This window comes from Alcaligenes ammonioxydans (assembly GCF_019343455.1).
Lineage (GTDB): Bacteria > Pseudomonadota > Gammaproteobacteria > Burkholderiales > Burkholderiaceae_B > Alcaligenes > Alcaligenes ammonioxydans.
In genome coordinates, this window is sequence record NZ_CP049362.1 from 2,760,908 (window position 1) to 2,876,250 (window position 115,343).

Consider the following 115,343-nt stretch of genomic DNA (forward strand, 5'->3'; position numbering starts at 1 on the left):
ATTTGCTCTGTCATCCATGTCGCGTACGTCACTTAAAAACACCAGCTCTGCATGATAAAGGGGAGAATCTTACAGCCAAGCCTAGAGTGGCAACTCTATAATCCACTGATCGCCATTATTTCATTAATCATAAGGTTTTCGCCCCATGCATTTCAAAACGGTTGCCATTGTTGGTAGATACCAGGACTGTGGCTTGGATGCGCCCATCCGGTCGCTGGCCAACACCCTGGTCAACACGGGCTGCTCAGTACTAATTGAGGCTACAACCGCCCAAAATGCCGGTATAACCGAATTTCCCATCGGCGATTATGCCCAGATCGGCCAGCGCGCCGATCTGGCGATCGTGATGGGCGGGGATGGCACCATGATAGGCGCTGCACGCGAATTAGCCCACAGCAAGGTCCCCCTGATCGGCATTAACCATGGCCGCCTGGGCTTTATTACCGACATTCCCTTGAATGATGCCAACGAGGCCTTGCTCAGTGTTCTGAAAGGCGAGTACGACATTGAAGAACGCTCCATGCTGGAAGGCCGCGTGGTGCGTGACGGAGAAGTGCTGTACTCGGGCGTGGCCCTGAACGATGTGGTCATCAACCGCGCCGGACGTGGCGGCATGATCGAGCTGCGTGTGGAGCTGGATGGCGTTTTCATGTACCGACAGCGATCGGACGGCCTGATCATTTCCACCCCCACCGGCTCAACCGCTTATGCCCTGGCGGCCAGTGGCCCCTTGCTGCACCCGTCGCTGAAAGCCTTTCTGCTGGTGCCGGTCGCCCCCCAAACCCTGTCGAACCGCCCCATTGTACTGCCCGATACCGGCACCCTGAATTTGACCATTACCGCCCTGGGTCGGGTGGAAACCGGCGGCAGCGTGCACTTTGATATGCAAACCTGGTCGGACTGCCAGCAGGGAGACCGGATTGATGTGCGCCGCTCCCAGGACACCAGCCGCTTTATCCACCCCAAGGGCTACAGCTTTTTTTCCACCTTGCGCCAGAAGCTGGGCTGGAATCACATCCCTTTGCCTAACGACGAAAACGACTGAACCCCTATGCTCCGTACCTTGCACGTTCGAGACTTTGTAATCGTGGATCAAGCCACGATTGATTTCGACTCCGGCTTCACGGTTTTTTCCGGGGAGACCGGCGCTGGCAAATCCATCCTGATTGACGCCCTCTCACTGGTACTGGGAGCTCGCGGTGACGCCAAAGCCATACGCGAGGGCTGCACCCGTACCGAGGTCAGCGCGCATTTCGATTGCCCGCCCGATATTCAAGGCTGGCTAAGCGAGCGCGACTTCGATGTCTCTGATGAGCTGATACTGCGCCGCCTGATCGACCAGCAGGGTCGCAACCGCAGTTACATCAATGGTGGCGCAGCCACCTTGACCCAGTTGCGTGAACTGGGCGAACTACTGGTCGATATTCATGGCCAGCACGCGCACCAAAGCCTGATGAATCCCCAAAGCCAGTACGACCTGCTCGACAGCCAGGGTGGCCATTTGCCACTGGCACGACAAGTCGCCCAGGCCTGGCAACAACTGAGCCAGGCCCGCAAGGCCGTCGAACAGGCCAGCCAGAGCGCAGAACAGGGCAAACGCGAACAGGAACGCCTGGAATGGCAGATCAATGAGCTCTCCAGCCTGAATCTGCGCCCCGGGGAATGGGATCAGCTGCAGCAGGAACACACTCGCCTGTCCCATGCCCAAGCCCTGATTGATGGCAGTGCCCTGGCCTTGAACGCGCTGGACGGCGAAGAGACCTCGGTACAACAATTGCTGGGCAAAGCCAGTCATGAAATGAGCGCTCTGCTGCGCCACGACCCTGGTCTGCAGGCCATTGTCGATGCCCTGGAGTCGGCGCAAATTGCCGTGACCGAGGCGGCATCAGACTTGAACAGTTATTTAAGCGCTATGGAGCTGGACCCGGAACGCCTGGCTCAGGCGGAGGAACGGGTATCGGCCATTTTCAGTGCCGCTCGCAAACTGAAAGTCGAGCCGCAAGACCTGCCCAGTCTGCTGGAAACCTGGCAAGAACAGCTCGCTCAGCTACAGCAATCTTTTGATTTGCACGCCTTGCAAGCCAGGGCTCGGCAGGCTGAACAGCACTATCAGGAGCTGGGCGGAAAACTGAGCGCGGCACGGCGCAAAACCAGTGTGCAGCTGAGCAAGCAGGTCAGCCAGGCGATGCAGTCCATGGCCATGCAAGGCGGCCGTTTTGAGGTTGCCCTGACCGCCTGCGCCCCGCAGGTTCACGGTCTTGAACAGGTGGAGTTTCTGGTGGCTGGCCATGAAGGGGTCACCCCTCGACCGCTGGCCAAAGTAGCCTCCGGCGGTGAGCTGGCCCGGATATCCCTGGCACTGTCCGTCATCGCCAGCCAGGCGGCTCGTGTGCCCACCTTGATTTTTGACGAAGTAGATACCGGTGTGGGCGGCGCCGTGGCCGAAGTGGTAGGACGATTGCTGCAAGAACTGGGGGCACGCCATCAGGTCTTGTGTGTGACCCACCTGCCCCAGGTCGCTGCTTGCGGCAATCATCATTTAAAGGTCGAAAAAACAAGCGAGCAAGGCCAGACTTTTTCCTCCATCCGCCCCTTGTCTGAACAGGAGCGGGTAGATGAAATTGCCCGTATGCTCGGAGGACTGGAAATTACCCAGACCACGCGTGAACACGCACGAGAAATGCTGGCACGCCAGCGTTGAATTCGTCTTGTCGTTCAATGACAATTTGAACCACCAGCGCCAAAAGCCACTGGTGGTTTTTTTGTGCCGTCCTGATCAGCCCTGCAGCCCCGATCTGATTATTCTTTGAATTTTCAGGATGCCTGCCTGGCTATCCTGCCCCCAATCATCAGATTACACGCCTGCGGGCACTATCAAAACGGATTAACCGCGCAAGATAGGCTTGGCCTGTTTGCCCGCTTCCGAACATTTAGGGCAAATGCCATACAACAGCATCGTATGGCTTTCCAGCACAAAACCGTGGTCCTTGGCGACCTGGTGCTGGCGAGCCTCGATATTGCTGTCGGTAAACTCTTCAACCACACCACAATTGGTGCAAATCAGGTGATCGTGATGATCGCCGTCATTGAGTTCAAAGACGGCTTTGCCACCGTCAAACTGGCTGCGCACCAAAATGCCGGCTTGCTCGAACTGGGTAAGCACACGATACACCGTGGCAAGACCAATATCGACTTCTTCGGCGATGAGCAGGCGGTAGACGTCTTCCGCGCTCAGGTGTCGTTGTCCGTCCTGATCGGAGCGGCGAAAAATATCCAGAATCTTCAGGCGCGGAAAAGTCGCCTTAAGCCCCATGTTCTTCAGTTCATTTTGATCGTTCATGGCTAAATTATCGCATCTTGATGGGGATGGATCTCAAGTCCGCCCTGGTTAAAAACCAGCTCGTCTTGAGGCGGTTCAATGCGCAATTCATGCGCTTTTTCCTAAACCCTTATATGATAACGATTTTATTCCTACTGGGGCATTTCGTGCAGAAGAAGGCCAATTCATTCACTCCTGTCATCCGCGCCATACTCGCAGCCAGTCTGGCTGCCGCCGCCCTGAGCGCTTGCGGATCTTCCAAATGGGGCTTCCCATACCGCGCCGACATTCAGCAGGGGAACTGGATCACTGCCGAGCAGGTGGCGCGCCTGCAACCCGGGATGACGCGCGAACAGGTTCGCTACCTGCTGGGCTCTCCCACTTTGCAGGACATTTTCAACGCCGACCGCTGGGACTACCCCTACCTGAACAAGCCCGGCTATGGCAAGAGCGAACAACGCAAGTTCACGGTCTGGTTTGAAGGCGATACGCTGGTTCGCTGGCAGGGCGATGAGCAGCCGGATCGCCAGCCTTTCGAGCGCAGCGACACCGGCAAAAAACAGACGCCGCCTCCCGCAGACAGCGATAGTGCCGCCCCCACCCCCAGCGTGAGCGGCTCCCAGCCCACGCTTTAAGCTTTACGTTAAGGACACAGGATTCATGCGCATTGCCATTGCTGGCGCAGACGGCCGTATGGGCCGTATGCTGATTGAAGCTGTCTTGAACAGCACCGACCTGACCCTGGCCGCTGCCTTGGACCACCGCGGCTCCCAAGCAATCGGTCAGGACGCTGGCGCTTTTCTGGGCAAAGAAACGGGCATCATGGTCACGGACGACCTGAACGTTCTGGCCCAGGCCGACTGCCTGATCGACTTCACCCGTCCCGAAGGCACCCTGGCCCATCTGGACGCCTGCCTGCAACACGGCACCCGTCTGGTCATTGGCACCACCGGTTTTTCCGAAACCGAGAAACAGCAGATTCAGGCGGCTGGCCGCGAAATTGCCATTGTCTTTGCGCCCAACATGAGCGTTGGTGTCAATGCCACCCTGAAATTGATCGAAATGGCCGCTGCTTTGCTCCGCCAGGGCTACGACGCCGAGGTATTTGAAGCCCACCACCGCAACAAGGTCGATGCCCCTTCGGGGACCGCACTGGCAATGGGCGAGGCCATCGCCAAGACTTGGGGAGAATCCCTGAATGACGTAGCTGACTGGGCCCGTCACGGCCACACCGGCGTGCGTCAGGACGGCCGCATTGGTTTTTCCGTGGTGCGCGGTGGCGATATTGTGGGCGACCACACCGTATTTTTTTGCGGTGAAGGCGAACGCATCGAGATCTCGCATCGCTCCAGCAGCCGTGCCGGATACGCCAATGGCAGCCTGCGTGCGGCCCGTTTCCTGGGTGATAAAAGCACCGGTCTGTACAACATGCAGGACGTGCTGGGCCTGTAAGTGCCTCACTTGCAAACGCGCTCATAACAAGCCGGCTTTCGAGCCGGCTTTTTTTTCCCTCAAGCGGCGTCTGCCCGGCAAACAGTGTATTGAAAGACGCTTCTTTTCTCACTGATCTGCGCCCCCTTACGGTCTCTTTCTCCCACCCTAAACACGTTTCCAGGCAGGCGCCCACAAGGGCGTGCGCGTTTCAAACGCACTGCGCTGGTGCACCCCCCCTATTTTCCCTGCTTGACGTAAAGAAAAATATCACTAATATGTCAGTTGGATATTCAAAGAATAAACTTTTCTGCAGGAGACAGACAAGATGATGAGCGAACGCCAACGCAAGTTCCGCGAGGAATACAAATCCAATATCAGCCCCGCCTATAACGGTATTGTTCATGTCCTCGTAACGTATGTCGTGGGGCTGGCAGCGATTTACTACAGCATCAGTCAGTTGCAGTCGGTAGGCTGGGAATGGCTGATCATCATCCCCGTCTTTCTGGCGGGCAATTTTGTGGAATGGGCCATGCACCGCTATGTCATGCATCGGCGCATCAACATTATTGGTTTACGGGAAATTTATGAGCGTCACACCCGCCAGCACCACCAATACTTCACCGATAACGAAGCAACCATTGATTCGAGCAAGGAGTTCCGGATCGTCTTTTTCCCTTGGCGAGTCCTGCTCACCCTGGGTATCGGGGGTGGCATCCTGGGCTGGCTGGCCGCTACCCTTATCAACCCCAATGCGGGCTACTTTGTGTTCATGACCATGGTGGCGCAATACCTGGTGTACGAGGCTTTTCACTATTGCTGTCACGTCCATGAAAACAGCTTTGTGCGCAACATGCCCTTTATCAACACAATTCGCCGCCACCATACCGCTCATCACAACCAGGGCATCATGATGAAGTACAACATGAACCTGACCTTCCCCATCGCCGACTGGGCCATGGGCACCACCGATCTGCGCCGTGGTCTGCTGGGCCACCTGTTCAATGGCTACAGCGAAAAACACGTCAAGGAAGAGCTCAAGCCCATTATTCGCCGCTTCCGCTTTGAAGACACGGGTGACACCACCGATGGCCCCGCCCTGAAACAGGAAGAGGCACACGCGCTGGAGCGCGGTCTGGCTAACTAAGACCCCGACCTTGTTTACAAGCTGGAGATCAGCGTCGTGCGAGCGAGCTCTTCAATGTAATCCATCAACCGGTCCAGGCTTTTTCCGGCCTGGTCCACATCACCGCCCGCGATAGTCATGGCCAGATCGGCATGCAGTCTGCCCATTTCCGTCAAGTCCGGGTTTTGCTGATAGTGGCAAAACCAGAATCGGCGGGAAAGGCCGTGAGTCAGGCGCATGGCCCCTTCCGCGAACTCGTTGCGTGCGGCCTCGATTTCCAGCTCATTTAACCGTCGATCTGCCCGGATGAAACTGACTTCATCATTCTGGGCAGCCGCTTCCAGGAAAGCGTCATGCAAGCCCTTGAACTGCTCGCGTTGGTCCCGTGTCGCCCGCTTTGCCGCACTGCGGCAGATCAAGCGTTCGATTTCCCGCCGTGTCTCGATCAGACGCAACTGCTTGGGCATATCCAGCTCGGGAATCAACAGGCCGCGTTGCGGCAACACCAACATCAAGTGTTCACGTGCCAGGCGCTGAATGGCTTCCCGAATGGGGGTGCGGCCAATCTCGAACATCTGGCTCAAGGTCAGCTCCGACACAATGCTGCCCGGCGGCAACTTCAAGGTAATGATGGCTTCTTCCAAGCGCTCGTAAGCAATGTCCGTGAGCTTGGGCTTGGGTTCTGTCAAGGCCTTGATTTCCCGCGTCTCGTCCTGAGACCGCTCCTTTCCCGCTACCTTCCGCTTGCTTGTGACCATGCTAACCCTGCCTTAAAAACGCAGCGTTCGCTGCTGAAACCTGATACCTGAGGTCTGCTGCCCCCCCGGTGCACGCACTGAGCAGAGCCAGACAACAATCTCATATCTTAGTTGTATTTCTTTACTCCAGGAAGCCACATGAGCATTGCCTGCCCTTCAACTGCCCCGGCCATCCTTGCTGTTCATGGCATTCAAGGCACTCAACGCAGCTGGCTGCCAGTCGTCCAGGCCAGTTCACTTTCACCGCATTGGCAGACTCCGGATTTACGAGGCCGGGGGGACGCCCACTACGGTACCTGCCAGCAGGATTATGAGCTGAGCCAATTTGTCCACGATCTGCGCATCCCTATTGCCGCCTTGTCGGCCACGACACCCTATGTTCTGGCTGGCTGGAGCCTGGGCGTATCGATTGTGCTGCAAACCTGCCTGACGCTACTGGACGAACAGGCTGTGCTCCCTCAGGCCCTGGTGCTGATATCGGGTACCCCCAGCCTGAATCAAACCCGCTGGTTCAAGTCTGAGCACACCCCCGCCTTGCTGCAGGAAATTGCAGAACGCGAGCAACGCCTGGGCCTGAGCCAGGCGGCCGGCCATCAAGATGTGGCCTGGACCTGGCTGGCCAACCGACATCACGACCAGTACGCACAGTTGCCTCGCATTTCCATCCCCTCATTGATTATTCATGGCGATCAAGACCAGGACTGCCCCATTGAACATGCCCGCCTGTTAGCGCAGGCACTGCCGCAAGCCAGCTTGCACAGTTTGCCTGGTGCGGGCCACAGCCTTTTAAGCTCGCATCCCGACCGGATCGCTTCTTTGATCGACTCTTTTTGCACTGCAAGGACTACCACATGAACACGCACGTTTTCTTTTGCCCGCCCCCCCGTACCTTGATGGGGCGCGGCTGCCGCCATGAGCTTCCTGCCTTGATCGCCCATTTGGGCTGGCGCCGCGGCTTAGTGATTACTGACCGTTTTTTCACCACCCAGACCCGCTGGGTTGAGGACCATATTAACGCCTGTAAGAAACAGGGCATTGAGATTGTGGTGTTTGATGGTGGCCAGCCCGATCCTTCCACCACTTTGTGCGATCAGGCCACGCAGCACGTGCGGGCTCATCTGGCCGAGCAGCCCATCGACTATGTATTGGCTATGGGAGGCGGCAGCAATATCGATCTGGCCAAAGCGCTGTGCCTGACCGTGCCAACTGGCCAAACCATACGAGCGTACAGCGGTACCTGGCCTGCCCACACCCGCCCCCTGCCTCTGATCGCCTTGCCCACCACCTCCGGCACAGGCTCGGAAGCCACACCAGGGGCGATTCTGGTCGATCCCGACAACGCCACCAAGATCGCCGTGATGGGCAACGCCCTACGCCCCGCCATTGCCGTCATCGACCCTGAGCTGAGCGATAGCTGCCCGCCCCGCGTCACCGCCGATGCCGGTATTGACGCCCTAACCCATGCAATTGAATCATTTGTCACACAAGACGCCAGCCTGTTTGACCGCGGCGGCAGCCCTGACCCGGGCTATAGCGGCCGCTCCGGCCTGACGATGATGTTTGCACGCGAAGCGATACGGCTGTGCGGACACTACATGCTGCGAGCCTATCGCGACGGCACCGACACCGAAGCCAGGGACGGCATGGCCAGCGCCAGCTACTATGCAGCCCTGTCCTATGGCACGGCGGGCTTAAATGCCGTGCATGGCATCGCCTACGCTCTGGCCGGCTTGACGCATCAGTCTCACGGCACCACCAATGCCGTCTTGCTGCCCTATGTTCTGGACGAACTGCGTGAGACCCGTGCCCCAGAGTTGCGGGAAGTCGCCCAGCTTCTGGGCATGCCAACCGACCAGACAGAAGACGCCGTGCTGGCACTGCCCGCCTATGTGCGTTCATTAATCGAACAATTGGGCATCCCCACCGATCTACGCCAATGCGGCGTGCAGGAACACCAACTGGAAGGCCTGCTGCACGATGCGCTGCAAGTCACCCGTCTTGCCAAAGCCTTCCCGGTGGCTGATCGTACCAGCGCCTATCAGCGCATTATCCGACACGCTTTTGAGGGCTCATTGGCCACTCATTTCATCCTTAATTAATTAGCCAGCTAAGTACATACCAGTATTTAACCCTGAGCCAGACACCACTAGTATCCATGTAATATATCAGCAAAAGAACAAAGACCTGTCCTGGCCTGACGACAGGTCACCTAGTCATAAAACCCGCCACAAGAGCGGACCTACAGGAGACACCTATGACAGCCGTATCCCCCAATGTGGCCAATCGTCTGGAGCGATTGCCCATGACTCGCTATCAACGCATGCTGTTCGGTATTATTGCGACCGCCTGGTTCTTTGACTCCATGGACCTGGGCATCATGACTTTTGTATTGGGTTCCATCAAGGCAGAAATGGGACTGAGCACGGCGCAGGCAGGTCTGCTGGCCAGCTCCAGCTTTTTAGGCATGTTTTTAGGTGCGGCCATTGCAGGCATGCTGGCAGACAAGTACGGCCGCAAGCCCGTCTTTCAATGGAGCATGATTTTTTGGGGAGTGGGGAGTCTGGCCTGTGGGCTGGCCCAAAACGTCGAGCAACTGATGGCCTTTCGGGTACTGCTCGGGTTTGGCATGGGGATGGAATTCCCTATCGGCCTGGCGATGGTCTCGGAAATTGTGCCCGCCAAAAGCCGTGGTCGCTATATTGCAATTCTGGAAGGTTTCTGGCCGCTGGGCTTTATCAGTGCCGGGATTCTGACCTATCTCAGCCTGGACTATATAGGCTGGCGTGGAATCTTCATTGCCTTGTCCATCCCTGCCCTGTTTGTATTCGTAATTCGCCGCTGGGTACCGGAGTCACCCCGCTGGCTGGAAGAAGCAGGACATAACGAACGCGCCGAGCAGGTGACCAGCGCTTTTGAGCATAAAGTCATTCAGGCCAATGGTGGTCAGGCACTGCCCTTGCCCCTGCCTCCCAGCCCTTGTGAAAAACTCAAGCGCGGCGCCTTGTTTGCCCAACTCTGGCAAGGTCAATATGCACGCCGCACCTTGATGCTGTGGATGCTGTGGTTTTTCTCCCTGCTCGGTTACTACGGCTTGACCACCTGGCTGGGTGCGCTGTTGCAACAGGCAGGATACGCGGTCACCAAGTCCGTGACCTATACCATCTATATTTCCCTGGCAGGCATTCCGGGCTTCATTTTCTCGGCCTGGTTGCTCGAAAAATGGGGGCGCAAGGCCACCATGGTACTCATGTTATTCGGTAGCGCAGGCTGCGCCTTTATTTATGGGCACGTCGCCACCAGTCAGGCGCCGGTCGCACAATTGATCGGTGCCGGGCTATGCATGCAGTTCTTCATGTTTGGCATGTGGTCGGTCTTGTATGCCTATACACCTGAGCTCTATCCCACGCGGACACGCAGTACCGGAGCCGGGTTTGCATCGTCTATTGGTCGCCTCGGTTCCCTGCTCGGCCCTCTGCTGGTTGGCATTATCTTGCCGTGGACCGGGCATACCGGCGTATTTACGCTGGGCGCCATCTCTTTTTCGATTGCCGCCTTAGTGGTCGTCGCCCTCGGGGTGGAAACCAAAGGTCGTTCTCTGGAAGAAGTATCAGCCTGACGAACAAGAGCCGGACGCGCTGCCAGGCCTTTTGAACAAGCAGCAACGTCACCAGCAAAAACCCCGTGTCAGTGCAACGCGCCGACACGGGGTTTCCCTTTATCGGTCTGCCTCATCCCTGAGTTGACCGGGCTTGCCCGACGCAACGTAGCTACGAGCCACGATTCGCCAAACCCTAGAGAGCCGCCAGGCCTAAGCCACCACAACGGGTTCTTGCTCCAGCTCGACGCCGAAGCGCTCCCGCACCGAGGCTCGGATCGCTGTTGCCAGCCGCCCAATATCCGCAGCGGTTCCACCACCATGATTGACCAGCACCAAAGCCTGCCTGTCGTGCACCCCCACAGCGCCATCCGTCCGCCCTTTCCAGCCGCACTGCTCAATCAACCAGCCCGCTGCCAGCTTGCACCGCCCCTGTCCCACGTCGTAAGACACCAGATCAGGCCATTGCTGTTTTAGCGCATCGCGCTGCGCGGTCTGCACCACCGGATTCTTGAAAAAGCTACCTGCATTAGCCAGAACCTTGGGGTCTGGCAGCTTTTGACGACGAATATCGCAGACGGCCTGAAAAATCGTTTCCGGGTCCGGCTTACCTGCCAGGTGGGCTTGTTTGTTCAGGTCGGGATACTCCAGCACGGGCATCCAGGGACGAGGCAGCATGAAACGTACCGCCACAATCAACCAACTACCGGCAGGATCGCGTTTGAAACGGCTGTCTCTATAAGCGAAACCACATTCTGGTGCTGACAGTTCCAGCAATCGGCCCTCTTTAAAACTCCAGGCCAGCACACTGTGAACTCGTTGCTCCAACTCCAGACCATAAGCACCGATATTCTGAACCGGAGCGGCGCCCACTGTGCCGGGGATCAGCGCCAGATTTTCCAAACCGGGCCAACCCTGTTGCAAACAGTACTGCACAAAGTCATGCCAGCATTCGCCTGCCTGCGCTTCCACTATAAAGCCATCGTCATGCTGGGCCAGCAAGCGAATTCCTTTGCTTTGCACTTTGATCACCAAGGCATCGAGTTGCTCGGCCAGCACGACATTGCTGCCCCCGCCGAGGACGAAAACACGTTCGCCCTGCTCCACCGCAGCCTGCAACTCCGGTAGCTGGCCAAGCTGTTCGTACACCACCAGATCACGTGCACAGCTATCCAGACCCAAGGTGTTAAAAGCGCTCAAATCAACATTATGCTGCCTGTCCACGACCCAGTCCCACGATCCAAGAAAGCAATAAGCATAGCTCGGACAGACAATTTTCCGGAAAAAATTACAGAATCTCTTGACAGGGATACGTCTTGCAGACTAAAGTTACGTTCTTGCTTGACGCAGCGTCCGTTTGGCAGCAAAAAGCAGTTTGCAGGCAGTAAAGTTTGTTCAGCAGTTTTGATGAAAGCGTGTGCAAATTATCAAAAAAACTTGACAAACAAAAACAGCCACTTTAAACTAGCTTTCTTTACTTAATCAGCACCAGCTAATAAGTAAAACGCTGAAAACAGATTCAATCTGCACAGCAAAATGCGGGAGTAGCTCAGTTGGTAGAGCGCAACCTTGCCAAGGTTGAGGTCGCGAGTTCGAGACTCGTCTCCCGCTCCAGATTCCTAAGGGAAGCCTAGGCTTCCCTTTTTAATCGACCACGGCGCAATGGCAGAGTGGTTATGCAGCGGATTGCAAATCCGTCTAGGTCGGTTCGATTCCGGCTTGCGCCTCCAGTAATGCTGGTCACAAGTCGGTAATGCAGTAAAAATGCGGGAGTAGCTCAGTTGGTAGAGCGCAACCTTGCCAAGGTTGAGGTCGCGAGTTCGAGACTCGTCTCCCGCTCCAAATTCAAAAAGCCCAAACTTCGGTTTGGGCTTTTTTTCGTCCTGCCATTTCCCTCTCCTCCCAAGAACATCCGTACCAAACCCGGCTCGTCCCTGTCTGAGGCGCATCACCGCTAGCGTCTCAATAAGGCAACGTGCCCCGCCCCGAGGTATAAATACCGCTAAGCTGTCCTGACGTGGAACAAACGGAAATCATCATCGTCCGCCAGCGTCACTTTATCGAGATGGGCCCCGTTACTGATTGTTTTTTACAGCCGACCCTATGGAGCACTGGACAACCATGAGCGCCCCCTCCTACCCGGTATCTGTCGAAGAAGATCGTCGCCTACGCGCCCTGGCGGAGTACAAACTGCTCGATGCCCCTCCCACCGAGGAGTTTGACCGACTCGCCAACCTGGCGGCCAGGCTATTCAAGGTTCCCATCGTTCTGATCACACTGATCGATAAAGATCGACAGTTTTTCAAGGCGCGCGTGGGTACGGACCTGAACGAGATCAGTCGCGCTGATTCCTTGTGCGCACATGCCATCCTGTCCAATGACCTTCTACTGATCCCCGATGCCCTGCAAGATCCACGCTTTGCTTCGAACCCTTTAGTTACGGGCCCGCCCTTCGTTCGCTTTTATGCCGGAAAGCCGCTGCTGGCCCCAACAGGAGAACGATTAGGCACCGTGTGCCTGATTGATACCAAGCCACGACAAGCCTTTAGCGATGACGAGCGAGCCAATCTGTCCGATCTGGCCAGCCTGATCATGGAACGTATGCAAGCCCGTCGTCTGGAACAGACTCCATCAGTCAGCAAAGCCCGATTTGAAAATATCGCGACCGCCTCTCCCGATGCCATCATCGGCTCGGATGAGCATGGCCGCATTACCTTATGGAATCATTCTGCCGAAAAGATCTTTGGCTATGTAGCGGAAGAAATTCTGGGGCAACCCGGCTCGATCATTGTGCCTGACAACTGGCGCAAGGTTTACGAGCACGAACTTGTCCGACTCCAGCAGGGCGAACAGATGAAACTGCCTGACCGCAGGATCGAACTGTCCGCTTTGCGCAAGGATGGCACCGAATTCCCGGCAGAGTTCTCCCTATCGACCTGGACTGAGGCCGGCTCACGCCATATCGGCGCCATTGTTCGAGACACCACGGCGCGGCGGCACCATGAAGAAAGACTGTTCCAGCTGGCTTCGCTCGATGCCCTGACAGGGCTTGCCAACCGGGGAATGTGGCAGGCACGCCTTGCCCAGACACTTGCCGAAGAAGCGCCCGCCACCATCTTGCTGATCGATCTGGATGACTTCAAGGAGATTAACGACACCTTCGGACATTCCGCCGGCGATGCCGTCCTCAAACATATTGCACAGCAAATGAAGTCCGCCTTTCCTGACGCGATCATGCTTGCTCGACTGGGCGGCGACGAGTTTGTGGCCTTGCTACCCGGCAATCAGGAGCAGGCCGCCCGCATCGCGGCTCAAACGCTGCTCAATACCTTGGCGACACCCTGCAACTTTGCTGGCCAGGTTATTGAAACCAGTGCCAGCATGGGAGTGGCGCTGACGCTGATGCACGGCACCAGCGCCGAGGAGGTTCTGAACGCTGCCGATCTGGCGCTGTACAAAGCCAAATCCTCCGGGAAACGACACTACGTGATGTTCTCTTCACTCTTGCGTGAAGTGGCGGTCGCACGCAGATCGTTCGAGCGGGAGCTACGCCTGGCTTTTGAACACGGGGAGTTTGAGCTTTTCTACCAACCCCAGGTCTCTACCCGCAGCGGATTGCTGACCGGCGCGGAGGCGCTGCTCCGATGGAATCATCCAACACGAGGCTTGTTATCCCCGGTCTCTTTTATTGATGTGCTCAACGAAAAGCAGTCTGCCCCTGCCATAGGGGCGTGGATAATACGCACGGCATGCCGTCAGGCCGCGCACTGGCACGCGACCATCCCCACTTTTCGGATTGGCGTGAACCTGTTCGAGGCACAGCTACGAACCAATCGTCTGCGCTCCACGATCAGCACCATCCTGGCTGAAACAGGCCTGCCAGCGCACTGTCTGGAACTGGAGATTGTGGAAACATCCTTGTTCCGCAACGACATGGTGACCAAGAACCTGCTCCACAGTTTACGTGACCTCGGCATTGGCCTGGCCTTCGACGACTACGGGACGGGCTATGCATCATTGAGCCTGCTCAAAACCTACCCAGTCAGCCGACTGAAAATTGACCGCTCTTTTATCCGCAATGTCCACGAAGATACCGGAAACGCCGCCCTGGTCAAGGCGATTATCTACTTGGCTAAAAACTTTGGTCTGGATGTCATTGCAGAAGGCGTGGAAACCGAGGAGCAACTTCAGTTCCTGAGAAGTAATGAATGCCCCGAAGTACAAGGTTATTTGTATGGCAAGCCGGTTTGTGCCGACACATTCACAACACAATTCATCCAGCACAAAGGCCCACTAAAACCTTGCCCACTCGATAGAAAACCCATTATCGGTCCCTAGCATCGGCACAAGCGGGCTTCACAGAAGGGCGAGCCCGCCCTTGGCCCAGTCTCAATATTGCGCCTTCAGGGACAGCATTACGTTCTGAGGCGCGCCATACCAGCCCTGATTATAAAAACCGATCTGCGAGTAGTACTTCTTGTCAAACAGGTTGTTCACGTTCAAGGTGGCAGACATACGCTTGTTAAAGTCATAGCGGGCCATCACGTTGACGATGGCATAGCTGCCCTGCTCTACCTTGACCACGTTGCGCCCCGGCGCGGTCGCATCCTGGTACATGCGGTTTTGCCAATCGATGCCACCGCCCACTGTCAGTCCTTGCCAATCTCCCTGCATGCGGTACGTGGTAAAGAGCTTGAACAAGGTACGCGGCTTGTTTGTGTTAATAGGCTTGCCCTGTGCATCCTTGGCGGTAAACGTAGTCAGGCTGCTGGCCACGTTCCAACCGGGCATCACTTCACCGCCCAGTTCCAGCTCAATCCCCTCTACCTTGGCACCCGAGACCGGGCGATAAGCAGGGGTGTTGGGCGGCGCGCCCATCACCTGCTTGCCAGTAGCCTGAGCCAGGTTGTCCTGTCGCGTCTGAAAGACAGACACCGCAGCATTTAACCGTCCGTCCAGCCAGGCCGCTTTCAGCCCGAGTTCGTAACTTGTACCCGTGATCGGCGCAAGAATCTCACCTTGCTCATCGCGTGCATTTTGCGGTTTGAAAATCGCTGTATAGCTGGCGTAGGTCGTATAGCTGTCATCAAAGTCATAAGTCAGGCCAGCATAAGGAATCAATTCATTCCGATGACGATACTGACGTTTAGCACCAAAGTAGGTCTGGTCCGTTTCCCAATTGCTCAACCGCCCGCCCACCATCAAGCGCAGATTATCCCGCAGGCTCAGACGGGCCACGGCATAAGCTCCCGATTGTCGGTTATCCGTATCATCCGCCTGGGAAGGATTGGCGGACCAGACCGGCTCGGACACAAGCCCGGGCTGATAAAAGCTGCCCGCATCCGGCAACGGCGCCATGGCACGATACTGGGGAAAGGAGACTCGATCCCGAGATGTCGTCCACCCCACCGAAAACTCGTGCTCTTTGCCAAACAGCTCCACAGGCCCCGACAAAGCAGCATTGAAAGCCTGGCGACGCACTTCCCCCTTATAAAACGAATAGGAGTTGGACATCCCGAGACCCGTGTCCCGGTCCGGATAGCCCCCGCGGAAAATCTGTTTCATGGACGCATCCGTATGCGACTGGTTATAGCTCAGGCGCAGTTTCAAGTGATTGGCAAACTGGTGGCTGACATCCACAAAGCCAGTGAGTGTGTCGTTCTCGATACGTGACCAATCACTATTGTTGGAAACCGAGCGCTTGAAGTCCGTACGCGAGCCGTCGCTATAAAACAGCGGGAAACCGCTGCCAAAGCCATTATTGGCGCTGGACTGATAGGCCACCCCGCCGCTCAGCTCCATCCCCGGGATCAGGTCAGCCGTCATTACGCCATACAGCGTACGCGTCTGCGTATCCTGCCAATCCGTGTAGCTATTACCCTTGCCATAAGCGCCCACGAGACGCCCGCGCACACGACCATCCTGGCTAATCGGTGCAGAAACGTCTGCGTAGCCTCGTGCGAAATCCCAACTACCGGTCTGCACCCCGGCCGAGAACGCCAAGTCCCGTAAAGGCCGTTTGCGCACATAGTTGACCGCTGCAGAAGGGTTACCCGCGCCTGTCATCAAACCGGTAGCACCGCGCACCACCTCCACCCGGTCAAATACCACCAAATCCAGATTACTCTCTCCGAACGCCCAGGGAGACAGAACAGGCTGAGTCCAGCCGTCGAATTGGTAGTTATCTATGGCAAAGCCACGGGACGAGAACGAATAGCGGTTGGTGTCGCTGCGCGTCACCGAAACACCCGGCGCGCTTTGCAGCGCATCTGCCGTCGTTTGCATACCCCTATCATCCATCATCTGACGGCTGACCACGCTGACCGACTGTGGCGTTTCCCGAATGGACAGTGACAAACCAGTGGCCGTGCTCATGGCCTTGGCGGTGTAGGACCCGCTGGTTTCTGTCACACCCGGGTCCCGACTGCCTTGAATGGTAATCACGGATAACTCCACCGGTGAGGGTTCAGGCGCACTGCCTTGCGCCCAGACGGGGCTGGCGGCCGTCGCCAACCACAGGGCTGACCGGGAAAGGGACGTCAGTAGACGGACACGCAAGCAGGCAGAGCTGGAAAAAACAGCAGACATGAAGGTCAATCTCGGCATAGGTTTTAGATGCGAATAATTATCATCTACACATTTGGTAGTGATGTATTCACAAACGCAAAAACGCTATGCCAAACACCCGTCCTGGCTGTACTGGCGCCCAGCTCGCCACCGCCGCCGAATCGCATCGGCCAGCACATCTATCAAGCTTGGCTCAACTCGCTAGGCGATATGCCGTAGCGCTCGCGAAATGCCGTCGCAAAGTTGGTGGCATGGCGGTATCCGACAGAGTGCGCCGCCTGCTGCACGCTCCCCCCTTGCATCAGATATTCACGCGCCAGTTCCAACCTGCGTTCACGCAGCCAGCTAAAAACCGAGCATCCATAGACAGCCTGAAACTTCAAGCGCAAGGTGCTGGGGCTCATGCAGGCCAGCCGCGCCAGTTCAGCCAGAGTGTGATCCTCGCCGGGGGCCTGATAGAGACATTCTTTAACGCGTTCGAGCAATTGCCGATCACGGATCGAGACAGGGGAATTTTTTTCTGTGCTTCGAGCCAGTCCATCCAGCGCGTGGGCCAACACTTGCAGGCTGATCCCCTCCAGCAACAGGTGATGCAATGCTCCTTGCAAGGGGCTGTCGATCAATTGGTCGATAGCGGTCAGCAAGTGAGGGGGTACGGCCCAGGGTTGCAACCATATTTGCGTTGAAGCCATGACGCCAGTCAGGGCTTCGCCCAGCGGCGAATCAGCCAGACTGTCTGGGGTGCTCATGGTGATATTAAGGCCCCGCAGGCGCTGCCCGGCAGGGTGAATTCCTGTCACGTTCAAGGCATCAGCATGGGCAATTGTGGCTCCCCGTTGGGCCGTCATGCTAAGCGAACTCTGCTTGGCAAGCTGCGCGTGTGCCCGCCCCCGCACAATGACAATTGCTGAAAACTGCGGGGCGGCCAGTGAGGTCGCTGCGTATTGATGATGAGTGATGATGTCCGACAGCACCATCTTCATGCCTGGCCGAAGCTCATAGTCCTGCACCTTGCCCTGAGCAATGCACAGCTGCTCCATGTCCTGCTTCGGGCCGGTGTACTCCGGCAAGCAATAGCGGAAACCCATCGGACTACCGAGCCGGTTAAAGTCCGATACCGTAAATCTGATCATAGCAATCGAGAGGGGGAAATGCTCAAGCCAGACCCGCAGCTCCTTCTCTTTACCAGAGCAGGCCACGACGGCAAGGGGAAACGGCGTAATTGAGAATAACACACATTCTCAATTATATGGTGGCTTTATGTCTCCCTCGTGCCCGTCAACCGCGTTGGGCTTATCAAAAGGGACGGGAAAACAAAATGGGTTTACTCTTCCTGAAGCCCTGAGATGTAATAATAATCATTAGCAATTAATTTTCCCGTTTCACACCTTGATAATGACTTTCCTACCCCGCTTTCTGCTCAATGCCGTCACGCTCTGCTTGACCCTCACCCTTGCCGCTCATACTTACGCCCAGCAAAGCACCCGCCCCTGGGACGAGCCAGTAGGTCCTACCATCGTGGACCAGCAACAAAGCCTGTACCGCTTTGAGACGCTGTTCATGAACTCGCAGGACGGCCAGCGGCGCTACAAAATCCAGATCGGTACGCCAAACCGCCCTGCTCCTGCACGCGGTCATCCCGTGATTTACATGCTGGATGGCAATGCCGCCATGGCCAGTATCGAGGTGGACGACTTGAAAGCCATCAGTGCCCTATCTGCCCCGGTTCTGGTCGCCATTGGCTATGAGACCGATGCCCGCCACGATGTGCTTGCCCGTTCTTTTGACTACACGCCTCCCGTCACAGACAACGGCCCGAACAAAACGGTGGAAGTCCGGGGCCGTTTGGGTGGCGGCGCAGATGTTTTTCTGGACTATATCGAAACGCAGATCAAGCCGATGGTCGAAAACCGCGAACTGATTGACCGCTCGCGCCAGACGCTATGGGGCCACTCGTACGGCGGCTTGTTCACCTTGTACACCCTGTTCAACCGTCCCGATCGATACCATCGCTACGTCGCGGGGGATCCCTCCTTATGGTGGCACGATGGCATTCTGGTCAAGACTGCCCTGGCCTTTGATACGTCGCTGGCGAAGGACAAGCACATCGCCATCCTGGTTGGCGGGCAGCGCAGAAATACCTCCATGAGCAATGCCGCAGCACACTGGTCTACCCAGGATCTGGCCACGTATCTGCGGGATGCGGGGCTGAATGTCAGTTACGAAAACTTTAGCGAACTGAATCATAGGCAAATGCTGGCCGCCTCCTTGAAACCAGCGCTGAGAATGGCCGCACAATAATAATGCCCACCCAAAGCCTCCTCCTGAGCCGGTCAGCCCCTATTCCCAACGGCACTGGACGACGCCGCCTTGAGTAGAAAACAGCCCTAGTCCTCGTCGCGCAGCTGACGCAGCAGCACAGCGGGCTGACACCGAGGCCAAAGAAAAAAAGAAAGGCAAAGCAGACGACGTGAGCAACACCCTACCTTAGTCTGCAGACTCGCAAGTACCCGCTTGGCTACCCCTTCCTGCCCTACTCGTTGAGGCTTGCTTTTCCTAGAACAAAAAAAACCTGAGCCGGCACAGCACCAGACTCAGGCAAAACGGTTTCCGCTGTAAGCGGTCTATCAGAACGCGGCGCTGTAAATAGCGAAAGCGTCGTCTTCGGTCACGTCGCGGGGGTTGTTGCCCAGCAGACGGGTTTGTTTCATGGCTTCCTGGGCCATACGACGCAAGTCGCTTTCCTTGATACCCACGTCGCGCAGTTGGCGCTCGATGCCGGTATCAATGGCGATCTGTTCCATGAAGTGGATGAAGGCTTCGGTCTTGGAGGCCTCATCACCCTGGATGCCGGGAATCAGCACTTCAGCCAGCTCGGCATACAACGGGGCTGCAGCCGGAGCGTTAAAGCGCAGAACGTGCGGCAGAACCAGCGAGTTCGACAAGCCATGTGGCACGTGGAAAATACCGCCGATCGGGTAAGCCAATGCGTGTACGGCACCCACGGGGGCGTTCGCAAAAGCCTGACCAGCCAGCGTGGCGCCCAGCAGGATGTCCTGACGTGCAGCGGCATCCTGGCCGTTGCGACAAACGTGTACCAGCTTGCCGCCAATCAGACGCAGGGCTTGTTTGGCCAGGTTGTCCGAGAGCGGGTTTTTCAGGATACGGCTGGTGTAGGCCTCGATGGCGTGGACCATGGCGTCGATACCGGTCGCCGCCGTAATACGGGGAGGCAGACCTAATGTCAGTTCCGAGTCCAGAATGGCCAGGTCGGCGTACAGCTCGGGAGCGACCACACCGGATTTGGTGGTCTCGCCGGTGGTCACGATGGAAATAGGCGTCACTTCCGACCCTGTTCCCGCTGTGGTCGGAATCTGCACCAAGGGCAGGCGTGAGCCGCGCACCTTATCAATGCCATACATCTCTTGCAGGGGCTGGTCCGACGCCAGCAACACAGCCAGCAGCTTGGCCACGTCCATCGACGAGCCGCCCCCCAAACCAACCACGATTTCCGTCTTGGCCTGACGGGCGCGCTCGGTCGCCTGCAGGACAATATGCTCGGGCGGATCGGCAATCACATCATCAATCACTTGCACGGTCCAGCCGTTGGCTTTCAGATCAGCCAGTGCAGGGTCCAGCAGACCGCTTTCGTGCAGGAATCGGTCAGTCACCAGACAAACACGCTCTTGCGAGTAGCGCTTGCGCAGGATCTGGCCGAGCCGGGCAGCGGCTCCGCTTTCAACGTAAATAGCGGGGGTGGTTCTGAACTCGAATGCCGACATGGGCTTTCTCCTTATGGTATGGCGGGCTGCGGTACTTCGATACGGCCGCGGTCCATCCGGTAGGTGTAATCAATCACATTGCCGGCGTGCTGCAAGTCGGCACCCGACAACAAAGCACTGAAGCCTTCTTTGCTCAGCTCACCCACCACTTCCGCAATACGCTTGGACAGCGCAGGCGCGACGCCTTCAAAAGGCTCGTCCAGCAACAGCAGCTTGTCGGCAGTCATCAAGGCGCGCCCAATGGCAACCAGCTTTTGTTGCCCTCCGGACAACTGCAAGGCACGGCGCGGGCCAAATACCTTCAATTCCGGGATGATGCGCCAGACACGGTCCAGACGCGCTTCGATATCCTGAGATTTCAGTGCCCAGGCGGGCAGGCGGATGTTCTCTTCCACGCTCAGCTCTGGGATCAATTTGCGATCCTCGGGGGCAAAACCCATGCCCAGGCTGGTGCGACGGTAAGCGGGCATCTTGGCCAGCTCCTGCCCATCGAACTGAATCGAGCCGTTTTCCACGGCCAGCAAGCCCATTACCGTACGCATCAGCGTGGTTTTACCTGCCCCATTACGGCCGGCCAGACCCACGATCTGGCCTTGGCGCACTTGCAGGTTTACCTGGCGCAAGATGCTGGTCGGGCCAATACATACATCCAGATTCTTGACATCAAGCAGCATGATCGGCCTCCTGTTTATTGCGTCCCACCGGCTCGCCGATGATGTATTCACGAACCTGCTCATGGGCCAGCACTTCGTCTGGAGTGCCGTTGGCCAAAATGGTGCCGTCGTAGAAAGCCAGCACGCGATCACTGTAGCGACGCACGATTTCCATATCGTGCTCCACAAACAGAACCGTCACGCCCGCATCACGGACCACTTTCATGACGCGGTCCATCACTTCAAATTTCTCGTCACTGGCAACGCCACTGGTGGGCTCGTCCAGCAAGAGCACTTTAGGCTGGGCCACCATGGCCAGCGCAATGTCCAGCAACTTGCGAATCCCTTCGGGCAAGGTGCCTGCCTGGGACTGGGAGAAAGCGCTCAGGCCGAAACGCTCCAGAATTGCACTGGCTTCGGACAAGGACTGTTTGGCCACGCCCAGGGCAATTTCCACGTTTTCCAGGGCGTTCAGCGAGGTAAACAGCTGCGGAATCTGGAAAGAACGGGCGATACCCATGCGGGTCACTTCCCGTGGTGGCAAACCCGTAATCTCGCGACCGGCAAAAAAGATATTGCCCGAGTCCGGCTTCATGTAGCCGGTCAACATGTTCACGAAGGTGGTTTTACCTGCGCCATTGGTGCCAATCAGGCCCGTAATGGTTTGCGCATGGATATCAACGGTCATATCGCGTGCAGCGTGGACAGCGCCAAACTGCTTGCACAAACCTTTAGCGGAAATCAAGGGTGACTGACTCATGAGCGGGCCCCTGTCGGTGAAGAAGAATCGTTGGAGGTAGCAGCCGCATTGCGACGGTTCAAAATACTGATCAGGCCACCGGGCAAAAACACAATCAGGGCCAACATGCTGACACCCATGACAATCTGCCAGGTGTTAGGGGCATATTGGTAGGCCAGTGTGCGGATCAGTTCCAGGCTCAAGGCACCCAGGAAAGGCGCGTAAGCATTACGAGTACCGCCCAGCACAGCAATGAAGATGAACTCGCCCGAGGTGGTCCAGAACGCCAGTTCAGGGTCTACGTGACCGATGCTCAGCGAGGACAGGGCACCGCCCAGACCGGCCAGCGCGGCAGCCAGCACGTAGCTCAGGTGAATATTGCGGTAGGCCGAAGCCCCCAGGTATTCAACGCGGATTTCATTGTCCTTGATCGCTGGGCCGAGACGACCGGCGCGGCTGCGCAAGAAGCCTTGCATGGCCCACAGCACCACACCGACCAGCACCACGGTCAGGACAAACACACCCGGACGCGACAACGTATCGGCGAACGTTCCCCACAGAAAAGAGGGAGCATGAACATTAAAACCGTCACTGCCGCCCAGGCTGGGGTTACGCACCAGCAGGCCGTACATAATCATGGACAGCGCCAGACTGAGCATGGCAAAGAAAATATCGCGGTAGCGAGCCAGCAGAAAACCCAGCACCCAGGCAAGCAACGCGGCACAAGCGGCGGCAAAAGGCAGCAGGATGACGGTTTCGCGCCAGTCCAGATAGTTCATGGCCATGCCGACGCCATAGGCGCCAATGCAGTAGTACAGACCCTGACCGAAAGAGGCCAGGCCCGAGCGCAGCAACAGCACCACGCCCAGGGCAACCAACCCCTTGGCCAGCGCCACTGTAATCAGAAACTGCCAGGATGGCAGGCCAAAGCCCACAATAAGGGCAGCCACCGTAATGGTCAGGGCAATCATGCCCTGCTTAAGCGTAATGTTGGTCTTGTTCATATCTTTCGGGCCTCGGCAGCAGCAAACAGTCCTTTAGGACGGACGGCCAGCACCAAGGCCATTACCGCGTAGATGGAGAAAAGTTCGATTTCGGGCCAGTAGTGAACAGCAAAAGAGCGCACCAGGCCAACAATCACTGCGCCAAGCGCAGCGCCGGGCAAGGAGCCCAGACCGCCAATCACGACCACGGCGAAAGCCATCACAATGACCTCCACCCCCATGCCGGGCGCCACAGAAATTGTGGGGGCCGTCAGCGCGCCACCCAGCGCAGCCAGTGTGGCACCGGCAATAAAGGTCAGCAGGAAGTAGCGTTGCACATTGATGCCCATGGCCTGACTGACTTCACGGTCATGAATCACGGCCAGCAAGATGCGGCCCTGACGCGAATACTTCAGGAACAAGGTCAGGCACAAGCCAGCCAGAATGGCCGCCACGACAATCACAAAGCTGTAGGTGGGGTAGAACAGATCACCGAATTCGACGTTACCCAGCAAACCGTAAGGCTCGGCGATCACGTAAGGATCGACACCCCAGACCAGTTTGACGGTATCTTCCAGGATCAGGAATACCGCATAGGTAATCAGCAAAGAGACAACCGGCTCTTCCTGGTAGAAAAAGCGCAGCAGGCCGTATTCAATGACAAGACCCAGCACCAGACCGGCAATGACCGCGGCCAGGATCAGCATCAGATAGCTGCCGTACGGGCTGTGATCGGTAGAGAGCCACTGCGTCACCATGGTGACAGCGGTGTAAGCGCCAATGGTATAGAGGCTGCCGTGGGCCATGTTCAGGATCTTCATCACACCATAGATCAGCGTGAGTCCGACCGCGACCAGAAACAGCCAGGCGGCGTACATGATGCCATCTATTAAGGCAGCAGAAAGAAGAGACATAGTCGGTTTCTGTGGAAATGGAATAAAAAATGCCACCACGCCGCAGCGTGGGTGTGCCTCCCCCAAACGGGGGAGCTTTTACCTGGGGAACAGCCCGGCGGTAAACATGCGCCCTGGCTACGCCTTCGGCTTGCTTCCCCCCGAGGGGGCCTTTACCCTGGGAGCGTCCCCGTGGTAAAGACCGGACATACAAAACAAGGTCTTGCAGGCCCTCAGGTTCAGAGCAGCGTCCTTGTCAGGACGCCTGTCCGTATCAGTGCTTCAAGCCGCCCTTGATCCAGTCGATGGATTTCACGCCTTCGGGCGGTGTCACTTCTTCAGGTTTGAAGTGACGCAGATCGGTGTAGCTGATCACGCCCTTGTCGTTTTTCACCACGCCCAAGGTCGTACCTTGAACAGCCTGGTGGCCTTTGCCCAAGGACATGCTGACATCACCCGATGGGCTCTCGAAGGTCAGATGCTCGAAAGCACTGATCACTTGTTCGGTGGACGGTGTTTTACCGTCGTTGGCAGCCTGGGCTTTTTCATAAGCGGCTTTCAAACCCAGCAACGTCTGTGTCATCTTGTAGGAAGGGTAGCTGGGGTCCGCATTGAACTGCTCGCGGTAGCTGGCACGCAACCACCGGTTCAATTCATTGTCAGGGGCAAACGCAGCGTGTGGACCGCGAGCGCCAATGATGGTGCCTGTGGGGATCTGGTTGTTGGCTCGGTGCGTTGCTGTTTCGCCAGCAGTCAGCACGGTCAGGGTGTTGCGGAACAAACCACGTGGCAGAGCCTGCACCACAAAGCCTTCCAGATCGCCACCCCAGAAGCTGGAGTGAATCACTTCTGGACGGGCCGCCATCAAGGAAGAGATCTCGGCATTGTACTGGCCCGCGCCCAGTTTGGGCATTTGCGAGGTCTTGGCTTCTACGCCGGGCTTGAGCGCTTGCAATGTGCCTTCAAAGTCGTGCCAAGCATCCTGACCCCAGGCGTAGTTCTGGTTGATACCGGCGTAGCTCTTGAGTTCGGGGTTGCGCTCCAGCACAAAGCGGGCAGCGGCCACGTTGTCCATCGTGGCGTGGGCCACCGGACGGAACACGTATTTGTAGCTGGCATCTTCAAACAGACGCGGTGTGCCGCAGTCGAAAATCAGGGTCAGTTTTTTCAGTTCTTCAGCAACGGGGGCCACGGCCAGACAATCGCCCGAAGAGATGTAGCCGACCACGATGTCCACGTTTTGTTGCTGAACCAGGTTGCGGTATTCGCTGACCTGCTTAGCAGTACCACCGTTCTCGTCAATGAAAACCAGTTCAATCGGTGCACCGCCCAGACCCTTGGTGTTGTAAGGGGCGGGGACCTTGCCTTCGTTCAACTGGGCAGCCGTCAGTTCAGCGGCATTCTTGGCAGGCACGCCAAAAGGACCGGAGGCCGCGCCGGACAAGAAGGTGACCACACCAATCTTGATGGGTTTGACCTCTTCTGCCAGGGCAGTCGTGCCGGACAAAAGGCCAGCCGTGGCCAACGTCAGGGCCAGGGTCAGTTTGCGTGGGGTTGCAGACAGGATAGACATAACGTCTCCTTATTTAGCTTATTGTGGGGTTCTGCTGATGGGGCGCTCTGCGCTATCGGCAAAGCGGCCCCCTTCGCTGCGCGGGGCGCGGGTATGTATCAACTTACAGCTGCTGGCACATGTATTTGATTTCCAGGTACTCGTCGATCCCATAACGGGAGCCTTCACGACCCAGACCGGATTGCTTGACGCCGCCAAACGGGGCGACTTCGTTGGAAATCAAACCGGTATTGACGCCGACCATGCCGTATTCCAGCGCTTCGCCCATGCGCCAGGCACGGGCGTTGTCACGCGTGAACAAATAGGCAGCCAGACCATACTCGGTGTCATTGGCCATCGCGATGGCTTCGGCTTCATCTTTGAAGCGGAACAAAGGTGCCACAGGGCCAAACAATTCTTCACGGGCCACGCGCATGGCGGGTGTCGCCTCACCCAGCACGGTGGGTGCAAAGTAGGTACCGCCCAAAGGATGGGGCTGGCCGCCTTGCAAAACGCGGGCCCCCTTCTGAACGGCATCATCAATCAGTTCGCGCAGGCGATTGACGGCCTTTTGCTCGATCAGCGGACCTTGCTCTACGCCTTTGTCCATACCGTTGCCCACTTTCAGGGCAGCCACACGTTCGCCCAGGGCTTTGGCAAAGCGGTCATAAATACCGTCCTGCACCAAAAAGCGGTTGGCGCACACACATGTCTGACCGCTGTTGCGGTACTTGGACGCCATCGCGCCTTCAACGGCCGCATCCAGATCCGCATCGTCAAATACGATGAAGGGCGCATTGCCACCCAGTTCCAGCGACAAGCGCTTGATGGTGGGAGCACACTGTGCCATCAGCAAGCGACCCACCTCGGTGGAACCGGTAAAGGACAGCTTGCGCACGATAGGGCTTTCCGTCAGGGCGGCACCCACCACGCGGGACTGGCCAGTTACCAGCTGGAACACACCCGCGGGAATACCCACGCGCTCGGCCAGGACGGCCAGCGCCAGGGCGGTCAGGGGAGTCAGGTCGGCAGGACGAACAATAATGCTGCAACCAGCCGCTAAAGCGGGTGCAACCTTGCGGGTAATCATGGCCGCCGGGAAGTTCCAGGGGGTGATGGCCGCGCATACGCCCACGGGCTGCTTGACCACCACAATGCGTTTGTCCGCCTGGGGGTGGCCGACCACGTCGCCATACACGCGCTTGGCCTCTTCGCTGAACCATTCCACAAAGGAAGCCGCGTACAGCACTTCGCCACGAGCCTCGGCCCAGGGCTTGCCCTGTTCCATGGTCATGATGGTGGCCAGGTCATCCGCATTGGCCACCAGCGCATCGAACCAGGCGCGCAACAGCTTGGCGCGCTCGTGCCCGCTGCGTGCCTTCCACTCGCGCTGGGCCACTTCAGCATCGCTGATGACCGCTTCAATCTCTTTCGTGGCCAGGCTGGCGACATTGGCCAGGCACTCACCCGTGGCCGGATTCAGAACGGCAAACGTGTTGCCATCCCCCGCGCTGACCCAACCCTGAGCGGTCCAGGACTGATCTTTGGCCAGGCTGGGGTCCTTCAGTTTGCTAATCAATGATGCCGCGATATTGTTCATTATGCTGAACCTGTTTCTCTTATAGTGAACTTGGTAGAATTATAGGAGCCGAAAAAACGCGTCGTCAACGAATCGGCTTACGGGTTTACCCGTATAAGATCAGTCGCCGTATTTTTTGTTTTAGGGCGTTTGAGGGCACAATGGAGCGCTGGCATCAAAGCGGCAAATCTGGCCTAATGCAGGACCTGTACGTCTGGTCCGGCCGGCTCGATTATGGGATGCTGCACCTTGTACGGACGGTCCCTTACCCCTGTTTCCAGAGTTCAGCACCCGTGCATCCGGGCTCACTGGACTTCCTGTGTGTTGTTATGGAGTTAGTCGTAGTGGAAGAGAAGAAACTGGTTCCGGCTGTAGTACGCGCAGTCACCGTACTGGACGAATTGGCGGCCTCACCGGAGCCCCTGTCATTTACGGACCTGGTCAAACGTCTGGGTATGCCCAAAAGTTCCCTGTATGGTCTGTGCACCACGCTACTGGATCTGCACCTGATCCGTAAGCTGGAAAATGGCAGTTTCACCTTGGGCACACACGTCATGGGCTGGGCCAATGCGTTCCTGTCCCAGCTGGATCTGACACAGGAATTTTTTGCCGCCTGGGACGACATGCGCGTCCTGCCGGAAGAGACGATTACCCTGTCCATTCTGGATGGTGAAGATGTGGTCTACATTGCCTGTCGAAACGGGACCCGGCCGCTGGGTTTCACCTTCCGCGCCGGCATGCGCCTGCCGGCGGTCTACACCGCCACCGGTAAAGCCATGCTCAGCACGTTGCCAGCGCCGGAACTGGACCAGGCCCTGAATCATCCCTGGCCCGACCCTTTGACGGCGCACGGCCCGCGCAACAAGGAAGAATTGATGGTGGAGCTCAGCGACGTGCAGCGCCTGGGCTATTCGGTGGATGCCTGTGGCGTACGGGATGGCATGCACTGTTTTGGAGCCGCGGTGTTCGACTCCAATAACCGTGCTGCCGTGGCCGGGGTCGCGGTCAGTTTGCTCACCCAGGAAGCGGACGAGGCAGCCCAGCGCCGTGCAGGGGAAGCCATGCGTAAACTGGCCAATCGCCTCTCGGAGCGTCTGGGCGCATCGCGCAAAGCATAAGCGCATCCAGATCTGTACGACGCGCTGCAAAAAGGGGCCGCTTCTGCCGCCCCTTTTTGTTTGAATCATGATCGGCAACTGTCCCCGCTCGGACTGCCTTCTATTATTTCCCAGCCATCGGTCCGCAAACGGTAAACTGTCGCTAAATCCTTTATTTTGCAGTTCTTTTTGATGTCTCCCATCGTGCCACATACCTCTTTCAGTACCCTTCCCCTTCTGCCCGCCTTGCTTGAAACCCTCGACAGTCTGGGTTTTGAAAACATGACGGCGATTCAGGAGCAAAGCCTGCCGCTGATTCTGCAAGGCCGTGACCTGATCGCCCAAGCCAAGACCGGCAGCGGCAAAACGGCCGCCTTTGGCCTGGGTCTGTTGCAAACCCTCAACCCCAGCAAACTGACACCACAAGCCTTGGTGATCTGCCCCACGCGCGAACTGGCCGATCAGGTCACCACCGAGTTGCGCCGTCTGGCTCGCCAGATTCCTAACGTGCGCATGCTGACCTTGTGTGGGGGCGTGCCCTCGCGCCCGCAGACAGAAGCCTTGCGCAATGGCGCTCACGTGGTAGTGGGAACACCAGGCCGGATCCAGGATCATCTGGAGCGAGGCAATCTGGACTTGTCGGCCCTGAAAACACTGGTTCTGGACGAAGCCGACCGCATGGTGGACATGGGTTTTCATGATGATATTGTGGCGATTGCTTCGCACTGCCCTCCCCGCCGTCAGACACTGCTGTTTTCGGCCACCTACCCCGAGAACATCCGTAAGCTCAGCGCCCGCTTTTTGCATAAACCTGCAGAAGTCAAGGTGGAGGCGCTGCACGATGCCAGTCAGATCGAGCAGATCTTTTATGAAGTCCACCCCGAGCAACGCCTGTCTGCCGTGGTGACCTTGCTGGAGCACTTCCGCCCCGCCTCTACCCTGATTTTCTGCAACACCAAAGTGCGGTGTCAGGAAGTAGTGGAAGAGCTGCAATCCGAAGGCATCCAGGCCCTGGCGCTGACCGGCGATCTGGAGCAGCGTGACCGCGACGAAATTCTGGTGCAGTTCTCCAACCAGAGCTGCGCTGTACTGGTAGCCACCGACGTGGCCTCGCGCGGTCTGGATATTCAGAATCTAGGCGCTGTCATCAACGTGGACGTTACCAAAGACAGCGAAGTGCATATCCACCGTGTGGGCCGTGTGGGTCGTGGTGATCAGAAAGGCCTGGCCCTGAATCTGGTCTCGCGCAGCGAACAGCGCTGGGTGAAGTTGATCGAGGAGTTTCAGGGCAGCGAAGTCAAATGGAGCAACCTGAAAGGCTTGCGCCCTCAGTCCAAAGAGCCGTTACGCGCGCCCATGATGACGCTGGAAATTCAGGGCGGCAAAAAAGACAAGTTGCGCCCCGGCGACCTGCTCGGTGCCTTGACCCGCGATGTGGGGCTGAAAGGTGAGCAAGTCGGCAAGATTGCGATTACCGATGCCCGTTCCTACGTGGCGCTGGATCGCCGGATTGCCCGACAATACTTTGATCGGATCGCCGAAACGAATATCAAGGGCCGCCGCTTCCGCATGCGCTTTGTGGAAGATAAGTAAGTCGTCCCCACTCAGCGATCCCGCCACACTGAGGCAGCCCCCGAATGGGGGCTGTTTTCATGCCCAAAGCCATGCTGGGAAGGCTGCGACGCCCCGCCACAGCCAGACAGAAACTCGGCCCCTCAAGGCCTTTCACAGACAGGCGATCTTGCTGGGTGCCTGTTTCAAATGACTGGCTGCTGACGGCCCCGAACCATGCCAGCGTGCCAGCTCCCGTATGCGTTCTATCAGGCTGACAGCCGCCTCGCTCATGCAGCCTGTCTCACGAGGGTAAGCCATAAAAAGTTCACACCGCGGCCCGCCACCAATCAAGGGGCGTGACACCACGTTCTTGGGCATGAAGTATTCCGCGTACGTGGGCAACAAGGTATAACCCAGCCCGGCCGCCACCAGATTAATGCTCATCAAGGGGTTGGCCGAGTTGTAGGTATGCTCGGGCACCACTTTATGGTGAGCCAGGTAGCGGGCCAGCACATCATGCATGGACCGACCGTAAGAGCGGTCAACGGCGATCATGGGCAGACGATTCAAGCGGGCGGGAGGTATCAGGCTGTAGGCTTCCAGGCGGTGCCCTTTGGGCAAATAGACCCGCAAGGGCTCATCCAGAACGACCTCGCTACAGACATTGGTGGCGCGCACCGGCCCGCGCATAAAACCCAGATCCAGCTCTCCCCGGGCCAGGGCTCCTTCCTGCTCATTGGAGGTCAGGCTGCGCAACACCACATCCACTTGTGGAAAGGCGGCCCGAAAGGCAGGCAGAACAGAGGGGAAGATACGCACCTCTGCAGCAGGCACAAAGCCTATCGTCAGCACTTCCCGAGCCTGTGAAGCCACCCTGCCCGCACGTACCAGAGCCTGCTCCACTTTATGCAAGATCTCGCGCGCATCCTCCAGGAAAACCACCCCGGCTTCCGTCAACTCAACTTTGCGCCGCGTACGGTTCAGCAAGGGGTAACCGATCTCCTCTTCCAGATTGCGGATCTGCTCACTCAAAGAGGGCTGAGAAGTGTAGAGCCGTTCCGCAGCACGGGTGAAATTCAACTCTTCCGCGACGGCAACGAAATAACGCAAGTGTCGCAATTCCAAGTTTGTCTCCTGTCAAATTGATCACGCCTGCCCGGCTCAAACCCGAACAGGGTCTGGTCCGGCCAGCAGTTCTCCCACCGGGCCAGCCCGTCTTGCAAGCCCTATTGTCGCTGCTCTACGGCCTTCAAAATCAGCCCCCAGGTTGAATGCTGCATCGCAGCATTCATGCCTATCGTAAACCCTAACCCCTATCAAACCCGCATCAATACTGGACTTCGCCCTTAGACCCTACCCAAACCAGGGTCTTAAGCCGGACTTATCGGCTTTGCCGATCACCCGATCTAAAGCAAGTATTGGTCGGATTCATTTCAAGCTTCTACATTTTGCCCTTGGCGACAAAAACCTGTTTTGCAAAAGCACGCATTGCAATAGCGAGGAGCAAGCGATGGGAATCAACCCTGAAAAAATCGAAGCCTTGGTCGATGCGCGTAATGGACGCGTTACCCCTTCCATTTACACCGACCCGGATATTTATGAGCTGGAGCTGGAACGCATCTTTGGCCGTACCTGGCTGTTTTTGTGTCATACCAGCCAGATTCCCAAAGCGGGAGATTTCTTCAATACCTATATGGGTGAAGACCCGATTATCGTGGTCCGTCAAAAAGACGGCTCGATCAAGGCCTTCCTGAACCAATGCCGACACCGCTCGATGCGCGTGTCCTATGCCGACTCGGGCAATACCAAAGCCTTTACCTGTCCCTACCACGGCTGGAGCTATGGCACCAACGGCGATCTGGTGGATGTACCGCTGGAGCCGCGCGCCTATCCGCAAGGCTTGTGCAAGGAAAAGTGGGGTCTGCAGGAAGTGACCCGCGTCAAAGTATACAAAGGCCTGGTCTTTGGCAATTGGGACGCCACCGCTCCCGATCTGGAAGAGTACATGGGCGACATTGCCTGGTACCTGGACGGAGTGCTGGACCGGCGCGAAGGCGGTACCGAAATCATCGGTGGTGTTCAGAAATGGACCATCGAGTGCAACTGGAAGTTCCCCGCTGAACAGTTCGCATCCGACCAGTATCACGCCTTGTTCTCGCACGCTTCTGCCGTGCAAGTGCTGGGCCAGAAACCGGGTGACGAGGATAAAGCGCTGGGTGCCGGCCAAACCGCACGCCCGGTGTGGGAAACCGCCAAGGACGCCGTTCAATATGGCCAACGCGGCCATGGCAGTGGCTTTTTCTTTACCGAGCAGCCCGATGCCAACGTATGGGTGGACGGTGAAGTGTCGCAGTACTTTCGCGACACTTATGCCGAAGCCCACGAGCGCCTGGGCGAGGTGCGTGCCCTGCGTCTGGCCGGTCACAACAATATGTTCCCCACCCTGAGCTGGCTGAACGGCACGGCGACGCTGCGCGTCTGGCATCCACGTGGCCCGAACCAGGTGGAAGTCTGGGCATTTTGCATTGCCGATGCCGCTGCACCCGACGATGTGAAGGCCGCCTTTGAGCGCAGCGCCACCCGCGCCTTTGGCCCCGCCGGTTTCCTGGAGCAGGACGACTCCGAGAACTGGGCTGAAATTCAGAAAATCCTGCGCGGCAAGCGCGCACGCAACACCCAGCTGTGCATGGAAATGGGCCTGGGCAACGAAGGTCTGCGCAGCGATGGCGTGCCGGGCGTCACCAACTACATCTTCTCTGAAACAGCCGCTCGCGGTCTGTACAAGTACTGGGCCGACCTGATGGTGTCCGAGACCTGGGATGAAGTGCTGGAGCGCAGCCGTGTCTATGAAGAGGAGCTGGTGAAATGAGCGCCGTCATTGAAGAACCGACCCAAACCGCCATCGTCGACATGCACGTGCATCACGAAATTGCCGACTTCCTTTACATGGAAGCCGAACTGCTGGACGACTGGCAATTTCGCGACTGGCTGGATCTGCTGTCCGAGGACGTGCATTACCACATGCGCAGCACCACCAATGCGCAAACCCGTGACCGCCGTCGCAGCGTACAGCCGCCCACCACCTGGATTTTCAACGACAACAAATTCCAGCTGGAACGCCGCGTCGCTCGTCTGGAAACCGGGATGGCCTGGGCGGAGGAGCCGCCCTCGCGCACCCGCCACTTTGTCAGCAATCTGCGTATCCGGCCCACCGCTGACGGGCAGGGTTACCAGATCCGCAGCAACTACATCCTGTACCGCGCCCAGAAAGAAAAGGACGAAACCTGGTACGCCGGCAAGCGCCTGGATTATGTACGTCGCGCAGACAACCGCTTTGGCTGGGAACTGTATGAACGCGAGATCGTTCTGGATCAAGTCGTCATCACATCCCACAACCTGAGCGTGCTGTTCTGACCCCGCTCACCTTCCGATGTTGATTGATATGACACGCATTACCGCATGTGAAACCGGTGCCCTGGCCGATGGCGAGGCACTGAAGATAGACACCCCCGACCGCCAGATTGCCTTGTTCAATATTAATGGCACCTTCTATGCGACGGATGACCGTTGCACACACGGCAACGCGTCCATGTCCGAAGGCTATATCGAGGACGACGGCACCGTGGAGTGCCCGCTGCACGCTGCCCGTTTCTGTCTGAAAACGGGCGCTGCCCTGTGCCAGCCGGCCACCGAAGCATTACGCACTTATCCGGTGATCATCAGCGAAGGCATGGTTTATATCGATCTGGAGGCCCAGGCATGAACGGCTGGCTGCAAAACGAGGTGGCCCTGATCACCGGCGGCGGCTCCGGCCTGGGTCTGGCATTGGTAGAGCGCTTTCTGAAAGAAGGCGCATCCGTGGCCGTGCTGGAGCGCTCGGCAGAAAAATGCGCCGATCTGGAACAGAAATTCGGCGGCAAGGTGCTGGCCGTCCAGGGTGATGTGTGCAGCGCAGCCGACAACCAGAACGCCGTGAAGGCCACGGTGGCCCGCTTTGGCAAGCTGGACTGCTTTATTGGCAATGCTGCGGTCTGGGACCACGGCGCACGGCTGATCAACACCAGTATGGAGCAACTGGACAAAGGCTTTGACGAGCTCTTTGCCATCAACGTCAAAGGCTACCTGCTCGGTGCCAAGGCCGCTGCCGACGAACTGGTCAAATCCTGCGGCAGCATGATTTTCACCTTGAGCAATTCGGCTTTTTACGCCGAAGGCGGTGGCCCGCTTTATACCGCCAGCAAACATGCCGCGGTCGGTCTGATCCGCGAACTGGCTTTTGAACTGGCCCCTAAAGTTCGTGTGAATGGCGTAGGCCCTTGCGGTATGAAAACCGATCTGCGTGGCCCCCAAGCCTTGGGCCAGCAAGATACCCGCATCATGGACTCGCGCTCGCCCGAGGCCATCAAAGCGATCCTGCCCCTGCAATTCTTTCCTGAACCTGAAGAATTTACCGGCCCCTTTGTGCTACTGGCCTCGCGCCAGAACAACCAGACACTGACCGGCGTCATGATCAATGCCGACGCAGGTCTGGGAGTACGCGGCATACGCAATGTGGCCGGTGGACTGGAGCTGTGATGCAGACACCTCATATTGTAATTGTGGGCGGGGGACAGGCCGGTGCCACGGCTGCTGCTGAACTGCGCCGCCGAGAATTTGCCGGACAGATCACCCTGGTCGGTGAGGAACCTCACTTACCTTACGAGCGCCCACCCCTGTCAAAAGACGCCTTGCTGGAGCCGGACAATGTGCAGCTGAACCTGCATCCGGCCAGCTTTTACAGCGAACAGAACATCAGCCTGAAATTGGGTATCCGTGCCGAAGCGATTGACGCTCAGCAAGGCTGCATCACCCTGTCCAACGGCGAAACCCTGCGATACGACAGCCTCTTGCTGGCGACTGGGGCACAAGCCCGACGCCTGCCCGAACTGGACGCGTTGGGGTCGGTGTCGCATGTTCTGCGCACCCTGGACGATGCCCACCGCATTCGCGCTCAGCTCAAACCTGGCAGCCATGTGCTGGTGGTCGGTGCCGGTGTCATTGGCCTGGAACTGGCATCCAGCCTGGTCGCTTTGGGTGCCACGGTGGAACTGATCGATCCGGCCAGCCGCATCATGTCGCGCAACGCGCCCGAAGTCCTCAGTCAGTATCTACAGTCCGTGCATGAGGCTCGCGGCGTGCGCTTTCACCTCGGTGCCCACGTCCACAACGCCCGACTGAACGATCAGCAGCGCGTGGTACTGACGCTGGACAATGGCGAACAACTGCAAGGTGAGCTGCTGATTTATGGCGTGGGCGTGAGCATTGACACCCGTCTGGCCGACAGTGCGCGATTGCACACCGAGCAGGGTGCAATCGTGATTGACGAGCATGGTCGAAGCTCTCAGCCCAATATCTATGCGGCGGGCGACACTACGGTGCAAATCGGTCTGGATGGCCGCTGGCAAAGACAGGAGACCTGGGAAAACGCCAATCGGCAGGCCAGCATGGCCGTTTGCCACATGCTGAACCAGGAACCCGCCAAGTCCTGCCCTGCCTGGTTCTGGACCGATCAGTGCGACCTGAACATTCAGTTTGCCGGAGACATGGCCGCTGCCCACTGGGTGTTGCGCGGCACACTGGACATGCCCCCCTTTGTCCTGATTGGCCTGGACCCGGAAGGTGCCATCTGCGGCGCCATCACCGTCAACCAAGGCCGCGACATGCGCCCGCTCAAAGAGCTGATCGAACACCGCGCCGTCCTCCCATTGGAGGTCTGGAACAACACTGCCCAGAACCTGCGCCATCTGGCCAAACAAATCACGCAGACCACACGCAGCCAAGCCACCAATGTCGCCTTGACGGACGAGGCGGCTGCCCCTGCACACCCATAATCAGAATCAGGAGACTGACATGCTGGCACACCTGGAGTGTCTTTCACACACGCCTTTGCTGGGTCATCACGATCCGGCCCAAGCCGTCCTAGACGAAGTGTTTGCGGTACAAAAAGCGGCCCGCGAACGGGTCGCTGCCTTCAAGCCTGATCTGATCGTGTTGTTCACCCCTGATCATTTCAACGGCTTTTTCTACAACGTCATGCCCAGCTTTTGCATCGGCACCGGCGCGCATGCGATTGGCGACTTTGACAGCATGGCCGGACGCCTGGACGTGCCCTTCGAGCTGGCCACGGAATGTGCCACCCATGTCATCCATAGCGGCGTGGACGTAGCCATTTCACACGATATGCAGTTGGATCATGGTGCCGCCTACCCGCTGGAACATCTGGTGGGCAGTCTGGACCATTACCCGGTCATTCCCGTTTTCATTAACGCGGTGGCAGCCCCCTTGCCCACCTTCAAACGTGCCCGTTTGCTGGGCGAGGCCATCGGCCAATGGGCCCGCTCCACGGGCAAGCGTGTGCTGTGGATCGGTTCGGGCGGCTTGTCGCATCAACCTCCCGTCCCCGTCTACGCCGAAGCCCCCGATGCCGTGCGACGCTCGCTGGATGGCGAAGGCTACACGCTCTCGCCCGAAGCCCGTGCCGCCCGCACACAACGCACGATCGATGCTGGCAGAGCCTTCACCCGGGACCCTTCTGTTCTGCATCCGCTCAACCCCGAATGGGACCAGAACTTTCTGGATCTGCTGCAAACGCAAAGCTATGCCCAGCTCGATGAGGTCGCCAACGACGACGTGTCCGCCCTGGCAGGCCGCAGCGCCCACGAAGTCAAGACCTGGGTGGCTGCTTTCGCGGGTCTGTCGGCCTATGGCCCCTATGAAGCGGCGCACCGCTATTACCGAGAAATTCCCGAGTGGATTGCCGGCTTTGGCGGCTTGTCCGCCCATCCGCGCAAGAACTGAAATCCACCACCCAAAAATACCAGGAGATTGTCATGAGTCTGAATGAATCTGATTACAGCCGTTTCGCGACCGTGGTCGAGGAAGGCAAGGAACTGCGCATCCATTACAACGATCTGGGTCAGGGCGAACAGACGGTTGTCATGCTGCACGGCTCGGGCCCCGGTGCTACCGGCTGGGCCAACTTCAATCGCAATATTGAGCCGCTGACCCAGGCTGGCTACCGCGTTTTGCTGATCGACTGTCCTGGTTGGGGCAAGAGCGATTCCATCGTCAACAGCGGCTCGCGCTCCGACCTGAACGCCCGTGTGGTGAAAAGTATTATTGACCAGCTGGGCATAGACAAAATTCACATGCTGGGCAATTCCATGGGCGGCCATAGCTCGGTGGCCTTTGCCCTGACCTGGCCCGAGCGCGTGGCCAAGCTGGTACTGATGGGCGGCGGCACAGGTGGCATGAGCCTGTTTACCCCCATGCCCAGCGAGGGCATCAAGCTGCTGAACGGTCTGTACCGCGAACCCACGCTGGAGAACCTGAAGCGCTTTAACAATGTGTTCGTATTCGACGCCAGCGTGCTGACCGACGAGCTGCTGCAGGCCCGTCTGAACAATATGCTCAGCCGCAAGGACCACCTGGACAACTTCCTGAAGTCCCTGGAAGCCAATCCCCGCCAGTTCCCCGACTTCAGCCCTCGTCTACCCAGCATCACCGCCCCTACCCTGATCATCTGGGGCCGTCAGGACCGGGTTGTACCTTTCGATACCGGCCTGCGTCTGCTGGCAGGCATTCCCAACTCCGAGCTGCACGTCTACAACCAGTGCGGTCACTGGGCGCAGTGGGAGCATGCCGAGAAATTCAACCAGCTGGTTCTGGATTTCCTGGAGCGTTGAGATGAACAAGGCATCCAGCGATCTGCTCGATACCCTGGCCAGCCGTCTGCGCCAGGCCGAGAGCAGCAATCAGTCCATAGACCCGATTCGCAGCCTGATTGGTGAAGATAATGCCGAGGCAGCCTACACCATACAACGCATCAACATTGCCCGTGGACTAGCCCAAGGTCGTCGCCTGACGGGCCGCAAGATCGGCCTGACCAACCCCAAGGTCCAGCAGCAACTAGGCGTGTCGCAACCCGACTTTGGCGCCCTGTTTGCCGACATGGCCTATGGCGATGGCGAGACTGTCCCCATTGAACGTGTGCTGCAACCCAAGATTGAAGCCGAAATTGCTCTGGTGCTGGAGCGCGATCTGCCCCACGCCGACACCGGCTTTGGCGATGTCGCCGCGGCCGTAGGCTGGGTCATGCCCTCCCTGGAGATCGTGGGCAGCCGCATTGCCAACTGGGATATCCGCTTTGTGGATACCGTGGCCGACAACGCCTCCAGCGGCCTGTACGTGCTGGGCGGCCCTGCCCGTCGCCTGAACGGTCTGGACCTGCGCGCCGCGCGCATGAGCCTGCATCGCAATGGCGAGCTGGCCTCCAGCGGCAGTGGCGCCGAGTGCCTGGGGCATCCCTTCAACGCCGCCGCCTGGCTGGCCCGCACCATGGCCAAGCTGGGCGAACCGCTACGGGCCGGCGATCTGATTCTGACCGGAGCCCTGGGCCCGATGGCCCCCGTCGCCCCCGGTGATCACATTGAAGCCGTGATCGAGGGCCTGGGCTCGGTATCCGTCACCTTCAGCGCAGGCTAAGTCCTCTTTGTACGGAGTAACACACATGACAAACCCCAACGGCATTGCCGTCGCCATCATTGGCTCGGGCAATATCGGCACCGACCTGATGATCAAGGTGATGCGCCAAAGCAAACACCTGAAAATGGGCGCGATGGTCGGAATCGACCCCGCCTCCGATGGTCTGGCCCGTGCGGCCCGCCTGGGCGTGCCCACCACCCACGAAGGACTGGATGGGCTGTTGAAGCTGCCCAACTTCAAGGACATTCGCATCGTATTTGATGCGACCAGCGCGGGGGCACACGCCCGTCACAATGCCGTCCTGCAGGCGCACGGCATTCAGGTCATTGACCTGACACCGGCGGCTATCGGCCCCTACACCATCCCGGTGGTGAACCTGGACGACAATCTGGACGCCTCCAACATCAATATGGTCACCTGTGGCGGACAAGCCACCGTGCCCATTATTGCGGCAGTCTCGCAGGTCACCCCCGTGCACTATGCCGAGATCATTGCCTCGATCTCGTCCAAATCAGCCGGTCCCGGAACCCGTGCCAATATTGACGAATTTACCGAGACCACCAGCAAAGCCATGCAGGTGGTGGGCGGCGCCACCGTGGGCAAGGCCATCATTGTGCTCAACCCGGCCGAGCCACCTTTGCTGATGCGCGATACCGTCTACACCCTCAGCGATCCGGGCAAAGAAGCGGAAATCGAACAGTCCATTGAGCGCATGGCCGCCAAGGTTCAGGCCTATGTGCCTGGCTACCGCCTCAAGCAAAAAGTGCAGTTCGATGTGATCCCCGAGGACAAGCCCATCAATGTGCCTGGCCTCGGATGGCGTTCGGGTCTGAAAACCTCGGTGTTTATCGAGGTAGAAGGCGCGGCTCACTATCTGCCCGCCTATGCCGGCAACCTGGACATCATGACCAGCGCCGCGCTGGCCTGCGCCGAGCGTCTGGCTCAAACCCGCCTGCTGACGCAAACCGCATGACACGCAAGGACATCACAATGGCACACGATCCCAACAAAAAGCTCTTTATTTCCGACGTGACGCTGCGCGACGGCAGCCACGCCGTACGCCACCAATACAGCGTGCAAAACGCCATGGATATTGCCCGTGCCCTGGATCAGGCCAAGGTCGATTCCATCGAGGTCGCCCACGGCGATGGGCTGTGTGGCTCCAGCTTCAACTACGGTTTTGGCGCACACACCGATCTGGAATGGATTGAGGCGGTGGCCTCGGTTGTCACCCATGCCAGGATTGCCACCTTGCTGCTGCCAGGCATTGGCACCATCCACGATCTGAAAGCCGCTTATGACGCCGGTGCCCGCATTGTGCGGGTGGCCACACACTGTACCGAGGCTGACGTCAGCAAGCAGTACATCGAATATGCCCGCAATCTGGGGATGGATACGGTGGGCTTTCTGATGATGAGCCACATGACCACGCCTCAACATCTGGCCGAACAAGCCAAGCTGATGGAAAGCTACGGGGCCACCTGCTGCTACGTGGTCGACTCGGGCGGGGCCTTGAACATGAATGATGTGCGCGACCGTTTCCGCGCTTTCAAGGATGTGCTCAAGCCCGAAACCGAAACCGGCATTCACGCCCACCACAATCTGTCCCTGGGTGTGGCCAACAGCATTGTGGCCGTGGAAGAAGGCTGCGACCGCATTGATGCCAGCCTGGCGGGCATGGGTGCCGGAGCCGGCAATGCGCCGCTGGAAGTGTTTATTGCTGCCGCCGCACGCATGGGCTGGAACCATGGCACGGATCTGTACACCCTGATGGACGCAGCGGACGACATTGTGCGCCCCTTGCAGGATCGCCCGGTGCGCGTAGACCGCGAAACCCTGGCCCTGGGCTATGCCGGTGTGTACAGCAGCTTCTTGCGTCACAGCGAAGTAGCCGCCCAGAAATACGGTCTGAAAACCGTGGACATTCTGGTCGAGCTGGGCAAGCGTCGCATGGTTGGCGGCCAGGAAGACATGATTGTGGACGTGGCTATGGACTTGCTGCAACGACAAGCCGCGACGGCCTGATTCCAAAAAATCGAAAAAAAAGCTCTACCCCGACTCACCGCCGCTTTAGCGCGCGGTGAGCGGATTTCTGCGCCCTGAATTCGGGGCGGGCAGGTCGCAGAAGCAATAAAAAAACGTCCCGGTCAACCGAGGAGACATTGCAATGACACAAACCCATGGCCGCAAGCATGCGGTCCTTACCGTAGCGATCTGCTTTCTGATCGCTGTTATCGAAGGCATGGACATTCAGGCCGCCGGCATCGCCGTGAAAGGCGTGGCAGCGGAGTTCGGACTGGATAAAACCTATCAGGGCTACTTTCTGAGTGCAGGCATTCTGGGGCTGCTGCCCGGTTCACTGATGGGCGGGCGCTGGGCAGATAAATACGGGCGCAAAGCCGTGCTGATTGCCTCGGTCGCCGTATTTGCCCTGTTTACCCTGTTCACTGCCTGGGTCAACAGCCTGGCTATCCTCCTGATGGTACGTTTTCTGGCCGGGGCTGGCCTGGGCGCAGCCATGCCCAACCTGATCACTCTGGCCGCCGAGTCGGTCAAGCCCGAACACCGTGCCCGTGCGGTAGGCATGATGTATGCGGGCATGCCGGTGGGGGCAGCCATTTTGTCGCTGGTCGCTGCCTCCAACTTCGGGGAAAACTGGAAAAACATCTTTTATCTGGGCGGTCTGCTGCCCCTGCTGGTCATCCCTGTCATGGTGTGGCTGTTGCCTGAATCACGCGAGTTTCTGCAGGCACGAGAAAGCCGAACCGCAGTTCAGGGACGCTTCCAAGATCTGTTCAGCAATGGTTTGGCCACCCGCACCCTGCTCTTGTGGGTCAGCTATTTTTTCACGCTGATGGTGGTGTATCTGATGCTGAGCTGGCTGCCTTCGCTGTTTCAGGAGCTGGGCTTTAGCCGCAAACAAGGCAGCACCGCCCAATTCTGGTTCATGGTCAGCGCAACCTTGGGTACGGTCCTGCTGGGCTATCTGACCGACCGCTGGAAAAAGGCGCTGGTCATTGCGCTGATGTACGGTGGCATTCTGGCTGGCCTGTTAAGTCTGAACGGAGCATCGGGCTTGGGACAGATGTATTGGGCCGCCGCCTTGACGGGTGCGTTTGTCATTGGTTGCCAAGGCGTCCTGTATGCTTTTGGCGGCATTGTCTACCCCACCGCCGTGCGTGCCACAGGGGTCGGCACCGCCGCTGCAGTAGGCCGCATCGGTGCCACCTTGGGTCCGACCATTGCAGGCATGCTGCTCAGCCAGGGCTATGGTGCTGCGGGCGTAATCAGCTCGGCCATTCCCTGCATTATCGTCTCGGCGCTGTGCATGTTGCTGGTGGTGCGTCAGATCAATCAGGAGCAGGCGCAGTCAATCAAGCGCCCAGCCCTGTCAGCCGTCAGCAAGGCCTGAACACAAACAGGACGGCCTCAGGGCAGAAGTGCAATCAGCAGGCAGCATCAGCCTCATTACCGGCCTGCGTGACTACAGATCTCTGACAGCAATACCACAAAGCGCCCCCTATCAATGAGGGCGCTTTTTTATGAGGCCAAGCGGGACGAACCAAGCTCTTATCCTGGCCTTTACTCTGGTCAATCCTCAGAGAATGGAAACAAGGATAAAGAATGACGATATACAATGGCCGACTCTTCTTGGCAGAAGTTTTCTATAGACCAGGCTTTCCCACCGCCAGGAAACGCAACAAGACGCCTGGCTCTGAACGGACACTCTAAAGATGGACACGGTATTACTTCTTCTGGCCGCCGCCATTGCTTTGCACTTGCTGCGGGCACGCTATCAACGCGGGCGCATTATCTTGCTGGGCCGCCACTTGAGCAGTTTCCAGCTGGAGCGTCACATGGAAACGCTGACAGAAGGCTATGCCCGCGCTATCGGTGAACAGGACCCCTCGCGCCAGCGTCAGGTTCTGGAAATGTTTGCGCAGACGGAAAATGCCGTAGCAAGCCAGGTTCAATCGTTGGCAGATCTACTGCAAAAGGAACCGGCCGAAAGCACCCGAATGGGCATGCTGCCTTTCTGTGTGCCTTATGTCGAACGCCTTCTCCCCTCCATGACACGGGACTTTCGTCAGCTTTTGCAGATTCATGCCGCCGGACTGCGCCATGTGGCAGACAATGGGGAGCAGTGGGACCCCAAAAGCCGGGCATTTCATCTGTCCGCAGAACTGTACCTGTTCCAACACAGTTGCCACTGGTTCTGCAAATCTCGCACAGTGGCCGATGCGCGTTTGCTGGCACGCCATAAAGTCACGCATCAAAAGGTTCTGGAGTCCGTCTGTGCACAGACCCGTAATGCGTATCTGCGCTGGCAGCAAAACACGAGCACGCCATAAACCCTCTTCTGTCCGCTGGAAAACCCTAGTGTTTTTCACGGCCGGGATTTTGTAGATTAAATAAGCAGACACCTGAGTCTGCCAAAACAGATGCATGCGCTGCCAAAGTTGCCAGCGACATGCAGGCAATAAAGCCTCACTCCCTTTGCACAAGGGGTGGGGCTTTTTTTGTGCGCGTCATTTGCGCATGCACGGTTTTGACAACGATAAGGAGAGGACAAATGACTGTAAGTGTCAAAGACACCCTGGCTGCAAAAGGGATACACCCAAGCCCCGAACATCTGGCCAAGCTGGAGACCAAATGGCGTGAAATTCAGGCCATGAAGGGCAATCTGGAAGGGATCGCCATCGACGATGCAGACCTCGCGATCAAGCATCTGGCCGGAGGGGACCACCATGAATAAGGAACTGCTTGAACTCAGCGTGATTGAACTGGCGGATAAACTGCGCACCAAGGCGGTCTCCCCTGTCGAAGTCACTGACAACCTGCTGGCCTACATCGATCAGTCGAACCCGCAGACCAACGCCTACATTTCCATCACCGCCGAGCAGGCGCGCCAAAGCGCCCGTCAAGCCGAGCAAGACATCATGGCCGGCAAGTACAAGGGCGTATTTCATGGCGTGCCGCTGGCCCTGAAAGACAATATCTACTTTGCCAACGAGGTCACCACCATGGCCTCCAAAATCCACAAGGATTTCGTCTCCAAGGACGACGCAACAGTTGCCACCAAGCTGCGCGATGCCGGCGTAATTTTTACCGGCAAGCTGAACATGCACGAGTACGCCTGGGGCATCGACAACAACAACCCTCACTTTGGCCCCGTGCATAACCCCTGGAATCCAGACCGTGCGCCCGGTGGCTCCAGCGGTGGTTCGGGCGCTGCCGTGGCCTCACACAGTTCCTACAACACCCTGGGCACTGATACGGCCGGCTCCATCCGTATCCCCTCCGCCGCATGCGGTATCGTCGGTCTGAAGCCCACCCACGGGCGTGTGAGCAAGTTCGGCGTCTACCCGCTGGCCTGGACCCTGGACCACGTCGGCCCCATGTCCAAAACCGTGGCCGACGCCGCTGCCATGCTGGAAGTGATTGCTGGCTTTGATCCGCGCGACCCAACCTGCGCCAACGTCCCGGTCGGCTCCTACCTGAGCGCCCTGAACGGTGAGGTCAAAGGCCTGCGCATCGGTATCATTGAGGACTACTTCTTCAAAAACGTCGACTCGGGCATTGAAAAAGTCATCCGCGAGCGCCTGGCCGACCTGGAAAAACAGGGCGCCAAAGTCATCCCTCTGACCGTGCCTGCCCTGCGTTATTCCGAATGGGCCGAGCTGGCCGTCAGCCTGACCGAGGCTGCGACCATCCACCACCAGGACCTGATCAAACGTCCCAACGATTTCGGCGGTGACATTCGCTTCCTGTTTGAACTCGGTGAGCTGTTTAGCGGCATCGATTATTTGCAAGCCCAGCAAGTACGCCGCGCCCTTAAACAGCAATTTACCGGCACCTTCAGCGACGTAGACGTCATCATCGCTCCCACCCTGCCTTGCCAGGTGCCCGACATTGGCGTCGATACCGTCAACATTAATGGAAAAACGCTGGACTTCATCGACGAAGGCATCCGCTTTACCGGCCCCAGCAACCTGACTGGTCTACCGGCCGTCACGGTGCCCGCCGGTATCGCCAACGGTATGCCCGTAGGACTGCAAATCATCGGCCCCGCCTTTGAAGAAGCACGCATCCTGAATGTTGCCTACGCCGTGGAATCGATGAAACCCATGGCCGGACACCAGCCCGTTCTGAAGCCTTAAGCTGCCCCCTGCCCCCTCTGTACGCCTGGTCAGACGGGGCAGGGTTTTCACACCAGCACGCCGGTATCAGCAGACCCCCTGTGCTCTCCAGCCGCTGAATGACGCCGGTCAACTCCGGCAGATCTGGATGTCGCCATCCTGACCAGCAAGACCCTCCTAAGCGGCCGGCCTGCAGGCCCAAAAGAAAGACCGGCGCCCAGTCACGGGCGCCGGTCTTTCTTTCATCAGCAAACATTGTTTTGCGCCACCTAACACACCGTGGCAGCGATAACACGCAACGCCGCACCCCTCATCCACACAGCACGGCCAGAGCATGAATGTTTCATACTCGGCACTCCGTCACAATGTCATGCGCACCCGGTTTCAGGATTTGCGCGTCCGTCCTTTGGCCGTGCTGCGACCCGTGGCAGCGGACTTGCCCGCCACCTTTCCGGGTGCTGCGGTCCGGGTAGCACGGCTGGCAGTTTGCGGCGTCGTTTTGGTCGCGCTCCTGGGGGCCGCGGAAGCTCTCGCTTCAGGCGCGGGTTTGGCGACAACTGCAGCAGCCACTTCAGGACCAGACTGGGCAGCCGCGGGCGCAGCCACTTCAGGCGCCAGTTTGGTGCCCGCTGCGGTCTTTTTCACCGGAATACCTGCCCCAGTTTGAGCCAGTGGTGTCGACACAGCACCGGGCGGGGACCCGGGCACTGTCTCGCTCGTCGCCTTCGCTACCGGCGTGGCTGCTGTCCTTGCAAGCGGTGTGCTTTCAAGCGGTACGGACTGTTCTGCCTGCTCCCGCTGCCGGGCCGCCGTCTCGAACAAATCCAGCACCTCTTGCGAGGCCTTGGCCACCGCCGCAGGTGCCGCATCCTGCTCATCAATCGCACTGATCAGCTTCTTGATCAGGGACGCCACCAGACGAATTTCCTCCGGCGTATGTCTGCTCAGCAAGTGCGGAATCGCTTCCACCGCCTTATGGCCATGATGGGCCAGCACCAAGGCCTGCTCGCGAATCGCGGCACGCATTTTTTCAATATCAAACTTGCCGGCATCGTACTGCTCGCGCAAGCGCATGGCGGCATGGTGATAACGCTCGTCCACACTATTGCGCTGTTTGGCAATATGGAACAAACCGCGCAGCGCGGCTTCCAGCAAACCGCCTTCATTGAGCAGACCGTCCAGTCTGTGCATTTGCTCACGGACAAAAGCCAGATGCTCGGGTGAACTACCCGGATGCGGGCGCGCCGGCGTCGAATCACCGGGGGCGTGACCGGCCAGGGCCAGCAGCAAAGGCGAACCATACACCGTGTCAAACCAGATCTGATAGATGCTGTCACGACGATCGCGGTAGTTATCCAGAGCCCGTTCCATGGCCTGCGAGAAATTCTCTTGCGCTTGCAGCAGGGGGTTGTCCTGGTCCACCGCCTGACGCTGCTGGGCAATATTCTCGGCCCACTTATGAATCGTGTCCGCCCAAGGGTGAGCGCTGGTCCAGGACTCGTAAGACAGGCGCATAGGATGCAAGGCCTCCAGCAAGGCGGCGCTATACGGCGTGGACAGAGCCTTGACCCAAGGCTGCAAGGTGCTCTTGTAGAAAGCCAGATTAATCTCGGACAGACGCGCAGCAGCGGCAAAACGACGGTCCGACTCGGGGTCCGGCTGCACAATCTGCGCGATTTCAGCCAGACCACTCTGGCGCACTGACATCAGATACGGATCATTCAGCAAGGTGTCGTCGCCCGGAGTTTCCTCTACCGTGGCCCGGTAAATGCCAGCGGGCAACAGATCAATCTGATCGATGGTGCTGGCAAACTTGCGGTGTTCTTTGCTGCCCACACTGCCCGATACAAAAATGCCCAGGTGGCCGATACGATCATGCGTGGTGAACACGATGGTCTGGTCATGGCTGCGCACATCGTCATCGTCCAGATACAGGTCCGTGATCCAGCCCAGTGCCTGGGCCGGTGGCGTGATGTTGTCGCCAAAGGAGCTGAACACCACAATGGGCGAACGGATATTGCGCAGATCGATGCGAATGCCGTCCGAGGTCAGAAGCTGAGCCGTGGACAGTTTGTTGCCGATAAACAAGTTGTCCACGATGTACTGCATTTCCACATCATTCAGAAACACATAACCGCCCCAGTATTTCTCAAAGCCGATGTAGCGCTCAGCCTCCGTGTCCGCCTTGGCGTAAACGCGGTACTGCTTGGTCCACAAGGTATTGGCAGGGTCCAGATTCTCAAAATTCTTGACCAGCCACGCACCATCAAAACGGCCATGCCCCACATCACTGGTCAGGGCGGTCAGCCAACTGCCCCCGAGCAAACCGCCGGCATAGCGCATGGGATTGCGCCCCGCCCAATAAGACAGCGGGGCGCCAGCCAGAATCAACGGTCCAAACAGATCCGGCCAGACCGCGGCGGCCATCATGACCTGCCATCCAGCCTGACAATTGCCAATGACCACCGGCTTACCCTGGCTGTCGGGGTGCAGCTCGGCTGCCTTGCTGACGAAGGCGGCGTGTGCGCGCATCACATCCTCGACCGTCTGGCCAGGGACAGGGTCAGGTAAAAAGCCCACAAAATAGCAAGGGTGCCCCGCTTTGAGCGCAGCACCAATTTCGCTGTCGGATTTGAATCCACCGATACCCGGCCCATGCCCGGCCCGGGGGTCCACCACCAGAAACGGGCGCTTGCCAGGGACGGTAGGCTGATCGTCGGGCGGCACAATCCGTACCATCAGATAGTTGACGGGTCGGGGAAGCGTCAGCCCCGACATGACCAGTTCCGCCGGAAAATTCAGCACATTGGGCACGTTCATCTTACGTTGGGCCTGGTACTGGTCCCCGACCTGACGTTCGATATCGGCATACAAAATGGCGCGCTGCCAGGCATCCACCCAGTACGAGGAGACGGTCTGACCCAGGTTCCAGGGATTCATCATCCAAGGGGACCACGCCGTGCTGTCGTCACGAGACTTATCTGTCATCATCTTCTCCCTTCATTCTGCTACCGGTTCATGCGGCCTCAATAGCGATAGCCACACCTTGACCGCCGCCAATGCACAAGGTGGCAAGCCCCTTACGCGCACCGCGACGACGCATTTCATGAACCAAGGTGACCAGCACACGGGCGCCCGATGCACCAATGGGGTGACCTAAAGCGATGGCCCCACCATTGACATTGACCTTGTTCATGTCCCACTGCAAATCCTTGGCCACGGCGAGCGATTGGGCGGCAAAGGCTTCATTGGCCTCGATCAGGTCCAGCTCGTTCAGGTCCCAGCCTACCTGCTTCAAGACCTTGCGGCTGGCCGACACAGGGCCAATCCCCATGATGGCTGGATCTACCCCGGTGCTGGCCCAGCCCCGAACCCATGCCAATACGGGCAGGCCCAATGCCTTGGCCTTGTCGGCGCTGGCCAGCAAAAGCACGGCGGCACCGTCATTGATGCTTGAGGCGTTGCCCGCCGTGACAGTGCCCTCTTTCTTGAAGGCAGGGCGCAATTTGGCCAACGACTCCAGCGTGGTTTGCGCACGAGGTTGCTCATCGGTCTCCACACGCAGCGGGTCACCCTTACGCTGAGGCACCTCAATCGGGGTGATTTCTTCCTTGAAACGTCCCGCTTGCAGGGCAGCCACGGCTCTGCGCTGGGACTCAAGAGCAAACGCATCTTGCTGCTCGCGGCTGATGCCGTAACGCTCGGCCAGATTTTCTGCCGTAATGCCCATATGATAGTTGTGAAACGCGTCTGTCAAACCATCACGCAGCAAGGTGTCATCCATCATGGCATGGCCCAGGCCCAAACCTGTACGCGCCTTGTGAACGGCAAACGGGGCCAGACTCATGCTTTCCTGTCCACCGGCCAGAACCAGATCGGCGTCACCTGCAGCAATGGCCTGCGCCGCCAGATGGACCGCCTTCAAGCCCGAACCACACAGCTTGTTGAGCGACATGGAGGGCACCTCGTAGGGCAGACCCGCATTCACGGCAGCCTGACGGGCCGGATTCTGGCCTGCGCCGGCGGTCAGGACCTGGCCCAGAATGACCTCGTCAATCTGATCGGCGGCTACGCCCGTCGCCTGGAGCACGGCACGAATCAATTGGGCGCTCAAATCGTGGGCGGGCACCGTGGACAGCCCCCCCTGAAAACGGCCGATGGGGGTACGGGTCGCGGCAAGAATCGCGATATCTTTGTGCATATCCATTCCTTTCCTAAGTCACAGGCCCGACAAGCGGGCCCCCTACAGGCAGCCAGTGGTCAGCGTCAGGATCAGTACATATGCTGGCCGCCATTCATGGCGACGTTACTGCCTGTCATAAAACCAGCCGCTTCGCTGGCAATAAAGGTCACCAACGCGGCAATTTCCTCGGGCTGTCCCAAACGGCCCACCGGAATGCCCGCGATAATGCTGTTGCGCACATCCTCGGGCACCGCCATGACCATCTTCGTGGCCAGATAGCCGGGAGAGACGGTGTTGACGGTCACACCCTTGCGTGCCACTTCCTGTGCCAGCGCCTTGGTAAAACCATGCATGCCCGCCTTGGCAGCCGAATAATTGGTCTGGCCAAACTGTCCCTTGCTGCCGTTGATGGAGGAGATGTTGATCACCCGGCCCCAGCCGCGCTCGAGCATGCCATCGATAAAGGGCTTGGTCACGTTAAACACCGAGTCCAGATTGACCCGCAAGACCTCGTCCCACTTGTCCTTGCTCAGCTTGCGAAAAGTGCCGTCACGGGTAATGCCGGCATTGTTGATGAGGATGTCAACGTGCTGGCCGTCCTTTTCAATGGCCTGGGCCATCTGCTGGCAAGACTCGAAATCGGCAACATCAACGTGATAGCCCTGAAACTCATAACCGGCCTCGGCCTGTTCCTTGAGCCAGACCTGGGCATCGGCCTCGCTGCGCGAGTGGGTCACCAGTACCCGATGACCCGCATCATGCAGGGCACGGGCGATCTCTTGACCCAGACCGCCCATCCCTCCCGTCACCAACGCCGTGCGTTTAACCGTAGACATACCGCTTATGCTCCCTTTTGAGTGTCAGAGGCGCTGGCAGCATTTGCCCAAGGCGCGCCCCACTGCTTGAAAATATCCATGACCGGTACTGCAGCACTGGTCTCGCTGACCACGGCCAGCACCGACTTTTGCCAGGCTTCCAGCGCTTCTTGCAAACCGGAGGTGAACTTGGTCTGGTTCTCAATAGCCAGCTGGTTGATGGCCTGGCTGTCATTGACCCCGTGCTGGAACAGACGCCAGAACGTGTCGGCCGGCAGAGTTGCCAACGACTGCCAGTTGCCGGTTTGCAGCAAGTTCTCAATCTCAGCCGTGGTCTGCTCCACGCTTCTCAGGCTGCTTTTCTGTACGGACTCCAGCCAGCGGTGACCGCCCTCCTGCAACAGGCGCGTGATACGCAATTGCAGCTCGACATTGGCCTTGTACAGGTCCAGGGGAAGTGTCTCCATGCTCATCGAAATCTCCTTAAAGGAAAAAAGTGCCCCCTGACGGGGCCCAGTCCATCAAGCCATCTGAGAGATGGTGTTACGAAAACGCCGTAGCGACAGAACGAACAAAACCGTCCCGATCACCAACAGGGCCAAAAAGGGTTGCCACACCGTTTCAATACCGGCACCACGGAACAAAATGGCCTGCCCTAACGACACAAAATGCGTGGTGGGGGCAAGCTGCATCAGATGCTGCACAATTTCAGGCATGCTTTCACGGGGCGTGCGCCCGCCCGAGAGCAGGTTCATGGGCAGCAGGGTCAGCATCAGCAACAGGCCAAACTGGGGCATGCTGCGCGACAAGGTCGCCAGATAGATACCCATGGAAGTCATGGCAAACAGACACAGCACTGCGCCGCACAGAAACAGCGCAATGGAACCTTCAATCGGCACACCCAGCAGACCTTGCACCACAAACTTGAGCGATGCAGCCGTGGCGATCAGAACCACCAGCCCCATGGCCGTCACTTTGGAGGCCATAATCTCGCCCGGCGTGACGGGCATCACCAGCAAGTGTTCAATGGTGCCGTGCTCGCGCTCTCTGATCAGGGCAGCCCCGGTAAGAATAATGGACAGCATGGCAACCGAGTTGATGACTTCGGCAATACTGCCAAACCAGGCTTTTTCCAACGTGGGGTTAAAGCGGACACGCAAGGCCAGGTCCACCGGCAAGGTGTCAACGCTGCGGTAGCGCCGCACGAATTCGTTGACCTCACCCATTACCACCTGCTGGATATAGTTATTGCCGGTAAAGGCCTGGCTCATGCGAGTGGCATCAATATTGAGCTGCACCTCGGGGCTACGCCCCGCCAGGACATCGCGCTGAAAATTGGGAGGAATGTTCAACACAAAAGTGAACTGCCCAGTGTCCATACCCGAATCCATTTCGCCGTATTCGATCATGTGCGGGCGAATGAACTCCGGCGGATAAAAGGCCGACGCAATACGGGCCGACAAGGGGCTCTGGTCCTGATCCACAATTGCGATAGGCGCATTGTTCAAGGTTTCCGGCTGGGCAGTGGCCGAGGTGTAAATCGAGACCGAGAACACGTACACAATCAGCAGCAGCATCATGGGATCACGCCATAGACTCCAGAGCTCCTTGCGACCCAGCAACAGTACATTCTTGAGTTTTCTCATCTCAGCTCTCCTGCTTTCTGAGCAGCATGACCGCAGCGCCCAACACCACCGGGATGGCCAGCAACAAGGCAAACAGGGCGCCATGCAGGTCTGAGAAGGTCAAGGCCTTGTTAAACACCCCACGACTGATGTTGAACATATGCGTGGCAGGGTAAAGCTCGCCCGCCCAGCGACTGAGACCTTGCATAGAGGACACCGGATTCAGCAAGCCGGACAGTTGGGTGGCGGGCAGCATGGTGCCAATCATGGCAAAAAACATGGCGGCAATCTGACTGCGAGTCACGGTAGAAGCCAGCAGCCCCATGCCGGTCGAAATCACGCAAAACATCAAGGTCGCCAGACTCAGGGTTAGAAAGCTGCCCTTGATGGGTACATCGAATATCGTGATGGCCAGCAAGCACATGCACAAAAAGTTGACCATCGCCAGGCCAATATAGGGAATCTGCTTGCCCAGCAGGAATTCCACGCGCGTAACCGGGGTCACGTAGAGATTGATGATGGAGCCCAGCTCTTTTTCACGTACCACAGACAGCGCGGTCAGCATGGCCGGCAACATCAACAAGAGCACAGGAATGACGGCCGGAACCATCGCAGGAAGGCTCTTGACATCGGGGTTGTAACGGTAGCGGTCCTGGATACTGGCGGGCGTCACCAGCGCCGCTGCTCCCAAACGTTCTTTGGCCTGCGTAATCAGCCACTGCTGATGCATGGCTTTCACATAGCCCTGGATGGTCTCAGCACGGGTGGGCATGGAGCCATCCACCCAGGCGGCAATTTCAGGATTGCTGCCACGCAACACATCGCGACCAAAGCCCGGCGGAATCTCAATGGCCAGGGCAATCTTGCCGCGTCGCATTCTATCGTCCAGATCCTGATAATCCGTCAGCGGCGGCTGCTCCAGAAAATAGCGCGACCCTGACAGATTCAAGGCGTAGTTCTGACTGATGCTGGTCTGATCACGGTCCAGTACCGCATAGCGCAAATCCTCCACGTCCAGAGTAATGCCAAAACCCATCACAAACAGAAGAATCAGGGAACCGGCCAGAGCCAGGGTTGCCCGCACCGGATCACGGCGCAGCTCCAGCGTTTCGCGCCAGGTGTAACTCAACAGACGCTGCAGACTGAAACGCTCCTGATGCTCCTGCTGCTCGGGCGCTTCGACAAGCGTCGTCTGTTCGGTCGCGGGCTCGGCCTGCGGCTCGGGGCCACTGGCCTCGAGCAGGTAGCCGATAAAAGCCTCCTCCAGCGTGGCCGCTCCCCGTTTTTTCACCAGATTGGCGGGCGTGTCGCTATCGAGCACTTTACCGGCATGCATCATGGACATGCGGTCACAACGCTCGGCCTCGTTCATGAAGTGGGTGGAAATAAAAATGGTGACCTTGTCCCGTCGGGACAGCTCGATCAGCAAACGCCAGAAATTGTCGCGAGCCACCGGGTCCACCCCCGAAGTTGGCTCATCCAGAATCAGTAGCTCGGGCTTGTGGACCATCGCCACCGCCAGAGACAGGCGCTGACGCATGCCCAACGGAATGGCATCGGGCAGGCGATCCAGAATCTGGCCCAGCTCAAAGCGCTCCACCATTTCAGCGACACGCGCTTGCACCTGGTCATCAGGAACGTGGAAAAGCTGGGCATGCAGCACCAGGTTTTGTCGAACCGTCAGCTCGCCGTACAGGGAGAACGCCTGCGACATGTAACCCACACGACGGCGGGTATCGATGTCTTTGGGATTGACTTCGTGACCAAACAGCCAGGCCTGACCCTCTGAAGCCGGCAGCAGGCCCGTCAGCATCTTCATGGTGGTGGACTTGCCGCAACCATTCGAGCCCAGAAAACCAAAAATCTCGCCACGCCGGATGCGAAACGATACATGGTCCACGGCGGTAAAGTCGCCGAAACGGATGGTCAGTCCTTCGGCCTCAATGGCGATATCGTTCGCATCCACATCCAGTGGTGGTATCACAACCTCCTGGTGGCCCTGACGCTTGTCCTCGGGCAAAAGGCGAATAAAAGCCTGCTCCAGATTTTTGCTCTGTGTGCGTTCCAGCAATTCCCGGGGTGAACCCGTTGCCAGAATCCGCCCATCATCCATGGCCACCAGCCAGTCAAAGCGCTGAGCCTCATCCATATAGGCGGTGGCCACAATCACGCTCATGCCTGGGCGCTCACGTCGTATGCGCTCGATCAGGTCCCAGAACTGTTTGCGGGCCAGGGGGTCCACGCCGGTGGTGGGCTCGTCCAGCAGCAAGAAATCCGGGTCATGAATCAGCGCGCAACACAGCCCCAACTTTTGCTTCATGCCACCCGAGAGCTTGCCAGCCGGGCGCGTCAAAAAAGGATACAGTCCCGTGCTGCGTGTCAGATCGTCAATCCGGCGGCGGCGCTCGGCGGCATTGTGCCCAAACAAACGGCCAAAAAACTGCAGGTTCTCTTCCACCGACAAGGTGGGGTACAAATTTTTGCCCAGCCCCTGGGGCATGTAGGCGATGCGCGGGCAAATCTTATCGCGATGGCTTTTATCTGCCATATCGCCGCCCAGTACCTCAATGTGGCCTTCCTGAATCACGCGTGCGCCGGCCAGCAAGGACAGCAAGCTGGACTTGCCCACACCATCCGGACCAATCAGTCCGACCATGCAAGCGGCAGGAACATCCAGGCTTAAACGGTCCAGGGCGAGCGTATCGCCATAACGCTGACTGAGCTCCGTTACACGAGCAACAGCCGTCGCTTGCTGCTTGGGCATGGTTTACTCCGTCAGGGTGGAAGTCAGCGACTCAGGCCAGCTGGCATTGGGGTCCAGCTTCACCCAGGCCACCCCAGGCAGGCCTGTCTTGACTTGCTCCAGGTGTTTTTTCAAGAGCTCTGGAGCAATCTGAGCCTTGACACGAAACATCAGTTTTTGACGTTCTGACGCCGTCTCGACACTCTTGGGCGTGAACTGGGCCGAGCTGGCAACAAACGACACGGTGGCAGGAACAGGCATATCGGGGATCGCATCGAGCACCAGACGCACTTCGGAGCCCAGGGCCACCTTGCCCGCCACTTCACTAGGCAGAAAGAAGGTCATGTACACATCGGACAAATCCAGCACATTGAGCACCCGTCCCCCGGCCCCCAGCACCTCACCAGGCTGGGCAACCCGAAACTGCACCCGTCCATCGCGCGGACTGACCAGCTCACTGTCGCGCAGGTCCGCTTCGATGCGGGCAACCGCGGCATGGGCGGCCTCAACCGCAGACTGGGCGCCGATCAACTGGGCCTTGGCCGCATTGATGGCAGCAACCGCCGCATTGGCTTGCGCTTGACTGGCAGCAACAGCTGCCTGAGCGCCCCGCACGCGGGCGCGGTCATCGTCCAGTTCCTGCACCGACGCGGCCCCTTCTTTGGACAAGGTGGTGGAACGAGCCAGACGACGCTGGGCAGCATCCAGTTCGGACTCACGCTGCCCGACCATCGCCTTGGCGGCAATCGCATCGCTTTCACGCAGTGCCACCTGGGCCTGCGCAACGGCCACATTGTTCTCAGCCTGCCGCAAACCGGCAACAGCCTCATCACGAGCAGCCTCCAGACTGTCTTGCTGCATGACAGCCAGCACTTCGCCTTTCTTCACAAAGTCGCCTTCGCGGGCCTCAATGCTCTGGATACGGCCGGCAAACTTGGTGGAGATATCAATCTCGGTCGCCTCGATACGACCATTACCGCTGACAAAGCCGTCACCCGGACCGGTATTGGACATTTTCTGCCATGCCCACCAACCCAGGCCTAGAACCCCGGCAACAATCAGGACAGGAACAATGTTTTTTTTCAAGGTAGAGGGTGTGCTCATAACTGGCTCGAAGATGAATCCGATTGAGAAGGGATAGAAATGTTTGTCAGGGTGTCGGCGGGGTCCAAGCCACCGCCCAGGGCGCTGTACAGCGCAATCTGACTGGCTAGCAGTGCGCGGCGCGTTTGCACCACCTGCTGCTCCACATCCAGCAAGTCTCGTTGCGCATCCAGCACTTCCAGATAAGCAGCCGACCCATTGTCGTAGCGCATCTGCGCTAAACGGGCGCGCTCGGTCTGGGCCTGACGGGCGACCAATTGGACCTCCAGCTGCTGACTTAACCAGCGACGCGCCGACAAGGCGTCCGAGACTTCACGAAAGGCACTCTGAATGGCTTTCTCGTACTCCGCCACTCGTATGTCACGGCGTACATAAGCCGCATCCAGGTTGGCACTGCGGCGGCCGCCATCAAAAATAGGCAGGGAAATGGTAGGAGCGAATGTCCAGGCCTTGCTGCCGGAATCGAACAAACCGTCCAACTCAGCGCTGGCCGTGCCGAAACTGCCCGTCAAGGCAATGCGTGGGAAAAAGGCCGCACGCGCCGCTCCAATGTTGGCATTGGCGGCGCGCAATGTATGCTCCGCGGCAATAATATCCGGCCGCCACAGCATCAGGTCCGAAGGTAAACCAGGGGCCAGCTCGGCCAACATCACGTTCTCGTTGAGCGGAGCGCCGCTCAGGGGGACGCCCGGGTCCGCGCCCAGAAGTTGCTGCAGGGCATGCACTTGTACCGCCCGCTGCTGCTCCAGTTGAGCCAGTAGCGACTGAGCCTGTGTCAGCAAGGTTTGCACCTGGGTGACATCCAGCCTGGAGGTGGCCCCCACCTCGTAGCGGCGGGAAAAGATACGATAGGACTCCTGACGGCTCTCGACACTTTTGCGGGCAATCTGTACGCGTTCATCCAGTTCGCGCACGACCAGATAGTTATTGGCTACTTGCGAGACCAAGGCCACATGCACCGCCTGACGACCCGCCTCACTTGCCAGCCAGCCCTGCAACGCTGCATCTTCCAGGCTGCGCACCCGTCCCCATAAGTCCAGCTCCCACGTGGTCAAACCGATCTGCGCACGGTAATCCCCGCCTGTAACGGCCTGCCCGGAGGGATTCATATCGCCCGGCACACGCGACCGGGCTGTCTGACCGCCCACCGTAAACGCCGGAAAACGCTCGCTACGCTGCAAGTTCAGCGCGGCGCGCGCTTCCTCAACCCGTAACACGGCCACTCGCATATCGCGGTTATTGGCCAATGCGGTTTCAATCAGCTTGCTCAGAACCGGATCTTTAAAGTACTGACGCCACCCCAGGTCCCGCGCCCGCACCGCCTCGGCCTGCCCTGCGGACAGATCCGGATAGGCGTGCGGAACAGGGGATGCGGGCTGAACATAATCGGGCGCCATCGAGGTACAACCTGCCAGCGTGACCAGCAAGGCAGCCAGCGCGAAATAAGGACGACGCGCAACGCTTTGATGCTTGATACTCACATCGTGGGTCTGTGGAGCCATTTGGAAACATGCCTAATGAGAAAAAAGAAAACTGCCGTCAAGGCAATACAGCATGTCAGCAACTGGCGTTGCGCCGGTTGCCGACCTGGAACAAAGCGGCAAGCTCACTGTTGTGCAAGCTTGTATGACCAGACTGCTTACTTCACCAATACGTATTGACCGGGCGCGGGGCCTAGAGGGGCGTAACCCTGCTTGGCGGCACCCATCTGCGGTGGCTTTTTTGTTTGCGCGCCCGAGCGCGCTTTCAGCCATGCACTCCAAGCGGGCCACCAGGAACCTGAATGCGAAGCGGCTTGTGCCTGCCACTCGTCCACCAAAACAGGCGCTGTGCCTGCTGCACGGGTATGAATCTGATAATGACGGCGCGGATGGCCCGGTTCGCTGACGATTCCGGCGTTATGACCGCCTGTGGTCAAAACAAACGTGATCTCGGCAGGCACCAGATAATGCAGCTTATAAACAGAGCGCCAGGGGGCAACATGATCAGAAACAGTGCCGACGCAAAAAATAGGCAAATTAATGTGCGCAAGAGAAACGATACGACCTTCCACCGGATAACGGTTTTGACTTAAATCATTATTCAAATACATGCGCCGCAAATATTGCGAATGCATGGTGGCAGGCATACGGGTAGCGTCCGCATTCCAGGCCATCAGATCGTTAAGCGGACGGCGTTCACCCAATAAATACTTATTGACCAAAGGCGCCCATACCAAATCCGCGGAACGTAGAAGCTGAAAGGCCACTTCCATCTGATTGGCGCGTAAATACCCTTCATCGGCCATCTGGGCTTCCAGCAGACTGACCTGGCTTTCGTCGATGAACAAGGACAAATCGCCCGGCTCTGAAAAGTCCGTCTGCGCAGCAAAGAAGGTCAGGGAAGCGAGGCGCTCATCGCCATCCCGTGCCATGGCGGCTGCCGCGATCGCCAGCAGGGTGCCGCCCAGGCAATAGCCCGTAGCATGAATTTTCTGGCCGGGGACAATCGCGTTGATCGCATCAAGGCTGGCTTTCCAGCCCAGACGAATGTAATCGTCCATGCCAAAAGCATGATCCTGGGCCTGGGGGTTCTTCCAGGACACGCAAAATACGGTATGGCCTTGATCTACCAAGTATTTAATCAGGGAGTTATGGGCCGACAGGTCTAGAATGTAGTACTTCATGATCCAGGCCGGAACAATCAAAACGGGTTCCGGGTGGACCTGCTTGCTGCTGGGCGCATACTGAATCAGCTCGGCCAGCTCGTTGCGCAACACCACCTTGCCGGGTGTAGCGGCCACATCCTTTCCTACCTGAAAATCCTCGGTCCCGACAGGCGGCTCACCCGCTAGTTGGGCCTGCATATCCTGCTGCCAGTTCTCCAGACCGCGACTGAAATTCGCGCCCTGCTCGGCCAGGGTTCTGTCCCATACCAGGGGGTTGGTCCAGGCAAAATTGCTGGGACTCAGCATGTTCAGCCATTGCTCGGCACCAAAAGCGACCAGCTTTTGATGATGCGGCTCAACGCCAGCCACTCCTTCAGTGGCACTTTGCCACCATTGCTGCTGCGCCTGATAGGTCTGTCGCAATAAATTGAATGGCCAACGGTCCCATGCAGGATCAGAAAACCGACGGTCGGCAACAGCAGCAGACGACGGGGTCTGAACAGAGGCGTGAGCAGGAAGTTGAGCCGCCGCTGCCAGCTCTTGGCTCCATTCGCGAAACAACTGCTCCCACTGGCGTTGAGCCAGTTGTCTGAGCTGCTCCTGTTTACCTGGGCTCAAACCCAGATGGCGTATCCAGTCCATCCAGGCTAGAAACTGCGATTCAGGAGAGAGCGAGCTCCAGATACGAGCCCAAGCGGCTCGTGCGGATGCGTCCAGATGCTCAGTCTGATCAGGGGACTGCCTACTCACCATTGTCACTCCGCAAAAAGTACATCCAAAGAAAAAGCAGATACGACCGCTTAGTCTTTTTGATAATACACCAGTTTACATCTAAACTTTTTGCATGCAGTCCTTTTAACAAAAACCTATAAAAAACCTTTGCGTTAGATCAAGCTCATGACACATAAAAACACAACATCCAAGCTGCACTTGTTGTTATACCGTGCCTGAAATGAAATAGGGAAATAAAACGGAAATGAAAATAAATAAACCTTCCCTAAAAAGGGAAGAAACCTAAAAGAAAAACCAATGAAATCTATTGAAACAAATACGGTTTTAAAGTCAGGACAGAACTATTATTTCTGCCGCCATATGACAAAACAAGCATGTGCCCAGGACACGCTTACCTTCTGGCAAACCGGGGCCCGAAACTGACGGCCTGATATACTGCAAGCCCCCATCTCTTGCCCATCCCTACAGGATGACATGACAGACTCACCTAGCAATAAATCGACAAAAAACGAAAGCACAAACAAGCGACGCTACCTGTCCTCGGCCGAGCGCAAACGCGAAATTCTGAGCGCCGCCTTTGAAGAGTTTTCTCACCGGGGATTTCTGGGTACCTCGCTGGAACGCATCGCGGCCCGCGCCGGCATTTCCAAGTCCGGAATTTACGCGCACTACAGCAGCAAAGACGAGGTATTCGAGGACATGCTTCGCCACACTCTGCTGCCTGCTCAAGGCCATGCCTTCGAACTATCGGATTCTTACCAGGCCGATACTTTGTCCTGTATCGTGGACGAGTATCTCAAGCAACTGTATGAACGTCTGTCCAGCCCGGATGTGCAAGCCATGTTCAGGCTATTGATGACAGAAAGCGGTCGAGTGCCTGATCTGGCGCATTACTGGGGCAAGCAGCTCCTGAGCCAGAACTACATGGCTAACCAGGCTTTCTTTGAAGCGGGAATACAGCGTGGGCTCATCCGCCCCGATGTCAGCGCCTCGGACTACACGCTGGCTGCCTCGCCCTCCCTGATGTGGCTGATGGTCCTGCTGGTCCTGGGACCGGAAAACTCGCCCGTGGCCTTTGAAGAAGTCCGTCTGTTGCACAAGCGCCTGCTGATGGAACAACTGCAACCCACCGCTTAAATGGGATCGGTCAGCCCAGCCCCAGGCGCCGGGCTGCTGCAAACCGCAAGCGGGGGTGCAATCGCCCCACTCCTGCGTTGAGTCATAAGCCTTATCAAGCCAGACATATAAGGCGGTCGGGCGCCCACGCTACACTGGCGACCGGTACACATTCCCTCAAACCGCAACTGCCCGTACAATAGTTGGTTGAAGTCCATTTTCAATGGGTTCCCTCACCCCATCCACCAAAAAGGTTCAGACATGATTCTGCCCGCTATGCCGTCTTCACGGCTGTCGCTGTATGTGCGACTTCTCATTGCCTTTCACGTATTCATCGTGATCGCCAGCAATTATCTGGTTCAACTTCCTATTGAGCTGTTTGGCTTTCATAGCACCTGGGGCGCTTTCAGCTTTCCTTTTGTGTTTCTGGCAACCGACCTGACCGTGCGCCTGATGGGTAAATCGCAGGCACGACGCGTCATCACCCGCGCCATGTTTCCGGCCCTGATCGCCTCCTATGTCGTCTCCGTGCTGTTCCATGAAGGCCAGTTCAATGGCTTGCAGGCACTGGGCGAGTTCAACAGCTTTGTCTTTCGTATTGCACTGGCCAGTTTCGCGGCCTATGTGCTGGGACAGTTGCTGGACGTACAGGTCTTTGACCGCATCCGCCGCGATTACACGCAGTGGTGGATCGCCCCGGCCGCCGCCTCAGTTTTTGGGCAGGCACTGGATACTCTGGCCTTTTTCGGCATCGCCTTCTGGCGCAGCAGCAATCCTTTCATGGCGGAGCACTGGGGCGAAATCGCGCTCGTCGATTACGTCATCAAGCTGGGGGTGAGCCTGTTGCTGTTTGTTCCTATGTACGGTGTCTTGCTCAACTCGCTGATCAGCACCATGAAACGCCGCGCCCTGAGCCCTGCGCAGGTCAAAGCATGAAGCCGCAGCTTGCCCGTCGTCGAGCCCTGGTCCTATTTTCGGGGGGACAGGATTCGGCCACTTGTCTGGCATGGGCTCTGGATCGTTTTGCGTTTGTGGAGACCGTGGGCTTTGACTACGGCCAGCGAAACCATGCGGAACTGCAATGTCGCCAGACGTTGCGAGAAAATCTGTGCCGACACTTTCCACATTGGGCAGAGCGCCTGGGCGAAGATCATGTGCTTGACGCCGGTGTTCTGGGACAGATAGGCGGCAGCGCCATGACTGAGCCTATGCGCATTGCGGTGCAGGACGATGGCCTGCCCAATACCTTCGTGCCCGGTCGCAACCTGCTGTTCTTTACTTTGGCCGCTGCCTTGGCCTACCGTCGCGGGCTGGATACGCTGGTAGGCGGCATGTCTGAAACTGACTACTCAGGCTACCCGGACTGCCGGGACAACACCCTTAAAGCTTTGCAAGTCGCCCTGAGTCTGGGCATAGAGCGTCCCCTAACCATAGAGACGCCCCTCATGTGGCTGGACAAGGCTGATACTTGGGAGATGGCCGACCAACTGGGCTCAGATGCTCTGGTCAGGCTGATCCAGCAAGACAGCCATACCTGTTACCAGAATGAGCGGGAAGCGCTGCATGACTGGGGATATGGCTGCGGACGCTGCCCCGCTTGCGAACTGCGCGCCAAAGGATATGCAAACTGGAGCAGGCGGCGTGCCGATCCCGGTCATTGAGCATTTCGGCAGGGATGCAGGATTCGATGCAAACGCAATGCGGTGGACAAAGAGTGGCTTTTCAATAGCAGCAGAACAGAACACCACATCAGAAAAATCAGGATGGGCGCACTGAAATAACGCTGGAATTTCACCGTTGAGTGTAAGCTGGAAAAATAATCTCCTGACTTGACCGCCGCACAAACCCACTCCCTTTCATCCTCAAGAAAAGGAACAGTCTGGGCTTGTTTCGGTAGTGAGCAATCGGAAAGATCATAAACCCATTTTTTATCTCCTGACGCCAGGAAAGAGCGCAAGCCCTTCTCGCCCTGCCATGCCCAAACCTCGCTTTCTTTAAATTTAATAATCGCATCGGGACGGATGACTAAAGTCGCGAAAATCGCGATCAAAAAAGTGATCAAAACCCAAAAAATCGGCAGCACCACCCGTTGCACAGCCTTGGGTTTCTCTACTCTTTGCTCTTTCCAGTTGACCCAGACCCCTGCTTTGCCCAGTGTTCTCAGAGCAATGGCGCTGGAGTGCGCCCATTTCACCGCGCGATGTGTGTCTTTCACTGTCTGAATATCATCAACGCGGTGGAGCCCGAACATGATCTTGAAACGCTCTACATCCAGCGATTTTTCTCGCTCGGCATCCAAATAAGCATCATAAAATTTGTCGCGATGAAAGAAAGACCATAGCTTATTGAAAAATATGAAATACGCCCCCCTTAAGAACAGGTAGAGCAAGCCCGCCAACACGCTCAGAAAGATAAATAAACTAAAAGCGGCAGAAAAATAAGAAAAAAGACTTGAGATAGTATTCATCATAAAAAAACCCAACCACCGAAGTGGCTGGGTCCTTATCAACAGAATGACACATTACAGCTGGGCTGGTTCCGTTTGTACCTGATACACCGGGTACGTACGACACAAGGTAACGATCTTCTCACGAATATCGTGCTTGACGGCCTCCAGCGTGCCCGCCTCATAAGCATCGAGCACATCGCACAAGTAATGCGCCAGTTGCTCGCAATCGGCCACGGTAAAGCCCCGTGTCGTCACGGCAGGCGTTCCGATACGGATACCCGAGGTCACCATGGGCGAGCGCGGATCGTTGGGCACTGAGTTTTTGTTGACGGTGATGTAAGCATCCGCCAGGGCATCACTGGCTTCTTGCCCGGTATAAGGCTTGGTCGACAGGTTAATCAGCATCATGTGGTTATCCGTACCCCCAGACACGATGGTATGGCCACGCTGAATCAGTATCGCTGCCATCGCTCGGGCATTACGCACCACATTTTGCTGATAGGTACGGAACTCGGGTTGCAAGGCTTCCTTGAAGGCAACGGCTTTGGCTGCAATAAGATGCATCAAGGGCCCCCCTTGCACGCCGGGGAACACCGCTGAATTCAAACGTTTGTAGAAATCGTCGCTTTGCCCTTTAGCCATGATCACGCCACCACGTGGGCCGCGCAGGGTTTTGTGCGTGGTGCTGGTAACCACATGTGCGTATGGCAAGGGGCTGGGGTACTCACCCGCCGCCACCAGGCCGGCCACATGAGCCATATCGACCCAGAACCAGGCACCCACCTTGTCAGCGATCTGGCGCATACGCGCCCAATCCTTCACGCGTGAATAGGCAGAGAAACCGCCGATCAACATCTTGGGCTTGGTCTCGATAGCAATCCGCTCCATTTCGTCGTAATCGATCAGCCCGGTTTGGGTATCGACGCCGTAAGGAACAATGTTGTAAAGACGCCCCGAAATATTGATGGGATTACCGTGCGTCAGGTGCCCGCCCTGCGCCAGATTCATCCCCATTACCGTATCGCCAGGTTTGAGCAGGGCCAGAAACACGGCGGTATTGGCTTGTGCTCCGGCATGAGGCTGCACGTTGGCATAATCGCAATCGAATAGGGCCTTCAGGCGCTCGATGGCCAAACGCTCGGCCACGTCCACAAACTCGCAACCGGCGTAATAGCGCTTGTCCGGATAACCCTCAGCGTACTTGTTGGTGAAAACGGAGTTCTGAACCTGCATGACCAAGGGGCTGGCATAGTTCTCCGAGGCAATCAGTTCTACATGATCTTCCTGACGGCTTTGTTCACCAGCCATGGCCTGGGCCAGTTCCTTGTCGAATTCAGCCAGAGTGAGTGTGTTGTCGTACATCGCTTTTCCTTAAAAAATCTTAGGTCAAATCGCAGCCACCTGCCTGGCCGCTCTGAGAGGCGGGCATCGCCCTTAACCGTGCGTGCGCGCGAATTCGCGCATGAACAGCGCCAGCTCCTGTACCGCATCCAGGGTGACGGCGTTATAAATGCTGGCGCGCAAGCCCCCAGTCGACTGATGGCCCTTCAAACCATGAAATCCGTTTTCCTGCGCTTCCCGAACAAATAGATCCTCCAAATTTCTTTCGGAAATATGAAAAGGAACATTATTGATAGATCGATAATCAGGCAAAACATGATTGATATAGAAACCATTACTGCCATCAATCACGTTATAAAGATGGCGTGACTTTTTCTTATTGATTTCATGCAGCACTTCTATTCCACCCGTACGTTCAATCCACTCCATCATCAAGCCCATCACATACCAGGAAAACGTGGAAGGAGTATTTAACAGGGACTGCTTTTTTGCCTGAATGGAAAAATCCAACGCCTGTGGCGTTGCAGCCAAAGGCTTGTCTAAAATAGCAGGATTGAGCAATACGAGCGTGACACCGGCAATACCCATATTTTTCTGGGCTGAGGCATAAACCAAATCATGTGCGGCAATGTCAATCGGCTTGGACATCAGGCTGGAGCAGGCATCACACACTAATGGAATAGACGAAATGGGTGGTTTTGAAAATTGCAAGCCCTGTGCAGTTTCATTCTCCGTGTAATGCAAATAAGCCGCATCCAGATTAATATGAGATTCATTAATTTCAGGAACACGATCAAATCCAGTTTCATGAGAACTGGCAATGGTTCGCACAATCCCATATTGCCTGGCGGCATTAGCCGCTTGCTCCGACCACAAGCCCGTGTGTATATAGTCCGCTGTGTTTGTTTTATGAAACAGGTTCATCGGAATTTGAGAAAACTGCAGATACGACCCCCCTTGCAGGAGCAACACGTGATAGTCCGATGGAACTGCCAGAACGCGACGCACCGCGGCGTCAGTCGCGTGGGCAAAATCCATAAAGGGCTGGGAGCGATGGCTGATTTCCATCACGGATACCCCCGTGCCGGCAAAATCGAGCAGTTCATCGCGCACTTGCAAGAGAACATCGATCGGCAAGGCGCTGGGCCCTGCGCTGAAATTAAAGGGTCGGGACATACTTGCTGAGATCCTGTACAAACCTGAACGCCGGAACAGGCCCCCCCTATTTCGGCAACGACAATCAAGTCTACGAGCACAATGGTCTGACTAGTCAGACCATTAATCTTCTCTGGAGCAGACCGCATGACGCGTTCGTTTGAACTGGACACCTTGAAAATGCGTCTTAACGATGACGAACTTCAATCCCTGGATCTTCACCAGCGTATTCAACGTGCCCTACGGGCGCTGATTCTGGATGGCGCTCTGGGTCCCGGAGTCAAGCTGCCTGCCACGCGCTCACTGGCCAAATCATTGAGCATGGCGCGCGATACCGTCGAGAACGCCTATGTCCAACTCCACCGCGACGGCTTTATCGTGCGACGTGAAGGTTCGGGCAGTTATGTCTCTGAATCCGTGGGAACCGAGCTGCGAGGCAGCGCCTACCGGCGCATCAAGGCCCAGGATCTGAAACGCAGCGTCATGGAACCGGGTACCGGCTTGAGCCGCCGGGGCCGCGCCGTATTTGAAAGTGGCGGTATTGCCGATCAGCAAACCATCAAGGCCTTTGCCACCGGCTTGCCTGAAACCCGCAACTTTCCGACCGATGTCTGGGAGCGCCTGCAGCGTCAGGCCATGAAGGACTTTCGCGCCAACATCCTGCTACATGGTGATCCCCAGGGCACCGAGTCCTTGCGCAAAGCGATTGCCGTATACCTGAATCTGGAACGAGGCGCCAAGGTATCCGCGGATCAGATTCTGATTTTGAGCAGTACGCGCCAAGCTCTGTTCCTGTGTGCGCAACTGCTGGTCGATGCGGGCAAGCCCATTCTGGTTGAGAATCCAGGTTACTTCGGCGCGCGCAAGGCTTTTGAAGCGGCCGAAGCCCGTGTCGTACCTATTGGGGTGGACGAACAGGGCCTGCGCACCGAGCTTTTGCATGAAGACCGCAGCGGTGCAAACTGCATTTATGTCACCCCCTCCCATCAGTACCCAACAGGGGCGACCCTTTCACTGGAACGTCGCCTGGAACTGATACGCTGGGCGGCCGAAAATGGCCGCTGGATTCTGGAAGACGACTACGACAGCGAGTTTCATTATGACGGCCTGCCCACCGCCTGCGTGCAGGGTCTGGACAAGTATCAGCGTACGATTTACCTGGGCACGTTCAGCAAAACGCTCTATCCGGGGCTGCGCATGGGGTATATGGCTCTGCCGCCGGAGCTGGTCAAACCCTTTACACAAGCCCGCAGCATCATGGATGGGCACACTCCCCAGATACTGCAGCTGACCCTGGCGCGTTTCATGGAAGACGGCCACTACAACTCGCACATCCGGGCCATGCGCAAGCTGTACACGGGGCGTCGGGAGATCATGCTGGAGGCCATTGAACAACATCTTCAAGGTATTGTGCGCGCCGCCAGACCTGAGGGCGGCTTGCAGATACCCTGTTTCCTTGAGCCAGGCTGGTCGGAAGAACACACCTTGCGCCGCGCCCTAAGCGCTGGCGTACAGCTACCCGGTTTGAGCCGGCTGTATATTGGTGAGGAAAAACAACAGGGGTGGCTACTGGGCTATGCATCCTTGACGGCCTACGAGATTGAATCCGCCATGTTGCGTCTGGCCAACGCCTTGCGTCAGGGCAAGGGTTGAGCCAGGCTGCAGTCAATATGCAAGGGGATATCGCCGGTTCAGATCGGCTACCCCTTCTAAAATGGCATTTTCGGTGCGCGCGCTGCGAGCACCGCTGCGCACGCCGCCCAGCAACGCCAGAATCATGTCGCCAATTTCCTTGAAGTCATCCTCCCCCAGCCCCCGGGTCGTACAGGCGCCGCTCCCCACCCGTATGCCGGAATAGGCCGCATGAGCCTGCTCATACGGCACACGATGTTTGCTCAAGCTGATACCCAACTGCGCCAAGGCCCGTTCTACCAAGGGCCCGGACAACTCCCAGGGGCGCAGATCCACCACGCCAAAGTGGCAGTCCGTGCCTCCCGACACCACAGTCAGGCCACCTTCAGCCAATCGGCGGCACAAACTGCGCGCATTGATGATGACCGCCTGTGCATAGGCTTTATAGGCAGGGCTCATTGCCTCTCCCAGTGCCACTGCCTTGGCCGCCATAATGTTCAGCAAAGGCCCACCCTGCAGGCCCGGATACACAGCCTGACTCAGACGCTCCGCCAACTTGGGCTCATTACATAAAATGATGCCACCTCGGGGACCGCGTAAAGTGCCATGCGTGGAAAAAGTGGTCACATGGGCATGCGGTACGGGCGACGCCATCAAGCCCGCCGCCACCAGTCCGGCGCTATGAGCCAGATCCACCATCAGATATGCATTGACCTCGTTGGCAATCGTTCTGAACTCGGCAAAATCGGGCGTCCGTGAATAGGAGGAGCCACCCGCGATGATCAGGCGAGGACGCTCCTTGTGAGCCAAAGCACGCACCTCGTCCATGTCCACCCACTGGGTCTGGCGATCCACACCATAAGAACAGGTCTGAAACCAGCGCCCCGAAACATTCACATGCGAGCCGTGACTGATATGGCCGCCGGCACTTTGATCCAGCGCCAAAATAGTATCACCCGGCGAGAGCAGGGCCAGATAGACCGCCAGATTGGCCTGGCTGCCCGAGTGGGCCTGGACATTGGCAAACGCCGCCCCGAACACCGACTTGGCCCGCTCGATAGCCAGCTCTTCGGTTTGGTCGGCCTGTTCGCACCCGCCATAAATCCGTTGCCCTGGGTATCCCTGCGCCTGCTTGTTGCTCAGCAAGGACCCCTGTACGTCCAGAACGGATCGGCTCAGGTAATTCTCCGAAGCAATCAGCTCAATGGTGTGCTGCTGTCGGCGTCGCTCGGCCTCGATGATGTCCCAAAGATTGCGATCGCTTTGCTGTAGAAATTGCGAACCCACCACAGGCAGGTGGGAGGTGTCGCCACCGGCAAGACTCTTCATGGGAGTTCCTGTTTAGATATAAGCCCCTTGACGGTCGCGACCGTTTTTCAGTCACGAGACAAAAGGGCAAGCCCGGGTATGTCGTTTTCCAGGGCGAAAGATAAACATCCTATTCTGTTTATCGCCCAATCAAACAGTCCATTAAAAATTAATTCACCAGAACACTTTTAATCATTATTGTCCGGATAAACATTCAAGGCATAAAGAATTAAAAATCCCTTGAAACACAGCAAGAAAGCCAATCCCGATTATTTCAGTCAAGAATTAAAACAGAAATCAAATTTTTATTCTTAAGTGGTCTGTTAAATAGCCTGAAAATGGTCTGTCATTTATTGTCATAGGATCATTAGAATGCAGCCAACGAATACTCAATGCCCATACTTCTAAACGCTCAAACAGATTATCACTCTTTTCAATCTGCGCATTAAAACCATCCCCAGTTTTCCCATAACCACAGGAAACGCCATTGCTTTAACGGCAGTTCAACCGCGCTGATCTTGCAAGGTTCCTAAAGACCCGGTAACGGGCTTTTTTTGAAACCGGGCTGAAAGAGCAGCAAATCCTTTTAAGCCTGCGAATTTCCATTCGGAAATAGAGACAGGTGGAATAACAAAACGATCTGTTCATTTCGAACGGATCGCAACCAACAGCAAGGAAGTTTGAAATGACTATCAAAAGCTACGAAACCGATGATGCTGTACGTAATATGCTGCAAAAGCTGTCTGTACTTTGGAAAAACCGGGCGGCGGTCAATCAGGAGCTGCCGGACTACAACAATTTGGCATTCGATCCGAACAAGGCCGATTTCAGCGAATGTCTGCTGCCTTTCCGTGAGCACCAGGCCTGGCTGGAAGCACCTGAGGAATTGAAATCGCAGTGTCTGTCTTACGCTTGGGGGATCTACAACCTCAAGACCATTTATGTGGAGTGCAACGTCGTCACTCCGTCCTGCGAAGACATCATCAAGACGCCGCCACCGAGCGCCAACCGCAATCTGCTGCAGGATGTGATGTCCCAGGCCTTGCTGGATGAAGCCCTGCACACCCGCATGTCCATCATGGCATGCAACTACATCTATTCCATGCGCGGTCTGCAACCTTTGGATTTCACCAACTTCAACCTGGTGCAATGGCGCAACGACATCCTGAGCCAGTGCAGTTCTGAATCCGAGCGTCGCCTGACCCGCTTTGCCATTGCCTGCGCGTCCGAAACCCTGATTACCGACTACCTCAAGACCATGGCTGAGGACAAGAGCATCCAGACTATCTGCCATGAAGTGACCCGCACGCACGCCATGGACGAGTGGAGCCACTCCAGCGTGTTCAGCTTTGTCGCCTCGGACATCATTCACGGTCTGAGCCAGAAAGAGCGTGAGCATATGCGTGCCGTTATCCTGCGCACCGTGGAAATGTTCGCCAACAACGAAATGGGCGCCTGGGAAAAAGTGTTCTCCATGGTGAACTTCCCCAATGCACGCGACATTTTGCACGACACCGGCGATTCCAACGAAATTGGCGTGTACACCGGTTCGGTTGAAAGCCTGATCGAGCGCATTGGCTTGAACAGCAAATCGGGGCAGGCACAGGCCCAAGACGAGCAACAGGAGGCGCTGCAATGACAGCCATGATTCAGGCGCGCTGCGAGACCGTTCGCCCCGAGGCCGGAAACGTCAAAGTGTTCACCTTGCGCGTGCAAAGTAAGCATTTCGATTTTCTGAGCGCCTTGCGGGCCGGCAAGCATGTCGCCCTGAGCTACCCCGATACCGGTGGCACGATTCAACAGCGTATGTATTCGATCACTCGCGTGGCCGATCCAGACCTGATTGAAATTGCTGTCAAAGGTTCGGGCCGCAATAGCGTCTCCGATCATTTGCACGCCACGTTGCGCGAGGGCATGAGCGTGCCCCTGCAGTATGTGGCAGGCGAGATTTCGGTAGATTCTATTGTCGGTTATGAGCGTATCGCCATGATCGCTGGCGGCATTGGCATTACCCTGCCCATTGCCTTGCTGCGTGAACTGGCGGCGCGAGCCCAGGACGGCTTGCCAGTACCACAAGTACATTTGCTGCTCAGTATTGCCCGTATTGCCGACATTCCCTTTTTGCATGAACTATTGCAACTGGATCTGACCAGCAGCTGGTTCACGCTGACGGTGTTTGTCACGCAGGAAAAAATCCGTGAAAGCGCTCATTTCAAGGTGGGACGCCCCTCCTTTGAAAATATGGAGCAACTAAAAGATCCGCAGGCCGTCGTCATTTGCGGCAGCCACGGCTTTGCTCAAGCCCTGCGCGAATACACCAAACAGGCACACCCCATCTCGCATATGTTGATCGAGGCGTTCTCCCCGCCGGCCAGCTCGGCCGCAGAGATCCAGCCTGCAGCTGGCAGCGCCCCCTTGCAGATCAATGTACGCAGTACCGGACAAACACTCTCGCCCGAACCGGGCAGCAGCCTGCTGGAAATGCTGGAAGCAGCCGATGTACCCATTCGCAGCCAATGTAGGTCGGGCATTTGCGGCGCGTGCCGGGTACAGATCTCGGAGGGCGAATACCGCTCTGAACCTGACTTTTGCCTGAGCGATCAGGACAAGGCGCAGGGCCATGCTCTGGCATGTTGCACCTTCCCGCTATCGGGTGCCATGAATGTAGACATCGGCACCACGAGCTGACATCCTTACCCTCTGGACTGAAAGAAAACCTTATGAAGAAAGTCATCGCACTGCGTCATATTCATTTTGAGGACTTGGGCACGCTGGAGCCTGTTCTGATCGAGCAGGGCTACCAAGTTCACTATATTGACCCTTCCGTCGAGTCTGTGCGTCACTTGGGAGCACAGGATGCGGACCTGCTGGTGGTATTGGGCGGGCCGATCGGCGCTTACGACGAAAAAATCTACCCCTTCCTGAGCGATGAGCTGGAACTGATCCACAAGTTCCTGCTGGCTGGCAAGCCCCTGCTGGGCATTTGCCTGGGCGCACAATTGATTGCGCGCGCGCTGGGCGCCAATGTCTACCCGCTAGGTGTCAAGGAAATCGGTTTCTCTCCTCTGAAACTGAGCGAGGCAGGCAAGGAGTCGCCTTTGGCCGCCATCAGTGGCATTCCCGTTTTGCACTGGCATGGGGATCAGTTCGACATTCCGGATGGCGCCGTTCATCTGGCCAGTACCGATGTAGGCCAGAACCAGGCCTTTTCCTTCGGCACTCAAGTCCTGGGCCTGCAATTTCACCTGGAAGCCGACACCAGCAAGCTGGAGCGCTGGCTGGTCGGTCATGCCAATGAGCTAGGACACGCTGACATCGATCCGCAAATGCTGCGCCTGGAGGCCATGGCAGTACAGAAACGCCTGCATGCCGCTGCCGCTACGGTTCTCAACAGCTGGCTCAGCCAACTCAAGCAAGCCGACAAAGCCGATTGTGCTGCATGAACAATGCGGTAACGTTTGTTGATCGGGAACGACATCCCTACCATGTGGATGTCGTTTCCATTCAGTCCCAAGTGGTTTACGGTCGGGTGGGCAACAATGTTGCTGGCCCGACCTTGCGCCGATACGGCTTTAAGGTGGCGACCGTTCCGACTGTGCTCCTGAGCAATAATCCCCAGTATCCAACCGTCCATGGCGGCGCCGTGCCCGACGAGTGGCTGGAAGGATTCTTGAACGACCTGGTGTTACGCGGTGCTCTGGACCAGGTGCGCGCGGTCCTGATCGGCTATCTGGGCAGTGCCCAACAGGCCGTCATCATTGCGCACTGGCTCCAAACCTTGCTGCGCCAACACCCGGATGTACTCGTCATCGTCGACCCTGTCATGGGCGACCTGGATGTGGGCGTCTATGTGGACCCGGCACTAATCGACAGCTACCACGACACCTTGCTGCCACTGGCCAATGGTCTGACCCCGAATAACTACGAACTGTCCCTGTTGGCCCAACAGCCCTGCGATACCGTTCAGGCCAGCTCCAGCGCCGCGCACAAACTGCTTAACGGTCGCACGGAGTGGGTCATTGCCACCAGTGCTGCTCCCCAATCCTGGCAGGATGGGCAGATCAAACTGTTAATGGCCCGCAAAGAGCCCCGCGCCGACACCTTGCTGGGTCACCCCCGCGTCGACTGCGCCGCCAAAGGCACCGGCGATCTGTTTGCCTCGACCTTGCTCGCCCATCTGATCCTGGGCGCAGACCTGCATTCGGCCGTGCATACAGCCAGCGCCAGTGTGCTGCATCAGCTGGAGTTGACCCGGCAGGCCGGACACCAGGAACTCATTTTGCCAATAGATCCTTTCCGACCCTGAGCAAATATTTCCTAATCTAACAAACCTTTCAAGCGGCAGTCGTTCTCGTTAAGCTGTGCCCTCTTAGTTACAAACGGAGCATGACATGGGGCTGCCTTTTAAAAGCACGCTACATCCACGGGTGTTCTGGGGATCGACCTTTATCGTCCTGATCTTCTTGCTGATCGGAATTATTTTCCCTAAAGACGCCGCACTTATTTTTGAACAGCTACAAAACTGGGTCATTAAAAGTTTCGGCTGGTTTTATATCCTGGCTGTGGCCCTGTTTTTCTTTGCCGTGGTCTACCTGGCCTTGAGCCGGTATGGCAATCTGAAATTGGGGCCGGATGATTCGGAACCCGACTACCCGTACCTGACCTGGATGGCCATGCTGTTTGCAGCAGGCATGGGCATTGGCCTGATGTTCTTTGCCGTGGCCGAGCCGCTGCAACACTTCTCGGCCCCACCCTCGGGCCTGGCCAGCACCGTCGAGGCGGCACATCAGGCGCAGATCATCACCTTTTTTCACTGGGGCGTTCATGCATGGGCCGTTTACGCAGTCGTGGGTTTATCCCTGGCCTATTTCTGCTTTCGCTATAACCTGCCCCTGACCATTCGCTCGGGACTCTATCCCTTGTTTGGCAAACGCATTGAGGGCTGGATTGGCGACAGCGTCGATATCTTTGCCGTCTGCGGCACCTTGTTCGGTATCGCAACGTCCATGGGCCTTGGGGTGCTGCAAATCAACGCTGGCCTGGAACATTTATTTGGCTGGCCTCAGGAAACCTGGCTGCAAATTGTTCTGATTGTGGTGGTTACCGCCTTGGCCACCCTGTCCGTTGTCAGTGGACTGGATGTAGGTATACGCCGGCTCTCTGAATTGAATCTGCTGGTTGCCGTTGCCCTGATGCTGTTTGTGCTCTTTGTGGGCCCGACGGCCTTTTTGATGAATGCTTTTGTACAGAATATCGGCGGTTATCTCGATAACTTTTTTGCGCGCTCATTCAGTACACAAGCATTCCGCGGGCAAAGCTGGATGAAGGCCTGGACCCTGTTTTACTGGGCCTGGTGGATTGCGTGGTCACCCTTTGTAGGCATGTTTATCGCCCGTATTTCCCGTGGTCGTACAGTCCGCGAATTCGTGCTGGGCGTACTGCTGGTGCCCACGGTGTTTACCTTCTTCTGGATGACCGTCTTTGGTAATACCGCCATCTTTCTGGACATGGGTGTGGCCGCTGGCCAGCTGGCCCAGGATGCTGCTGCAAATGCCTCAGTGGCCCTGTTCGAGTTTCTGGAATACCTGCCCTGGTCCAATGTCACCTCGACCTTGGCAATTATTCTGGTAGCTATTTTCTTTGTGACCTCAGCCGACTCGGGCTCCCTGGTTATCGACACTCTGGCCGCCGGTGGGGTGGAAGATGCCCCCGTCTGGCAACGCATTTACTGGTGCGCCCTGGAAGGCACCGCCGCTTCCCTGCTCTTGCTGGCTGGTGGTCTGACCGCTTTGCAAACCGTGACTCTGGTCAGTGCCCTGCCTTTTGCCATCATCATGTTCCTGTTGATTTTGGGGCTGTTCAAAGGCATGAAGGCGGATATGTCCCGGCTACGTCGTCAAGGCCCACTGTCCGGCCCGGCGCCTGGCTCGGAGGTGTCCTGGCGACGGCGCCTTTCCACCATCCTGCACACCCCTAATCAGCGCGACGCCCGTCGTTTTCTGGCTGACACTGTCATTCCCGCCTTGCAGGCTGTGGCAGAGGAACTGGGCAAGCGAAACCTGAATGTCAACCTGGAAACCGGCGAAGCAGACACGGCCCAGTTGACGATTCAGGCCGATAACCAGCGCAACTTCGTCTATGGGGTGGAACTGCGTGCGCGCCGCGTCGCCAGTTTCACCGCGGCGGCCGCCCGTAACGAGCAGACCCGCCCTCAGGAATGGCAGGTGCGCACGGTGTTTGCCGATGGCAGTCGGGGTTACGACCTGATGGGGCTGTCTTCCAGCCAGGTCATCAACGATATCCTGAACCACTTCGAGCGCTACCAGGCCCTGGTTACCTCGGAGGCAACGGCGCTTTACGCGCAGTCGCCCGACCCGAGCTAAGACGCTACGCCGGTCTCCAGCTTTCTTTCCAGAATCTGGGGACCGGGCCCTTGCTGGCCCAAAATGTCAGCCGGATTGCGCAACGGGCATTCATTCATCGACAGGCACCCACAGCCAATGCAATGCATCAGCTCATCTCGCAGACGCGTCAACTGTTCAATACGCTCATTCAAACTGTCTTTCCAGCGGCGCGACATGGCTTGCCATTGCTGTGCGTTGGGCTTGCTGCCCGCCGGCAAGCCACGCAAGGCATCGCGGATTTCGTCCAGCGGAATGCCGGTGCGCTGGGCGACTTTGATAATCGCAATATAGCGCAGCACCACTGAATCAAAGCGGCGCTGGTTTCCACTGTTGCGCGTGCTGGCAATCAAGCCCTTAGACTCGTAAAAATGCACGGTGGAGACAGGCACGCCGCTGCGTCTGGCCACTTCCCCCACCGTCAGGGTACGGCTGGGATCGACTGTTTTTTCCATTTCGGCCCCCTTGACCTCAAGTTAACTTGAGGTTTTATAGTCCAGGTCCCTAGTTAAGGCAAGCCATGTCGGCTGCCTTTTTGTCGTCACAGGAACCTGCCATGTTTTCCCTTTTCTGGACTCTGTTTGCCAGACCGTTAGTCTGCATGCGGCCCGGCATGTCTACGCTAAGCGCGCTCATTGCCATCGTGTTCTCCCCGCCCTGCAAACCGCTTGTGCGCGCCACCTCTTTCAAACCCGAGGACTGGGCACAACGGGACCAACGATCCGGACGGACGCATCCACCCAGACAGCCGCTGTGGCGGGAGCACCAGGCAGGAGGGCAAAGCGCATGAGTTCACGTCGCATCGGAATCATGATTGTCGTTCTAACCAGCCTGGGGGTATTGAGCTGGCGGCTGCTCCCAGCCACGGAACAAACCCAGTCTACCGGGGGCTACCCGCCTGCCGTCGTCGAACTGTCCAGCGTGCAATCCCAGATCCCCCCTCGTCTTTTACATGCAGTCGGTACGCTGGAAGCCTGGCAACAAGTGTTGCTCAGTGCACAGACCAGCGGACGCATCCGCAAGATTGAATTCGCCTCAGGACAAGCGGTTCAGACAGGTCAGCCCTTGCTCCTGCTCGATGATGAGCTCGAACAGGCCGGTGTGCATCGTGAGCAGGCAAAGGTCAAACAGACCGCGATCCAGCTCATGCGAGTGCGCAAGCTGAAAGAGCAGCAGGCGGCCACCCAGGAACAACTGGACCAGGCGCAGGCAGATCATGCGATGGCACAGGCACAGTTGCAGTACCAACAAGCCGCTTTGGGTTTGAAGCAGGTCAATGCTCCGTTTTCGGGCCAGATAGGCATTACCCACTTGCATCAGGGCCATTATCTGCAACCTGGCCAGCCTATCGCCAGCCTGGTCGACGATAGCCGCTTGCGAATCAACCTGACGGTTCCGGAACACAGCCTGCCTGACTTGAGCGTCGGCCAACAACTTCAGGTGCAGCTTGATGCCTGGCCGGGCGAACACTTCCAGGCGCAAATCAGCGCCATCGACCCGCTGATCGGCGACTCGCGCACGGTGCGCTTGCAAGCACTGCTGCCCAATCCAGAGCGGCGCCTCAAGGCAGGGATGTATGCCCGAGTACAACTGAAGCGCCCCGCGCCGTCTTCCGTGCTGACCGTGCCTGAAACAGCGCTGACCTATACGGCCTACGGTCAGACCGTTTTTGTCGCCTCCCCGGCCAGCCAAGGCTTGTGGCAAGTCAAACGTGTGGCAGTGCAAACTGGCGAGCAATGGGATGAGCGCGTCGAGATCACGGATGGTCTGAAAGAAGGTGATCGGGTGGTGAGCGCCGGACAGATCAAGATCCAGGACGGCTCCACGGTACAAACTGCCCAGCGCAAGGAGCCTGTATGAATACCGCTTCCCGTCCCGGTTTTACCGATTTGTTCGTGCGGCGCCCGGTCCTGGCCCTGGTGGTCAGCGCTTTGCTGTTGATGGTGGGTCTGTTCTCCCTGAACAAGCTGCCGATCCGGCAGTATCCCCTGCTGGAGAACTCCACCATCACGATTACCACCGAATACCCTGGCGCCTCTGCGCAGCTGATGCAAGGCTTTATCACGCAACCAATTGCCCAGGCCCTGGCCTCGGTCGAAGGGGTCGATTATCTGTCCTCCAGCTCCGTGCAAAGCCGCAGTGTCGTGAGCTTGCGCATGGCACTGAATCGCGATTCCACCCAAGCTCTCACAGAAGTCATGAGTAAAGTCAGCCAGGTACGTTATCGCTTGCCCGAAGGGGCGTATGACCCGGTTATCGAGCGCTCCTCCGGCGACTCCACCGCCGTCGCATATGTGGGCTTTTCCACAACCTCACTCTCCATCCCGGAACTGAACGATTATCTGTCTCGCGTGGTGGAACCCATGTTCTCCACCATTGACGGGGTGGCCAAAATTCAGACCTTTGGTGGTCAGAAACTGGCCATGCGCCTGTGGCTGAACTCGGACCGCATGGCTGGCTATGGCCTGACGGCGGCCGATATTGCCCAGGCCGTGCGTGCCAACAACTATCAGGCCGCCCCCGGCATGGTCAAAGGTCAACATGTGCTCAGCACCATCCAGCTCAACTCCGACCTGACCAGCGTGGCCGAATTTCAGGACCTGATCGTGCGTGAGGACGGCACCTCCTTGGTGCGACTGCGCGATGTGGGCACGGTGGAACTGGGCGCGGCGACACGCGAAACCAGCGCCCTGATGGATGGCCTGCCGGCGGTTCACCTGGGTTTGTTCCCGACGCCCGGCGGCAACCCCCTGCGCATTGTGGACGGCATTCGAGAGCGTCTGCCTGCCATTGAAGCCACCTTGCCGCCGGGCGTGGAAGTGGCCCTGGCGTTTGAAACAGCACGCTTTATTCAGGCCTCTATTGATGAGGTACTCAAAACCCTGACGGAAGCCATGCTGATCGTGGTGTTGGTGATTTACCTGTGCCTGGGCTCCTTGCGAAGCGTGCTGATTCCGCTGGCCACCATTCCTCTGTCCATGTTGGGGGCCGCTGCTCTGATGCTGGCGTTTGGCTTTAGCCTCAACCTGCTGACCTTGCTGGCCATGGTACTGGCTATTGGCCTTGTGGTGGACGATGCCATTGTGGTGGTGGAAAACGTACACCGACATATTGCGGCGGGACGCTCGCCCGTAGTGGCCGCCCTGCTGGGCGCGCGTGAAGTTGCGGGCCCGGTCATTGCCATGACCCTGACGCTGGCCGCCGTCTATGCCCCGATTGGCCTGATGGGCGGATTGACTGGCGCACTTTTCAAAGAGTTCGCCCTGACCCTGGCGGGCGCAGTGCTGGTGTCCGGGGTAGTGGCCTTGACCCTGTCCCCGGTCATGAGCTCTTTACTGCTACCCGCGCAACAAGAGGAAGGCCGCATGGCCCATCTGGCCGCACGATTTTTCAACGCCCTATCGGTCCGGTATGGCCGTTTATTAGCGTATTCCTTACGTCACCGCTGGCTTAGCGTGACCGTCGCCCTGGTGATCTTCATCAGCCTGCCGGTGCTCTATCAAATGACGCACAGCGAACTGGCGCCGGTTGAGGATCAGGCCAGCGTGCTCACCGCTGTCAAAGCCCCCCAGAACGCCAACCTGGCTTATGCCCAGCGCGATGGTAAACAGCTGGATGACATTTATCGTGACATCGCCGAAACCGAGAGCACGTGGCTGATTATGGGAACAGACGGCCCAGCCGCCAGCTTTGGCGGAATCAACCTGAAAGACTGGGGCGCACGCGAACGCAATGCCAACGAGGTTCAGGAAGAACTGCAAGCTCGCGTCAGCCAGATTGCAGGCAGCAGTATCTTCGCGTTCCAGCTCGCCCCCCTGCCCGGTTCCAGCGGCGGTCTGCCGGTGCAGCTGGTATTGCGCAGTCCCGGCGACTACCGCACGGTGTACGACACGATGGAATGGGTGAAGCAGCAAGCCCGTGACAGTGGCCTGTTCGTCGTGGTCGATAGCGACCTGGACTATAACAAGCCGGTTGCCCGTCTCGAAATCGATCGTAGCAAGGCGGCCAGCATGGGCATCAGCCTGCGTGACATTGCCGACTCGCTGGCCGTGCTGGTCGGCGAAAACTACCTAAATCGCTTCTCGCTGGATGGCCGCTCGTACGACGTCATTCCGCAAAGCCAGCGTGAACTGCGCCTGACGGCTCAAGCCCTGACACGCCAGTTTGTACGCAGTGCCAATGGCGAGCTGGTGCCCTTGTCGACCATGGTTCAAATCCAAAGCGAAGTGGAACCGAACAGCCTGCGCCAGTTCAACCAGCAAAACTCGGCCACACTGCAGGCCATTCCAGCCCCTGGCGTCACCCTGGGGCAGGCAGTCGCGTACCTGGACGACCTTGCACGCCAACTACCCGCCGGCTTTACGCATGACTGGCAATCGGAATCACGCCAATTCACCCAGGAAAGCCAGTCGTTGGCCTGGGCCTTTCTGGCCGCGCTACTTGTGATTTATCTGGTGCTGGCCGCGCAGTACGAAAGCCTGTTGGACCCCATCCTCATTCTGGTGACAGTGCCCTTGTCCCTGTGCGGGGCCCTGCTGCCTTTGGCCCTGGGATTGGGCACGCTCAATATCTATACGCAGATCGGTCTGCTCACACTAGTGGGGCTGATCAGCAAGCACGGCATTCTGATGGTGGAGTTTGCCAATGAGCTGCAATCCCGAAAAGGGCTGACCAAACCCGATGCCATCTTGCAGGCGGCCCGCATTCGCTTGCGCCCTGTGCTGATGACGACCGCAGCCATGGTCTTTGGCTTGATACCCCTGCTCTTTGCCTCCGGGGCGGGGGCGAACAGCCGCTTTAGTCTGGGTGTGGTACTGGTCTCAGGCATGTTGATCGGCACCGTATTTACCCTGTTTATTTTGCCTACCTTATATACCTTGCTGGCGCGCAATCACGCTCATCAGGCCGACACTCCTCGGGCACGTGAGCTGGCCCAGGCGCTACGCTCTTGCACCGGAGAACAGGCATCATGACGCGCCTCACTTTACGCCAGTCGCTTGCCCCTTTGACGCGTGCTCTACAGTGGATGATCCCCTGCCTGATGCTCAGTGCTTGCGCCGTGGGGCTGGACTCCTCCATTCCCGCCACCCCTCAGCTGGACGCCACCATCTGGAGCGGCCAGTTTGCCAATCCCGCCAGCCAGGACAAGAACTGGTGGACGCTGTTGCAGGACCCGCAACTGGATGCCCTGATCGCCCAGGCCCTGGATCACAATCTGGATATTGCCCAGGCGCAGGCTCGCTGGCGAGCCTCCCGCGCCCTGATCGATGAACGTCAGCACGACCGTCTGCCGGCCGTCACGGCTCACGCTAACTATCACCGTAGCGGTTCGCAGTTTGCTGCACCAGACGGGTCGATTGATCATGGCGTTCAGGAAAATTGGCGACTGGGCATGCAGACCTCCTGGGAGATTGACGTTTTCGGCCGCCTGGAACAATTGGCCCGTTCTGCCCAGGCTCGCAGCCAAGCCAGCGCGGCGCAGTTGGACCTGACGCGCCAGGCCATTGCGGCTGAGCTGGCCCGCCAGTATGTGCAGGCCCAAGGTTTGCAACGACGGCTGGCGCTGGCCGAGGACGATGTACGCAGCTGGGAACAGACCATCAGGCTGGTAGAAGCTGGCGTGTCACTGGGCCGGGAGTTGCCCGAGAATCTGGACAATGCCCAGGCCAGTCTGGAGCGTGCAAACGCCGTGGTGCCCCAACTGCGAAGCGAGCTCGAACGAGCCCGTTTGCGCATGCAGGTGCTAAGCGGTGGAAAAGCTCAGGCTCTTGATGCGCCGCTGCCCAGTGCGCAAGCCCCGTTGGCCGCCGCCCTGCCGTTGGGGGATGTGAATGCGCTGCTGTTTAACCGGCCTGACGTACGGGCCGCCCGACAGGAGATTCTGGCCAGCTCGCACGACGTGGCCGCAGCAACAGCAGAGCTGTATCCACGTCTGGATCTGGCAGGCTTTATCGGGTTTTTCGCTCTGCGGGGCAGTGATCTGGGTCATGCCGCCCGGGCCTTTGATGTCTCGCCCGCCCTGCAATGGCCTGCCTTGCGTCTGGGCCATGCCAAAGCTCGTTTGCGCGGCATGCGCGCTCTTGCAGACGAGTCCCGTCTGCACTATCAACAAGTCCTGCTGCAGGCTCAGGAAGAAATTCAGGGGGCTTTGCACCATCTGACTCAACACCAGAAAAGCCTGCTTGGTCTGACCCGCGCCGCGCGTCATCTGGAACAAGCACACGCCCGTGCCGTAACACGCTACGAGATCGGCGCGGGAGCCTATCAGGATGTGCTGGAAAATCAGCGCGACTTAAACCAGACCCGACAGGAGCTGGCGCTGGCAGAAACCGGGTCTTATCTGAACGTGATTGCCTTGTATCAGGCGCTAGGCTGGGGCGTCGCGACCTCACCGATAAGGGAGTAGTGGCAGACCGGATCGGTCCAGGAGCGGTCTGTCTCAAGGACAGACCGCCCTTTGTCTGTGTGCAGTGCGTCTGCCTGGGGAAACTCGTCCTGCTGCGCACGGCTGTTTTGCATCAGCCGATTCGGGCGCTTGCCGCTCACACACCACACAAGGGCAGGTAAAACAACACCCGCAAACAGGGCTGCGCTTGTCCCACTCCTTGAGGCTTCCCGCCCCCCTGAACAACCTTAGGCAAGGACACCGGACAGGAAGAAGCAGAAGGAAAACATCCGCCTAGCTCCCCCGCCAGGGCGCTCCCTGCTGTCCCAGAGAAAGCACTTCACTGGCATTTACAATGGCAATCGAAATATCTTCAATCGTGCTGCGCTTGTTCATCGCCTGCTCGCGGATCAAATCGTAGGCCTGATCCTCGGACACCTGATGAGTTCGCATCAGGATTGTCTTGGCCTGCGCTACATGCCGCTGCCCCATCAGCTTGGTCTGCAGTTTGCTGATCAGGCGACGCTGCTGGCGCAGTTCCTTGTGGTATTTTCGGGCCAGCACCACCGTGGAGAGTAAGCCGAAGGACCGGATCGGCGAAGGCAGAATGGCCTGAATATTCAGATCCAGCACGGCAGAGACAATCGTGGGGTTTTCGTAATTGACCACCGCGATAATGGTGGGCGCATCCTGCTCGCACACCCAGTCAAGACGCAGATGCAGCAGATCGGGCTGCACGGCCAGAAAGACCAGATCCGTTCCGCAGGGCAGATTTTGCGTCGGTGGCCAGATTGTCTGGACGGAACACCCCATGCGCTGCAGTTGTTGGGTCAGCAATCGGCCGTCACTGTCGTCCGGATGCATGACCACCATTGTCAGCTGCCGCAGTTCCTTGAGCTGCGGCGAGGTGGCATGCGGAAAACGATTTCGTGCTCGCAAGGGCTTGTTTGCCGGCTCATCACCGTAGGAAGAGGAGTTGGCCACGCTTTATGTCTCCAAAGTATCCAGCTTGGCAGTCCAGTCACCCAAGGAGTGGGTGACCAGATAGGGGTCGGGCGAGACGGGACGGGTTGCCTGACGCACAATCGTAAAATTGCCCTCGGCGTTGATGCGCCCGATTCGTGGATAGAGCCAGGTGTGATGATTGGAGGGATCGATTTTGATCCGCCCCTGCGGGGCATCCAGCTCACTGCCCAGCAGATAGGGCAGCAAGTCCCCAATGGCATCACTGGCCGATTGTCGATAGGCATTGGCGAACAAATGCATCTGTGAATAGGCGGCCTCCCAACACAGATTAGGGTGACAATCCGCCCCAAAACGCTTGCGCAAACTGGCCAGGCAGCGTGCATTGACCTCGGACTCGATGGATTGGAAATACGGCGCCGCCGTGAAGTGTCCACAGGCAATGTGCGCCCCCATCTGGGCAACTTCGGCCTCGGAGGTCGTCAGGCTGGCAATGGGCATGGTCTGCGGGTTAAAGCCGGCATGGGCATAGGCGCGGTACAGACTGGCCGTGGAGTCCCCCACTACGGTGGAGAAAATAAAGTCCGGCTGCTTCTGCCGTATATCATCCATAATCAGGCTGTAATCGCTCTCGCTAGCATCCAGGGGCAGATAGTGTTCGCCCAGCACCTTGCTATCGGGATGCTGCATGACCAGCTCGCGCATGATCCGATTGGACTCGTAAGGGTAGATATAATCCGAGCCGATCATATAGACCCGCGCGCCAAAATTGCTGGTCATGAAATGCGCCAGCTGGACACTATTCTGATTGGGTGCGGCCCCCGTATAGATGACATTGCCCGAAAACTCAAAACCCTCATACAAGGTGGGATAGAACAGCAGCTTGTTCCACTTTTCCACAATCGGGATGACAGCTTTGCGGCTGCTGGACATGTAGCAACCGAAAATCACGTTGACACGATCCTGCACGATCAGCCGCTCGGCCTGCTGTGCGTAGCACGCTGGCCGGGAGGCCGGATCGTAGCAAACGGCCACCAGTTCGCGTCCCAGCAGGCCGCCAGCTTCGTTGATCTCCTCTATCGCCAGTTTGGTCCCCTGCCATTGCGACTGACCAATTGTCGAGGTCATGCCGGTTGCCGAATAAAGAACGCCGACGCGTACGGGGTCGTTGTGAGCCAAAGTCCATCTCCTGTCTAGCATGGTAGGGCAGCAGGTCTACAAACCGGCCGGTGAACACTACGAGCGAGCATCAGGTTACTCCAAAGAAACAGCATGCCTGCGGCCTCTCCTCCCGGCCGGTCTGCCCAGCCGCACTACCAGGCATCCATCAACATCAGGGTACCGGGCAACCAGCAGGTCAGTACCCCGATCAGGACGGTGTACAGGGGCAAGATGCGCAAGGACCGGCCCAGCCCCAAGGACAGAAAGAACAAAAACCACAGGCTGGACCACAAAAGCCACAAAGTGACCAGGCGTGGATCACTGGCAGTCCAGGCAAAGGCCAGAGCGCTGATGGCCACAAACAGGCAATACCAGCCAAAACCCACGCCCTTCAAGCCATACCACTGCACGACGGCCAGATACAGATAAGTGAAAGCAAACAGCAGTCCACCGGCAACGGCAAAATAATCTGCCATGTGCTCGCCGCGCTGCAATCCCAGCAAATTGATGAACAGCGCCAGCAAGCCCACCAGCAAATTGAAGGGGGCCAGGTCCCGACTTTCAATACGCCCGGTCAACCCCACGCCATTCACCATCAGCACGGCCCCAATAAAGAAAAGCGCAACACCCAACATGGCATAAGCCTCCAAAACAAGGTGACGATTCCGGCCTGGCTGGCGTCAGACCGTGCTGACGCTGCGTGAGCTCTGTGTCTCGCGATGACATACTGCCGCGAAGCAGGGCCTCAATTAGTTTGCGACCTAACTACAAAGTCGGATCTATTTGAGGCAAACGAAAAGGCCCAGACGGATTCAAGCATTGAACCAGTCTGGGCCTTTTTGCCCAACACCCACGCTGGCATCATTGGCAGCGGATGTCGTCTCTATTCGAACATATAGCAGCGATCTGAAATCGCGATCGAAGCAATTCTTACATAGCCTGCACCATCGTCTGTACTAGCGATTACCCTAGCGGCTGATTATGTGTGGCCTAACACTACGCTGTGTCAGTGCGCTTAATCCTTTTAACGATTTGTTTGCGCTCATCCCTGAGCAGAACACCATGACCCTGTGCCGACGATTCCGGGCGATTTATGCCGCCCCTGGCTATTTCAGAAATGACGGACTGTCAGCCGATGGGGCAGGTTTCAGAGCCTTGACTCGCTCTCGAGCACACGAAGGAAATAATCCACAATCGCATGGGCCCGCCTGTCCTTGCGCATGGCCAGCGATAAGGGAATCGTAAATCGGCGTTGCTGCGGGTCCACGGCAATCATCTGCTCTTTTTCCACCCAGCGCGCGGCGACGTGCTCAGGCAAGAAACCAATGTATTGCCCCGTCAGAATCAAAAAAGCAATTCCTTCCCGATCACTGGCCGTGGCGACACAGTTCAAATCCTGGTGCTGTCCAATCGCCTCCGGGCTCATCCGGTAGGTAGGCGCAATCGCTGCCGCCCGACACAGGGACTGTGCAGAGACCTCCCCCTGTTGTGCTTGCTCAAACAGTGGGTGCTCCCAGGAACAGTACAGAAAATAGGGCTCATCATAAAGCCTGCGGTATTCCAACCCACTGAGCGCATTGGTTTCGGGCAGGACCCCCATGTGCAAACGGCCTTCCAGCAAACCGCGCTCGATCTCTCCCGGCGTACTCATGCTGATGTGTACACGTACCGCCTCACTGTTCTGACGCAAGGTGCGCAAGGCCGAAGTGATGTGCATATGTGGCTGGGAAATCAGACTGTTCATCAAGCCTATGTTCAAATCCCCCCGCAAGCTGGAATGCAGCTGATTGACCTCGCTACGGAAATTTTCTACTGCCGCCATCAGCGTTTCACTGGCCTGCAACACCTGTCGTCCCTCTTCGGTCAAGGCAAAACCAGCCCTGCCACGCTGGCACAGCCGCATGCCACCCAGACGTTTTTCCAGATCACTCATATGCAAGCTGATGGCCGAGCGTGTAATCCCCAACACGCCCTCCGCCGCCGAAAAGCTGCCCACCTGCGCCACCGTTCTGAACACACGCAACAGGCGCAAATCAAAATCGGAAACCTGCAAGAGTCCTTTCAGTTGCATATAGGTGAGTAAAACAATAAGTGAAGTTAAATAAAAACGTATTTTACTCAACAACTTAGCCACCTACACTGGGGGTATTCACCGCCTTGAGGAGACCGCTATGAACTCACCCTACTTTGCGCCACAGCAGATTGCCAGTGAACTCAATCTCCAGTCCCACTGGATGCCCTTTACGGCGAACCGGCACTTCCAGCAAGACCCGCGCCTGGTCGTCAAGGCGGAAGGAAACTGGCTCTACGATCAGGAAGGCCGCCAGATTTTTGACAGTCTGTCCGGGCTTTGGACTTGTGGTGCCGGACACGCTCGCCATGAAATCCAGGCAGCCGTACATCGTCAACTCGGGCAACTGGACTACTCTCCCGCCTTTCAGTTTGGACACCCCGCCGCATTTCAACTGGCCGACAAGCTGACCCAGCACACCCCCGACGGTCTGGATCATGTTTTCTTCACGAACTCCGGTTCGGAATGTACCGATACCGTCGTCAAGATGGTACGGGCCTACTGGCGTATCAAAGGCCAGGCCAGCAAAACCCGTCTGATTGGCCGTGCTCGTGGCTACCACGGCGTGAACGTGGCCGGCACCAGCCTGGGCGGCATAGGCGGTAACCGCAAAATGTTCGGCCAGTTGATGGATGCCGACCACCTGCCCCACGTACTGCAGGCAGACTGCGCCTTCACGCGCGGCCAGCCCGAAACAGGGGGCCCTGCCCTGGCCGACGAACTGTTGAAACTGATCGAACTGCACGACGCCAGCACCATCGCTGCCGTGTTTGTCGAACCCGTTTCGGGCTCGGCAGGCGTGCTGGTGCCACCTGCCGGCTACCTGCAGCGCCTGCGCCAGATTTGCGATCAACACAACATCCTGCTCGTCTTTGATGAAGTCATCACCGGCCTGGGCCGCCTGGGCACCTACACCGGGGCCGAATACTTTGGTGTCACCCCCGACATCATGACCATGGCCAAGCAGTTGACCAACGGCGCCATCCCCATGGGCGCAGTCGTTGCCAGCCAAGAAATCTACCAAACCTTCATGGGCCAGGACTTGCCCCTGCACGCCGTGGAATTCAGCCACGGTCACACCTATTCTGCCCACCCCGTCGCCTGCGCCGCCGGACTGGCTGCCCTGCAGTTGCTGGAACAAGACAATCTGCTGCAACGCTCCGCCGAACTGGCACCGCATTTTGAGCAGGCACTGCATCAACTGCGCGATAGCCCGAATGTGATCGACATTCGCAACTGCGGCCTGGCAGGCGCCATCCAGCTGGCCCCCCGTAACGGCGACCCAGCCATCCGCCCCTTTGAAGCGGGCCTGCAACTGTGGAAACAGGGCTTTTACGTACGCTTTGGTGGCGACACACTGCAGTTTGGTCCCACCTTCACCAGTACACCTGCTCAGCTTGATTCACTCTTTGATGCCGTCGGTGGCGTCTTGAAGCAACTGGCCTAAGCACAAAAAGGGCGGCCTGCCCTGGGCCGCCCCAAACCACGCCCAGTCGTAGCAACTGGAAACCTTAACTTTCTTCCCAAGCAGCCCCCACAGCCTGCTCCAAACCCCACAAACGCGCCATAATACGAGCTTTGCTCCACAAGAAACGTTCAGTGCCATGAGTTCACCCATCCCGCCCCCCTTGGCTCAGGCCCCGATCGGCCTGTTTGACTCGGGCGTGGGCGGCCTGTCCATCTGGCGGGCCCTGCGTCAATCCTTGCCCCAGGAAAATCTGCTGTATCTGGCCGACTCACAATGCGCCCCTTACGGTGACCGCTCCCCGGCATGGATCATTGAGCGCACCCAGCGCATGGCACAACTGCTGGTTGACCACGGCTGCAAAGCACTGGTCATCGCCTGCAACACGGCTACCCTGGTCGCCGCCCCGACCCTGCGCGCCACGCTGAACCTTCCCATCATCGCCATCGAACCGGCCATCAAACCCGCTGCCGCACTGAGCCGCAGCCGTAGCGTTGCCCTGATGGCTACCAGTCGCACCCTGGACAGCAAAGGCCTGCAAAGCCTGATCGACCGCTACGCCAGCGACATTGAAATTATCCGCATTCCCTGCCCCGGACTGGCTGACCGCGTTGAAGCCCTGCAACTGAGCGGCCCGCAAATCGAGGCGGAACTACGCGAGCGCCTGGCCCCCGCCCTGCAAAGCCGGGCCGATACACTCGTGCTGGGTTGCACCCACTACCCCTTCCTGCGCCCCACTATCGACGCCATCAGTGGTTCGCGCTTCCATATCCTGGAACCTTCCTTCGCCGTTGCCGCTCAAGTCCATCGGCGCCTGCAACAAGCCAACTGCCTGAACCCTCAAACACTGGCGGGCACCAGCGCTTTCATCAGCAGCGCCCCCATGGACCAAGCCCAAAAAGTCATCCAAGCACTGACAGGGCTGGCCGAACCCACCATGCTGGCGTTCCCGACGCAACCGCTACACGCGCTGTAAAACCGGCTGCACTCCATCTCCCGATGCATCCAATCAAGAGCAGCCTGAATTGGCTGCTCGACCCGAGTGAGCACCACCTTCTGCCGCCCAACTACAGCTTCACTCATTCATCGTCTACGCCCCACTCCGCGTCCACACCGCCGCCGTGCCTTTAAACCAGCCATCGGCCCAAGCAAAGATTCCAGACATTATTCCTTAGGCCCTTGAGCACTGTTCCAGGTGCATGCACAGGAGGCACAGGCACGTTCGGGCTGCGCCCCGATTGTCACTTTGCCAAGGGTGCCGACGCGCGGCGTCGGCAAGGGGACCGCTGCGCCCCATCCGGCCATCCAACAACAACGTTGAGCCTAGAGCACAAAAACTCGCTCAAAACTCACGCGCCTTCTTCCCCTGTAACAAACCATCCATCAAACCGCCACATCCCCGCCGAGCCGCGGCCCGTCACCACTCCCCGCCCTTCCTATCTGCCCTGAACAAGCCAACCGCATAAAACACAATCCAATCATCGGCGGATTTGCTGATCCGTTCACAGCGCAGTCATACGCCCTTCCTACACTGCCCGCAGTCCTGATCCGATGCCGACTGGGCAGCCCACCCCCACGCACAGTCCGGCCTCTCTTTTTACCTCCTCTTCTTGAGTGGCTGTATGACCTTCACCTCACGTCCCCAAAAATCTCCTACCGTGCAACGCCTGCAACAGGCGGGGCTCTCCCTGTCACTGGCACTGCTCCTGACGGCTTGCGGTAGCGGCTCCGGCACCAATGATGGTGCAGCAAACCCCGATGTCAATCCCGAGCCCCCCACTGTAGAGCCAGGCGATAAACCCCAGGCATTGGGTGGTAAAAAAGCCCTGATTGTCACTATCGACGGTCTGAGCTACGACGCACTGCAGCAAGCCCGCCAAGCGGGTCAGCATCCTGCGCTGAAAAACCTGACTATTGCCCCGGCGCAAACCGGCGGCTATACCGGCACCCCCAGTGAACAACGTACCCTGCCCCTGCCGGGCTGGGCCTCCCTGATCACGGGCGTCTGGGCCGATCAACACGGCCTGCGTGGCGTCGGCCAGGAACCGGTACAACTCAAGAGCCCCACTCTGGTTGCGCTGGCCTCCGAGCCAACACCGGCCGCCCTGGCCGTAAGCACAGCAGACTACCGCACGCTGTGGGCGCCAGACCTGCAAGAAGGCCGGATCATTGAAGCCGCCAACTGTACCGACTCGGACAGTTGCGTCAGTGAGCAGACCCAGAAATACCTGCAAGAGGGCAAATCCCTGATTCTGGCCCAGATCCAGGCGCCGGCTCGTGCGGCCTCACAAACCGGATTGGGCAGCCCCCAATATCAGGAAGCGGTTCAAGAGTCGCTGGCTTCCCTGGACAAGCTGCTGGCCCTGATTGAGAAGCGCAAGCAGGCTGATGCGTCCGAAGACTGGTTGCTGATCCTGACGAGCAGCTACGGCATGGACGAGTTCGGCAGCGCCACCGGCTCGCAGTTCAACCGCAACAAAACCAGCTTTATCGCCACCAACAAGACCCTGGCGTCCTTGCCTGCCATCGATGGCCAGGTCACCAGCAGCACCGACATGAACACGCTGGCCGCCGTGATCGATATCGCTCCCACTGTTCTGTCCCATCTGGGCGTACAGGGTGAGCAATACGCCTTTCGCGGTTCGCCTTTGCAAGCCCAGACCCGTATCCGCAACCTGAGCTTCAACAAGCCAGCCGATAAAAACATGGTGGACCTCAACTGGGTTCTGGACGGCGATGCCTCGCAGGAAATCCAGATCATGCGTGATGGCAAACTGATTGCCACCCTGCCCGCAGGCTCGACCCAGTACTCCGACCCGCTACCTGTCTCGGAGAACGCCCAAGTCTACTCGCTGAGCTACTCGGTCAAAACGGGTCAGGCTGCCTCCACCTTGCAAGCTGAAGCAGGCTACCAGCCTCCTCCAAAACTGGCCGATACCCTGAGAGACGGCCTGCGCAGCTATTACACCTTCAGTGCTCAGCCTTTTACCGACAGCAAGGGCGGCAGCAGCCTGCAACCAGCCAGCCCGGGCGTTCCAGCCGGCGAACTGCTGGCAGCCGACTTCCTGGACCCTACCCAGCCCCAAGGTGGCTTGCGTCTGCTCGGCAGCAAGGCCGATGCCAATGGCAACCGGGGCTATCGCCTGGCCTTGAGCCGCGAACTGTTGGGAACCGGTGGTGCACAAAAACTGACGATCGGCTTCTGGTTCCGCACCCCGGACAACTGTCACGGCTATGGCGCCTCCATCATGGCCAACAAAAACTACGACTCGGGCAACAACCCCGGCTTTGCGCTCGGCCTGTTTAACGCCAACGGTTGCGACATCCGCTTTAACACCGGTTATGGCGGTGGTCGCAATGAAAGTCAGGGCTACAACATCACCCCTGACCAGTGGGCCTATGTGGCCGTGGTGATCGACAAATCCAAGGGAATCATGCGTGGACATGTCTTCGACACTAAAAAAGGTGCGCAGTTTGGATCGGTCGCCCTGGAAGCCCGCACCATTGCCGCGCTGGGCGGAACCGGCACCAGCGAGCTGGGGCTGAACGAAGACGTCACCGGCCAGTACTACAAACGCTGGGGCCGCAGCGACATCAATATGGACTTTGGCGAACTGGCCATCTGGGACCGCGATTTGAGCACGGACGAGCTGACCAGTATTTATGAATCGCGCAAGCCCCTGTCCAGCCTCCAACCCTGATTGCACAACCAAGGATTTTTCATGACCCCAACACACCCTTCCATCACCGTTGAGCGCCTTAAACGCGCATCCGTCCTGCTGATGCTCTGCGGCCTACTGGCTGCTTGCGGTGGCGGCAGCGACACGGACAGTTCGGGTGGCTCCGGCTCGACAGAAGAGCCGACAGAGCCGGGCAAACCCACTCCCGAACCCGCAGCACAACTCAAATGCGCCCCTTAATTGTTGACGAGATCACGAACAATGACTTCACGCCGTACCTTCCTACGTAACGTCACTGGCGCCGGCCTGGCTGCCGGATCACTGGCTGCCTTTCCCCCCAGCATTCGCAAGGCCTTGGCCATTCCTGCCAACAACAAGACAGGCACCATCAAGGACGTGGAACACATTGTGGTTCTGATGCAGGAGAACCGCTCCTTTGACCACTACTTTGGCACCCTGAAAGGGGTACGCGGGTTTGGTGACCGATTCACCATTCCCCTGCCCAATGGCCGCAATGTCTGGCAGCAAAACGTCAGCTCGAACGAAACCGTCCTGCCCTATCACCTGGATGCCACCAAAGGCAATGCCCAGCGCGTGAACGGTACGCCCCACTCCTGGTCAGACGGTCAGGCCGCCTGGGACCACGGTCGCATGGATTTCTGGCCCAAGCACAAGAACCGTCACTCCATGGGCTATTACCGCGAAGCCGAGGTGCCGTTCCAGTTCGCAATGGCCAACGCCTTCACCATCTGTGACGCCTATCATTGCTCCATGCACACCGGCACGAACTCCAACCGCATGTTCTTGTGGACGGGTACCAACGGTCCGACCGGCTCGGGCGAATGTACCGTCAACAACGCCTGGGACAGCCTGCGGCCCTCAAGCGTTGGCGGCTACACCTGGAAAACCTACCCTGAGCGTCTGGAAGAAGCCGGAATCAGCTGGAAGGTCTACCAGAACCTGCCCGACAACTTCACCGACAACTCGCTGGCGGGCTTTTTGCAATACCGCATTGCCAACGAGCAATCGGGCAAACCCACCAACACTCCTTACGAACCTTCGGACGATATTGGCAACCCGCTGTACAAGGGCATTGCCAACACCATGCCCGACGGAGGCTTTCTGGAGCAAATCCGCAAGGATGTCGAAGCTGGCACGCTGCCGCAGATTTCCTGGGTCGTGGCCCCAGCCAACTACTCTGAGCACCCCGGCCCATCAAGCCCGGTACAAGGTGCCTGGTACACCCAGGAGCTGCTCGATGCCCTGACGGCCAACCCCGAGGTCTGGAGCAAGACCGTTCTGTTCGTCAACTTCGACGAAAACGATGGTTTCTTTGACCACGTCCCCTCGCCCTCGGCCCCTTCGATTGACCCGGTCACCGGCAAACCGGCCGGCAAGACGACCCTGAGCAAGGAAGAGCTGGCTTTCGAGTACTACAACTACCCCAGCCCTCAGGGTCTGGCCGGCCAGCCCCCGCAAGACGGCAAGGTCTTTGGCCCCGGTGTACGGGTTCCCATGTATGTCATCTCCCCCTGGAGCCGTGGCGGCTGGGTGAACTCGCAGGTGTTTGACCACACCTCTGTCATCCGTTTCATGGAAGAGCGCTTTGGCGTGATGGAACCGAACATCAGCCCCTACCGCCGCGCGGTGTGTGGCGATCTGACCTCGGCCTTTAACTTCGCCAGCCCGAACGATGAGCCACTGCCCACCTTGAATGGCCGACGCAGCCGTCAGGATGCCGATGCCATTCGCAGTGCCCAGGAGCGTCTGGCTCAGGTACCCCAGCCCGTGGACAACCAGCGTATTCCCGTCCAGCAAACGGGTGTGCGTCCATCCCGCGCCCTGCCTTATGAACTGCACGTCAGTGCCCGCTGCGATAGCGAGAAAGGCGTTCAGCTGCTGTTTTCCAACACCGGCAAAGCGGCCGCTGTATTCCACGTTTATGACAAGCTCAACCTGGATCGCATCCCACGCCGCTACATGGTCGAACCCGGCCAGATGCTCGATGATGTCTGGGACGCGCAGGCAAACAACCTGGGACACTACGATCTGTGGGTACTGGGTCCGAACGGCTTTCACCGCCACTTCCGTGGTGATGTCAGCGTGCTGGGCCAGGCCGAGGCCGCCCGCCCCGAGATTCGTGTCTGCTACGAAATCACCAAAGGCGATATCTATCTGGAAATGATGAACGGTGGCCAGTCCGCCTGCACCTTCACCATCCAGTCCATGGCCTATCGTGAAGACGGTCCATGGGAAGTCACGGTGGAACCCGGCCAGCAGTCCAAACAATCCTGGGCCTTGAAATCCAGCGGTCATTGGTACGACTTCGTGGTTCGCAGCAACAGCGACCCCAGCTACTACCGCCGCTTCGCAGGCCGGGTGGAGTTTGGCGCGCACGGCGTCAGCGATCCAGCCCTGGGGATTCCCGCCTACCTGTAAGACTTCAAGGCGCTGAATCTATCGTTCTATTGTCTGACTAAGTGTGCGTGCGCACCACGCACACTTTTTACCCCGATGCCAAATACAGGCATCGGGTTTTTTTTACGCATCCGTAGTAGCAACGGCAGGTACCCACGCATGGGGCTGCCATCAGTGAGCTATGCCTGGCAAACGGGCACACCGCCTCAAGGAATGTGAAGTCTCTGTACCTGACCCGCATAGACAAACGGGCAATGCAAAAGCCAAGCACAGGCTACGGGCTGAACACGCCGCGCCCTACTGACTGCCCCCAGGCGATGGGGCAGGCCCAGCACGGCATGCTGCATCAGGATGAACCGCTCTGCGCCTTTCGCCTTGCATGTGTATTGCCACACCCGCTTACTGCACCAACTGATTCATCTCAATAATGGGCAACATGACGGCCAGCACGATCAGCAGTACCAGGCCGCCCATCAGCAAGATCATCAACGGCTCCAGCAAGGCAGTCATGGTCAGGGCCTTGCGCTCCAGCTCGGTCGACAAAGTCCTTGCCGCCCGGTCCAGCATGGGAGCCAGTTCACCGGTTTTTTCTCCACTGGCAATCAATTGCACCAGTAAGGGCGGAAACAGGCCACTGCGTTGCAATGCGCTCGCCAAAGGCAGACCCTCACGCACATGGACCGCTGCCTGATTGACGGCGTCACGCAAGGCCAGATTGGACACCGTGCGTCCGGCAGCTTCCAGAGCAGTCAGCAAGGCCACATTACTGCCAGCCAAAATCGCCAGCGTGGCAGCAAAACGAGCAGTGTCCACCCCCAGCAAATAGCTGCCCAGAATCGGCGCCCCTAACAAGCGTCGGTGAAAGGCCTGCTTCAAGGCCGGTTGTCGCAATAGAAACGCCACCAGGGCGCCCCCCAGCAACAACACAAGAAACAGAACCCCTCCCCATTCACGCAGCAAATCGCTGGCGCTGATCATTACACGGGTCAGCAAAGGCAACTGCTGCTTGGCCTGAGTAAACGCGCCCACCACTTGCGGGACCACATAGCTGAGCAAGAACACCACCATCGCCACGGAGATCAGGCTGACGATGGCGGGATAAATAAAGGCCGTCAAGACCTTGCCTCGCAGGGCACCGCTCTCTTCGATAAAACTGGCCAAGCGGTCCAGCACCTGCTCCAGCTCTCCGGACTGCTCGCCCGCCCGCACCAGTGCCCGATAAATTTCCGGGAAGTCGCGCGGGTGACTGGCCAAGGCATCACTCAGGCTATGACCGGCACGGATATCCGCACGCAGGGCTGCCAGCAGCTGGACCATCGGACGTCGGGTGGACTGCTCGATCACCACGCCCAGACTGGCTTCCAGAGACAGCCCAGCCGCCACCAGACTGGCCAGTTGACGGGTCAACCAGGCCAGCTCGGTACGGCGCAAGCCTGCACTACGGGCGCGAGCGGCGGCACGACTTCGTCCCGCTTTCAGGGAAACAGTCAACAGACCACGGGTCAACAACTGCTGGCGTGCCAGACGCTCACTGTCGGCTTCCACGACGCCCCGCTCGCTGCGCCCGGTCTGATCCACCGCCTCATAGTGATAGGTACCCATCTTGTTTGACCCGCCTATAACTCGCGCGTGACGCGCAACACTTCTTCCTGGGTGCTGATGCCCTGCTCCACCCAGCGCTGGGCATCCTCGCGCAAGCTGCGCATGCCCGATTCACGGGCTGCCTGTCGCAAGGCGGCTTCGGCACCCGCGGCATTTAACAGGTGCTGGGCCCGCTCATCAATCCGATACAGCTCGTGAATACCGGTGCGCCCCTGGTAACCGGTATGGCCGCACTGTTCACAACCTTCCGGGCTGGCTCGATACTGCCCCTGGTCCGCGGGCTGACGACAATGCAGGCACAGCTTGCGTATCAGCCGCTGGGCCAGCACACCGCGCAGCGTGGACGCCAGCAAAAACGGCTCCACCCCCATATCCACCAGACGGGTAGCAGCAGACACGGCATCGTTGGTGTGCAAGGTGGCCAGGACCAGATGGCCGGTCAGGGATGCCTGCACCGCAATCTGCGCCGTTTCCAGGTCGCGGATTTCTCCGATCATGATAATGTCCGGGTCCTGCCGCAAGATGGCACGCAAGGCGCGTGCAAAGCTCAGTTCAATACGCGGATTGACCTGCGTCTGGCCTACGCCAGGCAAGTCATACTCAATCGGGTCTTCGACGGTGAGCACATTGCTGCGCGCTGTGTCGACGCGACCCAAGGCTGCATACAAGGTTGTGGTTTTCCCGCTTCCGGTGGGCCCGGTGACCAGCACAATGCCATGAGGCTGGTGAATCAGCTCATCAAGCTGGGCCAGGATGTCCGGGGCCATTCCCAGCCGCTCCAGCTCCAGTTGTCCGGCCGACTTGTCCAGCAAACGCATGACGGCACGCTCGCCATGGCCGGTAGGCAGAATCGATACGCGCAGGTCCAGGGCCCGCCCCCCCACCTTCAGGGCGATGCGGCCATCCTGAGGGAGCCGCTTTTCAGCAATATCCAGGCTGGCCATGATCTTGATACGCGACACCAGGGCACCGTGCAAGGCGCGCCGTGGGCTGACAATATCGCGCAAACGGCCATCCACCCGGTAACGCACCACCGAATGGGTTTCATAGGGCTCCAGGTGAATATCACTCGCTCCGTCCCGCACTGCCTGGGTGAACAAGGCGTTAATCATGCGGATAACCGGTGCATCGTCCTGGTTCTCCAGCAAATCGGTCACGGCGGGCAATTCCTGCATCAAGCGATCCAGGTCCACCTCATTGGCCGCCGCATCCACCACGCTGGCGGCATCGTCTCCCTGCGCATAACTGGCATCAATCAGGGTGTCGAGCTGGGCATCGGGCACTTGCCGTTCCTCGAACTCGGGGTAACGACGACGCAACTCCACCAAAGCCCAATCTGGCGTGCGCTCGCTGATGACCCGCGTTCCCACGCCTTGCTGCTGCGTCAGCACGGCCCGGTGCTGACGTGCCCAGGAATACGGCAGACGACTCATAGTGTCTCCCGCAAGTCGACGGCGCCTGGCGCGCCGGCAGCTTGTGGCAGCACCATATGCTCCGCATCCGGATGGAACCAGGTGGAGCGGTCCGGCAAAGTGGTCTGCAGCGCACGCATATAGTTGTAGCGGTCCAGGGACAAGCTCTGGCTATCCTGGGCATTGCGCACGATATGGGGGCGCAGAAACACCATCAGATTAGTCTTGCTGCGCTTGCGCTTCTCGTATTTAAAAAGATTGCCCACCAACGGAATATCGCCCAGCAAGGGCACCGATTGCTGACCATCCTCAATCGAGTCTTCCAATAAGCCGCCCAGCACAATAATCTGCCCATCATCGACCAGCACATTGGTACTAAGCGCACGTTTACGCGTGACAGGCGTGCTGGGTGATACCGACGTCGTAGGGTCCAGGCTGCTGACCTCCTGGTACAGAGCCATCTTGACGGTCCCACCTTCGGAGATCTGCGGACGCACTTTCAGGGTCAGGCCCACATCCTCGCGCTGAATGGTCTGAAAGGGATTACTGGCCCCATCACCCGTGGTCGTGTACTGCCCCGTCACAAAGGGCACGGTACGGCCCACCATGATGCTGGCTTCTTCGTTATCGAGCGTCATCAGGTTGGGCGTGGACAGAATATTAATGCCGCCCTGGCGCTCCATCGCCCGGGCCAGGACGCCCAGATTGACAATCTGCTGGCCCAGCACGTTCACCGTACCTTTGACCACGCCCAGACTTAAACCCGCCGCCAACGAATCCAGGGTGGTCACCCCGGCCTTGTTAATCCCGCTACCGCCCAGATTGGCGCCCCCGACAAAACCTGAACCTCCATCGGCAATATTGCCACCGCCTGTCATCCACTGGATGCCAAACTCGGCCGCATTCTCCGCATTCACCTCCACAATCAAGCTCTCGACCAGCACTTGAGCGCGACGTTGATCCAGTTGATCGATCACTTCACGCAAGCTGCGGTAAACCGGATCGGGGGCCGAAATGATCAGCGTAATCGTGGATGGATCAGCCTGCACAGTGGCACCGCCAGCGCTAAAAGCCACGGTGCCGCTGGCACTGTTTGCGGCGCTCAAACCCATCTCGGCCTGAGGCTGCTGCTTGGCAGTGGCCGACGTGTCCATGGCCTTGGCACCGCCGGTGATACCGGCATTGGCGGCGGGTGCCAGGCTATTGCTATTTGACTGTTGATTCCCGGTGCTCGCGTTCCCCGAAGCCGCTTGACCGGTCAGGGCCCCGCGCAGCACCTCAGCCAGCTGCACCGCCTGAGCATTGCGCAGATAGACCACATGCAAATTGCCTTTATTGCTTTCCGGGCTGTCAATACGCCGGATCAGGTCACGGGCCAGATCCAGCCGGGCCGGACTGCCTGCCCGCACCAGGACCGAGTTGCTACGCGGGTCGGCCACCACCGTAATGCGCTGCGCCACATCGTTGCCGGGCGTATCGAGCATTTGCGAGGCCAGGGCTGCCACATCCAGGGCCACGCCGTAGTCAATCGGGATAATGTCCGTGTTCAAGCCCGCGGGGGTATCGATCCCCGCAATGACCTGGGCGATACGATCCAGATTGTCACCGTAATCGGTCACCACCAGCGTATTGTTGGACGGGTAGGCATTGATGGGATTATTGGGCGAAATCATCGGCCGCAGCACCGGAACCAAGGCGGTCGCATTTTCATAACGCAAGGTAAACACCCGCGTTTCCAGCTCACCGCTGCCACTGGCCCCGGTACCAGCCGCCCGCACCGCACCGCCCTGCTGGCGCGCTTCGGCTTCAGGGACCACCCGACTGATCTTGCCATTACGCAGGACGGCAAAGCCTTGCATCCGCAGCGCCGACAGCAGCATCTCGTAGGCCGTTCTGGCGTCTACCGGCACCTCTGACACCAGCGTCAACTGCCCTTTCACGCGCGGGTCCACAATAAAATTCTGACCCGTGAAACGGGCCAGAGCCGCCACCACGCCATCCAGCTCCGCATCCACAAAATTGAGCGTAATGTCGTCGCCTTGCGGGAACTCGGCCGGGTCCGGCAAATCGATAGGCGCCGCACTGCCCCCGACCCGCTGCGGTACCCGCCGCGTGACGGCCGCAGAGGCCGTATTGCTATTGGCAAAGCGCGGATCAGCCTGCCCGCTGCGTACCGGCGCCTTGCCCACTGAGGCAAAAAAAGAAGAAGGGTCGGGACCGGGCTCAGGTTTCTGACCATTGCTGGCACAGGCGCTCAACAGCACGGCTGCACCCAGGCTTAAGAGGAAGCGAGGCCGCAGCCCAGGAAGTCGTTTAGTCAAGGTACTCATAGTCAAAATATCGTTAATCCTGCTTGCTAGTCGTTGTGGCTATCCGCCAATGGGTCACGCCCTGACGCTGAGGCCCCAAGGCCTCTAATAACTCATTAAATCGTTGATCGTCGGCCTGTCTGGGTTGAGCGCGCCCTTCAAACAGGCCGCCCTCCGGCCCCCACTGACCTTGCCCGGCCAAAGTGAAGTCTCCTTGAAGTGTGCGCAGACCCAGTTGAACGCCCTGCCCCTTGCGGCTGACCAGCAACTGGTAATCGCCTAACTGAGCCTGTGCTGCCAAGGCAGAGCGCGCATTGCGCCAGTCCAGTTCCAGCAGCGGACCGGTCGTGGCTGCCAACGCCTGACTGGGCCAACGCAGCTGTAACTGACCTTGCGGTTGCACGGTCTGCAACAAGGGATGCAGACGCCCCAAAAGTGCTGCGGGCACCGTCAGGCTTTGGCCGGATATTCGCCAGCCCTGCAGGCTGGCTTGCAGTCGCACAGGCTGATCCAGCCAATCATGGTTCAATTCCATTTGCGGCCAAGGGGTCAAGCGCCAACGCCAGCTCACCGGCCCAGGAACCGTACGGGCCAGCAGTCCCGAGCCCACGACCAGCAAGCCTTGTCCCGAAGCCAGGTTGCCATGCGCGGTTTCAAGCCGCAAAGGCAAGCGCTCCGGCTGCCAGATCAGCATCAGACGGGCTGGCAAAAAAGGCACCGCGGCCAACAACAGTCCCATCGTCAGCAAGGCCAACACGAAAATCTTGGTGAGTTTTTTCATGAGGGCTCTCCGGTGCGCAGCACAATACGCCCATCCAGCAGCCCTGCACGCTCCCGGCTATCCACCACCGAGCGACTGAGACTGAGCTCCTGGACAGCAAAGCCCAAAACACGGGGAGTCTGCAGCAGCCAGTCCATCAAGGCCGAAGCCGCTACGGCCTGACAGATCAAGACACGCTGCCCGGCCGGCGACTCCTCTGTCTGACACTGAGCGCCCAACGTTTGCAAACTGCGCTGCAAGGCCTTGTCCTGCCCCTGCGCATCGACCGACGTCACCAGTGCTTTATCCAGAATCTGAATCTGCGCCAAGACTGTTTGCAACTGCGCCATCTCGTACTGCAGGCGCGGCAATTCCTGTTTGGCCAGGGCCAGATCACGAACAGCGGGGCGCACCAGCAGCAGCCACAAGAACATCAAGGCCAGCAAAGCGCCCAATACAGACAAGGCCAGTTGATCCCGGCGGCTCAAGGCCTGCCAATACTGTCTGGCAATGGCGAGCTTGCCTTGCACGGTCAGCAGGACAGGCTGGAGGGCAGTGAATTTGCTCATTGCTGCGCCTCCTGCTGGCTGGATTGCCCCTCTTTGCGCAAACCTATTTCCCACTGGCGGGCCGAATCCCCCTGCTTCCAGGTCAGTTCGGACTCGGCAGGCAAGGGCTGTGCCGGCAAGTCACTGGCCAGCGTCAGACGCAACTGCTGATCGTCGAAATGCAGTGCGCGCACCTGCCCCTGCAAGGCTGGCCACTGTATGGCACTGCTCATCAACAAGCGGTCAAACGGCGCGGAGGCAGGACTTTTCTCCGACAGCAAGGCATCACGATGCTGGCTGGCCTGCGTCAAGGGCGCGACGATGACAGGCAAATGCGGCAAGGCTTGTCGAACCGCCTGCTCCATCTGGGTCTGCAGCTGTTTCGTCTGGGACCGCAAGGCCTGTGCCTGCTGCTGCAAAACCAATGTCCAGCTCAGCACGGCGGCCAGCGTCCACCAAAGGCTGTGGCGCACGACGCGACTTGTGCCGCTGGCGGCCATCTCGGGCATCAGCAAGGAACAGGCTGGCACCGTCACGCTCGGCCCCTTGCCCTGTCGATCCTGTGCGTGAGCCTCGGACCAGGGATAAACCGCGTTCAAGGGCAGACCTGTCTGGCGGGCCTGCGCCCCCAACGCCAGCAAAGGCTGCCGCTCTGTCCAGGCCAACTGACTCATCCCGGAAGGATCGGGGGCCGAACACGCCACCCACACCTGTTCAATCGGACTCAGACACAGGGGTTCCACGGCGCTGCAGGCCACAGCCTGCCGCCGCGACGCACTGACCGCGGGAAGGCGCAGCTCGGTCACCGTTGCCATCCCTGCCGGCAAAACCAGCTCCAAGGAGCGGGCCTGGGTCTTGAGCTCGTCAAGTTCTCCTCGACCGCGACGCAAGACTTTGGCGCGTTTGTCCCGCAGCACAAAGTCCACCGGCTGATCCAGCCTGGGCGGCACGTCCAGATAAATACGCAGCACTTTACTCATCACTTCAACGAATCCAGACAATCCGGCTGCGATCGGCGGCCCTGTGGATCAGGGCCTGAGTCGCCACCCGGCTATGGTCAAGTCGCAACTCACCACTTAATAAAAACCATTCACTGCGCACTGTCAGTGTTTGCCCCTTGAGCCCTTCTTGCGCCTGCAGGCGCGCCTGCACATCTGCCTGATCCCGGAACCATTGCCCCCGGTCACGCTGCTCCAGCAGTCCTCGCCACTCCACCAGACTGACGGAGGGCTGCACGGCGGCGAGCACCTGAGCGCTGGCCGTATTCACATTCAGAGACTTGGCCTGCGGCAAATAGCTCAGATAGGGCTCCAACTGCTTGGCCAGTACGGGTGCATCCGGGAAGAAATCCTGCAAATGAGTGGGCCAGGGTGCCTGCCCCGCCTGTGCCAGCTCCAGGCGCTGAGCCAGCTCAAGCGCCAGAGAAGGCGTTTGCTGAATACTGCGCAGCAACTGCTCCAGCGCCTGCACATACATGGCCTGCACACGCCCCTCCCGCAATAACAGGGCCAGATTGAACTTGCCCTGCTCATCCTGGATGTAACCGGAGAAATAGGCAGCCCGGGTCTTGTCCGGCGTCTCTACCTTGAGCTCACTGAGGGCCTGGGCCCACAGACCACCCTTGTGAGTGACCGCCGTGCGCTGCGAATCCAGGCGCAGTACCAGCACCGCCCAATCCAGCGCACCACGAAGCAACCAGTTGGCCTGAAGATAGTCACGCTCACTGGCCAACTGGCTTGCCAGCCCGCTTTGACGCTGCACAATGCCCATGGTGGCAATGGACACCGCCATCACCAGCACCAACGCATTGATCACGGCCATGCCTTGTTGTCTGGCGCGTGTCATAGCAGCATCACCACCTTGCGATAGGGATGCTCCTGACCTTCGAGCTGCACGGTCAGCTCGATTCCTGTGGCCGCTGCTCCCGCCTGCTCGGGCCAGGGCCAACTTTGCCAGCCGCGCGCCGGAATCCAGATACGTAAATTCCATGCGCTGACCTGCTCCAGAACATCTTGCAAAGGTCCCAGTTCGGGCAAGGGGTAAGCCGTTCCGGCCAGACTCATCGCTCGTTGCAAAACCCCATGCTGCAAACGCCATTGAATATGCTGGGTGCCCGCCCCTGCGTCGGCGCGACGCTCAATCATCAGGATGGCCGGCCCCTCGCCCTGAGCCTGCCAGCGGATACTGGCCGGCAGGACCGCCGTCGCTGCGCCCGGGTCTTGGGCAGACAGCACGGGGGGTAGATGCAGTTCCAGATCGCGCCCCATTTGGGACAGGACATTGAACAGGGCCTGGGTCTGACGCGCCTGACGACTGAGTTGCTCATCGGCGTGCAAGACTGCGTCCAGACCACGCCAGGACATCAGGCTGATCAAGGCCATGATGGTCAAGGCCACCAACATTTCCACCAGCGTAAATCCCTCCTGAGCCGGCTCTGTCATGGCAAGGACGCCAGGGTCGCATGCAGTTCAGTCAGCACGGGGCCATTGGGCAAGAAAGTCTGAATCGTCACCTGACGAAAGAAACGATTGGCCGTGGGTTGCACCGTCTGTCTGCACTGCAGATCCAAGCCCCCTTGGCGACACGACACCACCGTTTCACCGGGCTCGGGAAACAGACGACGCAATCGCATCTCGGCCATCACGCTGTCGGCGGCCAGCAAGGCCAGGCTGCGCTCATGCATGGCCTGGCTGCCCGAGGCACTCAATCCCAGCGCCCGCAGCCCGGCAGTCAGCGCCACCGACACAATGGCCAGCGCAATCAATACTTCTATCAAACTCATGCCGCGCTCAGTCATGACTGCACATCAAAAAGGCCCGTGGGATCGCTGCGCAAATGCAGGACCTCATGACCATCATCCAGCTCCAACTGACGCGGCGCAGACAACCACTCATTGACGAAAACCCACGGTCCTGCCGGATCCAGGCGCACACGCAGCGCCTCCAGCGACCAGGAGCGCGCAGGAAACAATTGTGCAAAGCGGGCCTGGTCGCGCAACCATCCCGGCGTTGGGCTGGAACCATCGGTGGCATCCGGAATCAGGCTGAAGCGATAACCCTGCTGATCCGCACTCCAGATCACACTTCGGCCGCTTTCACGTACATAGCGCTGTACATCGGCCAGGCGCAGAGCCAGCTGGCGGGCTTCCCGCTGTATTCCCTGATCACGATCCAGTACCAGCACACTCAAGCCGGCGCTGCTGACGATGCCCACGATCAGCAAGACCACCAAAGTCTCGATCAAGGAAAAGCCCCGTTGTGTCACGTCAGTCCCAGTTGCCTATGTCCGCGTCACTGCCGGACCCGCCGGCCTGCCCGTCCGCCCCCAAGGAGAACACATCGATCTCGCCATTAACGCCGGGTTGCAGATACTGATAGGGATTGCCCCAAGGGTCATTGGGCAAACGGTCCATATACGAGCGCCAGTTACGAGGCTCTGGCGGCTGCGAGGGCCGCTGATGCAAGGCGGCCAGACCTTGGGCCGTGCTGGGGTAGCGACCGTTATCCAGGCGATACAGCTTTAGCGCCTGGGTCAGGGCGGCAATGTCCTGACGGGCCGCCACTGCGCGCGCCTGATCGGGGCGATCCATGAGGCTGGGAACTACCAAGGCCGCCATAATGCCCATGATGACCACGACCACCATGACCTCAATCAGAGAAAAACCTTGTTGAACGCGCGAGCTGGCCGGTCTGGCCAGGGTACGCGCCGGCGTACGAAATAAAATAGGACGAGACATGAAAGAAGTAAGTCACCCAAAAAGACAAGCTCCTGTCATACGGGCTTCATGCAGCACACGCACAATAAGAGCTCTTAAGACAGCCAAACAGGCCGTCTGCCAAAGCACTATGCGATGCAGTCTAAATGGGTATTATTTCCGCCATATTTCCGTCACATCTTTGGCTGCGTTTGTGTCAGGCCGGCGTTGTGCTGGCCTTGATCACGCTGCTGATCAACCTGTTCCTACCTTCGCAGGACACGATTGCTCCCGTGCTGGACGAAGACCACAGTGAGCAGATCAGCACCCGGCAAATCGCGCAATGGTTTGGCGGCAGCACGGCCCTGCCGGAGTTGCGCTTGCACGGCATGATTGTGAGCGGCACGGGCGGCGCCGCCCTGCTCAGTATCAATCAGCAGTCTGTACGGGCGTATCGCCCTGGTCAGGAGCTGGCTCCCGGCGTGTTGCTGGACTCGATACAGCGCGAGCACATCGTGATCACAGTCGATTCCGTCCCTCAGCACATCGCCACCGAGCGCAAAGGTCCTGTTGCCATTCCCGGTATCCGGCAAGGGGCTCAGCCCTGACATAAACAGTTAGCAGTATGATCTGAGGCTGTCGTCCTTCTTTGCCCTGGTGGCTAATGCCCGCTTTACTTCGTCACTGGTTTGACAGCCTGCGCCCCAAGTCCCTGGCCATTGCACGCCCGGAAATGTTGCGTGCCACCTTTGGTGCCACGCTCAGCGTGCTGATTGTTTCCTCCCTGAGCCTGTACCTGTCGGATTTTGCGCATACACATCATTGGCTGGTGGCCTCTCTGGCAGCCAGTGCCTTGCTGATTTTCCTGGTTCCGACCAGCCCCCTGGCTCAGCCCTGGAATGTGTTGCTGGGCAATCTGGTGGGCGCGCTGACGGGCATTAGCTGCGCGATTTTTCTTCCTCATCCGATTGCTGCTATTACGATGGCCGTGTGCCTGAGCATGCCGGTCATGCTGGCCTTGCGCTGCGTCCACCCGCCCAGCCTGGCGATGGCCGTCTTTCCGGCCCTCAATGGCATTCAGAACTATGACTTCGTGCTGTTTCCGGTGATGTTTGACTCCAGCCTGCTGATTATGCTTGGCATGCTGTACAACCGCCTGACAGGCGTGGCTTACCCGCCAGTCCATAAACCCGCCACGCGCGCGGTCACGACACCATCACGCTTTACCGACCAGGATTATGATGCAGCGCTTAGCCATTACAAGCAGACGCTGAATATCAGTCACGATGATCTGGAAAAACTGGTCAGCTATGTGCATCAGTCGGCATTCCGGCGCAATCTGGGCACCCGTCGCTGCGCGAGCCTGATGAACGATGCCCCGCTGTCCTGCCAGGCCGACACGCCCTTGCAACAGGCCTGGGACCTGATGCGCGAGCGCAGGATCAAGGCCTTGCCGGTGCTGGACCAGAACAAGCAGGTGATCGGCATTCTGGCCCTGTCGGACTTTTTACAGCGTGCCGGGCTGGATCAGCCCGATAATCTGCGCCAGCGACTCCGGCGCTTCCTGAGCCCCCGACAGCGTTCGGCACCTACCGTGGCCGATATCATGACCAGTCCCGCCGTCACTGCCAATGCCAACTGGTCGGTGGCCGAACTGATCCCCCTGTTCAGCCAGGGACGGCATCGCCACATGCCGGTGGTCAACGATCACCAAGAGCTGGTGGGCATGATTACTCAGTCGGATCTGATGCTGGAGCTCTTTCGCATTCTGCAGCCAGCCCGCAACATCCAGGGCCAATAGCTAGAACACCCCAAAAAAAATCCCCCTGTTTGCCATCGCCAAACAGGAGGGACAGGTCAGCGCCAGTCGTGTGAGCACTGGCACGGAACCGCTTTACTGTGCCTGCAAGACACCCCGACGCAGCTGGTCGCGCTCAATCGATTCAAACAAGGCCTTGAAGTTGCCTTCACCAAAGCCGTCATCACCCTTGCGCTGGATGAACTCGAAAAACACCGGGCCCATCAAGGTTTCAGAAAAAATCTGCAGCAAGAGACGGCGGTTGCCCCCTTCCGATGTGCCATCGAGCAAGATGCCGCGGCGTTGCAACTCGGCAGTAGGCTCGCCATGTCCGGGCAAGCGGCCCTCCAGCATCTCGTAATAGGTTTGTGGTGGCGCAGTCATAAAACGCATGCCCATCGCCTTGAGCTTGTCCCAAGTGGCAATCAGATCGTCTGTCAGAAAGGCAACGTGCTGAATCCCTTCCCCGTTAAATTGCATCAGGAACTCTTCGATCTGGCCCGACCCCTTGGCGGACTCCTCATTCAAAGGAATACGAATTTTGCCATCGGGAGCCGTCATCGCCTTGGAGGTCAGACCGGTGTACTCCCCCTTGATATCGAAGTAGCGAATCTCGCGGAAATTGAACAGATGCTCGTAGAACTGGGCCCAGTAGGCCATGCGACCGCGGTAGACATTATGGGTCAGGTGATCGATCTCTTTAAGACCTGCACCCACAGGATGACGGTCCACCCCTTCCAGATAAACAAAGTCGATATCGTAAATGGAGTTACCTTCGCCAAAGCGGTCGATCAGGTACAGGGGAGCGCCGCCGATGCCCTTGATGGCGGGCAAACGCAACTCCATGGGGCCGGTCGGAATGTCCACAGGCTGGGCGCCCAGTTCCAGTGCGCGCTCGTACGCTTTTTGCGCATCGCGCACCCGAAACGCCATGCCGCAAGCCGATGGGCCATGCTCGGCTGCAAAATAAGCCGCCTGACTCTTGGGTTCTTCGTTCAGGATCAGATTGATTTCCCCCTGGCGATACAGAGAGACTTTCTTGGAACGGTGCACGGCCACTTTGGTAAATCCCATCATCGCAAAGACGGGTTCCATCAGACCAGGCTGGGGAGAGGCAAATTCGATGAACTCAAAGCCCATCAGGCCCATAGGATTGTCAAACAAGTCAGTCATGGCAGACTCCAGTTGTAATCAGGTAATCAAAGATGGCGTGAAACGCCTTGCAACTTGGACTCAGACCGTGCAGGGGGGCGCGCAGGATACCCCGCGCACACTGCGTGCCAAGTGATCACCAAACAACAATTGAAATCCCAGAACTCTCACAGGCTCTGCTCCAGTGGGCGGGAACCCGAAATGCGCTCCCGATGCCGATTCCCATTATGAGGGGGGCCGTCGCTCAACCGCCATAGAGCATTACCCTAGCGGTCTAAACCACCCAGCCTCTGACACGAAACAAGCGGGCAGAAAAAAGCCTCCACAATGGAGGCTTCCCAAACTGTTACCGGCGTCGGCCAAGACTGGCCAAATCAGGCCTGGTTCAGAATGGTTCAGGCTGGGTCAGCAGCACGCAGATCACGGGGTTGGATCAGCGATTCGGCACGCAATACCTCGTTCAGGGTTTCAGCGTCCATCAGGCCACGCTTGAGAACCACATCACGAATGTTGGTACCGGTCTGGAAGGCTTCGGCGGCAACCGAGGTAGCCGCTTTGTAACCGATGAACGGATTCAAGGCAGTCACCAGCGAAATGGAACGCTCGATATTGCTCTCCAGGCATTCACGGTTGGCCGTGATCCCCACCACGCAGAACTGAGTCAACGTGTCGCATGCATTGCTCAACAAAGCCATGCTACGCAACAGGGAGTGAATAATCACGGGCTCAAACGCGTTCAACTGCAGTTGACCTGCTTCGGCGGCCATGGTCACGGTCATGTCAGCACCGATCACTTCAAAGGCAACCTGGTTGACCACTTCTGGAATCACCGGATTGACCTTGCCAGGCATGATGGACGAGCCAGCTTGCACGGCAGGCAGACAAATTTCACCCATACCGGCACGAGGACCGCTCGAGAGCAGACGCAAGTCATTGGACAGCTTGGACAGTTTGACGGCAGCGCGCTTCAACACGCCCGACAGGTGCAGGAAACCACCGCAATCCTGCGTTGCTTCGATCAGGTCCGCCGATACGCGCAACGGCACACCGGACAGCTCAGACAAGGCAGCCACCGCCAGCTCGGCGTAATCAGGGTGGGCCGTAATGCCCGTGCCAATGGCGGTACCGCCCAGATTCACGTCACACATCAGTTTGCGCGATTCCTTCAGGCGCACGATGTCTTCGTTAATCATGGTGGCAAACGCGTTGAACTCCTGACCCAGGGTCATGGGCACTGCATCTTGCAGCTGGGTGCGACCAATCTTCATGTACGAGGAGAATTCCTCGGACTTTTTCAGGAACGCATCACGCAAACGCTCCATGGAGGCAAACAAGGGGTCCAGCGAACGGTAGGCCGCCAGATGCAGCGCCGTCGGGTAAACGTCGTTGGTGCTTTGGGCCATGTTCACATCTTCATTGGGGTGAAGATACTGGTATTCGCCCCGCTTGTGACCCATATGCTCCAAGGCCAGATTACAAATAACCTCGTTGGCATTCATATTGGTCGAGGTACCGGCGCCACCTTGAATCATGTCTACCACGAAATGCTCGTGACATTTACCCGTTTGAACGGCTTGACATGCCGCCACGATGGCATCGTGCTTGTCCTGCTCCAACAAACCCAGTTTGAAATTGGCCTGCGCAGCGGCCTGCTTGACCAGCGCCAGAGCATTAATCAGTTCCGGGTAAGTTGAAATAGGCGTACCGGTAATGTGGAAATTCTCCTTGGCACGCAAGGTATGAACACCATAATAGACTTCATCGGGGACTTGTCGGTCTCCCAGCAAATCATGTTCGATACGGAACTGACTCATAATTCCTTCGTTTCCTTAATAACGATAGCAAGACTTTTCTGACACGCCTCATACTCGATCCCGGACTACAAACGGAACAAAGCCCTGCCATTTCTTGCGAACTTGGCAGGGGCTCGGGGACATGCTGGCAAATACCGCCAATAAGCTTTGGATAATGCTTGCATCCAAATCTGGAAAGCAAAGGCCCGTAAAAAACGGGCCTCTATTGCAATCCGCCACGCGGGGTGAATGATCCAACCGCCTTTTTTGAAGGCATCGTCGAGCTCGGGAAGCGCTGGGAACATTGTAAACGCCGAGCGCACGCGTGTACGCCGTTTTACGGTTTTTCTTGGATTGAGCTGCCTTATCGGACGAACCCACGGTTGAAAACACGCTTAATTTAGCCGTGTATGTCTGGCATAGCTCGCTCATCCTGCCTGCAACCTGCTAAGGGTTCCGACGTGATGAACGTTGCGCGCTTGCATCATTTTGGGGCCTAAATGTCATAAAACTCCCAGGCACAGAAGGCATCAGATCGTCGTGACAGACCGATAGGAAGTTCACACACCTTGCAGTTTGAGAAAAAAAGGAAGGCGAAAGAGTATACCCAGGATTTAACGCTATTCCATAAAAGTATGGCTGCCTATACTGAAAAAAACTGGTCTTATTTTACTAAATGAAAATTCCTGATCAATAAAAGATGTTTAAATCAGACAAAATGGAATTAAAAAATAAGATCAATTTCCACATTAAAAGCAGCGGCTCAGTAATAAAAGAAAGCAAACCCGTTTTTATTGGGTTTTGTTGATTCTTTCTAAATAACTACTGCTCTTTGCCGCGCCCTCCTTAACGGCACAGCACTATGAAATTACTCGATCTGAAATATCAAACCATCCTGAGCGAATCACAGCGCCGGGCTCATCCTAAAACCGAGGATATCGAACTGTGTTTGCGCGTTCTGTCGCTGGCCTCCAGCATTAATCGCGCCTCCAGCACTGTTTTGAACGAGTTCGGCCTATCCGAAGGACGTCTGGTCCTGTTGTTTTTGCTTAGCCGCCAGCCGTCGGGGCTGAGCCCGGCTCTGTTGGCAGAGCAGGCCGGTGTCACCCGGGCCACCATTACCGGGCTGCTTGACGGACTGGAACAGCAGCAGTTGCTGGTGCGACAAAACAATACCTCAGACCGCCGTGTGCTCACTGTTAAACTCACCGAAGCCGGACACGAATTGTGCGAACACCTGTTGCCCTATTACATCGACTGGCTCTCGGATGCCCTCAGTCATGTGCCACAGGATATGCGCCAACGCTTGTCCAGTTTGTTATCCAAAGCCTTGCAAGGCAATGAAACGCCGGAAGTCAAAGTTGAAAAGACTCACTCGCACCCCCTGCCCGGTACCCTGCAACGCAGTTATATGGCTTAAGACACCAGACCGTCTTGCCCTTGGGGCGACTGTGCTGTCGCCCCTCTCCCATCAAGGGTGGCGCCAGTATGGCTGCCACCCTTTGTTTTCCCCCCTGCCAGGCTAACTCTATGGATACCGCCGTTATTGAAGCCATGAAAAAATGGCCCAATGTCCCCGCTGTCAGCGGCTATCTTTCCCTGGATCAATCCGGCCACTGGCGTCATCATCGGGCCGGTGATGCCAACCGGTATCCCGAGCAGCCCGGTGAGCGCATCACTCATCCAGGGCTGCTGGCTTTTTTCAATCGCAACTACCAGAGCGATGAGCAAGGCCGCTGGTTTATTCAGAATGGCCCTCAACGAGTCTACGTTCGGCTGGACGCTGCCCCCCTGATCGTGTCTCTGGCCCAGGACCTGCTTCATTTACAAGACCATACGGGCAGACAAGTCGACACCATCCAGGCCTGGTATCTCAGTGCCCAGGGCACACTCTATCTGCGCACGCCTGCCGGTCCCGCCTTGCTGTCAGGCCGTGATATTGCCGCCTTGCTGGACCAACTGCGCTCAGCCGATCAGGGACTGGACAGCCTGGATCTGGGGCAGCCCTGCCACTACGAAGGCTGGACATTGCCCGCCTATCCTGATGCCTGTCCGTTGACGGTGTGGTCTTCCTGCGTGTCACCGGCCCGGGAATTGGCGTATATTGTTTTGCCAGAGCCCGATCCAACTTGAACCGCCCTCACAGAATCTGCATGACCCAGCCATCCGCCTCTTTTTATTTTCCCGCCCCTCGTACACAAAACTTTTGCACTCAATGTGGCAGCAAGCTGACACGCATGGTGCCGCCAGACGATAACCGCATGCGCGACGTCTGCGAAAACTGTGGGGCCGTTCACTATCAGAACCCTCGCAATGTGGTCGGTATCGTTCCTATGTGGAAAGACGATCAGGTCTTGCTGTGCCGTCGAGCCATCGAGCCACGCTACAACACCTGGACGCTGCCGGCCGGCTTTATGGAGCTGGGCGAGACCCTGGTGCAGGGCGCCTTGCGTGAAATGGGCGAAGAAGCGGGCGCACAGGTCGAACCCGGCCCGCTTTTTACCGTCATCAGCGTGCCCTATGCAGAACAGGTGCATGTGTACTATCTGGCCAAAGTCACTAGCGATGTGCTGGACCCCGGCCCGGAATCCCTGGAAGCGCGCTTTTTTCACCTGGACGAAATTCCGTGGGACCAGCTGGCTTTCCGTACGGTCAGCGCCACGCTGGAACGCTACGTTCAGGACCACAAAGCCGGCCGCTTCCAAATCCACGAGTTTGATATCGCCCCCCGCGACCACGAGTAATCATGGCGCTGACATGGGTCACTGCAGAACAAGCCCTGCCTAACCCGGAACATGCCAGCCCTGACGGGCTGGTGGCTGCGGGCCTGGATTTGAGCGTCCCGCGTTTGCTGCAGGCCTATGGTCAAGGCATGTTCCCCTGGTACAGCCCGGGCGACCCGGTACTGTGGTGGTCTCCGGACCCGCGCATGGTGCTGGAGGTCGACAAGTTCAAGGTTTCCCGGTCCCTGGGCAAGAAATTGCGTCAGATTCATCGACAGCAGGATCTGGCCCAAGCTCGCATCCGCGTCACCTGCGATTTGGCCTTTGAGCAAGTAATTGGCCAATGTGCAGCCCTGCGCAGCATCACCGGAACCTGGATCAGCCCGGACATTCAAAAGGTCTATACCGAGCTGCACCACGAAGGCTATGCACACAGCATAGAAACCTGGGTGGACGGCAAGCTCGCTGGCGGTTTGTACGGTGTCAGTCTGGGGCGCTTCTTTTTTGGCGAATCCATGTTTGCCTTGCAAACCGATGCCAGCAAGATCGCCCTGGCTCATCTGGTGGAGTTTCTGAGGTTTGCCGGCGTGCCGTACATAGACTGCCAACAGGAAACCTCCCACCTGGCCAGTTTGGGCGCGGCCCCCATTCCCCGCAAGGCCTTCCTGCAAAAGCTGGCTTGGGCCACAAGCCAACCCGGCCCCGCCTGGCCAAGCGGGCCCCTGCCACTAGGCCTGCCCCCAACTTGCTAGGTGGGCGCGAGCATCCCATAATGGCTCTATCACGCTTGGCAGAGTCGCATGAATTATCCCAAAGCACCCAGTCCCCAAACGCTGCAATTCTATTCCACGGCCAGTTATCGTTGCAGCTACCTACCTGAACAACAGGCACGCTCTCTGGTTGCCGCTCCCGCCCATCTGATCAACGATGCGGTGTACTCCAGGCTGGTCCAGCAAGGGTTTCGGCGCAGCGGCACCTTTACCTACCGTCCTTATTGCGACCAATGCCGCGCCTGTCTGCCCTTGCGCTGCGATACCCAGAACTTCAAACCGGACCGCACCCAGCGCCGCGCTAAAAAACGCCACAGTACGCTGATCGTGCAGGATCTGCCTTTGCATTGGAACGCAGAACACTACGCGCTGTACCGCCGTTACCAGGCCAGTCGTCACCCCGGCGCGGGCATGGATGACGATGACCAGTCACAATATGCCCAGTTTTTGCTGGCCAGCCACGTCACTTCGCGCCTGCTGGAGTTTCGCGAGCCTGACGGCACCTTGAAAATTGTGGCAGTGATTGACGTGCTGCAAGACGGACTATCTGCCGTCTACACCTTTTTCGATCCCGATGACACCGGCAGTCTGGGCACCTATGCCGTACTGTGGCAACTGGACTATTGTCGTCAGCAATCGCTGCCCTGGCTCTATTTAGGCTACTGGATCGAAGAAAGCCGTAAAATGGCTTATAAAACCCGCTTTCGCCCCTACCAGCTCCTGATGAAAGGTCGTTGGGAATGGCTGGCTTAATGTCCTCTTTTATCGATCCCCATGTCTGCCTTATTCAGCCTTTATCCCTTGGCTCGTCGGGTGCTGTTCAGTCTGGATGCTGAACGCGCGCACGAACTGACTCTGAAATCTCTGCATTGCGCCCACCAAACCCCGCTTTTGGGAAATTTGCTCAAAGACCTGCCCAGCAAACCCCTGGAGTTAATGGGTTTGACGTTGCGCAATCCCGTGGGACTGGCCGCTGGCCTGGATAAGAACGGCGCCCATATCGATGCTTTGGGAGCACTGGGTTTCGGTTTTGTGGAAGTGGGTACGGTGACCCCGAAGCCGCAGCCCGGCAATCCCAAACCCCGTCTTTTTCGCTTGCCTGAGGCCCATAGCCTCATCAACCGGTTCGGCTTTAACAACCACGGGCTGGATACGTTTATCGACAATGTGCGTAAAAGTCAGTTTCGCTCCCAAGGAGGCATTCTCGGACTGAATATTGGCAAGAATGCCACCACCCCTATTGAGCAGGCTGACCAGGACTATCTGACCTGCCTGCGCGCGGTCTATCCGCACGCAGACTATGTCACTGTCAATATTTCCTCGCCCAACACCCAGAACCTGCGCGCGCTACAGGCACAGGACGAATTGGCTCGCCTCTTGGGCGCCCTGCAAACCTTGCGCGGTGAACTGGCCCAACAGTACCAGCGCTACGTGCCAATTGTGGTGAAAATCGCTCCTGATCTGGATCAGTCGCAAATCGACGCTATTGCCGAGACGGTTCCTTCGCAAGGCCTGGACGGCATCATCGCCACCAATACCACCCTGTCACGCGATGCAGTTAAAGGCTTGCAGCATAGTCAGGAACAAGGTGGCTTGTCCGGCCCTCCAGTCCATGAATTATCCTTGAACGTCATTCGTCGTCTGCGCGAACAGCTAGGCCCCGACTTCCCGATTATTGGTGTGGGCGGGATTGAGTCTGGTCGTCAGGCGCAGGAAAAAATTCAGGCGGGTGCACAAGCCGTGCAGCTTTATACCGGCTTGATTTACAAAGGCCCTGCGCTGATTTCCGAGTGTATTCGCGCGCTGTAACACACCTGTTGCCCGCTTGACGCGGGCAGTAGCATCCTCTTTAGCAACAAGCGCACAGATTGCCCAGCATGCAATAAAAAAGCCAGCTCAATGAGCTGGCTTTTTCTTTGGCACCTGATCAAATCAGGCAAGCAAAGATTTATTTCTTGCTGGTAGCAGCGGTAGCAGCAGCGGCAGCAGCCTCAACCGTTTTGTTGCCAGCTTCCGTCACTTGAGCAGCCGCTTTCAGGCTGGCATTGGTCGCTGCCTGAATGTTGCTTTCAGCAGCATCAGCCGCCTGGCGGGCCGCTTTCACCACGGTTTCAGCGGCATTGGTCGCTGTGGCAAACGAAGACTTCAACAACGCAACAGCGCTTTCGGTGCCAGTAGGAGCATTCTTGGCCAGTTGATCGATCGCATCAGCGGCGTGCTGTTGACCTTGCGCCAACTGGGCTTCCGCAATGCGCGACAGATTCAATTGCAGGTCGGAGAAGATGTCGTAAACGCTTTTGCCGTATTCCAGAGCCTGAGCCGCGCTGGGTTTGGCCACGTTCTGCGACAAAGCCACCACGTCTTGCACATCTTTAGCGTTGATAGCCTGCTGGGATTGACCAGCCGCTTGCTCCAGCGAGCTGCGCAGCAGATTCAGGTTCAAACCAACCAGCTTCTCAAAGCCCTGCAACAACTGACCTTGAGCGGCGAACAGGTTGTTCAACGTCGCTTGTTGAGCTTGCAGTACATTTTGGGGAATAGCACTCATGATGTTTTCCTTGGAGATACGTGGCCTGGGTCAAGCCAGCGTGAAATTAGTGACTGTGTTACTAGACAGGGGTCTGAAGAAGGCCCGGCCCACTCGCAACTACGCAAGGCAAACCTTCTATGTTGCACCGCAACAATTCCACTTTAAGCGCTATCCAAAACAAAGTCAACGGGATTTGCTGCAATGCAACAAATGCCGTTGACTATGTACTCAACGCAGGCAAAACCGCCTGAAAACAAGGGTCTAGCGCTGTTTGTCGTAACCCAGGGTTTCAGAGATTTTGGCAGCGGTATTGAGTAAAACCGGTATCCAGTCGTCATGCAGACGTTCAGCCGGAGCAGACAAGGAAAGGCCCGCCAACAGCTTGCCCGTGTCGTCATACACCCCCGCCGCGATGCAGCGCACACCCATCTCCAGCTCCTCGTTATCACGGGCATAACCCAGACGACGAACCTGGGCCAGCTCACGTTCCAACAGATCAAGTTGGGTAATGCTGTTCCGAGTCGCGCCAGCCAGCCCGGTGCGCATCACGTAAGCCCGCACCTGTCGGGGCTCCCAGGAGGCCAAAAAGAGCTTGCCAGTCGAGGTCAAATGCAAAGGCGCGTGCCCACCAATGGCGCGCACCACCTGCATGCCCGAACTCTCGCTCCAGGATCGCTCCACATACACAATTTCATCCCCTTGCTGCAAGGAGAGATTCACCGTTTGCCCAGTGTACTTGTGCAGTTCACGCATCGGTCCCAAAGAGGCGGCGCGTACGTTCAGACGCCCCTTGACCAGAGAACCCAATTCCAGCAGACGCATGCCCAGACGGTACAAACCGCTGTCCACGCGCTCGACATAACGACCGACGACCAGATCATTGAGAATGCGGTGCGTCGTAGAGGTATGCAGGCCAGTTGCCGCCGCCAGATTCTTCAAGGCCACTGGCTCGGACTGCTTGGCCAGTTCGTCCAGGAGAATCATGGCGCGTTCCAGAACCTGGATCGACATCTGACCCCCGTTACTTGACGACGCGCTAGAAGGCGTAAAGGAATTTGTTGTCATTATTGGCAGAATTATGATGCAACGCAACAAATTCCATAATATGAAATGCGCGCGTGCTTGGCAAGCGCTATTTTAGCGCAGGGCTCAAGCTCCCACCCAAGTCAAGCACCTGTTGCCGCAGGTAGGCCAGGGCCTCGGCGGATGGTTCCGCCTCCCCCTTGACGCCCAGCTCAATGTGCGGCTGTCCGCCTGCCTCCCCCACACTGGGCAGGCTGAAGGCTTTGACTCCTGGCCAATGAAGCTCGACATGTTCCATAGCCGGTGTAATCCGCGACTCTGGCAAATTGAATGCCAGGAAGGAATGCTCCACCCGATGAGCTTGATGATGCAGGTCGCGGTACCGGGTATCCAGCGTCCACTCCATCATGGGCCAGGCCATCACGGGAAAGCCGGGCATGAACGTGTGATTGCGAATAAAAAATCCAGGGATCTTGTTATAGGTGTTGGGAACAATTTCAGCACCTTCAGGAAACACCCCCATTTGCAGGCGCTGCTGGTTTTCCGGCAAAGACATATCAGCACTGCCCAAGCCATTGCGTTCATTTTCAGCACAACGCTCCGCAATCAGGGCCGCAGCCTCTGGGTGCAGCGTCAACTCCACGCCCAACGCCTTGGCAGCAGCCTGTCGAGTCTGGTCATCGGGCGTGGCACCAATCCCGCCACAGCAAAACACGATATCCGGTGTTGCAAAACTACGTTCCAAGGTTGCGGCAATGGTGTCCAGATCATCGGGAATGATCTGTGCGCCCCCCAGTTGCAATCCTCTGGCTCCCAGCAGTTCAATCAGTTTTGAAAAATGTTTATCGTAGCGACGTCCCGACAGGATTTCGTCACCGATGATAATCAAACGAATAATGGCTTGATCGTTAGTTGTCATGGTCAATAAGTGGATGAGTGGTCGCAACTGCTTCTTGCTGACGCAGGCGACGTAGGTTTTCCAAAGAGAAATGCGCAAATACCAGCGCCGAGAACACGGGTAAAACCAGCCAGGCCGGCGGAATCAGGTTCAACAAGGCAAAAATCAGACCAATCAGCCAATATTGACTGCTCAGACGGGACCAAAGATATTTGCGTTCCTGCACATTGGCATGTTCCACCAGCGCGTCCACCCGCAATATCCGTGTGAGTGCAAAAACCCACCACAACACCGGCAAAATCAGCGCAAAAGGAGGAAAAATCCATAAAGGCAAGGTCAGGAGCCACCCCACTACAAACAGGGTCCCCACCCACACCGCGTTCCAAACACTGTAGACCGTGGCATTGTGTCCCTGTTTGATGACATCGGGATAATCTTTCTGCTGCAAATGCCCCAGAACCAGGGGCATGACCAGCACTGCCGCAAGGACCAGCCCCAGCACCCCTGCCAGGGGCAGCAAAATCCCAATCGCCAGCAACGGTACCAGATACACTTTCAGTGAAAACAAGCCGAGGCCCACCAGCCACTGATCGACGGACTCAAAGGCATTCCAGCCGCCGAGCAGCTCCAGCAACCAGGTCTGGAT

Annotated in this window: 99 protein-coding genes, 3 tRNA genes and 1 pseudogene (2 of these 103 running past the window's edge); 54 read left to right on the plus strand and 49 right to left on the minus strand. The window is 57.9% G+C overall.

Annotation, left to right across the window (positions count from 1 at the left end; translation table 11 throughout):
- Positions 1–18, minus strand: a pseudogene (gene hrcA, locus FE795_RS12685) (heat-inducible transcriptional repressor HrcA) (it extends 996 nt beyond the left edge of the window).
- Positions 19–145: 127 nt separating this feature from the next.
- Between hrcA and FE795_RS12690 the strand changes: the two are divergent.
- Both FE795_RS12690 and recN read left to right on the plus strand, forming a co-directional pair.
- A complete protein-coding gene (locus FE795_RS12690) occupies positions 146–1,045 on the plus strand; it encodes an NAD kinase (protein WP_003803315.1) in 900 nt (299 codons plus the stop codon).
- A gap of 6 nt (positions 1,046–1,051) precedes the next feature.
- Positions 1,052–2,701, plus strand: coding sequence for a DNA repair protein RecN (gene recN, locus FE795_RS12695; RefSeq protein ID WP_131070803.1), 1,650 nt, complete (start codon positions 1,052–1,054; stop codon positions 2,699–2,701).
- 183 nt (positions 2,702–2,884) lie between these two features.
- Here recN and fur read toward each other — a convergent pair whose 3' ends face one another.
- The gene (gene fur / locus FE795_RS12700) at positions 2,885–3,340 is read right to left on the minus strand and encodes a ferric iron uptake transcriptional regulator (protein WP_003803312.1); all 456 of its coding nucleotides are present in this window, start codon (positions 3,338–3,340) and stop codon (positions 2,885–2,887) included.
- Positions 3,341–3,486: 146 nt separating this feature from the next.
- Between fur and FE795_RS12705 the strand changes: the two genes are divergently transcribed.
- The 3 genes from FE795_RS12705 to FE795_RS12715 all read left to right on the plus strand — a co-directional run bounded on the left by FE795_RS12705 (position 3,487) and on the right by FE795_RS12715 (position 5,897).
- Positions 3,487–3,954, plus strand: coding sequence for an outer membrane protein assembly factor BamE (locus FE795_RS12705; protein WP_230406187.1), 468 nt, complete (start codon positions 3,487–3,489; stop codon positions 3,952–3,954).
- Between the two features lie 25 nt (positions 3,955–3,979).
- On the plus strand, positions 3,980–4,771 hold the full coding sequence (dapB, locus tag FE795_RS12710; protein WP_003803308.1) for a 4-hydroxy-tetrahydrodipicolinate reductase: 792 nt from the start codon (positions 3,980–3,982) through the stop codon (positions 4,769–4,771).
- A 307-nt stretch (positions 4,772–5,078) separates the two neighbouring features.
- Positions 5,079–5,897, plus strand: coding sequence for a sterol desaturase family protein (locus FE795_RS12715; RefSeq protein ID WP_003803307.1), 819 nt, complete (start codon positions 5,079–5,081; stop codon positions 5,895–5,897).
- A gap of 14 nt (positions 5,898–5,911) precedes the next feature.
- Here FE795_RS12715 and FE795_RS12720 read toward each other — a convergent pair whose 3' ends face one another.
- Positions 5,912–6,634, minus strand: a complete 723-nt coding sequence (locus FE795_RS12720) for a GntR family transcriptional regulator (protein ID WP_003803305.1) — start codon at positions 6,632–6,634, stop codon at positions 5,912–5,914.
- Between the two features lie 138 nt (positions 6,635–6,772).
- Here FE795_RS12720 and FE795_RS12725 point away from each other — a divergent pair, with 138 nt between their 5' ends.
- The 3 genes from FE795_RS12725 to FE795_RS12735 all read left to right on the plus strand — a co-directional run bounded on the left by FE795_RS12725 (position 6,773) and on the right by FE795_RS12735 (position 10,250).
- Positions 6,773–7,489 carry an alpha/beta fold hydrolase gene (locus tag FE795_RS12725; protein ID WP_131070804.1) on the plus strand — a complete coding sequence of 239 codons (717 nt, stop codon included), beginning with the start codon at positions 6,773–6,775 and terminating at the stop codon, positions 7,487–7,489.
- Positions 7,486–8,733: an iron-containing alcohol dehydrogenase gene (locus tag FE795_RS12730; protein WP_131070805.1), complete on the plus strand. Its 1,248-nt coding sequence runs from the start codon at positions 7,486–7,488 to the stop codon at positions 8,731–8,733. Before FE795_RS12725 ends, FE795_RS12730 begins: the two co-directional genes overlap by 4 nt.
- 155 nt (positions 8,734–8,888) lie before the next feature.
- Entirely contained in the window at positions 8,889–10,250 is a 1,362-nt protein-coding gene (locus FE795_RS12735; protein WP_003803299.1) for an MFS transporter, read from the plus strand.
- Between the two features lie 192 nt (positions 10,251–10,442).
- Here FE795_RS12735 and murB read toward each other — a convergent pair whose 3' ends face one another.
- Positions 10,443–11,453 carry a UDP-N-acetylmuramate dehydrogenase gene (murB, locus tag FE795_RS12740; RefSeq protein WP_062946408.1) on the minus strand — a complete coding sequence of 337 codons (1,011 nt, stop codon included), beginning with the start codon at positions 11,451–11,453 and terminating at the stop codon, positions 10,443–10,445.
- Positions 11,454–11,767: 314 nt separating this feature from the next.
- Here murB and FE795_RS12745 point away from each other — a divergent pair.
- The 4 genes from FE795_RS12745 (at position 11,768) to FE795_RS12760 (ending at position 14,567) form a co-directional block, all read left to right on the plus strand.
- Positions 11,768–11,843: transfer RNA gene (locus FE795_RS12745), tRNA-Gly, on the plus strand.
- A 42-nt stretch (positions 11,844–11,885) separates the two neighbouring features.
- Positions 11,886–11,959, plus strand: a tRNA-Cys gene (locus FE795_RS12750).
- 36 nt (positions 11,960–11,995) lie between these two features.
- Positions 11,996–12,071 (plus strand) — tRNA-Gly (locus FE795_RS12755).
- A 279-nt stretch (positions 12,072–12,350) separates the two neighbouring features.
- A complete protein-coding gene (locus tag FE795_RS12760) occupies positions 12,351–14,567 on the plus strand; it encodes a putative bifunctional diguanylate cyclase/phosphodiesterase (RefSeq protein WP_219234999.1) in 2,217 nt (738 codons plus the stop codon).
- Between the two features lie 51 nt (positions 14,568–14,618).
- On the opposite strand, the gene fauA is transcribed toward FE795_RS12760, so the two are convergent.
- The gene (gene fauA / locus FE795_RS12765; protein ID WP_219235001.1) at positions 14,619–16,817 is read right to left on the minus strand and encodes a TonB-dependent alcaligin siderophore receptor FauA; all 2,199 of its coding nucleotides are present in this window, start codon (positions 16,815–16,817) and stop codon (positions 14,619–14,621) included.
- A 161-nt stretch (positions 16,818–16,978) separates the two neighbouring features.
- Positions 16,979–17,929, minus strand: a complete 951-nt coding sequence (locus FE795_RS12770) for a helix-turn-helix transcriptional regulator (protein WP_219235005.1) — start codon at positions 17,927–17,929, stop codon at positions 16,979–16,981.
- A 262-nt stretch (positions 17,930–18,191) separates the two neighbouring features.
- Between FE795_RS12770 and FE795_RS12775 the strand changes: the two genes are divergently transcribed.
- Positions 18,192–19,097, plus strand: a complete 906-nt coding sequence (locus FE795_RS12775) for an alpha/beta hydrolase (protein ID WP_219235007.1) — start codon at positions 18,192–18,194, stop codon at positions 19,095–19,097.
- A gap of 326 nt (positions 19,098–19,423) precedes the next feature.
- On the opposite strand, the gene FE795_RS12780 is transcribed toward FE795_RS12775, so the two are convergent.
- The 7 genes from FE795_RS12780 to FE795_RS12810 form a co-directional block, all read right to left on the minus strand.
- The gene (locus tag FE795_RS12780; RefSeq protein ID WP_219235009.1) at positions 19,424–20,578 is read right to left on the minus strand and encodes an iron-containing alcohol dehydrogenase; all 1,155 of its coding nucleotides are present in this window, start codon (positions 20,576–20,578) and stop codon (positions 19,424–19,426) included.
- An 11-nt stretch (positions 20,579–20,589) separates the two neighbouring features.
- Positions 20,590–21,252: an ATP-binding cassette domain-containing protein gene (locus FE795_RS12785; protein WP_219235011.1), complete on the minus strand. Its 663-nt coding sequence runs from the start codon at positions 21,250–21,252 to the stop codon at positions 20,590–20,592.
- A complete protein-coding gene (locus tag FE795_RS12790; protein ID WP_003803282.1) occupies positions 21,242–21,991 on the minus strand; it encodes an ABC transporter ATP-binding protein in 750 nt (249 codons plus the stop codon). The genes FE795_RS12785 and FE795_RS12790 overlap by 11 nt, the downstream gene beginning before the upstream one ends.
- A complete protein-coding gene (locus FE795_RS12795; RefSeq protein ID WP_003803280.1) occupies positions 21,988–22,974 on the minus strand; it encodes a branched-chain amino acid ABC transporter permease in 987 nt (328 codons plus the stop codon). Before FE795_RS12795 ends, FE795_RS12790 begins: the two co-directional genes overlap by 4 nt.
- Positions 22,971–23,867 carry a branched-chain amino acid ABC transporter permease gene (locus FE795_RS12800; protein WP_039943692.1) on the minus strand — a complete coding sequence of 299 codons (897 nt, stop codon included), beginning with the start codon at positions 23,865–23,867 and terminating at the stop codon, positions 22,971–22,973. The genes FE795_RS12795 and FE795_RS12800 overlap by 4 nt, the downstream gene beginning before the upstream one ends.
- Positions 23,868–24,120: 253 nt before the next feature.
- Positions 24,121–25,419, minus strand: a complete 1,299-nt coding sequence (locus FE795_RS12805; protein ID WP_131070808.1) for an ABC transporter substrate-binding protein — start codon at positions 25,417–25,419, stop codon at positions 24,121–24,123.
- Between the two features lie 103 nt (positions 25,420–25,522).
- Positions 25,523–26,998: an NAD-dependent succinate-semialdehyde dehydrogenase gene (locus tag FE795_RS12810; protein WP_219235013.1), complete on the minus strand. Its 1,476-nt coding sequence runs from the start codon at positions 26,996–26,998 to the stop codon at positions 25,523–25,525.
- Positions 26,999–27,306: 308 nt separating this feature from the next.
- Here FE795_RS12810 and FE795_RS12815 point away from each other — a divergent pair, with 308 nt between their 5' ends.
- The gene (locus tag FE795_RS12815) at positions 27,307–28,095 is read left to right on the plus strand and encodes an IclR family transcriptional regulator (protein WP_230406188.1); all 789 of its coding nucleotides are present in this window, start codon (positions 27,307–27,309) and stop codon (positions 28,093–28,095) included.
- Positions 28,096–28,266: 171 nt separating this feature from the next.
- Positions 28,267–29,667, plus strand: coding sequence for an ATP-dependent RNA helicase DbpA (gene dbpA / locus FE795_RS12820; RefSeq protein WP_275694136.1), 1,401 nt, complete (start codon positions 28,267–28,269; stop codon positions 29,665–29,667).
- 132 nt (positions 29,668–29,799) lie between these two features.
- Here dbpA and FE795_RS12825 read toward each other — a convergent pair whose 3' ends face one another.
- Entirely contained in the window at positions 29,800–30,753 is a 954-nt protein-coding gene (locus FE795_RS12825) for a LysR substrate-binding domain-containing protein (protein WP_003803266.1), read from the minus strand.
- Between the two features lie 385 nt (positions 30,754–31,138).
- Here FE795_RS12825 and hcaE point away from each other — a divergent pair, with 385 nt between their 5' ends.
- From hcaE to FE795_RS12895, 14 genes are all read left to right on the plus strand, one after another.
- Positions 31,139–32,497 carry a 3-phenylpropionate/cinnamic acid dioxygenase subunit alpha gene (hcaE, locus tag FE795_RS12830; RefSeq protein ID WP_003803265.1) on the plus strand — a complete coding sequence of 453 codons (1,359 nt, stop codon included), beginning with the start codon at positions 31,139–31,141 and terminating at the stop codon, positions 32,495–32,497.
- Positions 32,494–33,042 carry a 3-phenylpropionate/cinnamic acid dioxygenase subunit beta gene (hcaF, locus tag FE795_RS12835; protein ID WP_003803263.1) on the plus strand — a complete coding sequence of 183 codons (549 nt, stop codon included), beginning with the start codon at positions 32,494–32,496 and terminating at the stop codon, positions 33,040–33,042. The genes hcaE and hcaF overlap by 4 nt, the downstream gene beginning before the upstream one ends.
- A gap of 28 nt (positions 33,043–33,070) precedes the next feature.
- The gene (gene hcaC / locus FE795_RS12840; protein ID WP_003803262.1) at positions 33,071–33,391 is read left to right on the plus strand and encodes a 3-phenylpropionate/cinnamic acid dioxygenase ferredoxin subunit; all 321 of its coding nucleotides are present in this window, start codon (positions 33,071–33,073) and stop codon (positions 33,389–33,391) included.
- On the plus strand, positions 33,388–34,203 hold the full coding sequence (gene hcaB, locus FE795_RS12845) for a 3-phenylpropionate-dihydrodiol/cinnamic acid-dihydrodiol dehydrogenase (RefSeq protein ID WP_003803259.1): 816 nt from the start codon (positions 33,388–33,390) through the stop codon (positions 34,201–34,203). Before hcaC ends, hcaB begins: the two co-directional genes overlap by 4 nt.
- On the plus strand, positions 34,203–35,498 hold the full coding sequence (gene hcaD, locus FE795_RS12850) for a 3-phenylpropionate/cinnamic acid dioxygenase ferredoxin--NAD(+) reductase subunit (protein WP_219235015.1): 1,296 nt from the start codon (positions 34,203–34,205) through the stop codon (positions 35,496–35,498). Before hcaB ends, hcaD begins: the two co-directional genes overlap by 1 nt.
- Before the next feature lie 19 nt (positions 35,499–35,517).
- Positions 35,518–36,465 (plus strand): 3-carboxyethylcatechol 2,3-dioxygenase, encoded by a 948-nt coding sequence (locus FE795_RS12855; protein ID WP_219235017.1) that lies wholly within the window; start codon positions 35,518–35,520, stop codon positions 36,463–36,465.
- Positions 36,466–36,497: 32 nt separating this feature from the next.
- Positions 36,498–37,352 carry an alpha/beta fold hydrolase gene (locus FE795_RS12860; RefSeq protein WP_003803253.1) on the plus strand — a complete coding sequence of 285 codons (855 nt, stop codon included), beginning with the start codon at positions 36,498–36,500 and terminating at the stop codon, positions 37,350–37,352.
- Between the two features lies 1 nt (position 37,353).
- Positions 37,354–38,151: a 2-keto-4-pentenoate hydratase gene (mhpD, locus tag FE795_RS12865; protein ID WP_219235018.1), complete on the plus strand. Its 798-nt coding sequence runs from the start codon at positions 37,354–37,356 to the stop codon at positions 38,149–38,151.
- Between the two features lie 25 nt (positions 38,152–38,176).
- Positions 38,177–39,124, plus strand: a complete 948-nt coding sequence (locus FE795_RS12870; protein ID WP_003803250.1) for an acetaldehyde dehydrogenase (acetylating) — start codon at positions 38,177–38,179, stop codon at positions 39,122–39,124.
- A gap of 17 nt (positions 39,125–39,141) precedes the next feature.
- Positions 39,142–40,176, plus strand: a complete 1,035-nt coding sequence (gene dmpG, locus FE795_RS12875) for a 4-hydroxy-2-oxovalerate aldolase (protein ID WP_219235019.1) — start codon at positions 39,142–39,144, stop codon at positions 40,174–40,176.
- A 142-nt stretch (positions 40,177–40,318) separates the two neighbouring features.
- Positions 40,319–41,563, plus strand: a complete 1,245-nt coding sequence (gene mhpT, locus FE795_RS12880) for a 3-(3-hydroxy-phenyl)propionate transporter MhpT (protein WP_003803244.1) — start codon at positions 40,319–40,321, stop codon at positions 41,561–41,563.
- A gap of 322 nt (positions 41,564–41,885) precedes the next feature.
- Positions 41,886–42,503 (plus strand): hypothetical protein, encoded by a 618-nt coding sequence (locus FE795_RS12885; RefSeq protein WP_003803243.1) that lies wholly within the window; start codon positions 41,886–41,888, stop codon positions 42,501–42,503.
- Between the two features lie 221 nt (positions 42,504–42,724).
- Complete coding sequence (locus tag FE795_RS12890; protein WP_003803240.1) at positions 42,725–42,907, plus strand: hypothetical protein; 183 nt, start codon at positions 42,725–42,727, stop codon at positions 42,905–42,907.
- Entirely contained in the window at positions 42,900–44,312 is a 1,413-nt protein-coding gene (locus FE795_RS12895; protein WP_219235021.1) for an amidase, read from the plus strand. Before FE795_RS12890 ends, FE795_RS12895 begins: the two co-directional genes overlap by 8 nt.
- Positions 44,313–44,675: 363 nt before the next feature.
- Here the strand turns inward: FE795_RS12895 and FE795_RS12900 are convergent, their stop codons facing one another.
- The 9 genes from FE795_RS12900 to FE795_RS12940 form a co-directional block, all read right to left on the minus strand.
- Positions 44,676–47,279: a DUF3141 domain-containing protein gene (locus FE795_RS12900; protein WP_219235023.1), complete on the minus strand. Its 2,604-nt coding sequence runs from the start codon at positions 47,277–47,279 to the stop codon at positions 44,676–44,678.
- A gap of 28 nt (positions 47,280–47,307) precedes the next feature.
- Positions 47,308–48,492, minus strand: a complete 1,185-nt coding sequence (locus FE795_RS12905; RefSeq protein WP_003803235.1) for an acetyl-CoA C-acetyltransferase — start codon at positions 48,490–48,492, stop codon at positions 47,308–47,310.
- A 71-nt stretch (positions 48,493–48,563) separates the two neighbouring features.
- Positions 48,564–49,310: an acetoacetyl-CoA reductase gene (gene phbB, locus FE795_RS12910; protein ID WP_039943686.1), complete on the minus strand. Its 747-nt coding sequence runs from the start codon at positions 49,308–49,310 to the stop codon at positions 48,564–48,566.
- A gap of 5 nt (positions 49,311–49,315) precedes the next feature.
- Entirely contained in the window at positions 49,316–49,756 is a 441-nt protein-coding gene (locus tag FE795_RS12915) for a phasin family protein (RefSeq protein WP_230406189.1), read from the minus strand.
- A gap of 54 nt (positions 49,757–49,810) precedes the next feature.
- Positions 49,811–50,935 (minus strand): ABC transporter permease, encoded by a 1,125-nt coding sequence (locus FE795_RS12920; protein WP_003803229.1) that lies wholly within the window; start codon positions 50,933–50,935, stop codon positions 49,811–49,813.
- Position 50,936: 1 nt separating this feature from the next.
- Positions 50,937–53,678, minus strand: a complete 2,742-nt coding sequence (rbbA, locus tag FE795_RS12925; RefSeq protein WP_219235025.1) for a ribosome-associated ATPase/putative transporter RbbA — start codon at positions 53,676–53,678, stop codon at positions 50,937–50,939.
- Positions 53,679–53,681: 3 nt separating this feature from the next.
- The gene (locus FE795_RS12930; protein ID WP_003803225.1) at positions 53,682–54,761 is read right to left on the minus strand and encodes an HlyD family secretion protein; all 1,080 of its coding nucleotides are present in this window, start codon (positions 54,759–54,761) and stop codon (positions 53,682–53,684) included.
- Positions 54,758–56,263, minus strand: a complete 1,506-nt coding sequence (locus FE795_RS12935; protein ID WP_219235028.1) for an efflux transporter outer membrane subunit — start codon at positions 56,261–56,263, stop codon at positions 54,758–54,760. The genes FE795_RS12930 and FE795_RS12935 overlap by 4 nt, the downstream gene beginning before the upstream one ends.
- A gap of 137 nt (positions 56,264–56,400) precedes the next feature.
- Positions 56,401–58,161, minus strand: a complete 1,761-nt coding sequence (locus FE795_RS12940; RefSeq protein WP_131070819.1) for a PHA/PHB synthase family protein — start codon at positions 58,159–58,161, stop codon at positions 56,401–56,403.
- Between the two features lie 453 nt (positions 58,162–58,614).
- On the opposite strand from FE795_RS12940, the gene FE795_RS12945 reads away from it, so the two are divergent.
- From FE795_RS12945 to queC, 3 genes are all read left to right on the plus strand, one after another.
- Positions 58,615–59,277 (plus strand): TetR/AcrR family transcriptional regulator, encoded by a 663-nt coding sequence (locus tag FE795_RS12945; RefSeq protein WP_003803218.1) that lies wholly within the window; start codon positions 58,615–58,617, stop codon positions 59,275–59,277.
- A gap of 240 nt (positions 59,278–59,517) precedes the next feature.
- Positions 59,518–60,192, plus strand: a complete 675-nt coding sequence (locus FE795_RS12950; RefSeq protein ID WP_003803216.1) for a 7-cyano-7-deazaguanine/7-aminomethyl-7-deazaguanine transporter — start codon at positions 59,518–59,520, stop codon at positions 60,190–60,192.
- Entirely contained in the window at positions 60,189–60,917 is a 729-nt protein-coding gene (gene queC / locus FE795_RS12955) for a 7-cyano-7-deazaguanine synthase QueC (RefSeq protein WP_003803214.1), read from the plus strand. Before FE795_RS12950 ends, queC begins: the two co-directional genes overlap by 4 nt.
- Here the strand turns inward: queC and FE795_RS12960 are convergent.
- The 3 genes from FE795_RS12960 to serC all read right to left on the minus strand — a co-directional run bounded on the left by FE795_RS12960 (position 60,911) and on the right by serC (position 64,222).
- A complete protein-coding gene (locus tag FE795_RS12960; protein ID WP_003803212.1) occupies positions 60,911–61,726 on the minus strand; it encodes a DUF6216 family protein in 816 nt (271 codons plus the stop codon). The genes queC and FE795_RS12960 overlap by 7 nt on opposite strands.
- A 51-nt stretch (positions 61,727–61,777) precedes the next feature.
- The gene (glyA, locus tag FE795_RS12965) at positions 61,778–63,067 is read right to left on the minus strand and encodes a serine hydroxymethyltransferase (protein WP_003803210.1); all 1,290 of its coding nucleotides are present in this window, start codon (positions 63,065–63,067) and stop codon (positions 61,778–61,780) included.
- 72 nt (positions 63,068–63,139) lie between these two features.
- Positions 63,140–64,222: a 3-phosphoserine/phosphohydroxythreonine transaminase gene (gene serC, locus FE795_RS12970; protein WP_219235030.1), complete on the minus strand. Its 1,083-nt coding sequence runs from the start codon at positions 64,220–64,222 to the stop codon at positions 63,140–63,142.
- Positions 64,223–64,348: 126 nt separating this feature from the next.
- Here serC and pdxR point away from each other — a divergent pair, with 126 nt between their 5' ends.
- Positions 64,349–65,854 carry a MocR-like pyridoxine biosynthesis transcription factor PdxR gene (gene pdxR, locus FE795_RS12975; protein ID WP_003803206.1) on the plus strand — a complete coding sequence of 502 codons (1,506 nt, stop codon included), beginning with the start codon at positions 64,349–64,351 and terminating at the stop codon, positions 65,852–65,854.
- 12 nt (positions 65,855–65,866) lie between these two features.
- On the opposite strand, the gene FE795_RS12980 is transcribed toward pdxR, so the two are convergent.
- A complete protein-coding gene (locus tag FE795_RS12980) occupies positions 65,867–67,162 on the minus strand; it encodes a serine hydroxymethyltransferase (RefSeq protein ID WP_131070824.1) in 1,296 nt (431 codons plus the stop codon).
- Between the two features lie 664 nt (positions 67,163–67,826).
- Here FE795_RS12980 and FE795_RS12985 point away from each other — a divergent pair.
- The 5 genes from FE795_RS12985 to FE795_RS13005 all read left to right on the plus strand — a co-directional run bounded on the left by FE795_RS12985 (position 67,827) and on the right by FE795_RS13005 (position 73,524).
- Positions 67,827–68,780: an AurF N-oxygenase family protein gene (locus FE795_RS12985; protein WP_003803202.1), complete on the plus strand. Its 954-nt coding sequence runs from the start codon at positions 67,827–67,829 to the stop codon at positions 68,778–68,780.
- Positions 68,777–69,829: a 2Fe-2S iron-sulfur cluster-binding protein gene (locus FE795_RS12990; protein WP_003803200.1), complete on the plus strand. Its 1,053-nt coding sequence runs from the start codon at positions 68,777–68,779 to the stop codon at positions 69,827–69,829. The genes FE795_RS12985 and FE795_RS12990 overlap by 4 nt, the downstream gene beginning before the upstream one ends.
- Before the next feature lie 32 nt (positions 69,830–69,861).
- Positions 69,862–70,584 (plus strand): glutamine amidotransferase, encoded by a 723-nt coding sequence (locus FE795_RS12995; protein ID WP_003803198.1) that lies wholly within the window; start codon positions 69,862–69,864, stop codon positions 70,582–70,584.
- Positions 70,581–71,447 (plus strand): pyridoxine/pyridoxal/pyridoxamine kinase, encoded by an 867-nt coding sequence (gene pdxK / locus FE795_RS13000; protein ID WP_003803196.1) that lies wholly within the window; start codon positions 70,581–70,583, stop codon positions 71,445–71,447. The genes FE795_RS12995 and pdxK overlap by 4 nt, the downstream gene beginning before the upstream one ends.
- An 85-nt stretch (positions 71,448–71,532) precedes the next feature.
- Positions 71,533–73,524, plus strand: coding sequence for a BCCT family transporter (locus tag FE795_RS13005; protein WP_003803194.1), 1,992 nt, complete (start codon positions 71,533–71,535; stop codon positions 73,522–73,524).
- On the opposite strand, the gene soxR is transcribed toward FE795_RS13005, so the two are convergent.
- Positions 73,521–73,997 (minus strand): redox-sensitive transcriptional activator SoxR, encoded by a 477-nt coding sequence (gene soxR, locus FE795_RS13010; protein WP_003803192.1) that lies wholly within the window; start codon positions 73,995–73,997, stop codon positions 73,521–73,523. The two genes, FE795_RS13005 and soxR, sit on opposite strands and share 4 nt — an antisense overlap.
- 331 nt (positions 73,998–74,328) lie before the next feature.
- Here soxR and FE795_RS13015 point away from each other — a divergent pair, with 331 nt between their 5' ends.
- From FE795_RS13015 to FE795_RS13025, 3 genes are read left to right on the plus strand one after another with little or no spacing between them, the layout of a single operon-like run.
- The gene (locus FE795_RS13015) at positions 74,329–75,402 is read left to right on the plus strand and encodes an efflux RND transporter periplasmic adaptor subunit (RefSeq protein WP_003803190.1); all 1,074 of its coding nucleotides are present in this window, start codon (positions 74,329–74,331) and stop codon (positions 75,400–75,402) included.
- On the plus strand, positions 75,399–78,515 hold the full coding sequence (locus FE795_RS13020) for a MexW/MexI family multidrug efflux RND transporter permease subunit (protein ID WP_219235032.1): 3,117 nt from the start codon (positions 75,399–75,401) through the stop codon (positions 78,513–78,515). Before FE795_RS13015 ends, FE795_RS13020 begins: the two co-directional genes overlap by 4 nt.
- Positions 78,512–79,948 (plus strand): efflux transporter outer membrane subunit, encoded by a 1,437-nt coding sequence (locus FE795_RS13025; protein ID WP_059318593.1) that lies wholly within the window; start codon positions 78,512–78,514, stop codon positions 79,946–79,948. The genes FE795_RS13020 and FE795_RS13025 overlap by 4 nt, the downstream gene beginning before the upstream one ends.
- Positions 79,949–80,221: 273 nt before the next feature.
- Here the strand turns inward: FE795_RS13025 and FE795_RS13030 are convergent, their stop codons facing one another.
- From FE795_RS13030 to FE795_RS13045, 4 genes are all read right to left on the minus strand, one after another.
- Entirely contained in the window at positions 80,222–80,911 is a 690-nt protein-coding gene (locus tag FE795_RS13030; RefSeq protein WP_003803183.1) for an ANTAR domain-containing response regulator, read from the minus strand.
- 3 nt (positions 80,912–80,914) lie between these two features.
- The gene (locus FE795_RS13035) at positions 80,915–82,069 is read right to left on the minus strand and encodes a transporter substrate-binding domain-containing protein (protein WP_230406190.1); all 1,155 of its coding nucleotides are present in this window, start codon (positions 82,067–82,069) and stop codon (positions 80,915–80,917) included.
- 134 nt (positions 82,070–82,203) lie between these two features.
- Positions 82,204–82,686: an AmiS/UreI family transporter gene (locus FE795_RS13040; protein WP_003803176.1), complete on the minus strand. Its 483-nt coding sequence runs from the start codon at positions 82,684–82,686 to the stop codon at positions 82,204–82,206.
- Between the two features lie 512 nt (positions 82,687–83,198).
- Positions 83,199–84,104 carry a LysR family transcriptional regulator gene (locus FE795_RS13045; protein ID WP_329956475.1) on the minus strand — a complete coding sequence of 302 codons (906 nt, stop codon included), beginning with the start codon at positions 84,102–84,104 and terminating at the stop codon, positions 83,199–83,201.
- A 118-nt stretch (positions 84,105–84,222) separates the two neighbouring features.
- On the opposite strand from FE795_RS13045, the gene FE795_RS13050 reads away from it, so the two are divergent.
- From FE795_RS13050 to FE795_RS13070, 5 genes are all read left to right on the plus strand, one after another.
- The gene (locus tag FE795_RS13050; RefSeq protein WP_003803174.1) at positions 84,223–85,569 is read left to right on the plus strand and encodes an aspartate aminotransferase family protein; all 1,347 of its coding nucleotides are present in this window, start codon (positions 84,223–84,225) and stop codon (positions 85,567–85,569) included.
- Positions 85,570–85,726: 157 nt separating this feature from the next.
- On the plus strand, positions 85,727–86,563 hold the full coding sequence (gene murI, locus FE795_RS13055) for a glutamate racemase (RefSeq protein WP_003803172.1): 837 nt from the start codon (positions 85,727–85,729) through the stop codon (positions 86,561–86,563).
- A gap of 646 nt (positions 86,564–87,209) precedes the next feature.
- Entirely contained in the window at positions 87,210–89,288 is a 2,079-nt protein-coding gene (locus FE795_RS13060; protein ID WP_219235038.1) for a LamG-like jellyroll fold domain-containing protein, read from the plus strand.
- Positions 89,289–89,309: 21 nt separating this feature from the next.
- A complete protein-coding gene (locus FE795_RS13065; RefSeq protein WP_100214876.1) occupies positions 89,310–89,507 on the plus strand; it encodes a hypothetical protein in 198 nt (65 codons plus the stop codon).
- 21 nt (positions 89,508–89,528) lie between these two features.
- Positions 89,529–91,706 (plus strand): phosphocholine-specific phospholipase C, encoded by a 2,178-nt coding sequence (locus FE795_RS13070; protein WP_219235039.1) that lies wholly within the window; start codon positions 89,529–89,531, stop codon positions 91,704–91,706.
- A 378-nt stretch (positions 91,707–92,084) separates the two neighbouring features.
- On the opposite strand, the gene gspF is transcribed toward FE795_RS13070, so the two are convergent.
- Genes gspF through gspG form a run of 11 tightly spaced genes read right to left on the minus strand, consistent with a single transcriptional unit; the run spans position 92,085 to position 102,052 of the window.
- Positions 92,085–93,287, minus strand: coding sequence for a type II secretion system inner membrane protein GspF (gene gspF / locus FE795_RS13075; RefSeq protein ID WP_003803166.1), 1,203 nt, complete (start codon positions 93,285–93,287; stop codon positions 92,085–92,087).
- 14 nt (positions 93,288–93,301) lie between these two features.
- The gene (gene gspE / locus FE795_RS13080) at positions 93,302–94,720 is read right to left on the minus strand and encodes a type II secretion system ATPase GspE (RefSeq protein ID WP_003803163.1); all 1,419 of its coding nucleotides are present in this window, start codon (positions 94,718–94,720) and stop codon (positions 93,302–93,304) included.
- Entirely contained in the window at positions 94,717–97,029 is a 2,313-nt protein-coding gene (gspD, locus tag FE795_RS13085; protein WP_219235040.1) for a type II secretion system secretin GspD, read from the minus strand. The genes gspE and gspD overlap by 4 nt, the downstream gene beginning before the upstream one ends.
- Before the next feature lie 13 nt (positions 97,030–97,042).
- Positions 97,043–97,789, minus strand: a complete 747-nt coding sequence (gene gspN, locus FE795_RS13090) for a type II secretion system protein N (protein ID WP_219235042.1) — start codon at positions 97,787–97,789, stop codon at positions 97,043–97,045.
- Entirely contained in the window at positions 97,786–98,337 is a 552-nt protein-coding gene (gene gspM, locus FE795_RS13095; RefSeq protein WP_219235044.1) for a type II secretion system protein GspM, read from the minus strand. The genes gspN and gspM overlap by 4 nt, the downstream gene beginning before the upstream one ends.
- A complete protein-coding gene (locus tag FE795_RS13100) occupies positions 98,334–99,296 on the minus strand; it encodes a GspL/Epsl periplasmic domain-containing protein (protein ID WP_219235046.1) in 963 nt (320 codons plus the stop codon). The genes gspM and FE795_RS13100 overlap by 4 nt, the downstream gene beginning before the upstream one ends.
- Positions 99,297–99,300: 4 nt before the next feature.
- Positions 99,301–100,161 (minus strand): type II secretion system minor pseudopilin GspK, encoded by an 861-nt coding sequence (gspK, locus tag FE795_RS13105; protein WP_219235049.1) that lies wholly within the window; start codon positions 100,159–100,161, stop codon positions 99,301–99,303.
- Positions 100,158–100,757, minus strand: coding sequence for a PulJ/GspJ family protein (locus tag FE795_RS13110; RefSeq protein WP_003803149.1), 600 nt, complete (start codon positions 100,755–100,757; stop codon positions 100,158–100,160). Before FE795_RS13110 ends, gspK begins: the two co-directional genes overlap by 4 nt.
- Positions 100,754–101,113, minus strand: coding sequence for a type II secretion system minor pseudopilin GspI (gspI, locus tag FE795_RS13115; protein ID WP_003803147.1), 360 nt, complete (start codon positions 101,111–101,113; stop codon positions 100,754–100,756). The genes FE795_RS13110 and gspI overlap by 4 nt, the downstream gene beginning before the upstream one ends.
- A complete protein-coding gene (locus FE795_RS13120) occupies positions 101,110–101,580 on the minus strand; it encodes a type II secretion system protein (RefSeq protein ID WP_003803146.1) in 471 nt (156 codons plus the stop codon). The genes gspI and FE795_RS13120 overlap by 4 nt, the downstream gene beginning before the upstream one ends.
- 1 nt (position 101,581) lies before the next feature.
- On the minus strand, positions 101,582–102,052 hold the full coding sequence (gene gspG, locus FE795_RS13125; RefSeq protein WP_219235051.1) for a type II secretion system major pseudopilin GspG: 471 nt from the start codon (positions 102,050–102,052) through the stop codon (positions 101,582–101,584).
- Between the two features lie 125 nt (positions 102,053–102,177).
- Here gspG and FE795_RS13130 point away from each other — a divergent pair, with 125 nt between their 5' ends.
- Together FE795_RS13130 and FE795_RS13135 are read left to right on the plus strand one after the other, a co-directional pair.
- Positions 102,178–102,618 carry a hypothetical protein gene (locus tag FE795_RS13130; protein ID WP_003803141.1) on the plus strand — a complete coding sequence of 147 codons (441 nt, stop codon included), beginning with the start codon at positions 102,178–102,180 and terminating at the stop codon, positions 102,616–102,618.
- 56 nt (positions 102,619–102,674) lie between these two features.
- Positions 102,675–103,811, plus strand: a complete 1,137-nt coding sequence (locus tag FE795_RS13135) for an HPP family protein (RefSeq protein ID WP_003803139.1) — start codon at positions 102,675–102,677, stop codon at positions 103,809–103,811.
- 93 nt (positions 103,812–103,904) lie between these two features.
- Here the strand turns inward: FE795_RS13135 and hppD are convergent, their stop codons facing one another.
- A complete protein-coding gene (gene hppD, locus FE795_RS13140) occupies positions 103,905–104,981 on the minus strand; it encodes a 4-hydroxyphenylpyruvate dioxygenase (protein WP_003803137.1) in 1,077 nt (358 codons plus the stop codon).
- Between the two features lie 374 nt (positions 104,982–105,355).
- Entirely contained in the window at positions 105,356–106,774 is a 1,419-nt protein-coding gene (gene aspA / locus FE795_RS13145) for an aspartate ammonia-lyase (protein WP_003803135.1), read from the minus strand.
- Positions 106,775–107,615: 841 nt separating this feature from the next.
- Here aspA and FE795_RS13150 point away from each other — a divergent pair.
- From FE795_RS13150 to FE795_RS13175, 6 genes are all read left to right on the plus strand, one after another.
- Positions 107,616–108,173, plus strand: coding sequence for a MarR family winged helix-turn-helix transcriptional regulator (locus tag FE795_RS13150; protein ID WP_003803134.1), 558 nt, complete (start codon positions 107,616–107,618; stop codon positions 108,171–108,173).
- Between the two features lie 110 nt (positions 108,174–108,283).
- Positions 108,284–108,886, plus strand: coding sequence for a DUF2946 family protein (locus FE795_RS13155; RefSeq protein ID WP_003803132.1), 603 nt, complete (start codon positions 108,284–108,286; stop codon positions 108,884–108,886).
- 20 nt (positions 108,887–108,906) lie between these two features.
- Complete coding sequence (locus FE795_RS13160; RefSeq protein ID WP_003803130.1) at positions 108,907–109,497, plus strand: NUDIX hydrolase; 591 nt, start codon at positions 108,907–108,909, stop codon at positions 109,495–109,497.
- A 2-nt stretch (positions 109,498–109,499) separates the two neighbouring features.
- Positions 109,500–110,228, plus strand: coding sequence for a leucyl/phenylalanyl-tRNA--protein transferase (aat, locus tag FE795_RS13165; protein WP_131070834.1), 729 nt, complete (start codon positions 109,500–109,502; stop codon positions 110,226–110,228).
- A 48-nt stretch (positions 110,229–110,276) separates the two neighbouring features.
- Positions 110,277–110,999 carry an arginyltransferase gene (locus FE795_RS13170; RefSeq protein WP_003803127.1) on the plus strand — a complete coding sequence of 241 codons (723 nt, stop codon included), beginning with the start codon at positions 110,277–110,279 and terminating at the stop codon, positions 110,997–110,999.
- A 21-nt stretch (positions 111,000–111,020) separates the two neighbouring features.
- Positions 111,021–112,055 (plus strand): quinone-dependent dihydroorotate dehydrogenase, encoded by a 1,035-nt coding sequence (locus FE795_RS13175; protein WP_059318579.1) that lies wholly within the window; start codon positions 111,021–111,023, stop codon positions 112,053–112,055.
- A gap of 139 nt (positions 112,056–112,194) precedes the next feature.
- On the opposite strand, the gene phaP is transcribed toward FE795_RS13175, so the two are convergent.
- The 4 genes from phaP to FE795_RS13195 all read right to left on the minus strand — a co-directional run.
- Positions 112,195–112,794, minus strand: a complete 600-nt coding sequence (gene phaP / locus FE795_RS13180) for a TIGR01841 family phasin (RefSeq protein ID WP_003803121.1) — start codon at positions 112,792–112,794, stop codon at positions 112,195–112,197.
- 243 nt (positions 112,795–113,037) lie between these two features.
- Positions 113,038–113,787, minus strand: coding sequence for an IclR family transcriptional regulator (locus FE795_RS13185; protein WP_003803119.1), 750 nt, complete (start codon positions 113,785–113,787; stop codon positions 113,038–113,040).
- A gap of 121 nt (positions 113,788–113,908) precedes the next feature.
- Entirely contained in the window at positions 113,909–114,718 is an 810-nt protein-coding gene (locus FE795_RS13190) for a competence/damage-inducible protein A (protein WP_059318578.1), read from the minus strand.
- On the minus strand, positions 114,708–115,343 hold the 3' portion of the coding sequence (locus FE795_RS13195) for an EI24 domain-containing protein (protein WP_003803115.1). It continues 183 nt past the right edge of the window; 636 of the gene's 819 nt are visible here — the last part of the coding sequence; the start codon falls outside the window, past its right edge; the stop codon is at positions 114,708–114,710. Before FE795_RS13195 ends, FE795_RS13190 begins: the two co-directional genes overlap by 11 nt.

Excerpts from the sequence above, each read along its gene's own strand:
- FE795_RS12690 (WP_003803315.1), top strand. The coding sequence starts at position 146 with ATGCATTTCAAAACGGTTGCCATTGTTGGTAGATACCAGGACTGTGGC.
- recN (WP_131070803.1), top strand. The coding sequence starts at position 1,052 with ATGCTCCGTACCTTGCACGTTCGAGACTTTGTAATCGTGGATCAAGCC.
- fur (WP_003803312.1), bottom strand. The coding sequence starts at position 3,340 with ATGAACGATCAAAATGAACTGAAGAACATGGGGCTTAAGGCGACTTTT.
- dapB (WP_003803308.1), top strand. The coding sequence starts at position 3,980 with ATGCGCATTGCCATTGCTGGCGCAGACGGCCGTATGGGCCGTATGCTG.
- FE795_RS12715 (WP_003803307.1), top strand. The coding sequence starts at position 5,079 with ATGATGAGCGAACGCCAACGCAAGTTCCGCGAGGAATACAAATCCAAT.
- FE795_RS12720 (WP_003803305.1), bottom strand. The coding sequence starts at position 6,634 with ATGGTCACAAGCAAGCGGAAGGTAGCGGGAAAGGAGCGGTCTCAGGAC.
- FE795_RS12725 (WP_131070804.1), top strand. The coding sequence starts at position 6,773 with ATGAGCATTGCCTGCCCTTCAACTGCCCCGGCCATCCTTGCTGTTCAT.
- FE795_RS12730 (WP_131070805.1), top strand. The coding sequence starts at position 7,486 with ATGAACACGCACGTTTTCTTTTGCCCGCCCCCCCGTACCTTGATGGGG.
- FE795_RS12735 (WP_003803299.1), top strand. The coding sequence starts at position 8,889 with ATGACAGCCGTATCCCCCAATGTGGCCAATCGTCTGGAGCGATTGCCC.
- FE795_RS12760 (WP_219234999.1), top strand. The coding sequence starts at position 12,351 with ATGAGCGCCCCCTCCTACCCGGTATCTGTCGAAGAAGATCGTCGCCTA.
- fauA (WP_219235001.1), bottom strand. The coding sequence starts at position 16,817 with ATGTCTGCTGTTTTTTCCAGCTCTGCCTGCTTGCGTGTCCGTCTACTG.
- FE795_RS12770 (WP_219235005.1), bottom strand. The coding sequence starts at position 17,929 with ATGATCAGATTTACGGTATCGGACTTTAACCGGCTCGGTAGTCCGATG.
- FE795_RS12775 (WP_219235007.1), top strand. The coding sequence starts at position 18,192 with ATGACTTTCCTACCCCGCTTTCTGCTCAATGCCGTCACGCTCTGCTTG.
- FE795_RS12780 (WP_219235009.1), bottom strand. The coding sequence starts at position 20,578 with ATGTCGGCATTCGAGTTCAGAACCACCCCCGCTATTTACGTTGAAAGC.
- FE795_RS12785 (WP_219235011.1), bottom strand. The coding sequence starts at position 21,252 with ATGCTGCTTGATGTCAAGAATCTGGATGTATGTATTGGCCCGACCAGC.
- FE795_RS12790 (WP_003803282.1), bottom strand. The coding sequence starts at position 21,991 with ATGAGTCAGTCACCCTTGATTTCCGCTAAAGGTTTGTGCAAGCAGTTT.
- FE795_RS12795 (WP_003803280.1), bottom strand. The coding sequence starts at position 22,974 with ATGAACAAGACCAACATTACGCTTAAGCAGGGCATGATTGCCCTGACC.
- FE795_RS12800 (WP_039943692.1), bottom strand. The coding sequence starts at position 23,867 with ATGTCTCTTCTTTCTGCTGCCTTAATAGATGGCATCATGTACGCCGCC.
- FE795_RS12805 (WP_131070808.1), bottom strand. The coding sequence starts at position 25,419 with ATGTCTATCCTGTCTGCAACCCCACGCAAACTGACCCTGGCCCTGACG.
- FE795_RS12810 (WP_219235013.1), bottom strand. The coding sequence starts at position 26,998 with ATGAACAATATCGCGGCATCATTGATTAGCAAACTGAAGGACCCCAGC.
- FE795_RS12815 (WP_230406188.1), top strand. The coding sequence starts at position 27,307 with ATGGAGTTAGTCGTAGTGGAAGAGAAGAAACTGGTTCCGGCTGTAGTA.
- dbpA (WP_275694136.1), top strand. The coding sequence starts at position 28,267 with ATGTCTCCCATCGTGCCACATACCTCTTTCAGTACCCTTCCCCTTCTG.
- hcaE (WP_003803265.1), top strand. The coding sequence starts at position 31,139 with ATGGGAATCAACCCTGAAAAAATCGAAGCCTTGGTCGATGCGCGTAAT.
- hcaF (WP_003803263.1), top strand. The coding sequence starts at position 32,494 with ATGAGCGCCGTCATTGAAGAACCGACCCAAACCGCCATCGTCGACATG.
- hcaC (WP_003803262.1), top strand. The coding sequence starts at position 33,071 with ATGACACGCATTACCGCATGTGAAACCGGTGCCCTGGCCGATGGCGAG.
- hcaB (WP_003803259.1), top strand. The coding sequence starts at position 33,388 with ATGAACGGCTGGCTGCAAAACGAGGTGGCCCTGATCACCGGCGGCGGC.
- hcaD (WP_219235015.1), top strand. The coding sequence starts at position 34,203 with ATGCAGACACCTCATATTGTAATTGTGGGCGGGGGACAGGCCGGTGCC.
- FE795_RS12855 (WP_219235017.1), top strand. The coding sequence starts at position 35,518 with ATGCTGGCACACCTGGAGTGTCTTTCACACACGCCTTTGCTGGGTCAT.
- FE795_RS12860 (WP_003803253.1), top strand. The coding sequence starts at position 36,498 with ATGAGTCTGAATGAATCTGATTACAGCCGTTTCGCGACCGTGGTCGAG.
- mhpD (WP_219235018.1), top strand. The coding sequence starts at position 37,354 with ATGAACAAGGCATCCAGCGATCTGCTCGATACCCTGGCCAGCCGTCTG.
- FE795_RS12870 (WP_003803250.1), top strand. The coding sequence starts at position 38,177 with ATGACAAACCCCAACGGCATTGCCGTCGCCATCATTGGCTCGGGCAAT.
- dmpG (WP_219235019.1), top strand. The coding sequence starts at position 39,142 with ATGGCACACGATCCCAACAAAAAGCTCTTTATTTCCGACGTGACGCTG.
- mhpT (WP_003803244.1), top strand. The coding sequence starts at position 40,319 with ATGACACAAACCCATGGCCGCAAGCATGCGGTCCTTACCGTAGCGATC.
- FE795_RS12885 (WP_003803243.1), top strand. The coding sequence starts at position 41,886 with ATGGACACGGTATTACTTCTTCTGGCCGCCGCCATTGCTTTGCACTTG.
- FE795_RS12890 (WP_003803240.1), top strand. The coding sequence starts at position 42,725 with ATGACTGTAAGTGTCAAAGACACCCTGGCTGCAAAAGGGATACACCCA.
- FE795_RS12895 (WP_219235021.1), top strand. The coding sequence starts at position 42,900 with ATGAATAAGGAACTGCTTGAACTCAGCGTGATTGAACTGGCGGATAAA.
- FE795_RS12900 (WP_219235023.1), bottom strand. The coding sequence starts at position 47,279 with ATGACAGATAAGTCTCGTGACGACAGCACGGCGTGGTCCCCTTGGATG.
- FE795_RS12905 (WP_003803235.1), bottom strand. The coding sequence starts at position 48,492 with ATGCACAAAGATATCGCGATTCTTGCCGCGACCCGTACCCCCATCGGC.
- phbB (WP_039943686.1), bottom strand. The coding sequence starts at position 49,310 with ATGTCTACGGTTAAACGCACGGCGTTGGTGACGGGAGGGATGGGCGGT.
- FE795_RS12915 (WP_230406189.1), bottom strand. The coding sequence starts at position 49,756 with ATGGAGACACTTCCCCTGGACCTGTACAAGGCCAATGTCGAGCTGCAA.
- FE795_RS12920 (WP_003803229.1), bottom strand. The coding sequence starts at position 50,935 with ATGAGAAAACTCAAGAATGTACTGTTGCTGGGTCGCAAGGAGCTCTGG.
- rbbA (WP_219235025.1), bottom strand. The coding sequence starts at position 53,678 with ATGCCCAAGCAGCAAGCGACGGCTGTTGCTCGTGTAACGGAGCTCAGT.
- FE795_RS12930 (WP_003803225.1), bottom strand. The coding sequence starts at position 54,761 with ATGAGCACACCCTCTACCTTGAAAAAAAACATTGTTCCTGTCCTGATT.
- FE795_RS12935 (WP_219235028.1), bottom strand. The coding sequence starts at position 56,263 with ATGGCTCCACAGACCCACGATGTGAGTATCAAGCATCAAAGCGTTGCG.
- FE795_RS12940 (WP_131070819.1), bottom strand. The coding sequence starts at position 58,161 with ATGGTGAGTAGGCAGTCCCCTGATCAGACTGAGCATCTGGACGCATCC.
- FE795_RS12945 (WP_003803218.1), top strand. The coding sequence starts at position 58,615 with ATGACAGACTCACCTAGCAATAAATCGACAAAAAACGAAAGCACAAAC.
- FE795_RS12950 (WP_003803216.1), top strand. The coding sequence starts at position 59,518 with ATGATTCTGCCCGCTATGCCGTCTTCACGGCTGTCGCTGTATGTGCGA.
- queC (WP_003803214.1), top strand. The coding sequence starts at position 60,189 with ATGAAGCCGCAGCTTGCCCGTCGTCGAGCCCTGGTCCTATTTTCGGGG.
- FE795_RS12960 (WP_003803212.1), bottom strand. The coding sequence starts at position 61,726 with ATGATGAATACTATCTCAAGTCTTTTTTCTTATTTTTCTGCCGCTTTT.
- glyA (WP_003803210.1), bottom strand. The coding sequence starts at position 63,067 with ATGTACGACAACACACTCACTCTGGCTGAATTCGACAAGGAACTGGCC.
- serC (WP_219235030.1), bottom strand. The coding sequence starts at position 64,222 with ATGTCCCGACCCTTTAATTTCAGCGCAGGGCCCAGCGCCTTGCCGATC.
- pdxR (WP_003803206.1), top strand. The coding sequence starts at position 64,349 with ATGACGCGTTCGTTTGAACTGGACACCTTGAAAATGCGTCTTAACGAT.
- FE795_RS12980 (WP_131070824.1), bottom strand. The coding sequence starts at position 67,162 with ATGAAGAGTCTTGCCGGTGGCGACACCTCCCACCTGCCTGTGGTGGGT.
- FE795_RS12985 (WP_003803202.1), top strand. The coding sequence starts at position 67,827 with ATGACTATCAAAAGCTACGAAACCGATGATGCTGTACGTAATATGCTG.
- FE795_RS12990 (WP_003803200.1), top strand. The coding sequence starts at position 68,777 with ATGACAGCCATGATTCAGGCGCGCTGCGAGACCGTTCGCCCCGAGGCC.
- FE795_RS12995 (WP_003803198.1), top strand. The coding sequence starts at position 69,862 with ATGAAGAAAGTCATCGCACTGCGTCATATTCATTTTGAGGACTTGGGC.
- pdxK (WP_003803196.1), top strand. The coding sequence starts at position 70,581 with ATGAACAATGCGGTAACGTTTGTTGATCGGGAACGACATCCCTACCAT.
- FE795_RS13005 (WP_003803194.1), top strand. The coding sequence starts at position 71,533 with ATGGGGCTGCCTTTTAAAAGCACGCTACATCCACGGGTGTTCTGGGGA.
- soxR (WP_003803192.1), bottom strand. The coding sequence starts at position 73,997 with ATGGAAAAAACAGTCGATCCCAGCCGTACCCTGACGGTGGGGGAAGTG.
- FE795_RS13015 (WP_003803190.1), top strand. The coding sequence starts at position 74,329 with ATGAGTTCACGTCGCATCGGAATCATGATTGTCGTTCTAACCAGCCTG.
- FE795_RS13020 (WP_219235032.1), top strand. The coding sequence starts at position 75,399 with ATGAATACCGCTTCCCGTCCCGGTTTTACCGATTTGTTCGTGCGGCGC.
- FE795_RS13025 (WP_059318593.1), top strand. The coding sequence starts at position 78,512 with ATGACGCGCCTCACTTTACGCCAGTCGCTTGCCCCTTTGACGCGTGCT.
- FE795_RS13040 (WP_003803176.1), bottom strand. The coding sequence starts at position 82,686 with ATGTTGGGTGTTGCGCTTTTCTTTATTGGGGCCGTGCTGATGGTGAAT.
- FE795_RS13050 (WP_003803174.1), top strand. The coding sequence starts at position 84,223 with ATGAACTCACCCTACTTTGCGCCACAGCAGATTGCCAGTGAACTCAAT.
- murI (WP_003803172.1), top strand. The coding sequence starts at position 85,727 with ATGAGTTCACCCATCCCGCCCCCCTTGGCTCAGGCCCCGATCGGCCTG.
- FE795_RS13060 (WP_219235038.1), top strand. The coding sequence starts at position 87,210 with ATGACCTTCACCTCACGTCCCCAAAAATCTCCTACCGTGCAACGCCTG.
- FE795_RS13065 (WP_100214876.1), top strand. The coding sequence starts at position 89,310 with ATGACCCCAACACACCCTTCCATCACCGTTGAGCGCCTTAAACGCGCA.
- FE795_RS13070 (WP_219235039.1), top strand. The coding sequence starts at position 89,529 with ATGACTTCACGCCGTACCTTCCTACGTAACGTCACTGGCGCCGGCCTG.
- gspF (WP_003803166.1), bottom strand. The coding sequence starts at position 93,287 with ATGGGTACCTATCACTATGAGGCGGTGGATCAGACCGGGCGCAGCGAG.
- gspE (WP_003803163.1), bottom strand. The coding sequence starts at position 94,720 with ATGAGTCGTCTGCCGTATTCCTGGGCACGTCAGCACCGGGCCGTGCTG.
- gspD (WP_219235040.1), bottom strand. The coding sequence starts at position 97,029 with ATGAGTACCTTGACTAAACGACTTCCTGGGCTGCGGCCTCGCTTCCTC.
- gspN (WP_219235042.1), bottom strand. The coding sequence starts at position 97,789 with ATGAAAAAACTCACCAAGATTTTCGTGTTGGCCTTGCTGACGATGGGA.
- gspM (WP_219235044.1), bottom strand. The coding sequence starts at position 98,337 with ATGAGCAAATTCACTGCCCTCCAGCCTGTCCTGCTGACCGTGCAAGGC.
- FE795_RS13100 (WP_219235046.1), bottom strand. The coding sequence starts at position 99,296 with ATGAGTAAAGTGCTGCGTATTTATCTGGACGTGCCGCCCAGGCTGGAT.
- gspK (WP_219235049.1), bottom strand. The coding sequence starts at position 100,161 with ATGACACGCGCCAGACAACAAGGCATGGCCGTGATCAATGCGTTGGTG.
- FE795_RS13110 (WP_003803149.1), bottom strand. The coding sequence starts at position 100,757 with ATGACAGAGCCGGCTCAGGAGGGATTTACGCTGGTGGAAATGTTGGTG.
- gspI (WP_003803147.1), bottom strand. The coding sequence starts at position 101,113 with ATGACTGAGCGCGGCATGAGTTTGATAGAAGTATTGATTGCGCTGGCC.
- gspG (WP_219235051.1), bottom strand. The coding sequence starts at position 102,052 with ATGTCTCGTCCTATTTTATTTCGTACGCCGGCGCGTACCCTGGCCAGA.
- FE795_RS13130 (WP_003803141.1), top strand. The coding sequence starts at position 102,178 with ATGGGTATTATTTCCGCCATATTTCCGTCACATCTTTGGCTGCGTTTG.
- FE795_RS13135 (WP_003803139.1), top strand. The coding sequence starts at position 102,675 with ATGCCCGCTTTACTTCGTCACTGGTTTGACAGCCTGCGCCCCAAGTCC.
- hppD (WP_003803137.1), bottom strand. The coding sequence starts at position 104,981 with ATGACTGACTTGTTTGACAATCCTATGGGCCTGATGGGCTTTGAGTTC.
- aspA (WP_003803135.1), bottom strand. The coding sequence starts at position 106,774 with ATGAGTCAGTTCCGTATCGAACATGATTTGCTGGGAGACCGACAAGTC.
- FE795_RS13150 (WP_003803134.1), top strand. The coding sequence starts at position 107,616 with ATGAAATTACTCGATCTGAAATATCAAACCATCCTGAGCGAATCACAG.
- FE795_RS13155 (WP_003803132.1), top strand. The coding sequence starts at position 108,284 with ATGGATACCGCCGTTATTGAAGCCATGAAAAAATGGCCCAATGTCCCC.
- FE795_RS13160 (WP_003803130.1), top strand. The coding sequence starts at position 108,907 with ATGACCCAGCCATCCGCCTCTTTTTATTTTCCCGCCCCTCGTACACAA.
- aat (WP_131070834.1), top strand. The coding sequence starts at position 109,500 with ATGGCGCTGACATGGGTCACTGCAGAACAAGCCCTGCCTAACCCGGAA.
- FE795_RS13170 (WP_003803127.1), top strand. The coding sequence starts at position 110,277 with ATGAATTATCCCAAAGCACCCAGTCCCCAAACGCTGCAATTCTATTCC.
- FE795_RS13175 (WP_059318579.1), top strand. The coding sequence starts at position 111,021 with ATGTCTGCCTTATTCAGCCTTTATCCCTTGGCTCGTCGGGTGCTGTTC.
- phaP (WP_003803121.1), bottom strand. The coding sequence starts at position 112,794 with ATGAGTGCTATTCCCCAAAATGTACTGCAAGCTCAACAAGCGACGTTG.
- FE795_RS13185 (WP_003803119.1), bottom strand. The coding sequence starts at position 113,787 with ATGTCGATCCAGGTTCTGGAACGCGCCATGATTCTCCTGGACGAACTG.
- FE795_RS13190 (WP_059318578.1), bottom strand. The coding sequence starts at position 114,718 with ATGACAACTAACGATCAAGCCATTATTCGTTTGATTATCATCGGTGAC.